The sequence below is a fragment of the Arthrobacter gyeryongensis genome (assembly GCF_039543785.1).
GTDB lineage: Bacteria > Actinomycetota > Actinomycetes > Actinomycetales > Micrococcaceae > Arthrobacter > Arthrobacter gyeryongensis.
This window is the reverse complement of sequence record NZ_BAABKK010000003.1, coordinates 1-112457: the sequence shown is the minus strand read 5'-3', so window position 1 is coordinate 112457 and position 112457 is coordinate 1. Positions and strand designations below refer to the sequence as shown.

The following is a 112457-nucleotide window of genomic DNA, read 5'->3' as shown; positions in this document are numbered from 1 at the left end:
AAATCTGCGACCGCACCGCCCTGGCCACCGGGGACATCTTGGGCCGGCTGGCGCGCCGGAAGGTGTTGTCGTGGGCTGAGCGCGGCAACGAGAGGAAAGACCACTCCGAGCACGAGAGGCTTGTCCCTGCGCGGATTCAGACCTGAAAACAGCCCGGGAATCAGACCCCTGCGCGCAGGGGGGGGTGTTGCGTGCGTCACAGTTCGTGCCTAAGCTTGCGTGGGCGGTCGCAGCGTCGCGACCGTTCCATGAACGGCAGGAGCATCATGACAGACAAGCTCAACGTCCTGGTCCGTGTGGACATCGATTGCGTCCGCGCCAAGATCGCGGCCCAAGGCCGCGTGACAACGCAAAGCCTTCAGGCTCTCTATGTGGTCGTGAAACGCGCCAACGCCCTAATGGAAGGCCTGGCCCTGGAAATCGACGTGACACGCGCCAGGGTCGAGCCAGACGCTCTCGAGCAGCTGCACGCCTGCTCGCGGTCCCACCACCTGCCCGCGCACATCGATCCGTTCCAAGCCGACTGCAGACTAAGCATCCTGGCATCCGCGGAGGCCTCCACGACCCTGAGTAAGGCAAGCCTGGCAGCCTGAACCCCGCCCATTTCCAGCCACCTCACCGCGCACGTGCACTACAGGCCTCTACCGGCCACGAACCGCGCCGTTCCAGGGCGCGCTGGTTCAGCTGATGTCAGGGTGGCTGGCCAGAATTCGTTGACATAGTCACGTATGAGTGCTGCGACTTGCCCCCGAGTCACGACGCAAACTGTCCGGTAAAGGATCCCTTTCGGGCCCTCGGATTGTCCTCTCAGCGCTCCCATGCGTAGCACCACCGCACTCAGAGGGAGATGCTCCCCAGCTCACCTGAGTGTCGCCACCGTCCGTCTTCTTGACAAGGCATGCACCGTCGCCTCGTTCAGCTCATACCCGGGTCACTGGCCAGGATGTAGTCCGCCGCGGCAGGTCCGGTCATCGCCAGCCCGCTGCGGTGAACGTCGACGCCGCAGCGGCGCATGCCTGCTCCAAAGTCAGTCTCCGGGACGGGGCTGATCCCGTGGGCCAGGCACCAGCTTACGTACAGGCCGTAGAAGCTGTCCGGGCCCAGCAGGTCACCCGCCGCCCCGGGATCCCGGACGGTTGCCTCGCTGAGGAATTGTTGAAAGTGCGAGGTCAGCATGGACCACCATCTCCAATCATCGATTGTGGCGACCGTGTCTAGGGGGCTTCGAGGTTGTATTCCTGGTCGGGTGCGCGATCGATCCGGACACCGTCAGCCGTTATTTTTGCGGCCATGTCCTTCAGCCCTGGCCAGTAGCTCATTGCCCGGTCATGGTGGAGCATCGGCTTCTACCCGCGCCACACCACAGTGATGGCCTCGCCCGTGGGCACCGCGTTGATGTGCAATGACACGTCCAGGCCCTCGGGGTCACGGCACGGATCCGTGCCGGTTGCGGCGATGATGTCCTGGATTAGCTGATTCAGGGCGACGGCCATGGCCCTGCCCCAGTCGGCCGGGTGGGTACTGCTCGCCTCCACGGTCACCGAACGGACCGTCTCTGTGGCTTGAGGCTCTGTGTGCATAAGTGGTCTCCATCTGCGTTTCTGCACGGGAAGTGCACGGCCTTAAAGCGCAGACGAGACCTTCAACGAGGTCTCGGGTGGCCGCCGGAACACCTCGTTGGCCCTCCGCAGTCGGCCTTGGGCTCATTTTAGAGTCGCGGTGGCCGGGTCGTCCATCGGACGAGGGTCGGCTCCGGCACAGCGCAGTTTTGGAACAGCCGAGGCGTGCCTTGCAACAGACGCCGGTCGTGAAGGTCGTCAACCATGACCGCGAAACCGAGCGTCGACGGTCTGGACGCAAAGACTTAGGCCCTGCGTCCTCTCCTCTAAAAATGCTGGCCGTGCCAGGCGGTGGCCGGGCGAGAGCGTCCGGTGAAGGATCCCTCACCGGACAGAACCGTTGATGCAGGCAGATTGCGTCTCATGTACCCCGGGTCTCGGCAACGGTTCGATACAGCGCTAGAGCGATCTGCTGATGTGCGCGACGTAGATTCGCATGCGGTCCGGCCTCCAAATGAGCGCTTGCCATTTGCCATCCGCGAGCACGGTCAGTTTAATCCTGTCGCCTTTGCCTACAGGGCCAATCGGGCTGACGAATCGGTAGAAAACATTGAAGGGGCACACGTTTCCTGAGAGATCCTCTGCCTCCAACCTGACCGTGATGCCGCTGCGGCTACCCGTTTTCCGCGTGACGGTCGCCTCGAACTGCTGCCATTGAGCCCCGGACGCGAGCAGCTTCCGGATCCTGCCGTAGTCGGTGAGCTCATTCCAGAGCGCGAAGGCGGCCACGGCCGGGCCGATCAGGAAAAAGAGGCCAAAGATCAGGGGATCCGGATGGTTCGCATCGCTCGCCCCATCGATCCAGATGTCATGCGGATCGGTTGTGTCGACGTCGAGCGCGGCGCGGGAGCCGGGCCCGGGCAGGGTGTTGCAGACGGCGTTGACTCTTGCAACGTCGTGCAGCGGCTGCCCACCGACGGTGTAGTCGAGGTCCAGCTGGCATCCGTCAGAGTGACGACCTGTTTCGGCTTGGGTCGTGACGGTTCCATCGGTCCTCGTGTAGCTGGCGAATGCGTGTTTAGTCCCGTCGATGACAGCCCATCCGAGCCATGCCGTGACCGAGGCGATGACCAGGACCGCAGCCGCGCGTTTTAGCCACAGCCTCCTGCGAAGCCAGCTGCCTTCCCAAACCGGGGACCCGGGGCCTGGCGGTATGGATGTCCGAATACGGGTTTCCTCGGTGATCTGGACCCAGGAGCCCCCGTTGTTGTCCCGCGCACCACTCGGCGACGGGGCATCCGTCGCATGTTCATGAGCCATGCTGTCATCTTGCCGTACGCGGCAACGAACAACTCATTGCTTCGACAGGTGCGCGGGTCGACCGTCGACCCGCGCTCGTTAGACGGTCCTCTAGGGGACGCTCACGCATTGTCTCAACTTGTTGCCCAGGGTGTCTGGCTCGGGTCTGCGTTCAGGCTTCGGGAGATGCCTTTGCGGCGGAAGCAGCCATTGCCAATAACTCGCTGAGCCTGTCCTCAAAAGTCTCTTCGGCTCCGAAAAATGCCTGATCAGTCAACCGGATACCGAAGGTATCAAATGCGTGAGCCTCAATCTCGGTGCCCTGCTCGGCTGTTCGGACTCGGACTGTTATGGCAACTGGTATGTTCCTGCGACCCCATGAGAACAGATTGCCCCAGAGGCGGTACTGCCAGTTTGATCCCGTTCGTATGTCGAGGGAGTCCTCATCCTCGTGGATCCTTGCCTTCTCCGACGCAAAACTGTGGAGATCGCCGCCAAGACCTGGTTCGGAGAGAGCGGCGACAACCACTGTTCGGTCTTCTCGAACATCGGCTTTGTTCGGCTTCCCGCTATCCCCATTGGTCTTCTCCTAGTACTAGGAATGTGACGACAGCCTAGTCTTTGGAAGCGAAAAAGGTGAGTGACCTTTCCAAAATCAGCGCCCGTAAGCCGATCCCTCAGCGGGCGGCAGCTGTCGTCAAGGCGAGAAGCCTGTCACGGAGAGGGACTGGGATGTAGGCTCCGAACATGCCACGGCCGACCTTCTTAAAGAGTGACTTCCAGCGCGTCTGGCCCGTCTAAGGACAAGCATGCGAAAGAACTTCATACTTTCCTGGCCTCAAGCGGTGGGGTTCTTGTTCATAGCAGGGACAATCATTTTCCGACCAGAATTCGATCCTTGGCGCATTGCGGTGGGTGGCCTAATTGTGGTTCTCGTAGCGGTTGGAATCGGGGTGAAGCTGTTCTATGAGCGGATCGACAGGATGACCAGAACAGTGCAAGATGAGCAATCAGGCGCGGGGGAGGACGCCCGTTAGCCGATCCTTCACCGGGCACTCGACGCTCCATCGAGCCCAGAAAGAGAACGAGTTCGCAGCGATCTCGACCACGACAGTTTGACCCCGCCATCGCGGTCAAACTGTCGGTAGTGAATTTCCGGATAGTCAGCTTCCTTAGCTGTTCTTCCCCGTGAGGTTGTGTGCGCGGGCTGAGGGGCTTGGCCGCCGAGTGGTCACTTCCTTCGGCGGACGACGTACAGCGCGACAAAGACCACGAACAGGGTGACAAAGACTGCGACTAAGGCGCCTGGGGTGATTCCCACTGTTGTCATCTCTCCTCAAACAAGTCGCTGAGTCTCCCCTGGGTGCGGCGAAGACTCTGGTACGTGATGTCCAGCGCCGCGGGGACTTGTTCCTGACGGTACACCGACCCTATCGATTGCGGCTGCTGCCGCAGCCGCGCGCGGAGCACGCTTCGAGGCTATCGGTTCACAACCTCACGGGTATGAATCTCAGCGCTAAATGGAGGCATTTTATTGCAGCATTGACTGTCACCTCGCCGCGCGAAAGCCGATCCCTCTTCGGCACGGTTCGCTCGGGCTCCCTCATCAGGCATTACAGGGCATGTCCGCCGGAGCGCTCTCATGGATGCGTTCGTTGGGTAGTCTCAGCTGGTGACTGACTACCGGCAACATCCCAGCGTCGTGGCACACTGGCGCGATGACTCACTCCAGCCCCTTCCAGAAGCTCAGGAAGCGCAAGAGACCCTATGGTTTGCGGTACCCCCTGAACCTGACACGGAGCAGATGTGGGAGGGTCTTCGCGGTCGCTTGGAAAAGGACGGAACGGCGACTGTCCTGGCAGTCCCCGCGTATCTCTATGACGTCAACTTTGGCGACCGCGTGAACGTGATGCGATCGGCGGAGAATGCGCTCGTTGCCACCGGAGTGGAGCGCGACGCTCTCAACTTCACATTCAGAGTCCTGCTGAAATCGGATGACCCCAACGCCTGGCAGCCCCTGGCCTCTGAACTTGCCGAGCAAGGTTGCCTCCTCGATTTCATCTCTCCGGGGTTCTTCGCCATGTCTTGCTGCGAGCCCCAGGCGCGGGAAGTCGCCGACAGATTGTTCGCATTGGAATGCGATGGCGTCCTTCATTATGAGACTGGCCGAACACAACAGTTGAGGTAGGCAGCCGACGGAACGGGTGTCCGGTGAAGGATCCTTTACCGGGCACCAGGGTGTCCGGTGAACCACCGGCTTACGGGCGCCGTTTAAGTCGGTCACCAGCGCCACCCCACCTTTGAGCCTCGCTCCCCACGTTGTCGATCCCTCTGCCCACGTCAGTCCGCCAGCCACTTCGGCAGAGGGATTCCGAGGCGCTCAAGAAGCCGGACGACGGTGTCCTCTACGAATATGTCGTCTGGTTCTTCAACGGCTTCGGAGGCCATGAATTCCCTCAGTTCTTCCGGGGAGACAGCAGTACCGACCTCCCTAGAAGCCCAGGAGGAAAAGCTGTTCGAAACGGCCACTAGGTCCACGGGCTCGCTGGCATCCGGGTTATCGAAATAGTCCCGCGGCTGGAAGCCCAAATAGAACCGGCCAGAGGCTCCCTCATCGGAACGGTAGTCGATCGTCGCGATGTCGCTGTCATGCACCGAGATCCGAAGCAGCCAGTCATCCGACTCTTCGTTCCCGGACCGCGACCCCGCTCCGTAAACGGATGTCTCGAAAATGCCCATGTAGGTTCCTTTCCAGCGAAAGAACACACCGTATCAAGGCCTTTTGGGCCATGGCGCGAAGGCTCATCAGAGCTCGCTGCGACGCATCCAACTCATTCATCGAACGAAATATGGCTCCAGTCGGCCGCCTCGCGCCAGCCATCCCTGCCGAAGGACCACGCCGTGATGAGGTCATGAGCGGCGCGCATGTCAGCAACCACGGTGCCGAAGTGCTGGTCTGGGCTACCGTCGCGGAATTCCACTACAAACTCTCCAGCGTCATTGCGGATGGACTGGATATACGTCTGGCGGGTTGCGTCAGCTACGCGCTCGATAACCAGGAATTTCTTGCGTCCCTGCTCGATGTCCTCGAGCAGGAAAAACAGGGCGTCCTCGGAGGGGTCCTCCCATGTCTCGCGGGACCCGTTCATTGCCTTCAATAACGCCACCGGAGCTCACCCATTCTCTTATCTCGGGCAGTTGTCCCCACCCCTCGGGAAAGTGTACGGGCATTGGGGAATCGGCGTTGACGGCCTTCCTGTGTCCGCAAAGCTCGCACCTCTCCAGCTGCCCGGTAAAGGATCCTTCACCGTGCACATGGATACAACCATTGGAGAGGTCCGGAGAGGGACCGCCTTACGTGTGCTCTGCTTTGCGCCCAGCGCTACAGTTGACCGGACCGCGCGATTCATCGGTACATGGCAGGTAGGGAGGCCGACGGTGGGAAAGTACTTTGAGCATGAAGTTCTTAGGGGCTTCTACCTGGAAGACAGCTGGGTATTGGACATCAATGCAAGCCGAGGACAGCTTGTCATTACCGCGGAGTTCGTACTGACCGAGGAACACCCGTCTTATGCCCCGGCACGCCCCGGAGAGCAATACTGCTACCGCAAGGGGGTGCTGGTGTTCGATGGCGTAGCAGATTTGACCTGGACGGGTCAGCTCAGTTCCCGGCCTTCGCGTGACCCTGACGGGTCAGTTGACTACGGCAATATCGACTCACTCATCATCGAGGGAGACCACTACACCGTTGAAGGGGACCTCGGCAAAATCGACCTCCACGCTGCATCCATCCGCGTGGCACTGGTCTCGGACGGCACGATCCTCACTTCGCACGGCGCCGCTGCTGACCTCTAGCACGCGTCCGGTGAAGGATCGGCTTACGGGCATGCAACGACTGAAAAGTGAACTATCGGAAACAGGCATCTGAGCGACTTGCCGCGTTGTACGGTGGCATTATGGCGCACCTCGATAATGAGCACGGGAAGAAGGGCTCAAGGCAATGGCCGGCTGATTCGCTCGAAGGGATGCCACGATGTACAACGGTCGAGTTGCCGGTGGTGAGGGTTACCAGGCGCTCATACCTCAAGGGGTCGACCCCCGTGCAGTTCTCCGACAAATCGTCGCGAGGACGCTCGGATGATCACCATTGAATTGGCGCGCGTCCTCGCCGCCATCCGAGAACTCCTTGACGCTCATGGTCAGGCGTCGAAGGCAGCTTGGCTTGCTGACCGCGAGCAGGCGCTCGAAGCCGCCGAGTCCCCGGAAACGGCGAAGCTAACGATCGCCGAGCTTCACTCGATTGTCTTGGGTATGGGCGGCCTTTTTGATCTCCCACTCGCGGCGGCCTCAAAGGAGGCTACGGAGTCAGCCCGGACGCGGCTGGATGAACTGGCCGATCAACTGTTCGAGATGACGCGGAACACGTGATCCGGGCCGGCGCCAGTTCGCCGTGCTTGTCATCTGGGTGCTGATACTTGCCATTACTTTTTTGAGGCTTCGAATTGCGGAAATCCGAGGCGCAAACGGCCCGGATGCTCCCAGGAACTAGACCAAGTTCCCCCGAGATCGCTTGAATTTTGAAAATACGACGCTTCGCCACGGACGCCATGTAAGCCAGTGGTGACTCCTTGGTGTGTCCGTTTAGCCTGAACGGACGCCAAACCTACCAAATCGGAACGGAAGCCCTTAGTACCTGCCCGAAACCGAACAGCCTCGGAGCCGGCACTTCGCAATCGGAATAACCGTGCGCTTAATTTTTCCTGAGTTGGGCCTTGTGGGTGTAGTTGTTGATTGATACATTGCGTGTCAATTGATTGATACACGTGGAGGTTGCGGTGCAGCAGTGGATCATTGTCCTTTGGGAATTGTCACCGCTGATCCTGGGCGGCGTTGTGGCAGTCGCCGTCCGGCTGGTGGCGCGGCGACACGGCACCCCGCTCTCCGGCCGGGCCGGCGTTCTCGCTGCCATCGGCGGTCTGGTGCCCGTGGTCGTCAGCGGCCTGTACTCGGTCGTGGGGGTGACGCCGCAGGTGCTCGCAGCGATGGGACTGGACGTGGGCAGGGGTGTTCAGGAGGCGCAATTCCTCATACCGTTGGCTGCCGGGCTCGTCGCGTTGGCCGTGCTCTGTGTCCCCGGGCGCCGCAGTCCTTCAGCGTCAGCCGCAGGTATCGCCCGCAGGACGGCGTTCACTTTCCTGTCTTCAGGCTGGACTGTCGCCCTGATGGCGATAGTTGTTGTCACGGTCGCCCTCTCGCTCGCGGCGGGGCTGGCATCTGTCCCGGACCAGGCCGGCAACTACACCATGCTTACTGTCCAGATCGGCACGATGAGGGTGGGAACCACGATCTACGGTTGGTACTACTCGATTCCGGCGATGTTCCTGCTGATGGTTCTGATCGGCACTGCGTGGGCAGGCCTGGCGCTGGTTGCACGCCCTCCGCTGGGAGATGCCAGAGAACAGGACGTTGCTGTCCGCCGCACCCGGAGCCGCAATATCGCCGCGCTCAGCACGGGCGCTATTGCTTTCCACCTCGCCGCGATCCTCGGCTCGCTCACAGGCACATCCAGATTGGGAGGCGGGCTCGCCACCGACGCCGGAGTGATCAACGTGGGGTCCCCGTTCGCCGCACTGGGCTCATTCCTCTCCGCCAGCAGCTTCGTGGCCATGTCCTTCGGCGCAGTGCTTTGCCTCAGCGTTGTACTCACGGCCGTTCCATGGACCGCCCGGGTCCGGCAACACACCATCAAGACCGCGCCATGATCATCACCCTTTCCACGACCGGCGGAACGCCGGCAGAACAGATACACGACCAGATCCGTGGCCTCATCACCACCGGGGCACTCGCTGCAAACGAACGCCTCCCATCGGTCCGGCAACTCGCCGCCGATCTCCGGGTCGCCCCCGGCACCGTCGCCAAGGTCTACAAGCAACTCGAAGAAGATCAGCTCGTTGAAACTCGAATCGGAGCCGGCACGCGGGTCAGCCCACACGCCACAGCAATTTCCAAAGACGTCTCCCGAGCCGCCCGGAAGCTCATCGACACCTGCAAGCGTGACAACCTCGAACTCAGCGAAGTCCTCCAGGTCATCCGCGCCACCTGGTAACCGCCGATCCTCTGCACGCAAAAGGATCCCTCACCGTGCAAATGGATACAACCAGTGGAGAGGTCCGGAGACGGACCGGATTGCGGGCGTGACTATGTCAATTAGTTCTGGCCCCGGGATGACGCATATTTCTGGCCCCACGGGCCCCGGAAACATCTGTAGGCCCTTCTCACGTCAAACGGGCAGAAGAGTGCCCGCGGAAATTGATTCGTCGGTGTCGAGTTTCAGTTGACCCCATGTGGTCGCAACTGAAGAGCGACCGCAAAGAACCGAAGCATGTGCACCACGCCAATGCGACGGTTGGGTGATTCCAACCGGTCGTGATGCGTCCTCCATGTTGTCCGCTCGCCAAACGCCTATCGAGCAAAGCGGCGGTTACCTGATGGTCGGGTCGGGGGTCAGCTCGGCTGTCCCGTAGGCGATGTGCGTGCGCGGGTCCATGATCGTGACGCTTCGGATTGTGAAGGGCGGGGACGGTGGCAGCTCGAAACTTTGGGAGCCGGGACCGGGTTTCAACTGGACTCCGATGTCCATGGACTTCGGGTCTTGGACCACCATGTCCCCCGATGTGTCTTTGGACAGGGCTCCTTCGTTGAGGATGACCTTCAAGTCCGGGTTCGGGGTTGTCGAGACGTTCTCCAGCGTGAGGGTGGCACCCGTTGACGTTCCCGCGATGCGCACGACCCCGACAGTCCGGGTGCCCTGGCTAATGAACCGGCCCGACAACGGGGCACCCCACGAGGCGGCCACCGAGCTCGGGGTCGGACCGGGAGTCGACGCTCCAGACACCGTCGGGGTTGGGTTGTCGGGCTGGGCTTCCGGTGCGACATAGGTGCAGCCCGCTGCCGTGAGGGCAACTGCGGCGGCTGTGAGAATCCGCCCGATGAGTTGCGCGATGTCTTGCCACTTGGCCTGTGCGAACATTGGCTTCCCTTAGAACCGAGCGGCGGGTGCGGCGACGGGAACCGGCCGGATACGCAGGGCCGAGACGGCCCGCATGAACATCAGGAGGTTCACCGTGAGGCTGCCGTATTGCGGTGCATGGTTCCCGGCAGGTGACGTCACCAGCCCTAGCAGCAGAAGGACCGCGGCAATCCCGGCGACCGCCGCCGCTGCAATCAGTGGAGCCTTCGACGTCGTCTTCCGGGTGACGAGCACCCAGATGCCGATTCCGAGGTAGCAAGCGGCAGCGACAGCGTAGCCTGCAGCGGACGTAGCGAAGACCATACCCGTGGCGCCGCCGAAGCGACCTAGCAAAGACAGGTCAAGGCCCGTGTAGAACACCGCCCCGGCGGTGAGGATCAGGCACGAGACCCCGACCGTGGTCCGCAGCGAGCGTAGGCGATTCATCTCCGGGGAAGGGAGCGACACCATCGGCCCGTACGATTGCGGCAGGTCATTGTTCTGCGGGTAGTAACCACTCATCAGGGAAGTCCGTTTCAGCGCGCGAGAGCACCCACTGCGCCCCCAATTCCGACAACCTACCAGTTAGTAAAGCGAAAGTGTCATTGAAGATTGCCGAACCCCCGGGAAATACCGATCCATATGGCCGAAGGCGGGCACCGGTGGTCTTGAGGGGGCGCGGCGTGCCCCGCCGGGCCCAGGCACCCGTGGAATAGACTGCCCGTGGTTCTACGAGAGGTGGGGGAATGAAGGATCGGCCAGGGAACGATGTGCCGGTGGATCACGTCGGCGAGGGCCTGCCGTCGTCGCCACGCGAAATGGTCGGAGGCGTTGAGTCCTGGTCTGTGGCCCTGCCCGACGGGGTGAATCTGAAGGCCAGCCCGCACCTGGACCACCAGCCGCCGGCCTGGCAGGGCAGTTCCTTGCGTCGAAGGATGCGGCTGACCGTGGCGGCCTTCACCGTTGCCCTCACCGCTGTGGTGATCGCCGCCGGCTTCGGACTCGGTGCAGCATTGGCGCCCTTCACAGCCGGGTCCGTCCGCACGGGCGGCACCGTGACGAGCCAGCAGCCCTACCGCAACAAGGGCGGCGACTATTTGTGCACCCTCGGCATCGCATACACCCTGGGCGGGCAGCAGCAGCACGCCACCATCGATTCCGGCAAGGCCTGCAAGGCAGCACTCCAACCCGGCACACAGGTCCAGCTCGCTCTCAACCCCGACAACCCGGGTGACATCGCCGTCCTCGGGCACGGGTACCCCCGGGAGAACGCATGGCGGACCATAGCCATCATCGCCGCCGTCATGGCCGGGATCCTGGGCCTATTCCTCCTGCTCTGTGTTTTGTCCTACCGCGACACAAAGCGCCTGTTCTCCCAGGAGAGGCCATGGCAGGAACTCATTGCCACAGTCCGGGGCCGGACCCAGTCCAAGAGCGGCACAACGCTGTACCTAGAAGCCCAGGACACCACGGGGAATGACCGCATCGTCACCATGCTCTTCAATGACAGAGGTCCACGGCCGAAGCCAAAGCCCGGCGACATCCTCGACTTTGCCCTCCTCGCCGACGGAGCGGCACACGCCGCAGTCTCCATCAAAAGCGAGAACCGGCTCCACCTCGTAAGCTTCTCGGTTCCCAACGACTTCCAACTCCGCGCCATCGGCCTATAACGCCCAGACCCCCTCGCCCACAGCCTCGCCAAGCAGGCAGCATGAGTTTGCACTGCCCTAACCGATCCGGCAGGCAATAAGCACTTTCTAGATTCCTTATCGGGTCTTCCAACGCGAACCATGAGAGTGGCCGGCAGCCAGTTGAGAGCTGCCGTCCACTCCAATTTCCGGGCGTGGTTAGCGGGGGAAGCTGAGCTCTTCGGGCGTCGCCCTGAGAATATCCTCTCGGGCGATGCTAAGGACCGTGGGCTGGATCCCGGCATCGGGCCAAGCAACCGCCAAGGCAACCTCTGCGGGTACGGGACCAGGCACCTTGAACCAGTAGGAGATGTCCCATCGACCCATGCCACCGCCACCGGATTGGACATATACAGGAACCCGCACGGGCTCATCACCCGGGCTTTCCACATCTCTGAAGAGGGCTTCCACGACGAACCCCCCGGGAGCATGCTCCGGACGTGGAACCTTCCCTGCGCTTCGGCCTCTTGGCTCCAGGCCAGGAGCGCTGAAGATCTGAAGCGTGAAGAACAGCGCCCCGGGAAGGGCCTGCAAAGCCCTGAGAGCTATCACCGCATTTTTCCCCTCGGCGACGGTGACGTCGTAACCGGCCATCGGCGACGAGAGCACCATGCGTGGAAAGGGCCCGGGCGAACCGCCGGGGACCGCCGTGGGCGAATTATTCATGGAAGGCTCCGAACACCGGGCAGACAGGCCGATCCTAGAACTCAAACGCCGGCAAGGACAATAGCGATCGCAGCGACAGCCTGCATCGCTTAGCAGCAGAGCACGGCGTCACTCACCCGTTTGCATTTAATCTTTGGCGCAGAACTCCAATGCGTTATCACTCAATACACCCAATTCGGGCAGCATCAAGAATGTCGCTGAGGTGGGTACCGTTCTGGCCGTCCTGGTGGGCTCCGATCAAGTTGACACAATCACCCGTAAGCAGGTGGATCACACCCGTAAGCAGGTAGATCAGGAACGTCCTCGCGTCCTGTGAGGGATCCTTCACCGGGCACTGGACGCTCCATCGAGCCCAGAAAGAGAACGAGTTCGCAGCGATCTCGACCACGACAGTTTGACCCCGCCATCGCGGTCAAACTGTCGGTAGTGAATTTCCGGATAGTCAGCTTCCTTAGCTGTTCTTCCCCGTGAGGTTGTGTACGCGGGCTGAGGGGCTTGGCCGCCGAGTGGTCACTTCCTTCGGCGGACGACGTACAGCGCGACAAAGACCACGAACAGGGTGACAAAGACTGCGACTAAGGCGCCTGGGGTGATTCCCACTGTTGTCATCTCTCCTCAAACAAGTCGCTGAGTCTCCCCTGGGTGCGGCGAAGACTCTGGTACGTGATGTCCAGCGCCGCGGGGACTTGTTCCTGACAATACACCGACCCTATCGATTGCGGCTGCTGCCGCAGCCGCGCGCGGAGCACGCTTCGAGGCTATCGGTTCACAACCTCACGGGTATGAATCTCAGCGCTAAATGGAGGCATTTTATTGCAGCATTGACTGTCACCTCGCCGCGCGAAAGCCGATCCATTACCGGACACTACGGGTGGCTTTCCTGTTCCTTCGCGATGCGTGCTATCTCGGCATCGAGATGGCTTATCCAAGCCTGAACCTCTTGCGCTCGGCCGGGCGTCGTCCAACCGAAGAGGCCGCTGATCCGCCACATAGACCCGTACATCGCCTTCAAAGCTCCGTGAACCGCTACACGAGTTAAAACAGGGTCTGGTGCGGTGTCGTATATGACGGGATCCGTGCTGGTCTGTTTTAGCAGCCTCCACAGACCCCCGAGTTCAGCATGGGCAACGCCCGAATAGATGTTGTATGCGCCCTTGAATCCGATCTCGTCAATAAAGCTCTCCACCCTTTTGGTGTACTTCGGGCGAATTTCCGCCTCCAGCTCGTCGCCCTTCTGCCCGAAGCCCTGGAGTCCGAGCTCCCGGGCATATGTCTCTACCGCGGAGACTGATTCATGAGCGTTTACAGATGGGTCGCCATCTATCGCCAGGGTGGCCCGCTCAAATTCCCTCGCGCTGTTTCGGCGCAGAAGGAGCATGCGGCATGTTCGCTGCCGCGCGCTGAGGCCCGGCTCAAACAGCCACCAGACGACCGAGCCTGCTTCGAGTGATGTTCGAGTTAGCGCCTCAACTCCTGGAGCGGGGCGACCGGCTCGAACTAGCGGTGCCATACAGCGAGCCATCTCCACGGTGAACTTCGTCGCCATCTGGCCGAGTTGATAAGCCGTACGAACTGGGCGCTCGCCCCAGAGGTTTCCGTCGGGTCGTCTCTCGGCAGTGGCCACCTCAGCGGCAGCAGGCGAACTTGATTCGAAAGTCCAATTGTCGGCGCCGGTCCATGCATCTACCCGAGTTGCAGCGTCCTCTAAAAGTTGTCCAAGCTCCTCATGATGTGTCATGCACGACATATTGCCACCATCCTGAATCAGCCTTGGATGTGCCCGTTAGCCGGTCCCTGAGCGACGCCGAAGTAATCCGCGAATACGATCATGACAGGACCCTGCGAAATCTCGGACCGCCTACCTCCGTCGAGGGGTCGTAGCGTCCGGGCCTGCACTCCAACCCTTGACGATGAAGGATCCGACGACGGTCACCCCATCTTGGGCATAGAGGGGAACCTCCTTGTCGCCGACTCTGCCCGTCTGACCGGACGCAGCGCGCGCTTCGACCTCCTCCGGAGACCTCGGCACGGCTCGGGATTCCAAGTCCGTCTTCCGCACGAAGCCCCGAGTCTTGTGGTCCTCGCCGAAAGAGGCGATTAGGTCGGGTAGCTCAGTAGGACTTTTGGCAAAGGCCGAAGAGCCGTAGGTCTCACCTCTAGCGTTCCTCGAGTACGTCACATGGCCCTCCTTGGTTCGAATTAGACCCCGCAAATGATGTCACTACTGCTGAAGATACTCCGAGATCACGGCCGCGGACGAGCGATCCTTGACTGCCCGTTAGCCGGTCGTCCACCGGACGCCTCCCCGGCAGCCTTGAGCCCCTGTTCAGATCCGCGTGATTCCGCCCCCGCTGGATTCCCGTATACCCTGCCCGAATTATTGCCCGGTGAACGTGCCTTATACGCTACAGTCCAAAGTATGCTCATCGGCTATGCTCGTTGTTCGACCAGCTCTCAGGACCTCACCGCCCAGCGCAATGCCCTCTCGGCCGCCGGTGTGGACCCCGATGCGATCCACGTCGACCACGGGTTCACCGGCACCAAGCGCGACCGCCCTGGACTGGGTAAGGCCCTGGCTGCGTGCCGTGACGGCGACACGCTCGTGGTGACCAAGCTCGACCGCCTCGCCCGCTCGCTTCCGGACGCAAGGGACATCGCCGACGAGCTCACCCTCAAAGGAGTGACCCTGAATGTCGGCGGAAGCATCTACGATCCGCACGACCCGGTGGGCAAACTGCTGTTCAACGTCCTGGGCATGGTCGCCGAGTTCGAATCCGACCTCATCCGAGCCCGGACCCGCGAAGGCATGGCGGTCGCGAAGGCCAAAGGCAAGCTTCGAGGTCGGCAGCCCAAGCTCTCCAAAAAGCAGGAATCCCACCTCGTGAGCCTCCACCAGGGCGGCAAGCACACCACGACGGAGATCGCCGAACTCTTCGGCGTCGCCCGATCCACCGTTTACCGTGCGATCCAGCGTGCAGGGTCCAAGGCCTAGCTCTCCGCGGACAACGCGCCGGCCACACCGCGATTCAGCGGAGCCTCAGCTCAATTTCGTGCCTCTCCTGCCATGAGCTGACCCAGTAGCTCCCCATGGAATCTATCGTCTAGTAAGCCTTGTTGGGCCAAGTACACGTGCATGGTCTTCCACCTCTTGGCGGGGAGGATCGAGTACCCGGTACTCGTGTGTCTCAACCCGCAGTACCTTGTACTGGTATCGGTACTGCGGCGCGGCCCGAATGCCGCTGCGAACACCGAAGTGATCAAGTGGATGGGGGGAATCGATGATGAAGCAGCATCGCACCCCCAGTGGAGAGCCCTTGCTTTACCCCGACCCGTCGCGGCGCAGCGGCACGCCGAACCTGCAAGGAGAACGGCCAGCATGACCCCTCGCGAAGCACAAGCCCCCGCTTTCAGCCTCGGAGAGCACGTCCACGAGTCGACGCCGTACGACGCTGGAGAGCGGTTGAGGCCGCGCCAGTGGCCTGTCGGCCCGAGCGAGAGCTACGGGAAAGTGGACTTCGATGACGGCGAGGGAAAGACCGTCCTCACCGTCTACGTTCAGCGCGGGCCCGAAGAAGGTTACGTCCTGCACGTCGAGCACCTCGCCGTGCCGCTGCGGGTGGACGGCTCGGACCTTCGCCTGAGCCCGGCGCCTCAGGTTGATAGGGACGCCGCGGCTTTCCGGCGGATCACCGCTGCCCGCACGGCTGCCGCGACTGCCGAGGCCGAGCTAAACGCCGCTGTCAGCGCCGCCCGCGCCAACGGAGACTCCTGGGAGGTTATCGGCACCGCCCTCGGCATGTCCGCTCGAACTGCCCGGGAGCGGTTCGGGCACACGCTGCGACGACCGCGAAATGGGGCGTCGACGAGGTGGCGCACGCGCGCATGATTGCCGCCCTGCTGGAGGATGCCGGAATCATCTGCGCCGGGTTGGGGCCCATGCCAAAATCCGGGAAGACACACTGAAAGCCAGTCTGGTGCCGGCGTTGTGGGCGAGTTCCACGCGCTCCAGGTACTCCAGGGACCACCTGCGGGCCTGGGCTTTGCGGAGGCCTTTGAGCCGGCCGAAGTAGGCCATGACATCCAGGACCTGCTCCTTCTTGTAGAGGCCGCGTTCTTCCGGAAGGTACCCGAGCCGGATCCCGTCGCGGGGGTCGAAGGTCTTCCCTCCGATGTGCAGGGTCCCGGCGGTGGGCTGGTAGATGCCCAAAAGTGCCCGCAGGGTCGTCGTTTTGCCTGAGCCGTTGCTGCCCAGGAACCCGAACGTCTCCCCGGCTCTCACATCGAGGACAGGTCTTTGACGACCTGGGTGTTCCCGAAGTCCATTCTGAAGTCTTTGATGTGCACCAACGGCTCAACAGCCGCACCCCCAGCAGTCATGGCAACACCCTATAGAAGTTCTTGGGAGTTTCGCGTCACGATTCGCTTCGAACGCCTACTGTTCCAGTAGGGACGAGTATGTCGACGGGCCGGTGGGTGCCCCGGTTTCCTGCTTGGCCGGCAATTAGGCTGCACTTAGGACAAGGCTCCGCGGCGCTGTTCAAGAAGATGCGGATCAAAGGTAAGTGGTTGGCTGCGTATCGTCGACAGTCCACATTCCAGCGCTCCCAGCACGACGCCGTCAGCCCCCAATGCGGAGGCGGCCAGGGCGGGTACAGGGGCTTCGAATTTTTCGGCAAGGACGGCGGCGGCCTTCTTTAGTACCGGTTCCACTGCTGCCGCGACCGCACCGGCAATGATGACCTTCTCCACGTCCAACAGGCTCGCCAGCACATGGGCAATCCGGGCCAACCGCTCTGCCAGCCGATCAACGATGCCGAGCGCGGTGACGTCGCCGGCTGCTGCGGCGTCGAACACCGCTTCGGCGGACAACCGCTCCTGGCGGATCCCGGCCAGTATTGATCCCGGGGGTATTTTCCCGGCCCGGCTGGCGTCCACCGCCCACTTCCTGCCCAGAAGGCCGATGCCGTCGGCCGAGCCCACGCCCTCGACAACGTTCAGCAGGCGCATCTCGCCCGCCGCGCCTCGCGGTCCTCGTAAGAGCACCCCGTCGATGACCAGGCCCGCACCGAAGCGCTCCCCGGAGAGCAGCGCCGCAAAGGAATCGGCGTCGGCGCCGTGTGCCCTCTCGGCAAGTGCGGCAAGGTTGGCGTCGTTGTCCACGACTGTGCGCCCGCAATCGGCAAAGACAGCAGGGAAATCCGGATTCATGTTGCGCCAGTACTCGGTGCTATCGGGCGAACGGCCCTTGTCATCGACGGGTGCGGGAACTCCGACGACGACCAGGAAGACTTCCTCTGGCTGAATGCCCGCCAAGGCCAAGGCCTTGTCGACGGTGTTCCGAACGGTCGATCGGCGAACACTGCCGCGTTGGCTGTCAAGGGTCTGGGCGGCGCGCGCCAAGATCGTGCCGCGCAGGTCGGCGACGATGGCGGTGACCGTGTGTTGGCCGGCGTCGACGCCGACGATGTGGCCGGCATCCCCGCGCAAGCGGTACCGCCGGGCCGGTCTGCCTTTGATGTACTGGCCGGCTTCGCGGGAATCGCCCATCTCTTCGATCCAGCCCTGCGCGGCCAGCTCATCGCACAAACCAAGAACAGTGGACCGGGTCAGGCCTGTCACCGCCATGGCGTCGATGGCCCTGAAGGCCTCGGACTCGAGGGCATAGCGGAGCACCGCCCCCATGTTGATCTTGCGGAGCAGCTGGGGCGAGGTGGCCACATCATCTTGTTCCATCTCTTGACCTTATCTTCGGCTTGGTGCAAGCTTAGTTCGCATTAGATTTACAGTCTAGATTTAATGTCTAGATTTATGTTCTCTCGTAACGCATTCCCGTGCGGTGATGCGTGACCAGTCAAAGGAGACAATGAGGTGCTTGCAGTCCAAACGACCCGGAAGCCCGGCCTAAGCAGACGATCGTTCCTGCTCGGCGCGGGTGCCGTCGGGGCCGGGTTCGCCCTCGAAGGATGCGCCCCGGCGCAGTCCTCGACCACTGCCACGGAAATCACGTTCTATGTATCGAAGCCCGAAGTCATCGGCTACTTCGACCGGGTGATTGAGCAGTTCCACAGGAGCCAGGACGCGGTCCGGGTGATCCGCGATTCGACGTCGAACATGTCCGCCGACTTCGTGCGCAACCAGCCCCCGGACCTGGGTTGCTGGAACTACAACTTCTCCGTAGCGGAATTCGTCAAACACGGGGCGCTCAGCGACCTGTCCGACATGCCCGAGGCCAAGGCGATCAACCCCAAGCTTTGGCCGTTGCTGACGCAGACGGCGGAGTATCCAGGCCGCACCTGCGCTGTCCCTTACTCGATGATGTCCGCGTCCGTTATCTACAACAAAGAAATCTTCGCCCAGCACGGGCTGTCCGTCCCCACCACCTGGCCGCAGCTCGTCACCGTCTGCAAGACCTTGCAGAACGCCGGGATCGCCCCGTTCTACAACACCATCAAAGACACCTGGACAGTGGGGCAAGGAATGTTCGACTACAGCATCGGAGGCATGGTCGACGTACCGCAGTTCTTTTCCACGCTCAACAGCCAAGGCACGTCGCTGAACGCCGGTTCCGCCGCTTCCTTTGAGAAGAACCTTAAAGCCCCCATGGACCGGATGGTCGAGCTGGCCGCGTTTGCGAACAAGGATGCTGCCAGCCGCGGCTACGCCGACGGCAACCTCGCGTTCTCCCAGGGCAAGGGCGCGATGTATATGCAGGGCCCGTGGGCGCTGAACGAAATCGCCAAGACTGCCCCGGCAATGAAACTGGGCACCTTCCCGTTGCCTGTTACCGAGGACCCGGCCGACCTGAAAGTGCGCGTGAACGTGGACCTGGCCTTGTGGATCCCCGAGGCCTCCACAAAGAAGGACGCGGCACGGCGGTTCCTCTCTTTCCTCATGCGCCCGGAAATCAATGACAAGTACAACGCAGACAACAACGGCTTCGGTGTCCGCAACGATGCGCCACCGGCAAGCAGCCCGGCCCTGGCCGGAATGCAGAAGTACTACGACGACGGCGCCTTCTATCTGGGGGCCTCCCAGTTGATTCCTGCCTCGATCCCGGTATCGAACTACGCCCAGTCGATCGCTCTGGGCGCCGCTCCCGAAGCCCTCCTCCAGACCCTGGACGCCGACTGGGCACGCCTTGCCCTGCGCAACGTCTGACCGACCCGCAAGAATTGAGTGCCTCCATGTCATTGATACGCAATGGACGCCCGTCCCAGCGACGGCGCGTTGAACCCGTGTTCTATGCTTTCCTCCTCCCCACGGTCCTCGCCTTCACTCTCGCGATCACCGTCCCTGCCCTCATGGGGATCACCCTGAGTTTCACCAACTCGGTGGGATTCGGTGAGTTCAAGTTCACCGGCCTCACCAACTACCTCGCGGCCTTCTCCGACCCGGCCATCCTCAAGGCCTACGGCTTCACCATCGGCTTCGCCCTGGTGACCGTGGTGGTAGTCAACGTGGTGTCCTTCTTCCTGGCACTGGGGCTGACCGAGAAGATCCGGGCCAAGGTCGCCCTGCGCGCCGTTTTCGTCCTGCCCATGGTGATCTCGGGTATCGTCATCGCCTACGTCTTCAACTTCCTGTTTTCCAATTCCGTACCGGACATTGCCACGGCACTGGGGCTCCAGTCGCTGGAAACGAGCATGCTGGCAAATCCGGACCTCGCCTGGCTCGCCCTGGTTCTGGTCACCGCGTGGCAGGCGGTCCCTGCCACGCTGCTGATCTACATTGCCGGGATCCTGTCAATTCCCGCCGACGTCTACGAGGCAGCAGCCCTCGACGGTGCCACGGCCTGGCGCAAGCTGGCATCCATCACGGTCCCGCTGGCAGCGGGCTACATCGTGATCAACGTGATCATGGGGTTCAAGGGCTTCATGAATGCCTACGACATCATCGTTGGCCTGACCAACGGCGGCCCCGGCACCTCCACCACCAGTGTCGCCATGTCCATCTTCAACGGCTTCAGCAACGGCGACTACTCCTACCAGATGGCCAACGCGACAATCTTCTTCCTGATCGCCATCGTCATCGCGCTGCTGCAATTGCGTGCCACCCACGGAAAGGCGACCTTCTGATGACCACCCAAACGGTTCACGAGCCCTCCACAGCCGCAAGGCCCGCCGGCAGGCCGGCGACTTCCCGCCCTCGCAGGTCCCGGGCGCAACGCGGCCGCTGGACCCTCACCACCGTCCTGGCCCTCTGCTCGCTCACGGTCCTGGTTCCCCTGTACGTGACTGTCTCCATGGCCTTCAAAACCACCGCGCAGGCCGTCGACGGAAACGCCTTCTCGCTGCCGGGCCCTTGGAGCCTGGACGGCTTTGCCCAGGCCTGGACCCTGACGAACTTCCCGCGCAGTTTCGCCGTCTCGGTGGGTGTTGCTGCGCTCAGCGTGGCAGGCACCATCATTCTGAGCGCCCTGGCAGCCTTTGCGATCTCCCGCAACTGGGACCGCAAACTGTTCCGTTGGTCGTTTTTCTACCTTCTGGCGGCCATGTTCCTGCCCTTCCCGGTGGTGGCGCTGTCCCAAGTGAGCCTGAGCGGCATGGTCCATCTGGACAATCCCGTGGGCGTGGTCATTCTGCACATCATGTTCCAGTTGTCTTTCAGCGTCATGCTGTTCACAGCATTTCTGCGTTCCATTCCGACCGAACTCGAAGAAAGTGCCCGTATTGACGGGGCCAGCACAGGGCAGGTGTTCTGGCGGCTGATCTTCCCGCTCCTGGCACCCATGAGTGCCACCGTGGGGATCTTCGCGTTCCTGGCCTCCTGGAACGACTACATGATGCCCGCCCTCATCGTTTCGAACCCCGCACTGCAGACGCTGCCCGTATTGCAGCAGATGTTCCAAACCCAGTTCAGCAACAACTACAACGTGTCCTTTGCGTCCTACCTCATGGCCATGGCGCCGTCGATTATCGTGTACTTGCTTGCGCAGCGCTGGGTGATGTCGGGCCTGACCCAGGGCGCAATAAAGTAAATCCCTGCCTCAGTCCCCCCATCGAGAACAGGAGAAAACCCTTCCATGGCCGAAACCCTGAAGTCCCCGTCCACCTTGTCCACTTCGGATGCCAACTGGTGGCGGCAGGCCTCCGTCTACCAGATCTATCCGCGCAGCTTCGCCGATTCCAACGGAGACGGACTGGGCGACCTGCCCGGAGTGACCTCCCGGGTCCCGTACCTGAAGGCCCTGGGCATCGACGCCGTCTGGCTGAGCCCCTTCTACCCCTCCGCCCTGGCCGATGGCGGCTACGATGTGGACGACTACCGCAACGTGGACCCCCGCCTCGGTACCCTGGATGACTTCGACGAAATGGCCGCGGCCCTTCACGCCGCCGGCATCCGCCTCATCGTCGACATAGTCCCGAACCACTCCTCCAATCGCCACGCCTGGTTCCAGGAAGCCCTGGCCGCGGCAAAAAGCTCCCCGGCACGGGAACGCTACATCTTCCGCGACGGGCTCGGACCCAACGGTGAACTGCCGCCATCGGACTGGACGGCAGCCTTCGGCGGCCCCGGCTGGACACGGGTAAGCGACGGGCAGTGGTACCTGCACACTTTCACCCCGGAGCAACCCGACTTCAACTGGGACAACCCGGAAGTACGCGAGGATTTCCTGATCACCTTGCGTTTCTGGGCCGACCGCGGCGTGGACGGCTTCCGCGTCGACGTCGCAAACCTGCTGGTCAAAGACCTCTCCGCCGACCTGCCCAGCAAAGCCGAACTGGCTGCCATGGACCGCACGTCCGGCACCCACCCGCTCATGGACCGTGACGAGGTCCACGAAATCTACGCCGAATGGCGGAAAGTCTTCAACGAATACACCCCGCCGCGTTTCGCGGTGGCCGAGGCCTGGGTCGAAACTCCCGAGCGTCGCGCAAAGTACGCCTCCTCGGAGGGCCTGGGGCAGGCGTTCAGCTTCGACCTGCTCGTCGCCGATTTCGACGCCGGCCAATTCCGCCAGATCATCACCGACAACCTCGAACAAGTGCGGCTGACAGGTTCGACCTCCACCTGGGTGTTCTCCAACCACGACGTCACACGCCATGCCACCCGTTACGGCTTGCCGCCGTTGAACGGGCGGAACGTCAAGCAGGGCGTCGAATGGGTTAAGGCCGGCGGTCCGGCCGATAAAATCGACGTCGACCGCGGGATCCGCAGCGCCAAAGCCGCGACAATGCTCATGCTCGCCCTCCCAGGCGCCGCCTACCTGTACCAGGGCGAGGAGCTTGGCCTGCACGAGGTCGCGGCCATCCCCGCTGAACAGCGTCAGGACCCCTCGTTCTTCCGCGGTGCCGAATATGACGGACTCGGCCGGGATGGCTGCCGGGTTCCCCTGCCCTGGGAGCCGGACGGGACCTCGTTCGGTTTCGGTACCGGCGGCTCGCACCTGCCCCAGCCGGGATGGTTCGCCCAGTACGCCGTGAGCGTCGAAGAGAAGGACCCTGCCTCGACATTGTCTTTCTACCGACGCGCCCTCGCCCTGCGGCACGAGATCCAAGGTCCGGAGACTCTTGAATGGGGGGACATCAGCGACGAGAATGTGCTGCATTTCGTGCGCCCCGGCAACTGGCATGTCGTGGCCAACTTCGGGACAGCACCGGTGGCCCTGCCCAAGGGTGAGGTGCTCCTTGCCAGCGCCGACGTCAAGAACGGCACGCTCCCCGGCGAGGCAACCGCCTGGATCCGCAGCTGAGTCCGTTGATGCGCTGTTCGTTGCTGAGCGCGGTCATGCTGAAAGACACGACCACCAGAAGCACGACAGTGAGTATGCTCGTGAACCCGGACCTTCGGGCCAGCCTTTCCCGGGGAGTGCCAGCCAGTTTATTGGTCCCTGGCCCGCCGATCCCCGCGTGTCCCGTGAGCGGGTGGGCTTGTACTCAAAACTTCGCTCGAACTACGCCTCAGGAGCAAGTTTGAAGGAAGCTCGTGGCACCAGGACGTTCATGGAAAGTCACGGTGTGGCCGCTGTCGTCGTGGAAGACGGCCTGCGAGCCTGCCACGGTGATGGTGCCCGATTGGTAGGGGTTGCCCCAGCCCGCTGGGGGATTTCCATGGCCGTCGTTCAGCGGTTGGTCGGCGAGGAAGAAGGTGTCCTGCACCCGTGCCTCATAGATACCGCAATGAGTGAAGAGGGCGAAAGGGACACTTGAGACCGGGGTGGTTCCCGGACTTGTCGAGGCATCGATTGTCGGCGCTGCCGGCGTCGCACATCCACTCATCACCGCCATCGCGGCTGCCGCCGCGGCAATGCACCGAACATATCGAAGTACCATGCGCCAAGGCTCTCTGACGATAGGTGCACGGTCAAGAACCTGAGCATCTCGATTGCATTACCGGCAAGCAAAGCGGATATCGCAAACGAGCGTTCCGTTTGAGGGTCCCTCACCTGGCCGGTCGTCTCCACTCGTTATTACAGTGTGCACAGTGAGGGATCCTTCATCAGACGCTTCAGACTGGACTTAAACGTGCGGCGGGGCGCGCCGCAGGTTCCTCCCGGGCTGGAGCAGCCATCAGCGCTGAAAAAGCCGTGAGAATCCCGCGGGTCGTCAACCCGGAGACGCTGGCGGCCAGATTCGGGTGTCAAAGCGGACCGGGTAGCCGAGCTCTTTCGCGGCTCCAAGGACGTCCTCCGGCCATTCGGCCAGAAACATCCACGGCATGTTGTCGTCGGCGAGGAAGTTGATCCGCGTCCAGGAATATAAGACGTGAGGTCGGCCTGGATAAATGTCGCGGACGGTGGAACGCTCTAGCCGCCAGGGGCCGAAGTAGCGTGCGAGCCACCGGGACCTCAACCGGAACTCAAGCTGCGAGGGGCTCATGGTGAGTATGACCCACGGTCCGATGATCCTGAACCGACCGGGGATTGCGAGCCCACCTCTAAAGACGTATTCCATCGGTCCCTCTTCGGATTGCAGTCGGTCTGGCGCAGAATCATCCATGTGTTTTCACCCGAGCAGCACCTGTACTGGCTTGAACCGCACCGGGCCGCCGCATTCGGGACCGTCGGGGTGCTCTCCGGTCGGCTCCGTTTCTATCGGCAGTACGCGAACCACACGGACACCTGAAGAGTCCGCCGCGTCCACAAGGACAGAGGTGACGCTGACGGGCGGTATCAGGTAAGGGGCAGACTGCGGCACCAGCCACATGCCGTCCGGGTTCCTGGTTACGGGGGCCGGAGTGCAGCCCTCCCCGAAGCATGCCGCAACCGACGTTGGCTCGTGTGCAAACACCAACTCCACATCACCTGTGTAGGCGTATCCGACTGCGGGGCAGATGGTGCTGACACCCGCACGAACAAACACAACCAGGGCCAAGACAACGGCCAGCACCCCAAACACGATCAGAAGTGGCCCCCGGAGCTTCATTCCGCGAGCCTAACCCGGAAGCCCTGATTCCGGACAGCAATCCCCAAAGTCTCCGGCGTACGCGGCCGAGTCTGGCTGCGCTAAATATTGGCTCATAGCGTCCATCTGGCATGCACATTGAGAGATCCTCCTGCGGGACAACCCACGCTGAAGCGAAACTGTCCCGTTTGACCTTAGGTAGGGAATTCAGTTCAGTCGTTGCGTCTGATGTGAATCCCTTTTTTGTAAGGGCCAGGAAAGGGGCCTCGACGTTTGACTCGAATCCACACAATAGCCACTGCAGCTGCGACGGCAACGATGGGAATGACCCAAGCAAGGACTTCCAAGAATTCACGCGGCATCTGGATGACTCCTAGTCGTTGCTTGCAGTTGATGGAACCGAGATCAGCATCTCACCGTGCTATGGCTCCGTAAACATTGGAGCGAAGCAGCATCCCCCTGCGGGACACGGTGGCGGCTCTTGCCACTACGATTTGCTCATGAGCGGCGAGGAAATTGAGAGCGTGAGACTGGTGTTTCTCCGGGATCAGGTTGGCTTGCTGCCCAGCGAACAATATCCGGATGTCGCGGCAAATTTGCTTGTCGTTGGCTACGATTCCCCGGCGCTCCGGGAATTGGCTGGATACCCACCAAATGATCCGCGGGGAGCCAGGGGCTCATGGATCCAAACCAGGAAGGAATTGGGGAAGCCATTTGAGGACGACGGCGTTGCCCGCCGCATCTTGGTTAGAAGCTGGCTGAGTGAAATTGTTGGCGGCACTTTGGCGCCGCGCACCGGTGTGGGTCTGGTCTTCGGGAAGGGTTGGCTGGTGCTGGGGCAGCCCACGGAACTGGATCATTTGGTTGCTCTCATGGATGACTGGGACGACATGCCGCAAAAACGGGACGTCATTGGCACCCGGATCATGGACGCTGCCCGCCAAGCACTGACTGTGTGGTAGACCGTCTGCAACTGTTCTTAGCTTCCTCTGCAGCCCACTTGTCGACGGCACCGTGACCCACGCATCCCGCTAAGGGATCCTTCACCGTGCTCATGGCGCTTTTTTAGAAATATTCCCTTCTTGTGAAACCTTTTCGCCATTCCCGGACAATACAGGGCATGGGGAATGTTGAATCCTGTGATGACGGGCTGTGGACGCGAAGCCTCAAGGGCGAGGGCGAGGCTTTCGGGGTGCTGTTCGACCGGCACCGCGATCGGGTCTTTCGTCATGCTTACAGGCTGTCCGGGGATCGGCATGATGCTGAAGACATCATGTCCATGGCGTTCCTTGAATTATGGAGACGACGGGCAAAGGTTCGGCTTGTTGGCGGCTCTGTGCTTCCCTGGTTGCTCGTCACGACGACGAATGTGGCACGCAACAGCGGACCGGCAGCGTTCCGCTACCGCCGGCTACTAACCTCCCTCCCGCGCGCAGAGGACGTTTCCTATGTCACGGATGATATTTACCTGCAGGTCGATATGGATAGGGACGCAGCCCAGGCCCTCGGAACTCTGAACGACTTGGACTTGCAGCTTGTGAGCCTGGTTGTCTTCGAGGAATACACCCTCGCAGCCGCTGCCGCCGTCCTCGACCTGACACCTGCGGCAGCCAAAAGCCGGATGCACCGGGCAAGGCAGCGCATGAAGACGGCACTCTCCGGGGCAGTCCCGAGTTCCCCAAACCCAACACCTGCTCTGAAAGGAGAAAGGTCATGAACGAGCTTCGCGCCGATGACCGGTTCAGCATTGCACTCCGTGCCGAGCTGGTCTCACGAGTCGAGAAGGCATCGCCTGCCCGGGCCCGGAGGCGGACCCGGGTGTGGTTTGGGGCCGGCACCCTGGCCGGCGCCGTGCTCCTGGGCGGCATGGGTGCCGCCGCTGCAGGGCTGTTCGTAACCCCCGGCGCCCAGCAGGTCACGACACTGGCTGCGCCGGTGACAGAAACACATTCGGGGACGGCCACCGTTGTACTCGGAGCCGCTCCCGAGGGCACCACAGGCATCGCAATGGAACTGACCTGCCTGACGCCCGGCCGTTTCGAGTACGAAGACGGTGCCAGCGCCACCTGCACGGCGGCCGACATCGGCACGGCCCAGGCGTGGTCGGGGTACACCGTCGGCGTTGTCCCTGGCAAGGAAAGCGTGACGATCAGGACCGACGCCGAGAACCGCTGGCGGCTCACCGCCAGGTACGTGAATCAGAAAACCACGGATTGGGGCAGCAACGCCAAGGGCGACACCTTCGGCATCCAAAACGAGAACGGCACCCCTGACCTCATCGCAGTGATCGCGACAAACGGACGCAGCGGGTACGCGTACAGAACCGACATGGAAGAGGCCAATGGCACCGCGGCCATGAAGACCTTCAAAAGCCCCCAGGATGCACTTGACTGGCAAAAGGCTCGTAGCGGTAAATCCTTCTCGGTCCCCGTGTACAAAGTCGACGGAAAAACAGTGATAGGAGAATTCGTGATCGGAGCGACGAATGGCCACGTGGAAGGAGTTCCTTCGCCTAGGTAGGACCCACAAGGCTCCTCAAAGAAGATTGGGGGCAGTCCGACACCAGCCACCCTCGGTCCGTCACAGACACTACTTTTCGCGGGGTCTGTGGTGATCGTATTCGCCGACTCATTTCAGTGTCCGGTGAGCGATCCTTTACCGGGCGTGCTCCGGGCCGACATCCAGTGGCCGTTGCCGGTTGAGGTTGGTTCGTCCGCCATGCCGCTTATGGCGGTTCCTACTGGTTGAAGCGGTCGGCTTGATTTCGGAACCGTGCTATTTGCTCGTCGCGTTTTACTTTCCGATTGATGAGGGCCGATGCGGCGCCTCCGAGTGCTCCCGCCGCAACCAGGGAGAGAACGCCAAGCCATCCAAACAGCTGGTACATCAGCCAGCACATAAGCACGAACCATACGGCCCATATGGCGCGTTTCGTCGTCTTGCTCATGCCTCATCCTATTGTCCAAGGTGCTCCTCGGATAAGCGATATCACTTGGCTCGCCGGCGGGATTTGCGCTTTTGAGGAACCCTGACCGGGCCGAAAAATGGCCTCTTCAGCAACTATTGTCCAAGGTGGGCAAGATCGGCGCGCCGAAGGATTGCAACCCTCTATGGGATGCTCCGCCGGCGAGTCATCGCTGCCCCGAGTGAGGGCTGCCGAATCCGCGACAAAACTGCCTCCTGGGCGGGCTCGTTGAATAGGACCGGGCTGGACCATTGGTTTATTGGTGCTCATAGTTCAGGATTTGAGGATCGGCACAGGACGCCTCAGCAGGTTTTCACTGGCGTCTTGTCAGCGTTTTGTGCTTCGGGGAAGAAGAAGACGATGAGCGGTATTGACGATCTCCTGGCGGAGTCCAATGACCGCTGGGCAGACGCGATGAGAAGAGCCCAGGGCGTCGAGGACAACGGCCTGGGCGAGGCCGTGAAAACCTATTACACCCGCTATTTCCCTGCCGGATTCTTCATCCTGGTCGCGGCCGGGACCATCGGCGGAAGCCTGGCTTTCCCAGGCACACCGGAGAGGTGGCCGACCTTTCTGACCTTCGGGTTTCTCCTTGGATTTCTCGGCGCCCTGATTGGGGGCTTGGTCTACAACGCGAAGAAAGTGGTACCTGCAGCAAAGCTGGGGAGGATCGGTGTGTTGCTTTCCCTGGAAAACGAGGAAAAGAAGCAGGTCCGTCGTCAGATCGCAGCGAAGGCATCCATCGGTCCGGAAAACCTTTCGGCAGCCCGGGCCGCCGCGGTGCAATTACGAAAGGGCCTCGCCACGCAGCTTGTCCTGGCGCCGTTGTATCCGCTCATCTTCATTCCTCAAGTCATCAACTTGGCCCTGCGCGGTGACAGTCTGTTCGCTTGGCTGATGGCAACTGGTGTAGTAGTAGTAGTAGTAGTCGGGGTAGGGTTTCTCGCCCGTGACTTCCGGAGGGCGTGCCGGTTCCTTACACGCACAGCGGAGCAAACAGCCCCGGGCAACGCGCCGCTTTAATATTCCAAAGCCGAACGCTCTGCGGACGTTTTCCCAAGACCCCCGGTCCTCCGACGACTCGGTTGGATCTTCGGTGCGCACCGAGCGGTCAGACGGTCGGGCTGCTACGGAACACTTCCTGTTCCAACCTCGCCAATGCCGAAGGTTCAGCGGCGATTTCCACGGTTCCGCGGGCCAGGGCAAGTGTCATGACGCCAAGCCCCGGCGGAAGGTGGTTGGCCAGTCCGCTGGCGTCGGGCCTAAGACGTCCGGCGGCGGCGACAATGTCGAGTTTTGTGGGCTTTCCCAGCGGGACATCGGTGCCGGCCATGGTTTCCTGGAAGACGATCTGTCCGGGGTGGAAGTTGGCGGTGCCGCCGGCCCACACGTCGCCCAGGGACCCAGGCCGTGAACCCGGGTAGCGGATGTAGACGATTATGCCCTGGTCCTCCAAGGTTCTTGTCCTTTTTCGCGCTGCCCTCACGATGAGGTAGAGAATCCCTCCCCACCACATGGCATTGACCAGGACTATGACGAGCGCAAGAGGCCATGCGGTCCCGCTGGCCAGGGAAACCAGAAATGCCGCCGAAGCGCCAAGGACAATGACACAGGGGAAGGCGGTCATCCGGTGCCGCCAGAGCCATTCCCTCATGTTAGGGCCAGCCTTTCCCGGGGAGCGCCGGACAGTTTATTGGTCCCTGGCTGGCTTCTTCTTCGTTCCAGAAGGGTTTGTCGTTGCGGCGGACACGGAGGAGGCGGCCGAGAAAGATCAAATCGACTAAGAAGAGTGCGGCAGCGAGGAAGAAAGCTACAGGTTCCCACTCCCTGCCCGGCACGATACCGACATTCAGCAGCATGAGGATGACGCTAAGGATGATCTGGACAATCACGGCCCAGTAGGTGAATCTAAAGCTGCCGCGCGTCATTCTTGGCTCCAGCCGCTTGCTACCTTCTGTTTCCGGCATGTTCGGAGCCTACAACCACCGGCAGTGCCCGGAGTAGGGTCCCAATATAACGGCGGCCAGGCTGGAGAGTAGCTGAAGGCGACACCGCAGCGTCATTGCATGATGCTAGCTGGCCAGGGCCGCGAGGGGACTCTTCACAATTCGGCGACTGCTCTTGTCGCTGAAGCGTTGTCTGCGTAGTGGCCCGGACGGACAATACCGGGAGGAGGATAAGCGACATGCCTGACATGCTCAACGACGACCAACGGGCCGCGGACTTCGTCCTTGTTCCTGATGTTGTCGGGGAACGTTTCCTCAAAGCACGGGAGATAGCCCAAGCCGCTGGCCTGACCTTGGCGAACCCAGATCCGGACGGGCCACCAATCAGCGAGCTTGCATGGCGCCGCAACACGACCATTCAGAGCCAGTCTCCAGAGCCAGGGAGCGTGTTGTACCGGAACGATTCCCTCCGGGTTTGGCTGAGATCGGATCTGGAGCCGGATATGGCGCGAAAACTCGACAGTCCACCGCCGTCGGTGGACTCGGCTCATGCAACTCCGGAAGACCCGCCTCGAATAGTCGCGCTTACGGGCGAAGACCCGGCGGACGAAACCGCCGAGTGAAGGATACGGCGGCTCGTGGTCCGGTACCGCTAACCTGCCATTTTTTCGCGAGCCATTTGGATGGAGCAATGCCGGGGTGGACCCCTCGCAAAACTCCCTGATCCGTGCTCTGATGAAGAGCAAAGCATTGGGAATTCGCGCAGGGAGCGACCGTGAGCACCAATCTAGAACCGCTGATTCCGGCTCGTCCCGCCACACGACCGACTTTGGTGGTCCTCTCGGGCTTCACCGCGGCATTGTGCTGGTGGATCGTGTTGGTCGGTGTGGTGAACAGCGGTGCGGGGGCCATCTTTCTGGTCGTCCCCGTTCTTGCAACAATCGCGACGTTCCGGGCCGCACGCCGTCAGAGCCGTCACCACAAGGCCCAACACGTCAATCAATCGCGCCGCCACAGGGCTCGCCGTGCCCGGTCGGCCCATCGTGGCTCCATGGTCATCCTCTATGGCTTTACCGCGGCCCTGTGCTGGTGGATCGGAATAGCAGGGGTGATTAATAGCGGAGGCGGTGCCTTCTTCCTGATCATTCCTGTCCTGGCAACTGCAGGAATGCTCTTGGCCGCACGATATAAGGGCCGGGCTCCAAAAACATACGCCACATAAACAAGCGCGTCGAACTTGTGAGACCTGCTTGCGGGCCTATCGCGCGATACCCAGCATCCAGAAGATCAGTAATGCTACGACGACGAGAACCATGCCGGCTCCGATCGCCCCGGACAGGGCCCGACCATCTATTGCCTCAGCATCCTCGCGGAGTATGACGTATCCCTGGCACATCGCGATGGTGAAGACCAAGACCAGAATCGACTCGAACGGGAAACTCATCGGGTCCTCCTGCTGCGCCGTGCTTTTCAGCCCTTCCCTTCGATTGTCCGCCGTGCTTCAGCCGGCGTGCAATACTCGGCGGATGCGACTACGGCGCAGAGGAGCAGCTCAATGAGGGTCGAATACGGAGCGCGTTGCGGGTCAAGTAGAGGTGTCTGGCCGGCAAACGATTTAGGCAGCAGCGGATCTGACGGTCGCGTTATCCGTGCCTATGACGGTGGCTATTTGGAGGAAACCTACACGGAGGTCCACCACCATTCCCCACTGCTGCAGCAGGTGACCGCAGACGATGGGATTGGCCGCGGTTTCCAAGCGCTGCCCCCAGCGGGCGGATTTCCTTGAGATCGTTCAGGCCGCCAAGGCCGAGGCAGAAGAATCTGCACAGACGAGCCGGCGTCCCGCCGCTGAACTTTGGTCTGCGGTTTGTTGGGCGATAGTGCGGGCGAGACGGTAGCAACCGGTGAGTCGTGGGTGGTTCTGGTTCAAGCCGTCACGCCGGTCCTGAATCAAACTGCCACATTCAAAAGGACGCAACACATCTCGGTTACGTGAGCCAATTCCTCGACGTGATCGGCTCCGGCCTCTTGTCGAATATGCATGACCCAACCTTGCCACGCCCCGGGCGGCGACCGGGACACAGAAACGACCCATCGAGGTCCTTCCCCAACTGCAGAGTCAAAGCGGACAGAAGGCGCTCTTGATGCCCCCTCGAAACGACGGAGACTGGGACAACCCGAACCAAGTTCCAACTAGGCAAAGGCCCTCAAGCTCGGACATGCGGTGACTCAGCAGGCCGTGAAATTCTGCCTGCACCCTTGGCTGGTCTGCTTAACGTGCACCCACCCCCTAACTCAACAATGAGCGGCGTGACCGCAAGACCTCCGTGCCACCAAAGTTGATATAGGAGGTGGGTGCCAAAATCCCCGGGATTACGCGGGTTCCGGCCTATTTGTGAACATCTTTGTGGCACTGCAACGACCCACCTCATTAGTAACATTGGTGCCCTCTTTTCCCGCCGTCGCGGGCGTGAGGGAATCAGCCCGGAGGCGTCCTTGCTGCATGTGATTGAGGACCTCGCCAGGGTGCTTCTCGTCTAATCCAGCCCATCGACCGCGTAGGGGTGCCTGGGGCTCATCGAGTTGTGACGGGCAATCGAACTGGTCGCACGAGACGCAGTCCAGGTCCTCGAGCGTGGCGAGATCCTTTCGCTGCGCGCGGGCCGCGACTAAGAGGGTGGGGGCGGATTTCGTTGATCTCGAAGCCGAGTTGGTCCTCGACGAGCCGGCCATCGAAGGCCTGGGCTTTGGTGGTCGGGGAGTACGGTACTGCCTGCGGCCCTTCGCGTCCCGCAGGTGGGCACGTGATGTACCACTAGTCCGAGCCTTGTATCTCGATCATTCGGCCGACGTTCTCGTCACAGGAAGGGCACCACGCTTTCAGGTCCACTTCTTTCTGGGGGATCGCTTCTTTTCTTCCTACGATGTCCAGGTCGTCGCTGTTGCTCATGGACACGAGCTATGCAGGACCCCTGACAATCAATTCTTGTCGGTGCGAGGCGGCAGGATAGTGGTCATGCCGTCGTTTCCGATCCGATCCGCTGCACCAGAAACGGCTGTCCCTCCTGGCCGGATCGGATATATGACCTGGATGCGGGCGTTTTGCTGTTGCATACGATTCAGACGACCAGACGCGCCCCCAGTCGGAAAGGCTCGCCCGGTGCGAGTACGCGGATGCGCTTGGGGTTGACCACGACGTCCCGGAGCGTGCCCGGGTCGGCGTTGAACGGGGCGAACTCGGGGGAGTCCACCGAGCCCCAGTGGTGCAGGAGCAAGTCCGCGTCGGGATAGGCATTGGCCATCTCGACCGCGCCGTCGAAGGTGAAGTGCCACTCATTGTCGGAGAAGTCGAACAGTAGCGCGTCCGGAGTCGGCATGGTCAGATGGTGTTCGCGGATCAACCGTGAATCCCCTGGTGCCCAGATCACGCCGTCAAGGGTCTCGATCCAGAAGCCACACGAGTCCTCATCGTGAAAGGTACGCTGCCCCGGCTGGGGCGCGGCATTCTGCCAGGCATGGTCGGCCGGCGTGACCGTGACCCGGACCCCACCGACGGAGAAGGCATCGCCGATACCGTGACCGTCGGCGGGCATGCCAAGTTCGCGCATCAGATCGGAGACGTAGCGGGTCGAGTGGAACCGCTGGGTGACTGCATTCAGGGCCGTACATGTCGGCACGCTGAAGTGATCATTGTCCGCATGGGTGACGAGGACGGCGTCGAGTCGGGGCACGTCTGCCGCCTGCAGCGGGAAGTCGATGAGCACGGGCATGTCGAAGTCCTGGAGCAGCGGGTCGACGGCCAGCAACGTTCCTCGTGCGTTGATCAGAAATCCCGCCATGCCCAGCCAGTAAAGGACGGTGCCGTGTGGGTCGTCGAAGGCCTCGGCCCGAATCGGCACCGTCGGCGGGGGCCTGGCCTGCCCGCGGGGGCTGCGCCGGACCGGTGTGCGCGGATCGTTCATCTACTCTCCTTGGGACAATTCTGGGGTGCAGCGGGTGCTTCTCCGATCGAGTCGGGGAATGGGCACACGTCGATTTGCTGCCAGGAGCGGGTCAGTCTGGTCGTACTAAGCAGCTGTAAACGCTCAGCTCTCTTCCTCGATAATGCTCTTCAATACGCTCATCGCGCCCATACCGTTGGGCCAACCGGAGTAGAACGCCAGGTGCAGGAGGGCTTCCTTCAGCTCTTCGTCCGTGACGCCGTTCTGACGGGCGAAGCCGAAGTGGAACTTCAACTGGTCCATCTTGCCCAGGGCGGTCAGCGCCCCGACCGTGATCAGGCTGCGATCACGTTTGGACAGCTCCTCGCGCTCCCAGACCTCATCGAAGAGGACCTTGTCGGTGTAATGGACCATTCCGGGGGCGAAGTCGCCGAAAGCGTTCTTCCCGCCGCTCCAGCCGGTGTTCTGCTCTTCACTGCTCATGATCATTCTCCTTCGTCGTAGCTGCTCGAATGCTTCTATTCCATCGCTGCGGCGGCAGGGGAGGGAGTCTTCAGCGAAGGGTGTACCAGTGGGGACTCCCTCCAAGCCGGTGGCCGGAATAGCGTTGTCTGCATGAACACCAGGGACGAAGCACGGGAATTCCTCATGTCCCGTCGGGCGAATATCAGCCCCGAGCAGGCAGGGCTGGCCGTCTCGGGTCACCGTCGCGTGACGGGCTTGAGGCGAGGCGAGGTCGCGATGCTTGCGGACGTGAGCCCGGAATATTACGCCAAGATCGAGCGAGGCAACCTCGTCGGGGTCTCCGACTCCGTGCTTGAGGCGGTCGCCCGTGCCCTTCAGCTCGACGATGCCGAGCGCGAGCACCTGTTCGACCTCGCCCGGGCCGCCAACGGGCGTGCGCAGCCTGTGCGCAGGCGCAAGCCGAAGACGTGGGTGGCGAGGGAGAGCCTGACCCGTGCACTGGAGGTCATCGTGAACGGCCCAGCCTTCGTACGCAACGGACGGATGGACATCTTGGTCACCAACGCCCTGGGCCGAGCATTCTACGACGAGGTCTTCGACGGGGTTGGACAGGGGAACCTCGCCCGGTACTGCTTCCTCGATGAACGCGCCAAGTCCTTCTACCCTGACTGGGAGGCAGCCGCCGACGTCACCGTCGCGATCCTGCGAACGGAGGCCGGTCATGACCCGAGGGACAAGCAGTTGCATGACCTCGTCGGTGAACTCTCCACCCGCAGTGACGCGTTCCGCACGCGGTGGGGTGCGCACAACGTCCGCCGCCACGGCTCGGGCACGAAGGATTTTCACCACAACGAAGTCGGCGACCTGACTCTCACTTACGAAGGTCTGGAACTGACTGCCGAGCCAGGGCTGTCGTTCCTCATTTACACTGCCGAGCCCGGTTCGCCGAGCGACCAGCGTCTGCAGCTCTGGCGAGCCTCGCCGCCACCGAATCGGCGTCGCGCCCGGTACTCGACGACGCCACTACTACTACGAAGGAATGATCATGCACACCAGAACACTGGGCCAAGGCCTGAAGGTCTCCGCCATCGGGCTCGGCGTGATGGGCATGTCCCAGAGCTATGGCCCCAACCCCGGCGATCGCGGTGACATGATCGCAGTGCTGCGCTCGGCCGTCGACGAGGGTGTGACGTTCTTCGACACGGCAGAGGTGTACGGGCCATACGTCAACGAGGAACTCGTCGGGGTAGCGCTCGAGCCGATCCGGGACCAGGTGGTGATCGCCACCAAGTTCGGCTGGGACATCAGAGACGGCAGGACGGTGGGCCTTAGCAGTCGGCCCGAACAGATCCGCCGCGTCGCAGACCAGTCCCTGCGCCGCCTGCGCACGGACGTGATCGACTTGTTCTATCAGCACCGCGTCGACCCCGACGTGCCGATCGAGGATGTCGCCGGCGCTGTCGGCGAACTCATCGCCGAGGGCAAGGTGAAGCATTTCGGTCTCTCCGAGGCATCCGCGGACACGATCCGCCGCGCTCACGTCGTATATCCGGTCACCGCGGTCCAGAGCGAGTACTCGCTCTGGACACGGGATCCTGAGGCGGAGGTGCTGCCGACGCTGGCCGAGCTTGGCATCGGGTTCGTACCGTTTAGCCCGCTCGGCAAAGGCTTCCTTACCGGCACCGTCGACGCATCCACCGCGTTCACCAAAGACGATATCCGCAACCGTGTCCCGCGGTTCGAGGCCGAGAACCTCGCCGCGAACCAAAAGCTCGTCGACCACGTGAAGCGCCTCGCCGAGGTGAAGGGCGCAACGCCGAGCCAGATCGCCCTGGCCTGGTTGCTCGCGCAGCAACCGTGGATCGTGCCGATCCCCGGAACCCGACGCTCCGAGCGCATCCGGGAGAACGCAGGAGCCACACACCTCGCCCTCTCCGCGGACGAGCGCGCCGACCTGGACAGCCTTGCCCAGCGCATCGGCGTGCGCGGAGACCGCTACAACTCCGAGCACATGGCCTACGTCAACCGCTGATCGCAGCAGAAGGGCAAACACAATGACTGACAACGAATTCGGCCAGATTTTCCCGCTTGGAGCGCCGAACGACGCCTACGCGCAGTACTTCATCGGCCAGAGCTACCTGGCCCCGCTCGCCGGCGGGAGCGTGCCGGTCAGCAACGTCTCTTTCGAGCCCGGCTGCCGCAACAACTGGCACATCCACCATGGCGCAGACGGTGGAGGCGACCAGATCTTGATGTGCACAGCGGGCAGCGGCTGGTTCCAGGCCGAGGGGGAGGAGCCGGTCAGCCTGGAACCGGGAACAGTAATCCGCGTGCCCGCGGGGACGAAGCACTGGCACGGAGCAAAGGCGGACGCCTGGTTCTCCCACCTCGCCTTCATCACACCCGGAGAAGGCGTCAGCAACGAATGGCTCGAGCCCGTCACCGACGAGGTGTACGACGCACTGCCGAAGAACGGAGAAAACGCATGACCGTCCTGAACGAGACCTACATTCTTGCCAACGGCGTCGAGATCCCGAAACTGGGCCTGGGCACGTGGTTCATCGACGACGACAAGGCTGCCGACGCGGTGAAGGCCGCGGTCGGGATCGGCTACCGGAACATCGACACCGCGCAGGCCTACGGCAACGAACGCGGCGTCGGCGAAGGCATCCGAACCAGCGGCGTCGCTCGCGGTGAACTGTTCGTCTCCACCAAGCTGGCGGCCGAGATCAAGGACTACGACGGCGCGGTGGCCGCGATCGACGGGTCGCTGGAGAAGCTCGGGCTGGACTATATCGACTTGATGCTGATCCACTCTCCGCAGCCGTGGGATGACTTCCGGGGCGGTGAGTACGCCGAGGGCAATCGCCAGGCGTGGCGGGCCCTGGAGGAGGTCCATGCGGCGGGCAAGATCCGCGCGATCGGGGTGTCGAACTTCCTGCAGGAAGACATCGAGAACATCCTGTCGAGCGCGACGCTGGTCCCGCACGTGAACCAGCTCCTCGTGCACGCGGGCAACACGCCCTCCGAGCTCCTGGCCTACTGCAAGAGCAAGGACATCCTCGTGCAGGCGTACTCGCCCATCGCGCACGGGGAGATCCTGAAGAACGCCGAGGTGCAGGCGATGGCCGGCACGTACGGCGTGACCGTACCGCAGCTATGCATCCGCTTCACGCTGCAGCTGGGCGCTGTGCCCTTGCCGAAGACCGCGAACCCAGAGCACATGCGGTCCAACGCCGAGGTCGACTTCGAGATCTCCGAGGAGGACATGGCCACGCTTCGGGACCTGCACGCCAAAGACTACGGCGACGCCAGCGCGTTCCCGGTGTACAGCGGCAAGTGATGCAGGAGGACGAAGAAGGCATGACCTCATGGACCGCTGAGCAGCTCGAACAGATCGGCTCCACCGACGACTTCCACATCTCCCCCTACCGCGATGACGGCACGACACCCGGCACGCCGACCCGGATCTGGGCCGTCGTCGTCGACATTGACGTGTACGTTCGCCCGTACAACGGCACCACCTCCCGCTGGCGCCACTCCGCGATGAAGCAAGGCGCTGGATGGATCAGTGCTGGCGGCATCGATGCTGAAGTCTCATTCACTCTCACGGACGGCGAGATCAACGACCGCATCGACGCAGCCTATGCCAAGAAATACGCAGGAAGCCCGTATCTGCCGCCGATGATCTCAACGAGGACTCGCACGGCCACCATGCGTGTCGACCCGAGGAAGGTTCCAACCCTCTGACCCCGATCGAGCGGGGCAGTCCGGCGTCAGCGACGCCCGGCTCGATCACCGGCATACCCGATCGCTGACATCGATAGATTCCGCGATTATCCAGCGAACCGGACGGCTTGACGTGACTCATATCACCTGACATGATGGTTGCTGGTTCTTTCGAGACCTGGGTATGTAACTCGCTTCGGGCGAGGCAAGGCTCAAGCTCTGCGACCTTCATCGGTCAACCGGCTTGGGCCTTTATCGTGCCCCGAAACAGGATCACCTGAAACAGCTCAAGCCGCGTTGCCTCACACCTCCGCCCAATGAAGGGCGGATCTGAGAACGCGAGGAAATCATGAGCAAGCAATACGCTCCCTTAGCCGCAGACATCGTGCGGCTGGTTGGCGGCAAAGCCAACATCACCGAGGCCTACCACTGCCAGACCCGGCTTCGTTTCGCCCTCAAGGACGAGTCCGCCGTCGCGCTGGACGAACTGAACGCCACTGAAGGCATCGCAAAAACCCTCTCCAAGGGCGGAGTTTTCCAAGTGGTGGTCGGCATGCACGTCAAGGACGTGTTTGACGAAGTGGAGCGCGAGCTCGGCGATCTGTCTGCCAACGCCAAGGACGACGACGGCCCAGCCAAGGGCAAGCGCAAAAACGTGGGCAGCGCGGTCATCGAGTTCGTCTCCAGCGTCTTCCAGCCCCTCATCCCGGCTCTGTCTGGTGCTGGTATGGTCAAGGCCCTCCTGGCCCTGCTGGTCGTCCTGAAGGTAGTGAACACCGGCTCCCAGACCTACGTGCTGGTGAACCTCTTCGCAGATGCGGTGTTCTACTTCCTGCCCGTGCTCCTGGCGTTCAGCGCGGCACAGAAGCTGAAAATCAGCCCCATCCTGGCCGCCGCGGTCGCCGCCATGATGCTGCACCCCAATTGGGTGGCCCTGGTGACAAAGAAAGAGCCGGTCAGCTTCTTCGAGATCCTACCCTTCCCGCTGGTGAACTACTCAGGTGCGGTCATCCCGATCATCCTGGTCATCTTCGCCCAATACTACGTGGAGCGCAGTCTCACCCGGGTAATCCCGAAGTCCGTGAACCTCGTGTTCGTCCCCATGCTGACCTTCCTCATCATGGGCACTCTGGCCCTCGGCGTCCTGGGCCCGATCGGCAGCATCCTCAGCGGCTACCTGGGCTCGTTCTTCACCTTCCTCAGCACCAACGCCGCCTGGGCACCGGCCCTGTTGGTCGGTGCGACCCTTCCGGTGATGGTCATGTTCGGCCTGCACAACGGCATCGCGCCCCTCGGTGTCGTCCAGCTGGCCCAGACGGGCAAGGAGAGCATCTTCGGCCCGGGCGCCCTGGTCTCCAACATCGCCATGGGTGCAGCGTCCCTGGTCGTCGCTTTCCGAACCAAGGACAAGAAGACGCGTCAGATTGCCACCGCGGGCGGCATCACCGGCCTGATGGGCATCACCGAACCGATCCTCTACGGTGTGGCTCTGCCCAAGCGGTACCCGCTGATCGCGGCCATGATCGGTGGCGGCGCGGGCGGCCTGTACGCTGGCCTGTCCCAGGCGCACCGTTTCGCCACCGGATCCTCCGGCCTGCCTGCCGTGCTCCTCTACATCGGTGACAACACGCTGGCGAACATGATCAACATCATCATTGCCTTGGTCATCTCCGCGGTGGTCTCCGCCGTGCTGACCTTCATCCTCTCGTTCAAGTTCGAAAAGTCCGCCGGCGAAGCAGCCCCGGCAGCAGGCGACGCTTTCACTGCACCGTCCGGCCGCCGCTCGTCCGTCGCCGAGAGCACCGTCGTCTCCGGCGGACAGGGCAGCACGGCCACACTTGTCCGGACGGAGACCGTGGAGCTCGCGGCCCCTTGCGCCGGCTCCGTGGTGCCGCTTGCCGAGGTCAGTGACCCGGTGTTCGCTTCCGGAGCCATGGGCCCGGGCATTGCCGTGGAGCCGTCCTCGAGCGTCATCGCCTCCCCGGTGAGCGGCACCATCGCTGTGGCCATGAAGACCGGTCACGCCTTCGGCATCAAGACCGACGACGGCGCGGAGGTGCTGGTGCATGTCGGCATCGACACGGTGACCATGAAGGGTGAAGGCTTCCACGGCGCGCTGGAACGCGGCACCCGTGTGGAGGTAGGCCAGCCGCTTGTCACGGCCGATCTGGACGCCATCCGGGCCGCCGGCCACCCGGCCACCGTGCTGGTGGTGGTGACCAACGGTCCCAAGGACGCACCGGTGGAGCAGCTCGAGAGCGGCTCCGTGGTGGCAGGCGCGGCGATCGCCGCCGTCGGACGCTGACCAGGAAGCCACGAAAGGAACCGCAGAATGCAGCATGAGCAGCTCACCCCATTTCCCGGGGACTTCCTTTGGGGGGCCTCCACCTCCGCCTACCAGGTGGAGGGCGGCTGGGACGCCGATGGCAAGGGCCCGTCCGTGATCGACATCCACATGCACCGTCCGGAAGGTGTCACGGACTTCAATGTCGCCGCGGACCATTACCACCGCTACGCCGAGGACGTAGAACTGTTCGCCGAACTCGGCTTGAACTCATACCGTTTCTCCATCGCCTGGACCCGGATCGTCCCCGACGGCGACGGCGAGGTGAACCCGGCCGGCGTCGCCCATTATCACCGGGTGATCGACGCGCTCCTGGCCAAGGGCATCGAGCCCGTGGTGACCATGTACCACTTCGACCTGCCCGCGGCGCTGGACGCTCGTGGCGGTTGGTCGGAGCGGGCCACCATCGACGCCTTCGAACGCTACGCAAGGATCCTGTTCGAAGAGTACGGCTCCAAGGTGAAGTTCTGGCTCACCATCAACGAGCAGAACATGATGATCCTGCACGGCCGGGCCATCGGGACCACGGGCCGCAGCGGCCAGGTGGGAGGTAAGGAGCTCTATCAGCAGAACCACCACATGTTCCTTGCCCAGGCCCGGGCAATGGTGCTCTGTCATGAGCTGCTGCCGGAAGCGAAGATCGGGCCGGCCCCGAACATCGTCTCCGTCTACCCGGCCACGAGCGCACCGGAGGACATCATCGCGGCCGATGACTGGGATGCCATCCGCAACCTGCTCTACGTGGACCTGTCCGTGCGGGGCAGCTACCACAACCTGGCCTGGGCCTACTTGAAATCGAAGGGCTGGGAGCCGGAGATCCTGCACGGGGACCTCGAGTTGCTGGCCGCCGCGAAGCCGGACTTCCTCGCGTTCAATTACTACTCCACCCAGACCGTGGGTGCGTCCCGCGGGGATTCCTCGGACATCCAGGTACGGGGCGGGGACCAGCAGATCGTACGCGGCGAGATGGGACTCTACCGAGCGGTGAAGAACGAACATCTGCCCGTCAACGCCTTCGGCTGGGAGATCGACCCGGTGGGCTTCCGCACCACCATGCGCCGCCTCTGGGACCGGTACCAGCTGCCGCTCATCATCACTGAGAACGGCCTGGGTGCCTTGGACGAGCTGGTGGACGGCCGGGTCCGGGATGACTACCGGATCGAGTTCCTGAAGCTACACCTGGAACAGATCCGCCTGGCCATCAGCGACGGCGTGGACGTGTTCGGCTACTGCCCCTGGACTGCGATCGACGTGATCTCGACCCATCAGGGCATCTCCAAGCGGTACGGCTTCATTTACGTGGACCGCACGGAGGATGATCTGAAGGAGCTGGCACGCGTGCGGAAGGACAGCTTCTTCTGGTACCAGGACGTCATCGCCACCGGCGGTGAGTCACTGTCCTCTTAAGGACAGGCCCGCGGTGCGGGCACCGGTGGTGCGGGGCGTCCTGCCCCGCACCACCCATGAACTTGTGATGGAAGGAACGGTGAGACGTGCAAGTCAAGCGCGTGCTCAACAACAACGCGGTCCTGGCGGTCGATGACGACGGCAAAGCCCTCGTGGTGATCGGCCGGGGCCTCGGGCACGGCCGCAGACCAGGCGATGAAATCTCCCGCGAAGTGGCGGACCAGGTCTTCGTGGCTGCGGAGAACGCCAATCTGGAGCGGCTTGCCCGCTTCCTGGACGACATCCCCTTGGACTGCCTGAACGCGGCAGGGGAAGTAGCGGTCCTTGCTCAGAAGCGGCTGGACCTGCGCGTCAGCCAAGCCCTCGTGGTGCCCCTTGCTGATCACCTCAGCTTCGCCGTCGAACGGCTGCAGGAGGGGATCCCGGCCCAGTTCCCGCTAGCCTGGGAGGTCTCCCAGCTGTACCCGAAGGAACTGGCCACCGGACGCGAAGCTCTCGACCTGGTAGAAGCTTCTCTGGGCGTGAGGCTGCATGAGGACGAAGCGGTGGCGCTGGCCATGCACTTCGTCAACGCCCAGTTCGCCACCCCCGGCATGGAGAAGGCCATGCAGATGACGGGGGTCATCGCGCAGGCATTCGCGCTGGTGGATAAGACATTCGGGTTCACGGTGGACCAGCAGTCCATGAACGCGGCACGCTTCGTCACCCATCTGCGATACCTGTTCAGCCGGGTCGCCTCGGGCAAACAGATTTCCGAGAAGTCCTCCGTACTCGTGGACGCGATCATCCAGAGCCACCCCGAAGCGGTGGTGTGCGCCGCCAAGATCCAATACCTCCTGGAAATGGGACTGGACACCAGCCTCACCCGGGACGAGGTCGCCTACCTGGCACTGCACGTGGCTCGCCTCGTGGCGGACGTGAACGAGTACCGCTGAAACCGGGATGCGTCTCATGCCCCGCAGCCGAGCGCATACCCACAGAGCCACGGTCGCGGCACGATGACGCCGCCACAATCCTCCCTCAACCATCCGGAAGCATTGACGCCGGCCGGGCACTGTTGAGCCGAACAGACGAAAGAGAACTTCAATGCACGCAATAGCTCTGAAAACAGCAGGCACCACAAGGTTCCACGGGGTCGGGGTCAACCCGGGTCGTGTCATCGCTACCGTCAAGCACATGCCGGAGCCGTTGGCGGAGCCTCAGGCCGGGGAGACTCTGCCGCCGGGAGCGGATCCCGCGGAGGTGATCGCGGATCTGAAGGCGGCTGCTCTGGCGGTGCATGATGAACTGAAGGATCGGGCGTCCCGGGCCCGGGAGGACGGCAAGGCCGTGCTGGAGGCCACGGCCCTGATGGCCAAGGACACCATGCTGCTCAAAGCTGCCGGGAAGCTGATCACCGCGGGTACCGGCGTAGAGCGTGCCGTCTGGGAGGCGGCCGAGGGCGTGGCCGCGCAGTTCAAGGCCCTGGGCGGGTACATGGCCGAGCGTGCCACGGACGTGCTGGACGTGCGTGCCCGCATCGTCGCGCAGCTGCGCGGGGTCCCCGCACCGGGCATCCCGACCTCCGAGACCCCGTTCATCCTGGTGGCCGAGGACCTGGCTCCCGCGGACACCGCCACCCTGGACACGACTGTGGTGCTCGCCCTCGCGACCTCCGGCGGCGGCCCCCAGTCCCACACCGCCATCATCGCCCGCTCCCTGGGTCTGCCTGCCGTGGTCGCAGCAGCGGGCCTGGAGGGCATCCCGGAAGGTGCCGAGGTGTACGTCGACGGTGCCGCCGGTCTAGTCGTGACCGAACTGGGTGAGGCGGAGCGCGAGGCGGCCGCGAAGTGGACGAACAGCGCCGCGACCCTGGCCTCCTTCGATGGCACGGGCACGACGGCGGACGGTCACCTGGTGCCGCTGCTTGCCAATGTGGGCAATGCGAAGGACGCCGTGGCCGCCGCGGAACTCGGCGCTCAGGGTGTGGGCCTGTTCCGCACGGAATTCTGCTTCCTGGAACGGGACACCGAGCCAACCGTGGACGAGCAGGCAGCCGCGTACCGGGCCGTGTTCGCAGCGTTCCCCGGGCAGAAGGTGGTGGTCCGGACCCTGGACGCCGGTGCGGACAAGCCCCTGCCGTTCCTCACCGACGCCACGGAGCCGAACCCCGCCCTGGGCGTGCGGGGCTACCGCACCGACTGGACACCCCGGGCGTGCTGGAGCGCCAGCTCTCCGCGATCGCGCAGGCAACCGCGGACACCGAAGCCGAGGTCTGGGTCATGGCTCCCATGATCGCCACCCGGCCGGAGGCCGAACACTTCGCCGGCCTGTGCGCTGCAGCAGGTTTGAAGATCCCGGGCGTCATGGTGGAGGTCCCTTCAGCGGCGCTGACCGCCGGCAGCGTGCTGCAGGAGGTGCAGTTCGCGTCCCTGGGCACCAACGACCTCACCCAGTACGCCATGGCCGCGGACCGCATGCTCGGCCCGCTCGCCGCACTCAACGATCCGTGGCAGCCGGCCGTACTGCGCCTGGTCCAGCTCACCGTGGAAGGCGCGAAGGCGGCCGGGGACAAGGCCGTGGGAGTCTGTGGTGCGTCCGCTGCGGACCCGGCCCTGGCCGTCGTCCTGGCCGGTCTGGGCGTGAACACCTTGTCCATGACGGCCCGGTCCTTGGCCGCTGTCGGCACGGTACTGAAGTCCGTGACCCTGGCGGAGGCGCAGGAACTCGCCACGCTGGCCGTGAACGCCGCCACCGCCGCTGAAGGCCGCGAGGCCGTGCGCTCCCGCCTGCCGATGCTCGCCGAACTGGGCCTGTGACACTTGGGACCAGTGAGCGTTGAAAACAGACCGTCGCTTTGTCGTCGAACGATGGGAATGCACCCAAGGACTGACCGTAAGCGTCTACCGCAAGGGAAGCCACATCCGGACCGGAACCGTCGACATGGCTGCTCCGACCGGGGAATGCGTATGGATCGCCTCCGATCCCTACGAAGGGCGGACGCTCATCCACCGGAGCGAGGGTTACATCCTCACCGTGGATGAACAACAGTCAGCGTTCCTCAACGGCCTGACGTAGCCGCCGAACAATATTCCATCCCCAATTGAAAACCTGACTCTTGAAGGAGAACTCCATGCCCGAACGAACAGCAGTCGTCGCCAGCACCTCCGGCCTGCACGCCCGCCCCGCCGCCCTCTTCGCCGAGGCCGCCGCCGAGCTGGACGTCGAGGTGACCATCGCCCTGGACGGCACTCCCGAGGATGAGGCCATGGACGCCTCGAGCATCCTGTCTCTCATGACTCTTGGAGCGGGCTACAGCGACATCGTGGTGCTGCGAGCTGAGGGCCCTGGAGCCGACGAGGCCCTGGACAAGCTCGCAGTCCTCATCGAAACCAATCTTGACGGAGAATCGCATCCCATCTGATTCAGCTCAATGCGAGGACAGCGGAAATCCCCGGTCGCATGCCGACTCGTTTTCGACAGAGGCTTGCACCGGGGACTTCGGCAATTACGCTACGCCAAGGCTTTCTGGATTGATCGTCCCGGCCCGGGCTGAAGGACCAGTTCAGAATTATCCACAGGTGCTCAATCCGAGCCACTCAGCGAGCTCCAGTAGCGGTAGCCTCATGCCCATGAGTTCTTCCCAGCCCGTCCAGCGACGGTTCCTGACCTTGGAAGACGTTGCTGAGATCCTGGGATTGAACCTCCCCACGATTCGCCGTCTCGTGCGCACCGGAGCCTTGAGAGCTTTGCAGATTCGTGGGCGCAAGGTCTGGCGCGTCGGCATCGACGACCTTGAGGACTACATCGCACGGATGTATGCCCAGACAGCGGCAGACATCGCCGCCGGCCTCATTGATCCTGAACCGGGGGAGTCCGGGTGAGCGAAGCCTTCCTTCCCAGCAAGCATGAGGAATGGCTGCTGACGTACCGGGCGGGGCTGTCGACCGAGCGCATCGCCACGGCAGCCAGGCCAACGTCCGTAGCGTTCGCAGGGTGATGGGGCACCTGCAGAAGCAGGATCCGCTTCTGCTGGCCCCGCACGAGACGAACAGCCCCGGTGCGGGCCCGAGAACGGCAATGCGTTCCAGCGGTGGAAGGCACGCTGGCAGGAGGCTCGCGACTTTGTCCTGGCGCATCAGCGGCTGCCCGTGACCAAAGCCGGGGGAGAGGAGGCCAGGTTGGCTTCGTGGTTCACCGTTCATCGCCAGAAAGCATCCCGCGGCCTTTTCGTGGAGGCCCAACTTGCTCTGCTGGACCAGATTCCCGGCTGGCGGAAAACTGCGTGAGCCCACAGCGAGGAACAGCGGTGGAATGCTCGGCTGGCTGAAGTCGCTGCGTTCTTTGCGGTCGCGCAGCGTCTGCGGAGCCTGCACGACCCCCAGGATGAGACCGAACGCGTGCTCAGCGTGTGGATCCACTCGCAACGCCAGGGCCTGAAGACGGGCTCACTTCCCAAAGACAAAGTGTTGCTGCTGGATGAATTGGTACCGGAGTGGCGTAAGGATCAGCGTCGGCGTGAGGCAAGGTCGCAAAGGGAGTGGGGTCCTCCGGGATGATCACGCAGGTGAGCCGATACTCGGACCGTGCCGGCCGACTCAAAGAAGACAGGCGTTGGTGAAAGCTTCAAGTGCGTCCGGTCTACGTACGTGATCTCGCCAGGGAGTATGAGTTGAGTGTCGTATCGGCCATGTAACCTGCTGGACATGAGTACTGAGCATCCTGAGGAAAACCCCGACGACGCATCGGTGACGGACGATTCGCCAGGGATTGACACTGAAGATGCTACGAGCGGATCTGAGGGGCAGAAGTGGGATCTCTTCACGATCCATTCGCTAAGGCCAGCGTTCGACCCTGCGAGCCATGAGCTGTACGTCCACTACCTCAAAGGCGAGCTCAACAGGCCCGCGCGCATGCCGAAGCGCCACGGTGAGGAGGGAGAGGTTGAAGAACTGCGGCCGTGCAACATCGCGCTGACCGGCAGCTACGGCTCGGGCAAAAGCAGCATCTTGAGCAAGGTCGTTGAAGACCTCAGCGATCGCGTGGTGAGTGTTTCGTTGTCCACGCTAGGAAGCGAGGAAGCCGCAACACGTGACGATCCGGCGAAGAACGACCCGTTGGCAACGCCCGCGATAACGAACGCCATCCAGAAGGAGATCGTCAAGCAACTCCTGTATCGCGAAAAGCCATCTAGCGTTCCTGGGTCTCGATATCGCCGGATCGAAGGCTTTCGGCGAGGCCGTGCATTTGGGTTTTCGGCCCTACTTGCCGCAGCTCTCACGGTGATTGCACTGTTGACCGGAGCGACTTCCAAGGTTCAGGCAATCTTCGATAACGCCTTGTGGCCCGCCATTCTTATCTATGCCGGTGTCTTCATCTTCGTGCTCGCGATGGCGCACGGGTTGCAGGCGCTCCTACACAACAGAGTGTGGATCGAGAAGCTCACGTCCGGACCGGCCTCCATCTCGCTCACCAATAATACGGGCAGCTTCTTCGACCAGTACCTCGACGAGATCGTGTACTTCTTCGAGGCGAATCCCTACGACGTCGTCGTCTTCGAGGACATTGACCGCTTCAACGACCCCTACATCTTCGAGACGCTGCGCGAGCTGAACACGTTGCTCAACAACTCGAAGCAGATCGCTCCCAAGCGACTTACGTTCGTGTACGCCATCAAAGACAGCATCTTTGAACAGCTTGGGAAGATTTCGATCAACGGCGTCAAGCTGACCGCGCAAGAGATTCAGCAACTGGCCGTTACTAACCGGACAAAATTCTTCGATGTTGTCATTCCGGTTGTTCCCTTTATTAGCCATCGTAATGCGCGCGACTTGATTGCAAAGGAGATGAAGTCGTCTGGCTTTGAGATCGGAAAGCCGCTTCTTGATATCTTGTCTGCTTATCTGGTGGACATGCGACTGATCAAGAACATCCACAACGAGTTTGGCATCTTCGCTCAAAAGATCCTCGCGACTGGTCACCTTGACGAGCTTCAGCCGCAACCGTTGTTCGCCATGATCGTCTACAAGAATCTCAGCATGACGGACTTCGAGAAGGTCAAAGAGGGTACGAGTCGACTCGACGACGTTTGGAGAGATTTTCGGAAGCTAGTCAACACGCGGATTGCTTCTGCGGAGCAAGAAGCCCGCCTTGCGCGCTCAAGGAAGGGAAAGCTTGAACTAGTCGAGTCTCGCGCAGAAATACTTGGTAATGGGCTCGAAGAGTATATGGACAGGTTGCTGCGATCCGCAGGTCAGTCCTTGGACAAGGCGAGCATCACGCTGTCGTCCTCCGTCACCTTGGCTCAGCTTCGTGAACCTGGCTTCTGGGAATCGTGGCTTGAGAACGAATCACTCACGCTCAAGCTCGAGTATCAAGTCGCTGTGCAGGTCCAATATAATCAAGGCCGTGTCAAGTTTCAGCTCAACATCACCTTAGATGACCTCCGCAAGGAACTCGACGATCCACTGAATCTCGAAGAATGGAAAACAGCAGATGCAAGAATGCTGCAGACCACCATCGAGGATTCCATTGATCTGAGGGAATTCCTAAAAACCGCGACAATGCAGCAACTTGCTGAGCGACACGACATCGTCCTCGAGACAGAGCATGGATTCGAGTCCTTCTCAGCTATTGCCGAGCGCCACCTCGGCAAAGGATTGACCTTTGACCTGATCAGGGCTGGCTACATCGACAGAAATTTCAGCCTTTACGTCTCCCTGTACTACGACGACACTGTGACAGCCCGAGCAAGGAACTTCATCCTTCATTCGGTTGACGCAGGCACGGTGGACATCAACGCCGAGATCGGAACCGGACCACAGATCGCAGCCATGCTTGACGAAGTTGGCGACGGGATCTTCAACGAGCGAAGCATTTACAACATCCAATTGCTCGACTACCTCCTAGCGAGCGAAGATGCGAGACTCGATCGCTCGATGCCGCTGATCGGCGGAGACCGCGAAGAAGATTTCGCGATACGAACTGCCTACTTCGCGAGCGGTCATGAGCAGGCGGCACTTGTCACACGCCTCACGCCAAGTTGGACAGGCATTCTCGAGTTCTTGGTCACCGACGAGTCTGTCGCTGAGGAAGAGCGATCCGAGCTTCTAGACATCGCCTTCTCAGCGTTGTCCGCCAAGCACCGATACTTGACGTCGCCGGTGGTCAGAGACTTCATTCAGTCGAACTATCTGAAGATGAAGGCCTTGGTCGGTGGACGCGAGGTCAACTCCTTGGAAATGGTGGTTGCAGTCCTGAAGGACGCGAGCGTTACGTTCGCTTCCCTCTCTTCCTTGTCGGTGGCACTCAGGCCCTCGGCCGTCGAGAACTCGCTGTATGAGTTGACCGAAGCGAACCTGACGGCAGCGATTGATGGCGAGACCAATCTCGCACTAGACAATCTTCGCTCGGCCAGCGAGAGCATCTTTGCATACGCGGCAGGCAATCTCTCGGCCTACCTAGAAATTCAAGCGAGCTCGGTGACAACTAGTCACACAATCGCGAGCTACAAAAATTTCACCGGTATCCTCAACAGTCTGGCGAATAGAGACCTGAATGACGTATTGAAAGTCGCTGAAAGGTCCTCGGGGGTCATCGTCAACAAGATCGCGAACCTGGACGAGAAGCTCTGGCCTATCGTCGCACAGACAGGAAAACTTGCGCCAAACTACAGCAATGTGGCGAGCTACATCGAAAAGGTGGGCAGCATCGACATGCACCTTGCCAGGACGCTGAAAGCCGCCGATGAAATCACCGAACTCGAATCAGTCGCCGAGTCGGACAAGATCAGCCTTGCGCTGACGCTGCTCACCACCAATCAGTTGAACTATGAAAAGCGGGTGCAACTTGCAGTGAGCCTCGGGCTCGAAGCCCCATTGTCCATAGCGGACATTAATCTTGCTGGCGAAGACGCGGGGATGGCTGGCGCAGTCTTAGCCGCAGGCCTGGTCGAGGATTCGGCAACAGCGTTCGAAGGGCTCGCCGCGGCTCCATGGCCAGTGAAGAGCTCTTACATTCAAGCATCAGAAGATTTTGTCGGCTACGTCAGATCGATCGATTTCTCTGCGGACGATTTTGCTTCCCTCGTGCAGGACAATTCCGTTTCGGATGACATCAAGGAAACCATAGTGCTCAATTTGAGTGACTTTGGATCGTCGACTGGACGAGTGGCTCTCGATGTGCTGGCCCGCCTCGCTTTGTCAAAAGCCCTCACAGTAGGCGCTGCGAATCTACTTGTAATGGCCTCTGCGGACGTTGACGCGAGCCCCATTGTGCAGCTGATCGCCCTCGAAATTGATTCGCTGGTTCTTGACGACGTGCTTGAAGTTCTACGCCTCATGCCGGAGAGATACCGAAAGCTGACTACAACCGGCGGTCACACGAAACTCCCGCTTACCAACGCAAACCTCAAACTAGCGGACCATTTGGTGGCTGTCCGTCAAGTGAGTAGTCGTGACCCCAACCCGACCGGTTCGGAGTTCAGAGTCAACCTCCGACGCGGCTAGGGCGCGCCCCGCCGCAGGGACAAGTACTAGCTTCAGAACTCCGTGACGGCCGCAGTAGGTGCGATCCCAGCCATCGGCTGTGTTCGGATCGAACGGCTGACCGGGCCATTCAACTTCGGCTGCTTCTTCGACCAGTTCCCTCATGCTGTCTGGGATCCTTCGGTGATGCGGCGCAGCATATTCGCCAGCAGAATCACTGAGTCTGCGGACACGCCTGCGTAGCGACGGTTTATCGTCGCGCCATGTTTGACGCCCTGAGCTTGTTCGATTGCCGCACGCACGAGTTTCCGGAGCGCAGCATTCTCGGATCCGGCAAGATCGACCTCGATCACTCGTTCCAAGCGGTTCTTCGTGCTGGCTACCGGAGGCTCTTCCTCACCGTCGAACAAGTGCCGATCCCGAACGTACGCAGCCTCAGAAAGGCGTTCCAGGATGATCACGCAGTCATTGCCCACATTCCGGTAGTCCTGCTCAGTTCTTGCGTTCTGGAAGTGCCGCCGGAGTTCCGTGATCTCTTCGTCTACCCGGGTCCAACCGGTGCGAGGGTGCGACGTTACAGGATCGGCGAGAGTCGACGCGACGGTACCGACCTCCAGATCAGCGAGCTGTTCGTGCAAAGGATCGAATAGCTCCGAGAGCATCTGCCGACGTGCCTGCCAGGAATTGGAGCCGTTGTTGTTTTTCCAGTAGCTGTAGAACCCATCGAAATCAAAGAACGGGGGTCGGAAGTCGACGCCCAAGCGCTTCAATACCGCCCTTAGGGCAGCCATTACGGCGCGGGACTCATGAACCGAGATCCTGGGATTATTCTCAGTGCCGCGATTTCGATACTCGTCATGGACGAGTCTGGCCAAGGGGACGGCGATTTCGACATCAGTAGCAGATTTAAGTGGTCCTGCGTGGACTCGCTCTATGAGGTCGGTGTTTAGCGCCTCCTGTTGACGGGCCCAAACATCAGCGGCCTCTGCCTCTTCGAAAAAGTCGTTCTCTCGCATCCTGAGAGTCTAAAACCACCTTGAGCAAAGTACGGCTGGGACTCGACAACCAGCGGAGATTCTGCGTCTCAAGTACCCACCTCCTAACTTAACAATGAGCGGCGCAAATTGCAGCCTCATTCTTGGCGGCCTGGTGCTCCTCGCGAGGAGCTTTCGGCTTGCCAGGGTAGTGGCGGCAATCGTGGCCCTGGGGGGATTGGCGGCTTTTGTCATGATGGTGGGGCCGGACGCGAGCGTCATGAGGGCGGCGGTCATGGGTGCTATCGGCCTGAGCGCGCTGAGTGCCGGGAGGCAGGGGAGGAGCCTGGGCTTTCTCTGCCTTGCCGTGACTGGCCTACTCATCCTGGACCCCTCACTTGGCACGAGCATCGGATTTCTCCTGTCGGTCCTGGCCACGCTGGGAATTGTCCTCTTGGCACGGCCCATCGCATCCTGGGCTCCAGCGTCGGTGCCTTCCTGGCTAGCCTCCGCTGTTGCCGTCCCCTTGGCCGCGCAGCTCCTGTGCGGCCCGGTGATCGTGGCCTTGCAACCGCAGTTCTCCAGCTACTCATTGCTGGCGAATATCGCAGTTGCTCCGTTTGTCGCACCCGTGACGATCTTGGGAACCATTGCGGTTCCCCTCGTTGGTTTACTTCCGTGGCTTGCAATTGTTCCGATAGCCGTTGCCGGGGCCAGCGCGGCAATGGTGGCGGCAATCGCGAGGTTTTTCGCAGGACTTCCGGGGGCGGCGCTGCCGTGGCCGGAAGGTCCCACGGGAATCGCCACCATGATTCTGTGGTCCGTCGTCACCATCCTGATGGTGTGGCTGGTCCTGCATCCGGTCTGGGCGGGCTCCGCCGTACTGTCGCTGCACCGCCACTTCGTATTCCTTATAGCCGCCGGGGAATTGACTGTCCGTCGCCGCTGGACCGATGGCCATTCCGCTGGCTCGCCGCCGCCTGGTATGCGGGTCGCAGGATTGAGGAACACCGCCCGGGACGCTGCACGTGGGAGACTGGGACCAAAGCAAAACCCTTCTGGAAGGAAGCAACATTGGCTGCTGGCCAAGTCTCCAAGGCCAAAACCTCCGCGGCGAACACCGCCAGCTGGCGGGACGTTACCCCGTCGGCGGTAGTGCTCATCACCGGCCCTGAGGAGTACCTCGGAATCCGGGCCATGGATCGGATCCGCTCGCAGGTGCGGGCAGCGGCACCGGAAGTGGAAATCAGCAGACTCAATGCCGGCAGCTACGAGTCCGGTTCGCTCGCAATGGCGGTCACGCCGTCACTGTTCGATGAGGCAAAACTCATCGAGATCGAGGGCCTCGAATCGATGACCGATGCCTTCCTCGCCGATGCCTTGAAATACGTAGCCCAACCGGAAAGCGACGTCGTGTTGGTCCTTCGCCACGGTGGCGGGGTGCGCGGAAAGAAGCTCCTGGACGCCATCAAGTCCTCGGGATGGCCGGTGGTTGACTGCCAGCCCTTGAAAAAGGACGCCGAGAAAACAGCTTTCGTCGTCTCGGAATTCAAGGCAGGCGGGCGCCGCATCGAAGCGGAAGCTGTCCAGGCCCTCGTCAATGCAGTCGGCGCCAGCCTCTCGGAGCTCGCTGCCGCCTGCAACCAGCTCATCGCGGACGCAACTACCGCGGTCGACGCCGCCACAGTGGAGCGCTACTATGGCGGCCGCGTGGAAGCCACCGCATTCAAGGTTGCGGACGCCGCCATGGCCGGCAACGGGCCCCAGGCCCTGTCCAGCCTCCGGCATGCCCTCGCCACCGGGGTTGACCCGGTGCCGCTGGTGGCCGCCCTCGCCGCGAAGCTCCGCACCCTGGCCAAGGTAGCCGGAGCCCAGGGATCGTCGGCACAGATCGCCAAACAGCTTGGCATGCAGCCATGGCTCGTGGAACAGGCCCAGCGTGACGTTCGCCGTTGGACTCCCGATGGCCTGGTCCGTTCCATCCAGGTCACGGCTGAAGCGGATGCCCAGGTAAAGGGCCTCTCGCGGGATCCCGTGTACGCGGTAGAGCACGCCGTCACGGTCATCGCCAACGCGGCCCGCGGCCGCTAGAGGGCTGGTGCCCGGCCGCTAGCCAACTCAGCCCGGCGCCGCAAGTTTCGTCCCCACGTACATCCCGCCAGTCCACAAGAAAGTCAACGGCGTGCCGCGACGCGCTCTGCGTGTCACCAGTGCACAAAGAGGCGGCCGGCTGGTACTCAATTTCGGGGCAACCACTACTCAATTTCTGGCAATGACCACTCAAATTCAAGCCAACGGCCACCGATGGGGCTTTTTTGACCTTAGTCTTCGTCGTGGGGGAGTCCTTCCTCCGGATGGCGCGCCCGATGTGTCAGCCCGCTGAGATGCCGGACGTGTGACTTTGCTTTGGGGACAAGGCCGAGTCGGTTGCCGAGCAAGCCATCTTGGTCGGCAATGCCATCAGCCACTTTCCATCTGTGACTACGAAAGTCACCGCATGAAAGGAGCATTCATGTCTATCTTGGGCGGCGATGGCTGCAGCCGTCGTGGCGTCCTTCGGTATTGGAGCTGCAGTGGCCGGGCTAATTTTTGGTCTGGCCAGGAAGTGGGCCCTGAAGCAGTTCGTTGCCTGGTAAACCGCTAACACTTAAGTACCAGCCCATGAGGGGGCCACAATGAACTCACCTAACGTCACCCACAGGCGTCCTAGTGTATTCGCTGTGGTCCTCTCCGGGTGTAAGGCAACCTTCACTAACGATTTTCGGCGACGGTCCCATCGACTCCAGGACCTTCTGACGAGTTTAGGCTTTTCATCGCACGCCAGCGCAATTAACAATGCACTAATATTTGGGCATTTGTTGACAATACTAGTCGTCGGTGTCGGAATAGTGTGGACGCCTCAGCCGACTGGGTTAACCACATTGGGAATTCCTCTCCGCACTCCCGACATAGTGAGCATCGTGGCGGTGGTGTTGGCAATGGCACTTTTACAGACCAGGCGCCGCTACAGGAAAACCCATCGTTGTTGGAACACCGTGTCAGCACCCTTGGGGGTTGGGATGCGCGCGGGTTTGGTCCTTACGGATCTGGGTCTTGCCAGCATGCTCATCGTTCAGAACCTGCGGTGGCACAATGTCAATAACCTATTAGCCGCCGGGGCCCTCGTAATCTCATCATTTCTTGTCGTGGCACCCCTGAAGAGAGCGGCAATCCGGGTGCTCGTTGTTTTAATTGTTGCCTTCTCGGCGTGGAGCCTAATTCTTCTCTTTACGAATGTACCGTCGTTTGATCTGGTTGAAATCTTCGGCTCCAGATCGGTTTACAAGTTGTTGTTGATCCTGGCTGGTACAGTCCTTACGGCCGTGTCCACCCCTGCCCTCTACCGGGCCACCGCTCATCCTCGCGCCCGACGTAGCCGAGGGTTGATGGCTGATTTATCAAATAAGGCAGCATGCATTTTCCTCTTGTCAAGCTTGGCCTTGTCGGTCATGGAAATGACACCGTGGCCGTGGACGGCGCCGTTTATTTCCCTTGCTGTCTTCTTCTCGGGTTTAGTACTGTATCGATCATCTTTCGTACGGATCTCTTCGCCTGAAACCTTGGGCTTTGCCCTGTTCCTAGTAAGGCTTAGACCATCCTGGGTAAGGCCGCTCATTATCCGCAGCCTGGTAACTGCGTTCGTAGTGACTGCGCCATTGACCTTTGTGTTATCTGTATTCTTCCTTTTAGGAAAGTACACCCAGGCGGCGGTCTTGCTTGTTGCTCTTGCCGCTCTCGAGATAAGCATCGACGCCTTGATCGTCCAGCGTCGGACGGCCGTTATGCCGGCCTCGTACATCGCGAAGTTGGCGCAGAAATCCAAGGCCGGATTAGGCGCAGCACTTTGCGCTGGCCTCGCAGTTGTGTTCTCAGGCATTCTGGGCACCGCTGCACCGCAAGCTACAAACGGTCCTTGGCTTGGCATCGCGTCTGGCGGACTGACTCTCGTGGCTGTGCTCTTGGCCGCCCTTGTTCTCAACGACGCGCCTGCATGGCTGTGTGAACTATCTGCCACCGAAACGGAGGACACCTGAAATCTCTGGCGACTGTCGATCATGCCTTTGGATCCCACGTCATTTTTGACGGAGCCGCTGTAGATCTTCCGGACTGCGGCGTTGTTGCGCTTCGAGGGCCGAATGGATGCGGCAAAACGACCCTACTCAAGCTCCTCGGCGGCATGATCTCGACGTCGTGCACGGAAATCGAGCGGTGGAGAAAGGACTTCACGGCGGTCTATCTAGACACGGACTTTCTTACCCTCGACTACCTCACGGTCGAAGAACACTTGGATATGGTCAGGCCGCTGACTGGCCCGTCGGAGATGCCGGAACATGAAGGACATCATCTTCTGACGGAACAGATGATGCCAACCAAGGTCGCAGACCTATCCCTCGGACAGCGCCAGCGACTTGTTCTGACAGTAGCTTTGGCACTCAAGAACGTCGGTGTCCTACTTCTCGACGAGCCTCTCAACGGATTGGACCAGCAAGCCTCTTTAGTCGCACGCCAGTCAATCCTCGCCGTAGGAAGAAGCCGACTGGTCCTCGTGGCTACCCACGAGGATGACCACTGGACCGACTACGATCTCGCGATCCGCCAAAAGGATACGGTGGAACTGCGCCCAACAGGAGCGCGAAAATGAGCAGTCGTCTCAACAATAGGTTTCGCACTCCTTTCAAAGCCTTGCGTTCCCACTTCCCATATCTCGGCACCGATTCCTTGAAAATTCTGATCGCCATAGCCTGCGGGATAGGTTTTGCTTCTCTCTTCACCTGGGGCAGTAGCAGTGACGTGACCTCGATTAGCGCGCCAGGAATACTTCTGCACAACGCTTCCTTGGCTGTTCTCGCTCTTTTCCTGACCCACTACGGTGCGATCGTCATGATGATCCTCAACGGCTTTTGGCTCGGGATGGGCCTGGTTGCCAGTACCGCGGCTGTTGGCCTTCACCAGACCGTTGCGCTCACCGCGGTCCACGTTCCCCTCGAGATCGTAGCGTGGACACTCACAATCCAAGGGGCACGTCTATTCTGGCCAACACTTCTCGGAACGGTCAGAGGCGAACACAGTTGGCATCGCATGGCTCAGAAAATGCGCAAAATCGTCACCGCCCCCGCCACCTTCTACATCCTGGCGGCCCTTGCCGAATGGGCCGAACAAGCACTACTCACTACTTGAAAGGTAAGTCATGACCTCCACGAGCCCAAAGACGTCCGATCAGCCCACGCGGCAGAGTCTGAAGAAAGCCAATCCAGTCTGGATCATCTGCCTCCTGCTCGCATACACTGCTGCTGCCCAATTCGCGGTGCGATTGGGCATTGAACGACTAGTTACAGAAAATGCCGAAGTCAACCAGTTTTCGAGCCAAGAAGTGCTCCTCACCTTCCTTCGCGTGGGCGTCATTGTCTGGAGTGTCCTGGCATCGTTTCTGCAAGCCCTCATACTGAGGCTTATCTACAAGGGCATCGTCAAGGGGCATGGCCCCACCCTTGGAACCAGCTGGTTTTGGGTTCTTCTAGGTCAAATCCCGTTCATGGCCACAGTCCTGATCATGGGACTGTTTCTGCAGCCCGAAGCGATCGGTCTGCTCGGTCAAGCCTGGGTGCGTATCCTGTTCGGCACCATCGCGGCGGCCATCTACGTTGCAGCTGCCAAGAGAATATTTGATGCCACGAACGGGCGCCTTGCGATTCTCTTCGTCATCGTCGCCACCGTAAACTCGGTCCTGCTCGTCTCAGGTAGCTCCGCCTTAAATACCTGAGGCCGGCACCCAGGGGTGCCGGCCTCACGTTCAGCTCAGTCGAACTGGATAAACCTTAGAGTGCGCTGACCTTTTTGGAGATCGCCGACTTGCGGTTCGCAGCGTTGTTCTTGTGAATAACGCCCTTGCTGACAGCCTTATCCAGCTTACGGCTAGCAGCAACAAGAGCCTTTGCAGCGGCATCCTTGTCCGTGGACTCAACGGCGGTGGCAACGGCGCGGATGGCCGTCTTCAGCTCAGACTTGACGGCGTTGTTACGCAGGCGAGCCTTCTCGTTGGTGAGGATGCGCTTCTTCTGGGACTTGATATTAGCCACGTGTGTGAACTCTCTTTTTAATGCGGAAAATGGTCTAGAGGGTTTTCAGGTTGGCCATCGACTGAGCGGCGTGGGGATGCCTATGGCAGCCAACCATGAGTGGCCGTCGACCTGCACGGACACACAGCCATAAATATTATCAGACTCGACGCTTTTCCGGGGATTTCGCGTCTATGCCGAGTCGTGTTGCCCGTTGAGCCGGCGCGCCACAAGTTGGAAAGTGCGTTTGTCGAGCACGGCACCCTCCCGCCGGACGTCCGCCGGATTGACGCGAACCACCCGGTCTACCTTGACCTCGCTCGGCCGGCCTTGGGGGTCCCAGGAACCGGTGCCGATGTCGACGTAGCCATCTGAACGGCGGCCGTTGTCGTGGTCTTTGCTGGTCAGCATCAGCCCCAGCAGCCACGCGCCGTCGTGCCCTATCAAAAGGACCGGCCGGTCCTTGCCTTGGGAATAATCCTCCTCGTACGGAACCCAGGACCACACGATCTCTCCCGGGTCCGGTTTGCCGTCGGGATTGGGGGAGTACCGCGGCGACACCGCGCCCCGGAAGTCGCCCGGATACGGGCGGGAAAGCTGCCCGACGTCGGTGCTCGCGTTCCGTGTCCGGTTCGACTTCGCCGCGGCCCCGCCTTTCGGGGATCGGCGAGGGGGTGCGCCGGCCGGAGGTCCGATGATCCGTCGAAGGTAGCCCAGGGAGCCTTTGAGGAGTCTGCCAAGCAAGTGTGTGTCCGCTGCCATGGAACCACCGTACTTTCCCTTGCCATGCCAGTGCACAACCGGCGCCGGGTTCATGGGAGACTATTAGTTCAGATATGCGGCATCGGCCGGGATGGTCCAGACCAGTCCGGAGTCCGGCCGTGTGAGTATCGACAGTAAGGACCCTGCGTGTCTCCCATGGCCCGCACCGCACCGGTGCCCGCCGCGACAGATCCGGCCATCATCCGGAACTTCTGCATCATTGCCCACATCGACCACGGTAAATCCACCTTGGCCGACCGCATGTTGCAGTACACCGGCGTCGTTAAGTCCCGCGACATGAAGGCCCAGTATCTGGACCGCATGGATATCGAACGCGAACGTGGCATCACCATCAAGTCCCAGGCTGTCCGCATGCCCTGGGAACTTGACGGCACCAGCTACGCCCTGAACATGATCGATACTCCCGGCCACGTTGACTTCACCTATGAGGTTTCCCGTTCCCTCGCGGCCTGTGAAGGCGCAGTCCTCTTGGTGGATGCCGCTCAAGGCATCGAGGCCCAAACCCTGGCCAACCTCTACCTGGCGATGGAAAACAACCTCACGATCATTCCGGTGCTCAACAAGATCGACCTCCCGGCCGCCCAGCCCGAAAAGTACGCCGCGGAACTCGCGAACCTGATCGGCGGCGACCCCGAGGACGTGCTTCGCGTATCCGGCAAGACCGGCGTGGGCGTGGAGGCCCTGCTGGACAAGATCGTCCGCGATCTTCCGGCTCCTGTCGGCGACCCGGACGCTCCGGCCCGAGCCATGATCTTCGACTCCGTGTACGACACCTACCGCGGCGTGGTTACCTACGTCCGTGTCGTGGACGGCATGCTGCACCCGCGCGAGCGGATCCAGATGATGTCCACCCGTGCCACCCACGAGCTCCTGGAAATCGGTGTCAGCTCTCCGGAGCCCACGCCTTCCAAGGGCCTGGGCGTCGGCGAAGTAGGCTACTTGATCACCGGCGTGAAGGACGTCCGCCAGTCAAAGGTCGGCGATACCGTGACCAACCTGGCCAAGCCCGCTTCGCAATCCCTCGCCGGTTACGCCGATGCCAAGCCCATGGTCTTCTCCGGCTTGTATCCCTTGGACGGCACGGACTATCCCGTGCTCCGGGATGCCCTCGAGAAGCTCATGCTCAACGACGCAGCACTCGTCTACGAACCTGAGACGTCTGCCGCCCTGGGCTTCGGTTTCCGCGTGGGCTTCCTTGGCCTGCTGCACTTGGAAATCACCCGTGAACGCCTCGAGCGCGAGTACAACCTCGACCTCATCTCCACCGCTCCCAACGTTGAGTACGAGGTCACGCTGGAGGACAAGCGGGTCATCCACGTCACCAACCCCAGCGAGTACCCCACGGGCAAGATCTCGGAGGTTCGCGAACCGATGGTGTCCGCCACCATCCTGGCGCCCAATGAGTTTGTGGGCGCCATCATGGAGCTGTGCCAGAGCCGCCGCGGCGTCATGGGCGGCATGGACTACCTCTCCGAAGACCGCGTGGAAATCCGCTACCGCTTGCCGCTGGCCGAAATCGTCTTCGACTTCTTCGACATCCTCAAGTCCAAGACCCGAGGCTACGGTTCGCTGGACTGGAAGGCCGACGGCGAGCAGGTCGCCGACCTGGTCAAGGTGGACATCATGCTCCAGGGTGAGCAGGTTGACGCTTTCAGCGCCATCACCCACCGTGACAAGGCCTACGCCTACGGGGTCATGATGACTGGCAAGCTGCGCGAGCTCATTCCCCGCCAGCAGTTCGAGGTGCCCATCCAGGCCGCTATCGGCTCGCGGATCATTGCCCGCGAGAGCATCCGCGCCATCCGCAAGGACGTCCTTGCCAAGTGCTACGGCGGTGACATCACCCGTAAGCGCAAACTTCTGGAAAAGCAGAAGGAAGGCAAGAAGCGCATGAAGATGGTGGGCCGCGTGGAAGTTCCACAGGAAGCGTTCATCGCAGCCCTGACCACCGACGAATCCAAGGACAAGGCCAAGAAGTAATGCGGCTTTTCGCCCGGGACACCACGGGACAGGCGCGCACTGTAGCGGTGCGCGCAGGACGGGCACGAGGGGAAATCCGTGCCTAGCGTTCTTCCCCTCGGGGATCCGGCACCTGCGGACGGACTCTTGCCGCCGCAGGTGCTCGACGGCGTCGATTCACGAAAGTTTGGACTGTACGTCCACATACCTTTCTGTGCCGTCCGTTGCGGATACTGCGATTTCAACACGTACACAGCCACTGAGCTTGGCGGCGGCGCCTCCCAGGACGCCTACGCGTCCACTGCCATTTCGGAAGTGGAGTTCGCCGTCCGGGCCATGGAAGCCTCCGGGCTGCCGCAACGGCCCCTGAGCACGGTGTTCTTCGGCGGCGGGACGCCGACCCTCCTGCCTGCTGAAGACCTCGCGCGGATCCTGACGGCCGCCGTCGGGCACTGGGGACTGGAAGCCGGGGCCGAAGTCACCACTGAGGCGAATCCGGACTCTGTGACGCCGGAGTCCCTCCAGCTGCTCGCGGATGCCGGCTTTACGCGGATTTCCTTCGGCATGCAGTCGGCGGTCCCTCACGTACTCAAGGTCCTGGACCGTACACACACTCCCAGCCGGGTCCCCTTGGTGGTCCAATGGGCGCGCGACGCCGGCCTCGCCGTGAGCCTCGACCTCATCTACGGCACTCCCGGCGAGTCCATGGCTGATTGGCGGACCTCCCTGGAGACAGCGTTGTCCTACGGTCCGGACCACATCAGCGCCTATGCGCTGATCGTTGAAGAAGGCACGAAGCTGGCGGCACAGATCCGGCGCGGAGAAGTTCCCGGCATCGACGACGACGATCACGCCGCCAAATACGAACTCGCCGATCAGCTGATCAGCGCCGCCGGTCTGGACTGGTACGAGGTCAGCAATTGGTCCCGCACTCCCGAACAGGCGTGCAAACACAACCTAGCCTATTGGCGGGGAGACGATTGGTGGGGCATCGGACCCGGTGCGCATTCCCACATGGGCGGCGTCCGCTGGTGGAACGTCAAACACCCCACGGCCTATGCCAACAGGCTCGGCAGCGGGGTGTCTCCGGCCGCTGGACGTGAAACGCTCGACGCCGGTACCCGGGAAGTGGAACGCATCATGCTGGAGGCTCGGCTCGGCACCGGGCTTCAAGTCGACGCGCTCGACAAGGTGGGCCGCCACGCCGTCGCAGGCCTCATTGCCGACAGCCTGGTTGAGCCTGGTGCGGCCTTCCAAGGACGGCTGGTCCTGACTCTCAAGGGCCGGCTACTCGCAGACGCCGTGGTCCGCCGGATCCTTCCGGACTAGCGCGAGGTGCGGGAGTTACGTACGGACCCGCGAAGACCGGCTACTTGATCCAGCGCAGGTTGAAGCGGTAGCGGTGCGGCTGTCCGTGGTTGACGCGGATTCCGGCTGACACCGAGAAGCATGTCACGGCGACCCAGATTGCGGTGGCAAGGACAGCGAACAGGTTTCCGACGACCGGGAGCAAGACAAGGACGTTGGCGAGCACTGCGGCAATCGTCGGAGGCAAGGTGAAGTTGAGCGCTTCCTTGGACTCCTGTGCCGTGAAGGGGCCGCGTTCGCGGAAGATCAGGTAGATCAGAAGCGAAGGAACGCAGCCAAGGATCCCGCCGAAATGTGCCAGTGTTGCCCACTGCCGGTCTTCCGAGGCGGTCAAGGGCAGCGCGTTGGCAGGAACGCCGTGGTACTGGGACTGGCCCGAGGTGCCATCCCGATCGTCAGGAGCGTTGTCTGCCACAGTATCTTCCTTCGAGTATCAATCGGTGCAGTGTTGCTGTCCCAGAATACTTGCTCGGCACGCGATCAGCCGACCAACTCCTCTGCCCGGGGCGCGCAATCGTCACGGAACAGTCAGGAAATCGATCACTTCTTCCACGCGGCCCAGCAAAGAGGGCTCCAAGTCGGCGTAGCTGTGGACGGCGCCAAGAAGCTTTTGCCAACCCAGCCCTACATCTTCGGCCGTCTCATGCGGCCAGCCGAACGACCTCAGGATGCCGGTCTTCCAATCCGTGCCACGCGCGATGGTTGGCCATTGTTCGATCCCCAACACCTTGGGCCGGATTGCCTGCCAGACATCCACGTAGGGATGTCCCACGATCAGGACGTTTCCCGCGGCGCCCGGCAGTGTCATGGCGTCGGCAGCAATCCGCGACTCCTTCGAATCCGGTACCAAGTGGTCCACGAGGATTCCGAGCCGGCGCCCCGGGCCGGGGGAGAACCCGGCAATGGCCGCTTTGAGATCGTCCACGCCGTGCAAGGGCTCGACGACGATGCCCTCCACCCGAAGATCATCTCCCCACACCTTTTCCACGAGTTCGGCGTCGTGCTTGCCTTCCACCCAGATCCGGCTCGCCTTGGCGACTTGGGCCCGCTGCCCGGCGACGCGGACGGATCCCGATGCCGTCCTGCCTGCTTGCGCCGCGGCATTTGCGGCCGTGGCGCGTGGAGCCGGCGGCACGAGCTTCACCGCTTGTCCCTCCAGGAGGAATCCAAATCCGAGCCGGAACGATTTGGCCTTTCCCCGCCGATCCTCAAGCACCACAATGTGCATGCCTCCGGACTTCTCCACCCTGGTCACGGCCCCGACCCAACCGGACTGCACATCCTCGAGAACCATCCCGCGTTCAACGGGCACCTCAGGCAGTTGCCGTTTGGCAGGCGAGGAGAGGTCTTGCGGGCCCCAATTGTCGTAAGACACGGTCTTCACACCACTTTGCGCTAGGGGGATCGTTGACGGTCCGTGGCATTACCCACGGCCGCGCGGGAATCATGTTCGCCGCGAGCGGTACCAATGCTAACAACGAGGTGGCTCATACTAGACTTGTTAGCACTTGGGCATGTTGAGTGCTAATTATTTAAATGTTGATTGGAGGTGGGCAGTGAGCGAACCACGCAAGCTTGAAGTGTTACGCGCCATCGTGGAGGACTACGTTCACTCCCGCGAGCCCGTCGGCTCCAAAGCCTTGGTCGAACGGCACCATTTGGGAGTGTCGAGCGCCACCATCCGCAATGACATGGCACTTCTGGAAGAAGAAGGCCTCATTGCCGCACCGCACACGAGTGCCGGCCGCATTCCCACGGACAAGGGCTACCGCCTGTTCGTCGACCGCATCTCCGAGGTCAAGCCGCTTTCGGCTGCCGAGCGCCGGGCCATCCATTCCTTGCTTGAGGGACCCGACGACGTTGAGGACATCCTTGAGCGCACCGTCCGGCTCCTCTCCCAACTGACCAACCAGGTCGCCGTCGTCCAGTACCCGCACCTGAGCCGCGCACGCGTCCGGCACATTGAGTTTGTCCTTTTGGCACCGCGCCAGGTCCTGGTGGTGTTGATCGCCGATTCGGGCAAAGTGGAACAGGGCGTTGTGCACGCAGCGACGGACGCCACCGACGAAGAGCTCATGGCCTTGCGCGCGCGGTTCCTTGGAAGCATTGCCGGCTCCCAGCTCGACCTCATGCCGCAAGTCCTGCCCTCGGTGGTTGCCCTGTGCCCGCCGACGCTTCGCAACCTTGCAGGCGCCCTTGCCCACGGCCTGGAAAGGCTTGCCGAACGGAGCCGCGACGAGCGCATGGTCATGGCAGGCACGGCAAACCTGGCCCGCTCCAACGTGGACTTCCCGCTGAGCATCGGTCCGGTCCTCGAAGCACTCGAGGAGCAGGTGGTCATGTTGCGGCTGTTGTCGGATATGGCGGAAGACCCCCGCGGCGTCACGGTGAGCATCGGCCGCGAAAACCCTTATGACGGCCTCTCGGAGGCTTCGGTGGTTGCCACGGGCTACGGTCCGGGCAGCAGCGCCAAGATCGGCATTCTTGGACCCACCCGCATGGACTACCCCAACACCATGGCGGCCGTCCGTGCCGTCGCACGCTACCTTTCCCGCATTCTGGGCGGCTGACAGCCTCGGCTGGAAGGCGCCTCGCAAGAAACGCAGTGGAACCGTAAACAAGGAAGAGATACCGACTTTGAGCAGTCACTATGACGTTCTGGGCGTCTCGCCGGAAGCAACCGGCGAGGAGATCAAAAAGGCCTACCGCAAACTCGCACGTAAGCTGCACCCCGATGTGAACCCCGGGGCCGGCGCAGCCGAGGAATTCAAGGCGGTGACCCACGCTTACGAGGTCCTCTCCGACCCCCAGAAGCGCCGCGTCTACGACGCCACTGGCAACGAGAACGGGACCGACAACGGTTTCGGCGGAGGATACGCGGGCCAGGGATTCGCATTCCAGGACATCTTCGATACCTTCTTCGGCGGAGGAGGTGGCGGCATGCAGGGCCCCGCATCACGTATGCGCCGCGGGCAGGACGCCCTGATCAGCGTTCGCATCGACTTGCGTGAGGCCGTTTTTGGTGTCAACAAGAAGCTTGAGGTGGACACCGCTGTCATCTGTCCCACGTGCGAAGGCTCATGCTGCCGTCCGGGCACCCACCCGGAGCGCTGCGACATCTGTGGCGGCTCGGGCCAGGTCCAGCGGGCTGTGCGCTCGATCCTCGGCCAGGTCATGACAGCCGCACCGTGTGGATCGTGCGAAGGTTTCGGCTCGATCATCAAGGATCCTTGCAATGAGTGCAACGGCCAGGGCCGCGTCCGCAGCCGCCGTTCACTGACCGTCAAAGTGCCTGGCGGCGTCGCTACCGGGACACGCATCCAGCTGTCGTCGCAAGGCGAAGCAGGTCCCGCGGGCGGTCCTCCCGGTGACCTCTACGTGGAGATCCGGGTCAACAGTGACTCCACCTACATCCGCGAAGGCGACGACCTTCACGCCACGCTGAGCGTTCCGATGACTGCCGCGGCACTGGGTACCGAGCTGCAGCTTGAGACTTTCGACGGGCTCCAGGAGATTGACGTCAAGTCCGGCACGCAGTCCGGCGAAGTCATCACCCTGCGTGGACTCGGCGTCACCCATCTCCGCGGCTATGGCAGGGGAGACCTCAAGGTGCACCTGCACGTTGAGACGCCCGGCAAGCTCGACGCCGCACAGGAAGACCTGCTTCGCCAACTGGCGAAATTGCGCGGAGAGCAGTTCACTGAGGGCAAGCTTGTGGCCAGCGGCGGTATGTTCGCGAAGCTGCGGGACAAGCTCGGTAACCTATAGCGGTGAGCAACCCCGTATTCTTCACAGCAGCCGGAACGCTTGACGGGCTCGGCCCTGGAGACACTTTCGTGCTCGACGGCGCCGAAGCCAGGCACGCTGTCACCGTCAAGCGCCTGGAAATCGGCGAAGCCGTCGATATTGCCGACGGTGCCGGAAAACGGCTCACGGGCACCGTGACCGAATCCGGGCAGGGAACCTTGACGGTCCTTGCCACCGCTGTCCAGGAGGAGTACCAACCAACCGTACGGCTCGTGTTGATCCAGGCCCTCGCGAAGGGCGACCGTGACGAACTTGCTGTCGAGACGGCAACGGAACTCGGGATCGACGCCGTCGTGCCCTGGCAGGCGGAGCGTTCCATCGTCCGTTGGAAGGGTGAGCGGGCCGCCAAAGCCCACGCGAAGTGGCAGTCCGTCGCCACGGCAGCCGCCAAGCAGGCGCGGCGCGCCTGGATTCCCGAGGTGCGTGCCGCCGTCGACGGCTCCGGCCTGGCTGCGGCGGTTGCCGCGTCTGACTTGGCGATCATCCTGCATGAGGACGCGAAACGTCCGCTGCGGGATGTCCTGGAGAAGTGGCAGGCCGAGGTTTCCGACGCGGATACCGGAGCGGGTCGGGAAGTCCTGCTCATCGTCGGCCCGGAGGGTGGCATTTCACCGCGCGAAGTGACGAAGCTCAGCGACGTTGGCGCGGTCACCGCGCTCTTGGGCCACCACGTGCTTCGCTCGTCGACGGCGGGACCCGCCGCCGTCGTGCTGGCCAGTGACATTCTGGGGCGCTGGTAGCCTGCAGCGCCCGTCCTGGATCAGCGCACGTCCTCAGCGAACGCTGAAAGCGCGCGTATCCGTCGCGACGTCGGCGTCGTTGGGTCCTACCAAGGAAACCCGCAATTCATAGCGGCCCGCTCCGAGCCCCACTGTGAGGTTGAAGGCTCCACCTTGTCCGGGAACGGTAGAAGCAGTGGTCTGCCCAGCGAGGTAGGAGGACTTGTCGCCGTTTGAGTTCTCGCGGAGGATTTGCCAATGCAGTTTCTTCGAGGGGTCCGTGCTCCGGCCGTTGAACTTGACGGGACCGGCAGGCAAGGTCAGATCCTCTTGCGGGTCGATGATCCACACCGGCGCCACCATGGATGCGTCGCGGACCATCGGATCGCCCAGTTTGACCTGCCCGAATGCCATGTAGTCCGTGTGCCCGTCCACCAGGATGGTCACCTTGATCTGCTGTCCTGAATCGATCAGCCCTGAACTCGCGGCCGCTGCGGTGGCCGTATAGACGAGTTCCTGGACCGCCCGCTGTGCCATCCCGGCGTCGAGATTGGAATTGAACGCGTCACGGGAAACATCGACAGTGACGACGTTCTTACCGGAAATCGAGGTCGCCAGGCTGCCTGGGTTCTGCCACGGCGTGAAGAAATCGTGATCCAACGGCTTCTGGGACATCATGATCCGCAGGGCCGTGGTGATGGGGTTCTCGTTGCCAGGGTTGTCACGGAATTCGCGGTACAGGAAGGTTTCCGTGTCGCTACGCCCGATCCAGTACACGGGGATCTTGTTTGAGGCCTGGGTTGTCTCGAGCGGAGCATTGCTGTCCGGCACCGTCTGCAGCGCAACTGTCGGGGTGGGGATCGGAGTCGTGGATCCCTGTCCTGTGCGATCGGCAATGCAGCCCGACAGGAACAAGGCAGCCGTCAAAGCGGTCACAAGCATCGCGGAGCGTTTCCGGATGCGTGTGCCGTGTGGAGTGACGGCTGGCCTGGTGATGGTGGATTCCTGCTCGTGTTCGGCCGCGGTGGTGCGGGGGAGGCATGCGCCCGGTGGCCGGGCACAGGGGCATTTTGCCCATGAATCAGCTTGTCACAGTCTCCTGGGCCCCGGCTGGCGTTTCGATACCCCGGCGGCCAACTGCAATCCGATTGATACGAGGTCGATGCCGAGTTGATACCAAAGCGGCATGGATCGGCCGCCCGCAGCCCCGCCGGGCACGGCCCGGAACCACCCCGGAGACTGGCTGGCGTAGGATTGAAAGCAATCCGAGGCCCGCGATCGTGCGCCCATCCAGCAGACGGACATCGGAGAAAATCGATGGACATCACCAAGCCGGAGGAGCAGAGGCCGCAAGGCCAGCACTATGACAGAATCATTGAACGGGCGGCCCAAGGCCGGCAGCGTTGACACAGGTCCGGCCGAGTTCCCACACTCTGTCCCGGGCGCCCGGACGGAAGTTGTCATCTTTGACAACTCGGATCAGATGGTTCAGACCCTTGGTAGCCATGACGAGGCGTTGCGCTACATCGAAGCCCAGTTCCCCGGCGTCGACTTTCATGTGCGCGGCAACGAGCTCTCCTTCAGCGGACCGTCGAGCGATGTTCCCCGGATTATGCGGCTTCTGGAGGAAGTCCGCGGCCTGGTCGGCAAGGGGACGGTCATCACCCCGGACGTGCTCCAGCAACTTGTGTCCTTGTTGCGCAGCCAGTCCCTGCAAAACCCCGTCGAAGTCCTGACCCACAACATCCTTTCGAGCCGCGGGCGCACCATCCGCCCCAAAACGCTCAACCAGAAGAACTATGTCGACGCCATCGACGACAACACCGTGATCTTCGGGATCGGCCCTGCGGGCACGGGCAAAACTTATCTGGCCGTCGCCAAGGCTGTTCAGGCACTGCAGCTCAAGGAAGTCAGCCGTATCATCCTGACGAGGCCGGCCGTCGAAGCCGGAGAGCGCCTCGGCTTCCTGCCGGGGACGCTGAGCGACAAGATCGATCCGTATCTGCGCCCTTTGTACGACGCATTGCACGACATGATGGACCCGGAATCGATCCCGCGGCTCATGGCCGCCGGGACCATTGAGGTAGCACCGCTCGCCTACATGCGTGGCCGCACGCTCAATGACGCGTTCATCATTCTTGACGAGGCGCAGAACACCACCGCGGAACAGATGAAGATGTTCCTGACGCGGCTCGGCTTCGGTTCCAAGATGGTTGTCACGGGTGATATCACCCAGGTGGATCTGCCCTTCGGCGCCACCTCGGGTCTGCGCATCGTCCAGGAAATCCTCAACGGAATCGACGGCGTGAACTTTACGATGCTGGACGCGTCCGACGTCGTCAGGCACCGGTTGGTCGCCGACATCGTGATCGCGTACAGCAAATGGGATGAAAAGCACCGGGCTCGTGTCCAGCACACGCCGATCCACGACAAACGGGGAGAACACAGATGAGCATCGAGGTCAACAACGAGTCCGGCGTCCAGGTGGACGAGGCACAATTGGTGACGCTTTCACGCTTCATCTTCGAGCGGCTCTACATTCACCCCCAGGCCGAACTTTCCATCCTCCTGGTGGATGAGCCTGCCATGGAAAAGCTCCACATCGAGCTCATGGACGAACCCGGCGCTACGGATGTCTTGTCTGTTCCGATGGATGAGTTGACGCCGGGAACACCTGGTAAGCCTGCTCCGCAGGGCATGCTCGGCGACATCGCCATCTGCCCGCAAGTGGCCGAGGTGCAAGCCCGCAACGCCGGTCATTCGACACAGGATGAAATGCTCCTGCTCTGCACGCACGGGATCCTTCACCTGCTCGGTTTCGACCACGCCGAACCGGAGGAAAAGGCCGAGATGTTCGGCTTGCAGCGTGAGCTGCTGTCCGCGTTCCTTGGCAAGGACGCCCCCATGGAGACCATGCTGTGACCTCGCTCATCCTGGTCGGGATGGCGTTGGTGTTCCTCAGTTTCGTCGCCCTGCTGACCGCGGCTGAGGCTGCCTTCACCTTCCTGCCGCGGCACGACGCCGAGCAAGCCATCGTCAAGAGCCGGGGGAATGCGCTTCGCAGCATCCTCGCGCAGCCTATTGCGCACATCCGGGCGCTGCGGTTCTGGCGGGTCTGGTTCGAGATGGCGGCAGCGGTGGCCGTCGCCGTCGTCATGCATAGCCTCCTCGAGAACGTCTGGCTTGCCGGTTTGGCAGCGACGGGCATCATGGCCGTCATTGGCTTCGTTCTGGTGGGCGTTTCGCCCCGTCAACTCGGACGCGCCCACTCTGGCGGCGTGGTTCGCTACTCTGCCCCGCTCATCAGGTTCCTGTGCTGGATCCTGGGTCCCATTCCCGGTTGGCTCGTGAGGATCGGCAGCGTGGTGGCACCCGGTGCGCCCAGCGGCGATGAAGCTTTCTTCAGCGAGGAAGAATTCCGTGAACTCGTCGACAGGGCCACGGAATCCGACATGATCGAGGACAGCGAGGCCGAACTCATCCAGTCGGTCTTCGACTTCGGAGACACGCTGGTGCGCTCGGTGATGGTTCCTCGAACGGACATTGTGAGCATCGAGTCCGGATCCAGCCTGGAGCAGGCCATGGCCCTGTTCCTGCGCTCCGGATACTCAAGGATCCCCGTTATCGGCGAGAATGCGGACCAGATCCGCGGCATTCTCTATTTGAAGGACGTCGCTGCCGCGTTGCACCGCCCGGAACAGCCATCAGTGCGCCAGGACGTTGATGCCATAGCCCGCGAGGCCCGTTTCGTTCCCGAATCAAAGCCTGTCAGCGACCTCCTCAGCGAGCTCCAGCAAGAGTCCACGCATGTGGCCGTAGTGATTGACGAATACGGCGGCACGGCAGGGCTGGTGACCCTCGAGGACCTCATCGAGGAAATCGTGGGGGAGATCGTGGATGAGTACGACTCCAACGATGCGGAAGTCACTGACTTGGGTGATGGCACGTACCGCGTCAGTTCACGGATGAGCATCGATGACCTCGGCGAGCTATTCCACATTGACCTCGACGACGACGAAGTGGACACAGTGGGCGGCCTCCTGGCCAAAACCCTGGGCAAGGTGCCGATCGTAGGCAGCGCAGTGATGGTGGATGGGATCTCCTTGAAAGCCGATAGGCTGGAAGGCCGGCGAAACCGGGTCAGCCATATCATTGCGGCAGCCATTCCAAAAGAAGACACTGACCTTGAAGACCTTCTCGACGAGGCCGACACAACGCAACAGGGAGTTCCACGTGAGCAAGCACAATAAGAAGTTCGACGCCGATCAGGACTTCGGCGGCTTCCACGCGGGTTTCTCGGTTCTTGTGGGCCGTCCCAATGCCGGCAAGTCCACCCTGACCAATGCTTTGGTTGGCCAGAAGGTGGCCATCACCTCGGCAAAGCCGCAGACCACGAGGCACACGATCCGCGGCATTGTCCATCGGGAGAACGCACAACTTATCCTCGTGGACACTCCTGGCCTGCACCGCCCGCGCACCCTCCTTGGCAAGCGGCTCAACGATCTCGTCGCGGACACCCTCTCCGAAGTGGACGCCATTGGTTTCTGCCTGCCCGCCAACGAAAAGATCGGACCGGGCGACAAATACATTGCAGCCCAGCTCGCCGCCGTCGGGCGCAAGCCGATCATCGCACTTGTCACCAAGACCGATCTGGTGGACCGCCAGGCCTTGACCGAACAACTCCTGGCTGTAGCCGCATTGGGCCGCGAAGTCCTCGGCGAACAAGGCTGGGCCGATATCGTTCCGGTTTCCGCGACCGACGGCTTCCAGGTCAGTACGGTCGCCGACGTCCTCATAGGCCACATGCCTCCTTCTCCTCCCCTCTACCCGGACGGCGAACTCACCGATGAACCGGAGGCCGTCATGGTCGCCGAGCTTATCCGGGAAGCAGCCCTGGAAGGCGTCCGGGACGAGCTTCCGCACTCGTTGGCTGTGGTGGTGGAGGAAATCCTGCCCCGCGAAGGCCGCTCCGAAGACAACCCGCTGCTCGACGTGCGGGTCAATTTGTACGTTGAACGCCCCTCCCAGAAGGCCATCATCATCGGCAAGGCCGGAAGCCGGCTGCGCGAGGTCGGAACGAACGCCCGCAAGGGCATTGAGGCCCTTTTGGGAACCAAGATCTACCTCGACTTGCACGTCAAAGTGGCCAAAGACTGGCAGCGCGACCCGAAGCAGCTCGTGAAGTTGGGATTCTAACCGCTGGGGAATTTCCCAGTTTGGGCCCGTAAAATGGTCCGAATCCCATTTTCCGAGGAAAGGTCGAGCGAGTCGTGCGACGTCGCGATGCACGCGTTCAGGAGCCCGGCACCATTGGTGCCCCCGGCGCTGCACGCCACGGGGAAGCTCCCGGCACCCCCCGCCACATGAATGCTCCGAAGGGCCTCCCGCTCTGGCTCAGGGTCACCGCCGTGACGGTGTCGGTGCTGTTGGTCGCAGGTATCGCTTTCGCCGCCTACTGGGTCATCCGCTTGCAGTCGAACATCAGCAAAGCACCTTTGTCGGCAGGCGCTCCCAGGACCGAGGCCGCCGCAAACGACGCCACGGACCGCCAGCAGATCCTCATCCTCGGGTCCGACACGAGGGACGGAAAGAATTCGCAATACGGTTCAACGCAGGACTCCACCGGCTACGGCCAGTCGGATGTCATGATGCTGCTGGACATTTCGGCGGACAACAAGAGGGTGAGCCTCACCAGCTTTCCCCGTGACCTCTTGGTGGATGTTCCGAAGTGCACCGATCCCAAAACCAATACCGTCTATGAAGCCCATTCCAACGTCATGATCAACTCGGCGATGGCAGAAGCCGGGATCGGTTGCGCCGTGGACACAGTGAACAAGCTCACAGGTCTGCAAATCGATCACTTCATGATGGCCGACTTCAACGCCGTCAAGGAGCTGTCCAACGCCGTCGGCGGGGTCAACGTGTGTGTGAGCGACGCCGTCTACGACCCTGATTCCGGACTCCGGCTCCCCAAGGGAACATCGAGTGTCCAAGGGGAGCAGGCCCTGGCCTTCCTCCGGACCCGCCACGGTTTTGGCGACGGTAGTGACCTCGGCCGCATCCAGGCGCAGCAGGGTTTCCTCTCTTCGCTGACCCGGAAGATCAAATCCGACGGAACGCTAAGCAATCCGCAGAGCCTGCTGTCCATCGCGGATGCCGTGACAAAGAACCTGACCGTGGATGAAGGCCTGGCGTCGGTCCAGTCGCTCCTGACCATCGGGAGCCGCCTCAAGGACGTCGACCTGTCCAAGGTCGCGTTCGTCTCGGTTCCCACCCAGCCCGCCGCCGTCGATCCCAACAGGCTCGAATTGGTTGAACCGCAAGCCACCCAGCTGTTCGCCGCCATGCGCGCGAACCTGGACCTGACCACGCCGGGGGCCACTGCCAGTCCCTCGCCTGCGGCCTCGGGGGCCCCGTCCAGCAGCGCGGCACCGGCGCCGAGCACTCCTGCTGTTCCGGCCTACGACAAGGCCCTTCAGCCAGTGACCGTGGCAGACGGAACGGGCGTCGCGTCCCGCGGACAGGAGATCGCCGCTGCCCTGGTTGGCGGCGGATTCACGAAAGCCGCTCACTTCCTTGCAGCCGCCGTTCCCAAGACGGTTGTCTATTACGGGACCGGGTATGCCGACGTCGCGCCGGATGTCGCGAATCTCCTGGGGATCCCGGCCTCGCAAGTCGAACTATCCAAAGGTGTCGTCGGAGTCCAGGTCTATATCGGCAGTGACTTCAATTCCGGGACCAAGTACGGAGTTGCCTCCGTTCCGTCCGACGTCGTCAAGCAGACCGCAGGCGACGTGAAATGCCAGGCGGTCAACCCGGCACTCATCGCAAGGTAGTTGTTGCTGCCTACCAGATGCTGACGCGGTCCGCAGGCGACAACCACATTCCATCCCCGGCTTCCACCGCGAACGCCTCATGGAACGAGTCGAGGTTCTTGGCGATGGCGTTGGTCCGGAACTCGTTGGGGGAGTGCGGGTCCGTGGCGACGCGCCGGATGGCTTCCTCGGGACGGATGACCTGGCGCCAGCCGGCAGCCCAGGACATGAAGAAGCGCTGCTGTCCTGTCAGGCCTTCGAGAACGGGAGGCTCAGCACCGTCAAGGCTCAGGAGATAAGCCTTGTAGGCGATGGTCAGGCCGCCCAGATCGCCGATGTTTTCGCCGAGCGTGAGCTTCCCGTTGACCTTGTGCTCGGGAGCGGCATAGGGGGCAAGGGCATCGAACTGGGCAACAAGTTTCGCCGCCAGTGCTTCGAAGGCTTTGCGGTCTTCCTCGCTCCACCAATTCCGCAGCGCTCCACTCCCATCGAACTGGGAGCCTTGGTCGTCGAAGCCATGGCCGATTTCATGGCCGATGATGGCGCCGATGCCACCGTAGTTGACCGCGTCGTCGGCTTCCGCCGTGAAGAATGGCGGTTGCAGGATGGCAGCGGGGAAGACAATCTCGTTCAGCATCGGGTGGTAATACGCGTTGACCGTCTGCGGGGTCATGAGCCACTTGTCGAGATCGACCGGCTTGCCGACCTCATCGAGGTGACGGTCGACGTCGGCGTTGTGTGCCCGCTCGACGTTCCCCAGAAGATCACTCGGATCAATGTCGACGGCGGAATAGTCAATCCACTTGTCCGGGAAACCAATCTTGGGCCGGAAGGCCTCAAGCTTTTTCAGCGCTTCAGCCTTGGTGTCCTCGCCCATCCAGTCGAGCGCCGTGATGCTCCCGCGGTAAGCCTCGATCAGTTTGGCAACCAGCGTCTGCATCCTGGCCTTGTAACCTTCGGGGAAGTGGCGCTCAACGTAGATCTGGCCGACAGCCTCACCAAGGGCGGCTTCGACGACGGCGACTCCGCGCTTCCAGCGGTCCTTGTTCTGCGGAGTGCCACTCAGGGTGGTGCCGTAGAAATCGAAGTTTGCGTCCACGAACGCCGACGAGAGATAGGGGGCGGCGGCATTGAGCACACGCAGGGCCAGCCACTCCTGCCACGTGGCAAGGGACTCGGTCTTGACGAGGGAGGACGCACCGGCGAAGAAATCAGGAGTACTGACCACCAGCTCGGTGAATTTGTCTTCTTCAATCCGGGCAGAATCGAACCACGAGTCAAGGTACGGGAATAGTTCACGGCCCTGCTCCGCGGTCTTGAGGTTGTAGGTCTTCTGCGGATCGCGAAGGGTGACGTTGTCCCAGTGATGCGAGGCAAGGGCTTTTTCAAGGGCAACAACGCGCGCGGCGGCATCCTCGGCGTCGGGAATGCCTGCCAGGCCGAAGAGTTTGGCGACATATTTCGCATAGGCGCTGACAATGCCTTCGAACTTCTCGTCCCGATAATAGGACTCGTCGGGAAGGCCCAGGCCGCCCTGGCCGATGTACAACAGGATCCGGTCCGGGTTCCCGGCGTCGGGAGCAGGATAGATGGAAAACAGGCCGGACACATCCGAGCGGAACAGCCGCCCGGTCAGGGCAACCACTTCGGCCGGCGAAACCGTGGCAAAGACCTCCGCAAGCCGGGCGCGGATAGGCTCCATACCCTTGGCTTCGGTGGCTTCTTCGTCCATGAAGCTGTTGTAGAGCCCGCCTACTTTGCGTTCGATGCCGCTGGCGTCCTCGCCCTTTGCGGCAGCTTCCTCGATGATCGCTTTGACTGCCAGTTCAGCGCCATCCCGCAGCGCGGTGAACGTTCCCTCAAGCGGGCGGTCGTCGGGGATGACCGTCGACTTCAGCCACGCCCCGTTGACGTGCTGGTAAAGGTCGTCCTGCGGCCTGACGCTTTCATCGATGTTGGACAGTGTGATCCCCGACTGTGGCACAAGAACTCCTTCGGACGACGAGCGGAACCGGCTCACCGCCGTTACCGCGTCTGCATAGTGGACGTTGCTTCTGGTATTGCATTGTCATCATACGCACCCGTGTTACTGTGAAATGGTGCGTGCAGGAATGCTTCTCCTTAGCTGCCGCGGCGGGGCCTCGTAGGCGATCATTCGCTAGGCCAACCCTCGCTGCGGAGTTAGCTATGCCCGGCCAATCTTCCATCAAAGATTAAGAGAAAAGGCCCCTAAGTCATGCGCAACGCACAAAAGCCCTCCGGAATGCCCATTCATCGGTACCTGCCTTTCCAGGACCAGATTACTGTCGAGCTGCCGGACCGCACTTGGCCGGACAAGGTCATCACCAAGGCTCCGCGCTGGTGCGCTGTGGACCTCCGTGACGGCAACCAAGCCCTGATCGACCCCATGAGCCCGGCCCGCAAGCTGAAAATGTTCCAGCTGCTGGTCAAGATGGGCTACAAGGAAATCGAGGTCGGTTTCCCCTCCGCTTCGCAGACAGACTTCGACTTCGTACGGCAGCTCATCGAAGGCGGCCACATTCCGGATGACGTCTCCATCCAGGTCCTGACCCAGGCACGGGAACACCTGATTGAGCGCACCTACGAATCACTCGTCGGCGCCAAGCAGGCCATCGTCCACCTGTACAACTCCACCTCGGTCCTGCAGCGCCGCGTCGTGTTCAACCAGGACGAAGACGGGATCCTGGACATCGCCCTCCAGGGTGCCCGTTTGTGCAAGAAGTACGAGGAAACCCTCACGGACACCCACATCACGTACGAGTACTCGCCGGAGTCCTTCACCGGAACCGAGCTTGAGTACGCAGCGCGTGTTTGCAACGCGATCGCCGACGTCTTCGAAGCATCCGCGGACAAGCAGGTCATCATCAACCTGCCCGCCACCGTGGAAATGGCCACGCCGAATGTCTACGCCGACTCCATCGAATGGATGCACCGGAACCTGCACCCACGTGACGGCATCATCATCTCCCTCCACCCGCACAACGATCGCGGCACGGGCGTTGCAGCGGCCGAGTTGGGTTACCTGGCCGGCGCCGACCGCATCGAGGGCTGCTTGTTCGGCAACGGCGAGCGTACCGGCAACGTGGACCTGGTCACCCTGGGCCTGAACATGTTCGTCCAGGGCGTCGATCCAATGATCGATTTCTCGGACATCGACGAAGTACGCAGGACCGTGGAGTACTGCAACCAATTGCCCGTTCCCGAGCGTTCACCGTATGGCGGCGACCTCGTGTTCACGGCATTCTCCGGTTCGCACCAGGACGCCATCAAGAAGGGCTTCGAAGCCCTCGAGAAGGACGCTGCTGCGGCCGGCAAGGCCGTCGACGACTTCACGTGGCAGGTTCCCTACCTGCCGATCGATCCGAAGGACCTGGGCCGCAGCTACGAGGCCGTCATCCGCGTCAACTCCCAGTCCGGCAAGGGCGGTGTGGCGTACTTGCTCAAGAACGAGCACAGCCTGGACCTGCCGCGCCGGGCACAAATCGAGTTCTCCGGCGTCATCCAGCACCGCACCGACACCGTGGGCGGCGAAGTCAGCGGAGCCCAGCTGTGGGCGATGTTCCAGGACGAGTACCTGCCGGCCAGCACAGCAGATGGCCAGTGGGGACGCTATTCGCTGGGCTCCATCCGCACCGAGACCGATGAGTCCGGCGAGCTTTCCCTGCATGCAGCCCTGCGCATTGACGGCACGGTGGTCCAGCGAACCGGCACGGGCAACGGCCCGATCGCGGCCATGCTGGACATCCTGCGTCAAGACGGCGTGGACGTCCGCGTCCTGGACTACTCGGAACACGCCCTTTCCGAAGGTGGCAGCGCCACTGCCGCAGCATATGTTGAGTGCGCCGTTGGCGAGCGGGTCCTCTGGGGAGTCGGTATCGACCCCAACACGAGCACCGCTGCGCTCAAGGCAGTCATCTCCGCCGTCAACCGAGCCATCCGGGCCGTCCGGGCATAGCCATTTGCCGTGCGGTGCCGTCAACACGGCGCCGCACGGCTTCGCCGGACCCGATAAGGCCCGGTGTGGTGCGAAGATTAACTGTGGCCAATCCTTCGTCGTTTGCAGCGCGGTCCTATCGGGACGATGCCGTAGTGCTGCGCACCCACAAACTGGGCGAGGCGGACCGCATCATCACTTTGCTGACAAAGCACCACGGACAAGTAAGAGCGGTTGCCAAGGGCGTACGGCGTACCAGTAGCCGGTTCGGTGCCCGCTTGGAGCCGTTCATGGTGGCTGACCTGCAACTCGTTTCCGGCCGCACCTTGGACATCGTCACCCAGGCTGTCGCCAAAGGAGCCTATGGGAGCTCGATCGCCGCCGATTACTCCCGGTACACCGCCGCTGCCGCCATGACGGAAACGGCGGAGAAACTGACGGACGCCGACGCCGATTCGGGAACGGCCCAATACAACCTCCTTGTCGGGGCGCTTGCCGCGTTGAGCCGTTCCGACCACCCGCCGGAACTCATTCTTGACTCCTACCTGCTCCGGGCTTTGGCAACCGGCGGTTGGGCGCCCAGTTTCACGGATTGCGCCCGCTGCGGGGCGCGCGGTCCCCACACAGCTTTCTCCGCTCCCTTGGGCGGAATGATCTGCAATGACTGCCGCCCGCCCGGTTCGCCGGCACCCGCACCTGAGACCGTCGTCTTGCTGGGCGCGCTGCTGACGGGAGACTGGGCTACTGCGGATGTGTCCGAATCCTTGCATCGCCGCGAGGCCGCCGGACTGGTGGCGAGTTACCTGCAATGGCACCTAGAACGAGCATTGAAGTCCCTCAAACATGTGGAGCGAAGCTGAAAGTGGCACTGGGAAAAAAGAAGACGGCAACGGCGCGGACCACCCCGGTGAGGGCCCCCTACCACCATCCCTCGGGCGCCAGGCCGCCGGCCATCCCTGCCGAACTGGTACCGCGGCACGTGGCGATCGTCATGGACGGCAACGGCCGCTGGGCGAACCAGCGCGGCCTTCCGCGCATCGAGGGCCACAAGGCCGGGGAGCCGGCCCTGCTCGACGTCATGGCGGGTGCGATCGAACTGGGCATCAAGTACGTCAGTGTCTACGCTTTTTCCACCGAAAACTGGCGCCGTTCCCCGGAAGAGGTGCGCTTCCTCATGGGATTTAACAAGGACGTGCTACGCCGGCAACGCAACCAGCTCGATGAATGGGGAGTGCGGATCCGCTGGGCGGGACGGCGCCCCAGGCTCTGGGGCTCCGTCATCAAGGAGCTGGAGGAAGCCGAAGAGTACACGCGCGGCAACGACACGTGCACCTTGACCATGTGTGTTAACTACGGAGGGCGCGCCGAAATCGCCGATGCCGTGGCCGCGATTGCCCAGGATGTCGCTGATGGCCGCCTGAAGCCCGGCTCTGTGACCGAGAAAACCATCCAGAAGTACCTCGATGAACCGGACCTTCCGGATGTGGACCTGTTCCTGCGGAGCTCCGGTGAGCAGCGCCTCTCAAACTTCCTCTTGTGGCAATCGGCCTATGCGGAGTTCGTTTTCATGGACACGCTGTGGCCCGACGTCGACCGCAGGACTTTGTGGGACGCCGTCGAGATTTATGCCAAACGGGACCGCCGATATGGAGGCGCGGTAGACGCTGCGGCACCCCGCTGACCGCGGCCCGGAATTAGCACGAGCGTGCTTTGAAACCGCTCAGTCCGGATAGGAAGCCAACCAGATGGCCACATCCCTGTAGGCCTGCTGCCGGACGGTACGCCGTGACAGGAACACATCGTGGAGTGCACCCGGGTAGCGGAATACCGCCGTCCGGCGCCCGAGGCCCAGTGCCCGGCGGGCAGTCTGCTCGACGTCGATCACGGCGTCGACGCGCATGAGCTCCGCGGTCCACTCAGCCTGGATCCGGGTCCGGCCGGAAAGCAACACGAGCACCGGCGCATCGATGTTGAGTTTGCGTTCGACTGCAGCGTGGCCCGCCAGGACCGCCTTTGTCCACCCTGCGCGGATCGGGAAGGACGCCCGCGGCCTCCATTCGGGATCAAGGGTCCATTCGCCGTGCGCCAGGTTGCTCACGCTTTCCCAGTAAGCCGGCATCTCCGGAAACCGGAAAGGACGCTTGGGGTCGGTGCGCGCGAACGGCTCCACCACGTGCATCGCGATGCTGCGGATCAGGCTGCTGCCTTGGAGCTCCAACCACGGCGAATTCAACGTCAGGGTGGCGATGCGGCCGGGATTCCGGTCTGCCCACAGCGCCGCGATCAGGCCGCCCAGCGAATGGGCCAGGAGGTGAATGGTAGGTGCCTCCGCGCTACCCGTCAGCTCGGCGATATCCCGCTGGATGGCCTGCAGGGCGGCGTCGAGGTCTTCGTCATAGACCGTCAGGTCTGTGGTGTAACCGGGGGTCTGGCCCGGCCGCAGGCTCCGCCCGAACTTGCGCAGGTCGAGGGCATAGAAATGGAAGCCCGAGGCGCCCAGGAACTCGGCCAGTTCCGTCTGCATGAAGTAGTCGGCCCAGCCGTGGAGATACAGCACCACCCTCGGTGGCCCCTGGGTGACGGGAACGTCGCGCCGGCGCCGGCGTCGAGTGAATGCCGTCAGCGCATCCAGGAGTCCATGCGGCACCGACGGTGCGGCCACCGGGCGGACGTGTCGGACAAGGGTGGCGCAGACCGGCCCCTCCTCGTCCGGCTGGAGTTCGAGCTCCAAGGCCTCGAAACCGCCGCCCAGGAAGTCCTGTTGCCAGACCGGCAATCCCAATTCCGTGGTCATGCCATTTCCCCCGATTGTCCAAGCTCGCGGCCTGCCGGAGGTACCGTCCGTGGCCCATTGGTGATGTAGCCGCGAATCCAACGCGCGAGCCTGTCGTAAGCATCGGCGCGCACCGGACCGGCCGACAGGAATACATCGTGGAGGCCGCCATCCACCCGTTCGAGGGTGACGGTCCGGCCAAGGGTCATGGCACGGACGGCCATGGTATTGACGTCCAGGACGGCGTCCGAATGCCGCATCGACTCCTGCCAGACCATGCCGTTGGCGCTCGCTCCGGAAATCAGGACCAGGATCGGGATGTCTATCCTCAGCCCCCGGGCTACCCTCGTGTGGCCGCTGAGGACCGCACTGAGCCAACCGGCCCGCATGGGGAAGGCCAAAGGCGGCCGGTATTTTTCGTCGAGGAGCCATTCGCCTTCGGCCGAGCTGCTGATGCTGCGGAAATAGAAGCCGCGTTCGGGCAAACGCAGGATTGTCTTGGGCCAGAACCGTGCGAGCGGCTTCACCATGGCCTGGGCGGCGCGGCGGACCACGGAGCTTCCATGCATCTCAAGCCACGGACTATTGAGTACCAAGTATTGGACGGAGCCCGGATGGCTGCTGACCCACAACGCGGCCACGAGACCCCCGGTGGAATGTCCCATGAGGGTTAACGAGCCGGGCTCCGGGCGAAGCTGGCCTGCGGTGCGGATCATATCGATGGCTTTGCTGATTTCGGCGTCGTAGTCGTTCAGGTGCTCAACGTAACCGCCAGGTGTGTCTGCCTGCAGGCTGCGGCCATGGTTGTGCATGTCCAACGCATAGAAATGGAAGCCCTGTCCCGTCCAGAACTCCGCGAGGGCGACGTTGAAAAAGTAGTCGCTCCAGCCATGCAGGAACAAGACCGAACGGTTGGCCGGCGCGGGAGAATCACCGGGGTTGCCGGCGCCTTGGCGCGGAACATGGCGGACCAGCGTTGCGCGCCGGACAACGCCATCAGGTCCGGTCGCCTCGAATGCGCAACTTTCGAAGTCCGCACCGAGGATATCGGTCTGCCACTCCATGGGAACAGCTTAGACACTCGCCGCGGCATCGCGCCCGGCTGCGCGTCCGGAGAGCAGGCACCCGCCAAGGAACGTCCCTTCCAATGCCCGGTAGCCATGGATTCCCCCTCCGCCGAAACCGGCAGCCTCGCCCGCCGCATACAGACCGGGGATAGGAGCTCCGGAATCGTCAAGCACGCGTGAACGGAGGTCCGTTTGAAGTCCGCCGAGACTCTTTCGCGTCAGGACGGAGAGCCGGACGGCCAGGAGCGGACCGTGTTGCGGGTCGGTGAGCCGGTGCGGGGGCGCCACACGCATGATCTTGTCCGTGGCGAAACGCCGCGCCGCCCGGATCGCGGCGAGCTGCGGGTCCTTGCCCAGTCCGCTTGCGACCTGCGAGTCCCGATCGTGGATGAGTGAATCGAGCTGGACGGGATCTATGAGCGCTGAACCCGTGAGCGCGTTCATTTTCGCAGCGAGTTCGGCGGCCGTCGCTGCTTGCAGGAAATCCACGCCGCGGTCCAGGAAGAGGCGCAACGGCGAATCGCTTTCGGGTTTGAGCCTGGAAACAAGGAGCCTGATGTTCTTGTCAGTCAGGTCCGGGTTCTGTTCCGAGCCGGACAGGGCGAACTCCTTCAGCGCGATGGTGCGGTTGCACACGAACCACGAATGTCCGTGTCCGCCGGCCAGGATATGCCGGAGGGCGCCCCGCGAGTCGAAGCCCGGAAACAGCGGGGCTGGCAGCTGCCGTCCCGTCGCGTCAATCCACAGCGACGACGGACCGGGCAGTATCCGGATGCCGTGCGAAGGCCACACAGGGGAGTGGTTGTGGATGCCTTCGGGGTAGTGCCACATGCGGTCGCCATTGATGAGCCGCCCGCCGGCGGCTGCGGCGGCAGCGAGGAATTCGCCGTCGACCGATGCGGGTACACCGCTCAGCATGTGTTCCGGCGCACTCCCGCCGGGCCATTGCCTCCGCACCAAAGCGTGGTTCCCGCCGATCCCGCCGGTGGTCACGACGACCGCTCCCGCGGTCGCCGCAAAATGCCCGACGACGGTCCTTGGCGACGCTTCGCCGCGTCCGGCTCCGGACGCCTCCAAGATCTCGCCGTCGACCCCGGTGACGCGGCCCGCCGTCGTCGTGATCTGCGTGGCGCGGTGCCGGAAATGGAGGGATATCCTCCCGCGGGCCACGCCTTCGTGAACTTTCGCCAGGAACGGTTGCACGACGCCGGGTCCCGTGCCCCACGTGACGTGGAACCGCGGGACGGTGTTGCCGTGGCCTTGGGGACCATAGCCGCCGCGCTCGGCCCACTGCACAAGCGGAAAAAGCCGCATGCCAAGAGAGTTCAGCCACCGGCGCTTCTCGCCGGCGGCGAAATCCACGTAAGCTTCTGCCCACCGCCGGGCCCAGGAGTCTTCCTGCCGGTCAAAGGCCGCGGACGCCAGCCAGTCGCTCAAGGCGAGCTCGGCACTGTCCTTGACGCCCAGCCGCCGCTGCTCGGGGGAGTTGACCAGGAACAAGCCACCGAAAGACCAATGCGCCTGGCCGCCCACGGACGCTGAAGGCTCCTGGTCCAGGACAGCAACCCGTTTGCCGTCGGCGTAGGCTTGGGCGGCGGCGACCAGTCCCGACAATCCGGCGCCAATAATGACCACATCGGCTTCGATGATTGCCTGGGAGTGAACTCCATCACGTGGATTGCTCGGCATTCGTACATGCTACCGCCCGGTAACCGCCCTGGTTTGGTGCGCGACCCGTAAACCGGAAAACTAGGACCATGCGCGTTTACCCCACATTCTTCAAGCTGGCCTTCTCCTGGATGGATGCCGAAAAAGCCCACAAGATCGGCTTCCAGGCGATCCGCTACGCACACCGCTCAGGCGCAGGACGCGTCCTGGCCAAAATGACCGCTCCGCACCCCTCCCTGCGCACGGAGGCTTTCGGGCTGACGTTCCCTTCGCCCTTCGGCCTAGCGGCCGGCTTCGACAAAGAGGGCCACGGAATCGAGGCCCTCGCTGAACTGGGCTTCGGCCACGTGGAAGTGGGAACGATCACCGGCCAGGCGCAGCCCGGCAACGAGAAGCCACGGCTTTTCCGCCTGATCGAGGACAAGGCCGTGATCAACCGCATGGGCTTCAACAACGACGGCGCGGCAGCCGTGGCCCCGCGGCTCAAGGCTGCGAGGGCGGCTTTGCAGCGGACGCATTCGGGCGTTCGTCCCGTGATCGGAGTCAATATCGGCAAGACCAAGGTTGTCGAGCTCGACGACGCCGTTGAGGACTATTTGGTCAGCGCCCGCAGCCTGGCACCCGCCGCCGACTACCTGGTAGTGAACGTGAGCTCGCCCAACACGCCGGGACTGCGACTGCTCCAGAACGTCGAGACGCTTCGGCCCCTCCTGCGAGCGGTCGGAGAAGCCGCGGACGAATCCGCCGGCCGCCACGTGCCGCTGCTGGTCAAGATCGCGCCGGATCTGAGCGACGAAGACATCGACGACGTCGCCCGGCTCGCCTTGGACCTCAAGCTCGACGGGATCATCGCCACAAACACCACCATCAGCCGGGAAGGCCTGGTTTCGGATCCGCGCAAAGTGGAAGCGTGCGGCGCCGGCGGACTCTCCGGTGCGCCGCTCAAGGGGCGTTCGCTGGAGGTATTGCGCCGGCTGAAGGCTGCGGTGGGGGAGGGACTCGTGCTCATCGCGGTCGGCGGCGTGCAGTCCGCGGCCGACGTGCAGGAGCGGCTCGATGCCGGGGCAACCCTCGTTCAGGGATACACGGCATTCCTCTACGAAGGTCCGTTCTGGGCCGCCGGCATCAACAAGGCCTTGGCCAAACGGCGCAGTTAAGCGTCGCCGCTGAGCAAGGAGACGAGCATCTGAACTGCACCTGAACCGCCAAGTGCGGACAAAAAGACCCTGGAACAGCTGTTCCAGGGTCTTTTTGATTCGTCGGACTGTTGTCCGTGGCGATCGGGGGGTATTAAGCGGGGTACTGGCCTCGCTGCACCTGCGGCTTCGGCAGGCGCAGGCGACGGAATTGCAGGGAACGCATACTGCCGTACCAGACCGTGCCACGCTCGATGTCGCCGAACTTCTGCGTCAGGCCCTTGCGCAACTTGCGGGAAAGGATGAACACATCCGCGAAGACCGCGAGGAACATGACCCAGAAGCCGATCAGGATATAGCCCAGGGCGTTGCTGCCTGAAGGAATGACGAAGGAGATGACCACGAACAGCAAGGCTCCGAACATCAAGTACTCACCCAGGCTGAAACGGGCATCGACGTAGTCGCGTGCAAAACGCTTCTGGGGTCCTTTGTCCCGCAGCGGCAGGTACTTTTCGTCCCCGGTGTCCAAGGCCTGGCGCATTTTCTGGCGCTGATCCTGCACGGCAATGCGCTCGGCTTCCTTCGAGGCCTTGCGGTCCGTCGGCACGAGGGGGCGCTTGCGGGCCGCTTCCTGCTCCTTGCGCTTGGGCGTGGGAGCGCCCTTGCCAGCGCCTTTCACGGCGGCATCGGCGGCAAGCTGGTCTACTGGGTCTTGAGCGCTCGGCTCATCCTTTTTACGTCCAAACACCACTACAGAATACCCCGCAGGAACCGCTCCAAAGTCGACGTGACGTGCCGCCCCCGGAATGAGCCCGCCACGCCGCCAGGGCCGGTTCCCCAGCGCCACTCCCGGCGGTAGTGTTTTCGCCATGACTTCAATGAATGCGGAGATCCCGCAGACCTTTTCCGGCGGCTCCGGCACAATCAATGTTGATGCGCTTAAGTCCTCGATCGATGCTTCATTCGACGCGACCATGACCCGTTTGAAGGACCTGGTTGCCATCCCTGGGATCGCCTGGCCCAGCTTTGACCCGGCGGAACTGGAGCGAAGCGCCGAGGCTGTTGCGTCGCTGGTCCGCGAGTCGGGCTTCCGCGACGTGCAGATCCTGCGCTGCGACAAGGCCGACGGGACTCCCGGAGGCCCCGCCATCGTTGCTCGCCGCGTTGCCGCGCCGGGCAAAGCAACGATCCTGCTTTACGCCCACCACGATGTGCAGCCACCGGGCGACGTGACCTTGTGGGACACCGAGCCATTCGTCGCCGAAGAGCGGGATGGCCGCCTTTATGGCCGTGGCGCAGCCGACGACAAGGCCGGAATCATGGCCCACCTGGCTTCTTATGCCGCTGTAACCCAGGTGCTGGGAGACGATTTCGGCCTGGGGGTCACCTTGTTCTTCGAGGGCGAAGAAGAGGCGGGCTCGCCGACGTTCCGGACTTTCCTCGAAACACACCGCGAGCTCCTCGAAGCGAACGTCATCGTTGTGGCGGATTCAAGCAATTGGAAAGTCGGCGTTCCCGCGCTGACAACAAGCCTCCGCGGACTGGTGGACGGCACCTTCGAAGTTCGGGTCCTGGACCACGCAGTGCACTCCGGCATGTTCGGCGGTCCCGTACTGGACGCGCCGACCCTTCTGTCCCGCCTCATCGCCACCCTGCACGACGACGACGGCAACGTGGCCATCGAGGGCCTGGTAGCCAGGGATGACGTTGTAGAGGACGTTGATGAGGAGCAGTACCGCGCTGACGCCTCCGTGCTCGACGGCGTACGGCTCGCCGGCAGCGGCAGCATCGCCTCAAGGCTCTGGACCAAGCCAGCGTTGTCCATCATCGGCATCGACGCACCCGCCGTCGACGTCGCATCCAACACGCTGCTTCCCTCCGCTCGGGCAAAGTTCAGCCTGCGCTTGGCCCCCGGGCAGGATCCCGATGCCGCCATGGACGCCGTGGGAAGGCACCTGCAGGCGAACGCGCCCTTCGGAGCGAAGGTGACGTTCGTACCGGGGGAGCGCGGCAACGCCTTCTCCACAGATACAGAATCGGCGGCGGCCCGGATCGCGATGTGGGCACTCGGTGAAGCCTGGGGCGTGCCCGCTGTTGAAATGGGGATCGGTGGATCCATACCGTTCATCGCGGATCTCACGGAAACCTATCCCGATGTCCAGATCCTGGTGACTGGTGTCGAGGACCCGGACTCACGGGCCCACAGCGCCAACGAATCGCTTCACATCGGCGATTTCCGCAATGCCGTCCTGGCTGAGGCACTGATGCTCGCCAGGTTGAACACGGAAGGCCTCTGAGCCCCCACCTGCATCGACCGGGGAACAAGGTAACGCTCCCTGCGGTTACGTTAGAAGTTATAGCTATGCGCCGGCTCGACGTAGCATGTAGCTATAGCCCGCACGTATTTGGGTAAGGGCAGGCAGCGCGAAGGCGCAGCCGCCAAGAGCTTCATAAGAAGGTAGGCCAATGAGCACTGCAACCAACGAAAACAGCACCGGAGCGCAGCTCGCAGGCGGCGAGCTTCCTGAGCACGAGGTCAAGTTGACCGATGTCGCCGCAGGTAAGGTCCGGAGCCTTCTCGAACAAGAAGGCCGCACGGACTTGCGGCTCCGCGTCGCTGTTCAGCCGGGCGGATGCTCGGGCCTGATCTACCAGCTCTACTTCGACGAGCGCCTGCTCGACGGCGATGCCGTCCGCGATTATGACGGCGTCGAAGTGGTTGTCGACAAGATGAGCGTGCCTTACCTGAGCGGTGCCAGCATCGACTTCGAGGACACGATCTCGAAGCAGGGCTTCACCATCGACAACCCCAACGCCGGCGGGTCTTGCGCCTGCGGCGATTCGTTCCACTAGCCCGGGCATTCGCAGACTGTTGGCCCAGTTCAGGAACGGGTAGAACCCGGGCCGACGCACTGGGCCAGCATGTCGGCGAAAACCGCTCGGTAGCGGTAAGCTCTACATCGGGTAGTAAAACTTTAGTGTGCCCGGTGGGCTTCCGGCCGGCCGGGCTGCAGCAACAAGAGGAAGGGCCGTCTGTGAGTTCGCAGAACCGAACCGGCAGCCGACGCATAAAGATCACCTCGATCACTGGCTTGGCACTAGCCGGCGCGTTGGTTTTGACCGGATGTTCACCAGAGGTAGAAAAAGGCTGGTTGCCCACGGAACGTGGAACCACCAGCAACACCGATCGGATCATGGACCTCTGGGTCAACTCATGGATCGCCGCCCTTGCCGTCGGCATTATTACTTGGGGCTTGCTGGTCTGGTGCATCATCGCCTACCGCCGCCGCAAGGGCACCACGGGTTTCCCGAAGCAGCTTAGCTACAACCTCCCTCTGGAGGTCTTTTATTTGACCATTCCGCTGTTCATGGTGCTGGTGTTCTTCTACTTCACCGATCAGGACCAGCGTGCAATCGATGACCGCTCCCAGGCGGCTGACGTCACGATTGACGTCCGCGGCAAGCAGTGGGCTTGGGACTTCAATTACGTGAAGGGTCCGGTCATCGCCCAAGACGTTCACGAGGCCGGCGTTCAGGCGCACCTCACGGGCAACGCGATCGACTTGAATCAACTGCCGACGCTGTATCTTCCCGTGAACAAATCGGTTGACCTCGAGCTCAACTCCCGCGACGTCATCCACTCTTTCTGGGTTCCGGCCTTCCTTCAGAAGCGCGACGTGATTCCCGGCAAGACCAACTACATCAGGCTGACTCCCACCAAGGAGGGCACCTATGACGGCAAGTGCGCCGAACTTTGCGGTGAATACCACTCTGAGATGCTGTTCCGCGTGAAGGTCGTTTCCGAAGCCGAGTTCCAGGCACACATGGATCAGCTTCGCCAGAGCGGCAACACCGGTCTTCTCGATTCGAAGTACGACCGCAACCCGAACCTGAACGCAAAGAATTAAGGGACGCGACGTGGCTACTTACACTCAATCAGCCGGAGTCCTCGAGGCTCCCGTAGTACCGAAATCCAAGGGACGTATCGTCGTCAACTGGATCACCTCCACGGACCACAAGACCATCGGGTACATGTACCTGATCGCGTCCTTTGTGTTCTTCTGCCTGGGCGGCGTCATGGCCCTGCTGATGCGTGCAGAGCTCTTCGAGCCCGGCATGCAGATCCTGCAGACCAAGGAACAGTACAACCAGCTCTTCACGATGCACGGCACTGTGATGCTGCTGATGTTTGCGACGCCGCTCTTCGCGGGCTTCGCAAACGTCGTCATGCCGCTGCAGATCGGTGCCCCCGACGTTGCCTTCCCGCGACTGAACGCGCTGGCCTTCTGGTTCTTCCTCTTCGGCTCCACCATCGCGGTGTCCGGCTTCATCACCCCGCAGGGTGCCGCCTCCTTCGGCTGGTTCGCCTATGCGCCCTTGTCAGACACCACGTTCACCCCGGGCGTCGGTGGTGACCTCTGGGTCTTCGGCCTGGCTTTGTCCGGTTTCGGAACAATCCTCGGTGCGGTCAACTTCATCACCACGATCATCTGCATGCGGGCTCCGGGCATGACGATGTGGCGTATGCCGATCTTTACCTGGAACACCCTCGTGACGGCAATCCTGGTTCTCATGGCCTTCCCGCCGCTCGCCGCCGCGCTCTTCGCCCTCGGCGCTGACCGCCGCTTCGGTGCCCACATCTTCGATCCGGAGAACGGCGGAGCTGTCTTGTGGCAGCACCTGTTCTGGTTCTTCGGCCACCCTGAGGTGTACATCATCGCCCTGCCGTTCTTCGGCATTGTTTCGGAGATCTTCCCGGTGTTCAGCCGGAAACCGATCTTCGGCTATAAAGGGCTGGTCTACGCGACCATCGCCATTGCCGCTCTGTCAGTTACCGTCTGGGCGCACCACATGTACGTCACCGGATCGGTGCTGCTGCCGTTCTTCTCCTTCATGACGATGCTGATCGCGGTACCCACCGGCGTGAAGTTCTTCAACTGGATCGGTACGCTCTGGCAGGGTTCCATCACCTTCGAGACGCCCATGCTCTGGAGTATCGGCTTCCTGGTCACCTTCCTCTTCGGCGGTCTGACCGGCATCATCCTGGCCTCCCCGCCGCTTGACTTCCATGTCTCGGACTCCTACTTCGTCGTGGCGCACTTCCACTACGTGGTCTTCGGCACCGTTGTGTTCGCGATGTTCGCAGGCTTCTACTTCTGGTGGCCCAAGTGGACCGGCAAGATGCTCAACGAACGGCTCGGCAAGATCCACTTCTGGCTCCTGTTCCTGGGTTTCCACGGCACCTTCCTGATCCAGCACTGGCTCGGCGTCGAGGGCATGCCCCGCCGTTACGCTGACTACCTGCCGCAGGACGGCTTCACGTGGATGAACCAGTTCTCCACGATTTCATCCTTCGTGCTCGGCGCCTCGCTCCTGCCGTTCTTCTGGAACGTCTACATCACATGGCGCAGCAACAAGAAAGTAGAAGTAGACGATCCCTGGGGCTTCGGTGCCTCGCTGGAGTGGGCCACATCCTGCCCGCCGCCGCGACACAACTTCACGTCTTTGCCCCGCATTCGTTCCGAACGTCCTGCCTTGGACCTCCACCATCCGGAACTTGCCCAGCATCACACTGCAGAGAGCCCTGCGCCGGCAGCAAAGGTGCTCGGCAACGCTGATCAGAAGGACGCGAAATGAAAATCGAATCTTGGATTTTTGGAGCCGGGAGTTTTTTCTTCGTACCGGTAGCGCTGGTCTACGGCTTTCTGAACCACTGGGAAGAGTGGGTCGGAACCCTCGGCATTCTCCTGGTCGGTGGCCTGGCAGGCATGATCGGCGCTTACCTCGGTTTCACGGGCAAACGCGTCGGCATGCGTCCGGAAGACCGTCCGGACGCTGAAATCCACGAAGGCGCCGGCGAACAGGGACACTTCAGCCCCTGGAGCTGGTGGCCGCTGGTGCTTGGCCTGGCCTGTGCCGGGGGGTTCCTCGGGCTGGCTGTCGGTTTCTGGATCACGTTCGTCGCCGCCGGTCTGGCTGTCGTAGCCCTGGTCGGCTGGGTGTTCGAATACAGCCGCGGAGACCACGCGCACTAGAAATATTTGGACAACAACGGCGGGTCCCACCACTTGGTGGGGCCCGCCGTTGTTGTATCCGGATTTCCCCCGAGGCGCGCGCACGGCACGATTGCCGGCTCACTGCCCTTCTACGGCCTCCAGGACGGCCGAAAGCACAGCCAAGGCATCGTTGACCTCATCAAGCGCGCGCCCGGCTTGCAGCGCTTCTCCGGAGACCGACAGCACCACCTCGCACCCGTGGCCGAAGTCTTCGGTCATGACTTCGAGCAAAGACCGGGCATCCACCGCTTGCTGGCCGGGCTTACGAATCGTCACCGGAAGGCCCGTGGCCGTCACAGCCCGCACGAACATTGCAGCAGCCCGTGCATGGAGACCGATCTCTGCGGCGACAATGGCTTTGTGCTCGGGCAAACCGGCTCCTTTGATTCGGACGGCCAGATGCCGACTGCGATTTTGATCCATACAAGCGTAGCGCCGCAACACGACGGCTCCGTTCGCGGAGATCAGCTGGTCTAGACCTGCCCGTGGATTGGCCTACGCTTATTTCATGAGAGATTTCGTGGCCGGAGACCGTCGTGCCCGCTGAGGCAGCACGTATCGCGGGGGAGATCGACCGCAAGAGCGGCACTCCCATCTACGTTCAACTGCGCGAGATCCTGCGCAGCTACATCTCCGAGTCCTGCAAGCCCGGTGCGGCGTTGCCTTCGGAGCGCGACCTCTCCGATCGATTCGGACTTGCCAGGATGACGGTGCGGCAGGCCATCGATGCCCTCGTCGGCGAGGAAGTCATTGAACGCGTGGTTGGATTGGGAACTTTCGTCCGGAAGCCGAAGCTGGACCTCCAGGTGAAGCTCACGTCGTATAGCGAGGAAATGCAACGCCGCGGCATGGTTCCGGCGGCCAAGGTCCTGAGCTTTGAACAAATCTCGGCCAGCGCCTTCCTGGCGAGGGAACTCCAGCTGGAGGAGGGCACGCCATTGGTCCGCTTCAGACGGCTCCTCCTCGCTGACAACGAGCCCATGAGCGTGGACGAGAACTTCATCCCCGCCCATCGCGTGCCAGGTCTCTTGGACGATGCGCCCCCCACGTCGCTGTACAACGTGCTGAGTGAGAAGTACGGACTGGTGATGGAGTGGGGAGAGGACATGATCGAAGCAACGGCAGCTTCGCCATCAACGGCGCGGCTGTTGAACGTAGACGTCGGCACTCCGTTGCTCAAGATTCAGCGCCACGCTTTCGTCGCCCGCGCGATGGTGGACTACTCCGTGTCGTACTACCGTGCCGACCGGTACAAGTTGTGGGTCCCGTTGCAGCGCCCGGGCGTCCGGTCCACCCGGAGCCAATCGACGGGGTATCGCACCCACTAGCTCAAAGCATCCAGAACCGCCCGCCTGGAAACCCGGAGAACGAGATAAGGCCCCGTCCACATGGACGGGGCCTTATCTGTGCTATCTGCCGGAACTAGTGGCTAAGGCTCTTGTGCTCTTCGCCGGACTCGATGGCCTCGTGGTGGCCATGTCCGTGAGCGGCCTCAAGCTCGGCCGGCGTTGCCGGAGCAACACGGTCTTCGAAGAACCACTTCGACAACGCCGCGCGGCGCTTCTCCTTCGGGGTGACCACGCCGTGCTCGTTAGGCTCGGCCGCCAACGGGGACGGCGACTCGAAGCCCACAAGCTTGTAGTGCTTGTAGTCGTCCAGGGGCGCGTGCACCTCGATGAACTCACCATGCGGCAGGCGCACGATGCGCCCCGTTTCGCGGCCGTGCAAGGCAATCTCACGGTCCTTGCGCTGCAGGGCAAGGGCCACGCGCTTCGTCACCATGAATGCAATGATCGGGCCGATGAAGAACAGCGTACGCAGCCAGTACGTGACGTCGTTCAGGGCAACGTGGAAGTGGGTTGCGATCAGGTCCGAGCCGGCAGCCGCCCACATGACGCAGTACCAGGTAAAGCCTGCGACGCCGATGGCAGTACGGGTAGGAGCATTACGCGGACGGTCCAGAACGTGGTGCTCACGGTTGTCCTTGGTGATCCAGCGTTCGATCCACGGGTACATGAACAGCACCGTGAAAATGATGCCTGCGGGAACCAATGCGGGCAGCAGCACATTCAGCGTCAGCACGTGGCCGAAGATGATGTATTCGAAGTGGAAGTCGTTGACAACACCAGGCATGAGTCGCAAGGCGCCATCGACGAAGCCGATGTACCAGTCAGGCTGGGTACCGGCAGACACAGGGGAGGGGTCGTACGGCCCGTAGTTCCAGATCGGGTTGATAGTGAACATCGCGGCCATGAGCGCGACGACACCGAACACGATGAAGAAGAAGCCGCCGGCCTTTGCGGCGTAAACCGGGCCCAGGGGATAACCGACGACGTTGCCGTCGTTGCGACCAGGGCCAGGGTACTGCGTGTGCTTGTGCACAACCACCATGAAGAGGTGGATGACGATCATCAGCAGAATCATGGCCGGGACGAGCAGGATGTGCAGCACGTACAGGCGGCCGATGATGGCCGTTCCGGGGAACTCGCCTCCGAAGAGGAAGAACGAGATGTAGGTTCCGATCACCGGGATGGACTTAATGACACCGTCGATGATTCGCAGGCCGTTGCCGGAGAGCAGGTCATCGGGAAGCGAGTACCCCGTGAAGCCTTCAGCCATGGCCAGGATGAGCAGGACACCGCCCACTACCCAGTTCATTTCACGCGGCTTGCGGAAAGCGCCCGTGAAGAAAACGCGCAGCATGTGCACACCAAGCGATGCCACGAACAGCAAGGCCGCCCAGTGGTGGACCTGGCGGAAGAACAAGCCACCGCGGATGTCGAAGGAAATGTTCAGCGACGAGTTGTACGCGACGGACATTTCGACATTGGTCAGCGGCGTGTATGAACCCGAATAGTGGGTCTCAGCCATGGACGGGTCGAAGAAGAACGTCAGGAAGGTGCCCGACATCAGGAGAATGACGAAGGAATACAGCGCCACCTCACCGAACATGAAGGACCAGTGGTCCGGGAAGACCTTCCGGCCGAATTCACGCAGGATTCCGGATCCGCCGACGCGCTCGTCAACGAAGTCCGTAATCCGGCCAACCTTGGTTTTGGGTACGAAGGGGACTTCAGCTGTTGATGAGGCGCTCATGCTCGTCACGCTCCCAGTAACTCGGTCCTACAGGTTCTTTGAAATCGCTCGTTGCTACGAGGTAGCCCTCAGCGTCCACCGCGATGGGCAGCTGGGGGAGCGGACGGCTGGCGGGGCCGAAGATAACCTTGCATTCCTTGGTGAGGTCGAAGGTTGACTGGTGGCACGGGCACAGCAGGTGGTGCGTTTGCTGCTCATAAAGAGCAACAGGGCAACCTACGTGGGTACAGATCTTGGAGTAGGCAACGATTCCGTTGTAGCTCCAGGTTTCGCGGCCCTTGGAAATGGTCAAGTCATCCGGGTTGAGGCGCATGAGCAAAACGACGGCTTTTGCCTTCGCGTTGAGCTTGCCTTCCTGGAGTTCGTTGAGGCCTTCCGGGATCACGTGGAATGCAGAACCGATGGTCACGTCCGATGCCTTGATCGGAGTTCCGTCAGGGTCGCGGGTGAGGCGCTTGAGCTTGCCGTCCTGGGGAGCCCACATGGTGTGTGCGAGCGTGTTGTCGGGACGGGGACCAAGGTCACCAAACACTGCCAAAGCCGGAAGGGGCGCCAGCGCCACTGCACCCAAAAGGGTGTTGCGGATCAGCGGGCGACGCTTGATGCCGGTTTCCTCGACGATGTCCTCGACGATTCGCACGGCCGCCTGCCGGTCTTCCTCGGTGCGGATGGCGTGGCGCTCTTCCGAAACCTCGTGGTCCGGCATGAGGGCCTTGGCCCAGTGCACGATGCCGGTGCCGATGCCGAGCATCGCAAATGCGGTGCCCAGGCCAAGCAACAGGTTTTGGGTGCGGATCGTTGCGATCGTGGAGTCTTGCCCAAGATCGATGGCAAAGTACGACACCAGGAAGATCACCGTGCCGATGACGGAGATGCCAAACAGTATGGCCACCTGTCGCTCGGCTCGCTTAGCGGCTCTCGGGTCCGTGTCAGCCAGGCGCAAACGGTGCGGAGGAAGCCCAGGATCCTGGAACTTCTCCACAACATTCTGACCAGCCGTAGCTACGGTGCCCGAGTGGTTCGGACTGCCGTCACTATGGTTGCCCATAATTCGCCTCATCCTTCTCTCGTTGTCCCGGCCGTAACCGGGTTAATGTTCAATTCAAAACTGCTGTGGGGACAGCAGAAGTTTTTTTGTGGTGCGCTGGCCTAGGACGTACGCGACGTCAGCCAGATGGTGAAGGCGATGATGACGCCGAGGCCTGCAACCCAGACGAAGAGACCTTCGGATACCGGACCCAGGCCTCCGAGGTCGTTCCCACCAGGCGAGCCGTTGGCTTCGATCGTCTTCAGGAAGGTGATGATGTCGCGCTTGCCTTCAGGAGAGATGTTGGCGTCGTTGAAGACGGGCATGTTCTGCGGACCAGTGGCCATGGCTTCGTAGATGTGCTGTCCGGAGACCCCGGCGAGTGCCGGAGCGAACTTTCCACGGGTCAAGGCACCGCCTGCGGCCGCGGCGTTGTGGCACATCGCGCAGTTCACGCGGAAGAGTTCGCCACCCTTGGCGGCATCTCCCTTTTCGTCGAGCAGCGATGCATCGGGAATGGCCGGACCAGCGCCGAGCGAAGCGACGTAAGCCGCCAGCTGCTGCGTCTGCTGATCGTTGAACTGCCTTGGCTTTTCTTGGGCCTGGGGTCCGTTCATCTGCATGGGCATACGGCCGGTGCCAACCTGGAAGTCAACTGCAGCAGCACCCACACCGACCAGCGACGGAGCGTCCTTGGTTCCGCTCGCGCCCATGCCGTGGCAGGTGGCGCAGTTTGCGGCAAAGAGCTTGCCACCTTCCTGGGCGTCGCTGGCGCTGAAGGTAGTGGTGTCTGCCTTCGCCTGGTTGACCGTCGTGGCAACGGCGTAAAGCCCACCAGTGACGAGGAGTCCCAACAACAGCAGCGCAATGGCTGCCAGTGGATGACGTCGCTTCTGCGAGAGTGCCTTCACGTGGTGGTTCCTTTATTCGATCCTGCGTCGGCTCCGTGAGCCGCTTCTTTAAAATTCATCCTCTTGTGGAACAAGAGTGGGTGCCGGGCTACTTGAGGACGTAGATGACCAGGAAGAGGCCGATCCACACAACATCCACGAAGTGCCAATAGTACGAGGTAACGATTGCCGAGGTCGCTTCAAAGTGTCCGAACTTCTTGGCGGCGTATGCACGGCCAATGATGAACAGGAAGGCGATGAGGCCGCCAATGACGTGGAGACCGTGGAAGCCGGTTGTGATGTAGAACGAGGAACCGTAGGCATTGGCCGAGAGCGTAACGTGCTCGGACACAAGCATCGCGTATTCGGTGGTTTGGCCGGCAACGAAGAAGGAGCCCATGATGAACGTCAGGATGAACCATTCGTTCATGCCCCAGCGGGTGAACTGCAGCACACCACCTCGACGGCGCGGCTCAAGTCGCTCGGCAGCGAAGACGCCCATCTGGCAAGTGAAGGAACTTGACACGAGGACGATCGTGTTTACAAGCGCAAACGGGAAGTTGAGCTTGCCGGTTTCTTCCGCCCACAAGGCGCCCGACGTAGAGCGCAGCGTGAAGTACATGGCGAAGAGACCGGCGAAGAACATCAACTCACTGGAAAGCCACACAACGGTTCCAACGGAAACCAAATTGGGGCGATTCAGCGTCGGGTGCGCCGGGGTACTGGGGGCATGGGTCGCAGATGTCACAAGGACATTATGTCTGTAAAAGTCCGGACTTCCCAATGCGAACCGCCATTTGGGGAGACTTTTTCTACAAACACGCGAATTCGCGCGGAAAAGTTCCCGGCGTCCTTAGCATTGGTCACGGAGCCGGGTGGATCGCTAGCATCAAGTGGTGACTTCACAGGCATCTGCAGAGCAGGCAAGCAACTCGTGGCCCGGACTCATCTCCGCATTGATCAACGGGCATGACCTCTCGGTCGAGAACACAGCATGGGCCATGAACACGATCATGTCCGGAGAAGCCGCCCCTTCCCAGATTGCCGGTTTCCTCGTTGCCCTGCGCGCCAAAGGGGAAACGGTGGATGAAGTCACCGGACTGGTTGAGGCAATGCTCTCCAACGCCAAGCCCGTGAGCATTCCGGGCGAAAAGCTCGACATCGTAGGCACCGGCGGCGATCGGCTGAACACCGTCAATATCTCGACGATGGCGGCACTTGTCGCGGCCGGCGCGGGAGCACGCGTCGTAAAGCACGGAAACAGGGCGGCATCGTCGTCGTCGGGCTCCGCAGATGTCCTGGAAGCCTTGGGCGTGAGGCTCGACTTGCCGATCGAACGCGTAGCCCGCAACGCCGAAGAGGCGGGAATCACCTTCTGTTTCGCCCAGGTATTCCACCCGTCGTTCCGGCATACCGGTGTTGTCCGGGCGGAACTTGGCATTCCCACGGCCTTCAACTTCCTGGGACCAATGACCAACCCTGCCCACGTCCAGGCTTCAGCCGTGGGGGTTGCCAACGCCACCATGGCTCCGTTGATCGCCGGGGTCCTGGCGCGCCGGGGGAGCCGCGGATTGGTGTTCCGCGGGGAAGACGGACTCGATGAACTCACCACCACCGGACCATCCACGGTGTGGGAAATCAGGAACGGGCAAGTCACCGGGCAGCGGTTCTCGCCGGCCGATCTTGGGATCGCCGCGGCGACTGTCGCCGATCTCCGAGGCGGCGACGCCAAGGCGAATGCCGCCGTCGTGCGCGAAGTACTTGAGGGGAAGCCGGGCCCGGTCCGAGATGCCGTATTGCTCAACGCCGCCGCAGGCCTGGTGGCCTTCGATACTTCTGCCGAGGGGTCGTTCCTGGAACGAATGAAGTCGGCCTGGCTGCGGGCTGCGGAATCCATTGATTCCGGAGCGGCTTCAAGGGTCCTCGACACATGGGTCGGACTCAGCCAAAGCTAGGCGCGGCGCCAGGATTCCGGCTGTTACTGCTCGAAGCCCAGCGAAAACGCGGCGTCCAGATCATGCTGTGAGTATGCGCGGAAGGCGATATGCGTGGTGGTGTGAACCACTGCGGGAACCTTCGAGAGTTTGTCGGCGATGACGTCCGCCAACTCCTCGTGCTTCGCCACACGCGCCACAGCAATAAGATCCCATTCCCCTGTGACGGAGTAGACCTCGCTGATCCCTTGGATGGCGGAGATCTCTTCGGCCGTCTCCGGGATGCGTGAAGCGTCGGTCTTGATCAGGACAAAAGCGGTGATCACTGGGGGCGGCCTTTCCGAAGTGCAGCAGTGGACGTAGCAAGCCTAGTCCATCGGCGGGTGCTTAGGACTGGCGGCTCCGTCGACGGACCCGCACCACAAGGGCGATCACGGCGCGGTAGCCAAGCAGCAGGATCGCCAAGCTGATCAGGGCGACAATGATGAACGCGGGCACCACCGTCTGTCCGGTGGCCGCACGCAAAAGCATGCCCCCGGCCACGGTTCCGATCCATATGCCGACGCCAGCCGGCCAGGTCTTGAAGGGTGCCCTCCAGGCCCGCACAATGAGCCAAGCGATCACGGCACCGGCAAGAAACGGCCAAGCCGTAGCAAAGACCCCGGTCAGCACATCAGCACGCTGGTGTGCGTCGCGGCCAATGGCGGCGAAAACAAGAATGAGGATTGCGTCTGCCAGTCCGGCGATGAGGGCAGTGCGGACCAGGGCGGAATTTGCGGAAGGCATGGAAACGACACTATCCCGCACTGATGCCGAACTCGAACCGAAGGTCCTACGCATGCCACCGGGCTCTTGAACATGCACCCCTTGAACCAGTACTGAGTACCGCGGAAGATGTGGCTACGACACTTGAAGCGACGCCGATCCCCGGAGGTACAACATGAAGTTGATCCAGGTTGCCCAGCGGGCGGTGGACCTCGACCGGGCATCGGAGTTTTACTCCCGTCTGCTGGGCGGTGAGCCAAGCGGAAGATTCGATCCGCCCGGCCTGCTCTTCTTCGATCTCGACGGCGTCCGGCTTCTCTTGGATCGCGGCGCCCCGTCGTCGCTGATCTACCTGGACGTAGCCGATCTCCGGCTCTCTGTGGAAGACCTCCGGGCCTCAGGAACGAAGATCGTCCAGGAACCACAACTGGTCTATAGCCACGTCGACGGAAGCCTTGGGCCGGCCGGGACCGACGAGTGGATGGCCTTCATCAAGGACAGCGAAGGCAACACGGTGGGCCTCGTAGGCCGTGAGGCGAGCGGCAGTTAGGAAGCGGCCCAGGAAGCGGACAGCCGCCGTCGAGCAAGAAAAGATTTACCTGTAGATGGTGCCGGCGGGCGCTGTTAGCATGACGAAAAGGTAGCTGACCGTGCTGCCCCCAAACACTGAGGAGCCATGTAATGACCACGAACCTCAACCCCTACATCAGCTTTCGGGACAACGCCAAAGAGGCAATGACTTTCTATCAGTCGGTCTTCGGAGGCGAGCTGACCCAAAGCACGTTCGCGGAGTTCCACGCGAGCGAAGACCCCGCCGAAAGCGACAAGATCATGCACTCGGCACTCAAGACAGACAACGGATTGCTGCTCATGGCCGCGGACACCCCCAACAGCATGGACTACAGCCCGGGAAACAACATCTCGGTGTCGCTTAGCGGCGACGACGAAGCGGAACTTCGTGGCTATTGGGACGGACTGGTCGACGGCGGGACGGTCACCGTGCCGATGGAGAAGGCACCGTGGGGGGACATCTTCGGGATGCTCACTGATAAGTTCGGCATCGCTTGGCTGGTCAACGTTTCGGGAGCGCAGCCTCAGTAACGCGAAAACAGAAATCGCCCTCCGCCCCGCAATGCGGGACGGAGGGCGCTCTGTCTTCCGGGGCTATCCGACCGGGTTGGTCGTCTGGCAGGTCTGGTCCTGGGCGGTCTGGGCAACCACATCGTTGGGCTTGGGGGCCGGAAGTGTGGGCTTGTCCCCGGATGCGAAGTCCTGCCCGGCGTAGAGCTGGACTCCCTGGACGCTGGCGACCTGCTGCACGCTCGTCGCCGGCAACCCGAACATTGCAGCGACGTCCGCGGCAACATCGGCAAAGCCAGCACCGTAATAGACCATGGTCTGCGGCCTGGCATCGGCTTGGATCTTGGCCAGCTTCGTGAACCCACCGGCGGAGAGCAGCGATCCGATCTCCTGGCTTCTGCCGGTCACGCCCGTTCCATTGGCGACGGTGACCGGTTGAAGCGCCTTGTTGTATCCGGCCTTCGGAGCTTCGGTGGATGGAGCAGGCGACGCCGCGGCGCTTGGCGCGGGCTGGCTCAGGTCGGGGCTCTTCGTCAAGGCAGCGAAGAAGTTGCTCGCCGCCGGCTGGTCGAGGTCGAGCCGGTTGGGGTCGGACGCCGCCGGCACGTTGGGCACGGTGATGAAGTTGACCTTCGCCGGGTCGATGTTCTTGAGCCTGCCCGCGATGGTCAACAAGGCCGGGACCGAGGCGAGGCCGTTGTCGACCGTGAGGTTCTTGGTGACGGTATCGGCGATGCCCAGCATCTTCTGGGGGTTTCCGAGTGTTCCGTCAGCTTTGAGTTTCCGGACGAGGGAACCGAGGAACGATTGCTGCGCCTTGATCCGTCCGAGGTCTCCGCCATCGGAGAATGCATGGCGGGTGCGCAGGAAGGCCAGGGCCTGATCGCCTTCCACCTGCGAGGTGCCCTTGGGCAAATGCAATCCGGAATCGGGGTCGTTGACCGCAGTGCTCACACAGACGTCGACGCCACCGACGGCCTTCGATAGTTCGGTCACTGCGTTGAAGTCGGCCATCATGAAGTGGTCAACCTCCAAACCCGTGAGCTTATTGACGGTGTCAACAGCGCAGCCGATGCCAGCCTCGGCCATTGCACTGTTGATCATGGCATTTTGCCGTTCAGGGTATTGCTTGCCCGTTTTGTTGTCAGTGCAGGCCGGAACGTCGACCAGCAAGTCGCGGGGGAAACTGATCACGTTGACATGGTTGTTGTCCGCGGAAATATCCAGCAACATCATGACGTCCGATTGGCCGTAGCCGGAGGACTGGTCGGTGGTGCCGAACTGCCCGTTCTTCCCGCTCCTGGTATCAGTGCCCAGGACGAGGATTTGAAGCCGGTCCTTGCTGTCGTCCACCGGTCCTTCCGTCCTGACGCCGCCGGCGCCGAGTGCGGATGATGAGATGTTGGACTGAAGGCGCCATACCCAATACCCTCCGAACGCGATGACTGCGATCAGCAAGACGGCCACTACGGCGCTGGTGATTTTGAACCAGCGGGGCGAGCGGCGAAAGCTGAACCGCCGGCTGCGGGCAGCCAGCTTTCCCTGGCCCGGGTAGGCAACAGGGGGTGACTGACCCGGCTCCGGGCTGGGTGCATCGTGGCGAGTGACCAAAAGGGGAACTACCTCTCCAGGGGAAATACGGACGGCCCTATTGTAGCCGGGGGGTCTGGGAAGCTTCCGTGAGGCCCGCGGTACCCAGTGCAGATACCGCGCAATGATTCAATGGAAACATGACTCTGAGTTCACTTGCGGCGTTCGTCGGATTGTGCTTGATTTTGGCGCTCACGCCGGGCCCGGACTCGTTCCTCGTCCTGAGGTACAGCCTGTCAAACGTCAAGGCTGGCCTCTCGGCCGGCCTCGGTTCTTCGCTTGGCAGCATCTTTTGGGCGGGGCTTGTCGGCATTGGATTGGCAGCCCTTCTGGAGCAGTCGGCCGAGGCCTACAGGGCAGTGAAAATCATTGGTGGCCTGTATCTGATTTACCTCGGGATCAGCGCCTTCATCCACAGCCGGCGCGGACAGCCTACCCGCAACGCACAGGATGCCCCGGAGAAGGGCCCCAAACTGCGCTCGAGTTTCTTCGCGGGACTTGTTTCGTGCATGCTCAACCCCAAAGTCGGCCTGTTCTTCCTCGCCGTCGTGCCCCAGTTCCTTCCTCCCGGGGAAGCATCCCTTGGGCAGACGATGATTCTCGGAGTCATCGACTTCGCAATTTCGATGCTCTACCTCGGAGTCTTGTCTTTGGTGGCAACCAAGGCCGTCCTCTGGCTGAAGAAGCCATCCGTGACGAAAGCACTCGAACGGACGTCTGCCGCGATCCTCACGGCACTTGGCCTGGGGACCGCGGTTTCGGCAAACAGCTGAGCTAGGTGACCTATTCGTTGTGAATAGTATTTGATCCCGTCCAAGGGGCCGGCGGCGCTGCGTACCTAGTGTTCCCGGTATGAGGCCTCTTCCAGTACGCAAGCCGTTGGCTGTGCGATTGTCCATGTTCCTGCTCGCGAGCGCCGTTGGAGCGCTGGGACTCAGCGTTCCACCAGCAAGTGCTGCATCACCAGCTGTGTCCATCCCTCCGGATCCAACTCCCACCAAACTGGACTTCGCCAACGTCAATGGAGACACGTGGATCGTGCCGGCCGGCGTGCGCTCCATCGATGTCCGGGCCTTGGGCTCCGCCGGGGGCGGTGGGGGACCAATCAATATTCCTGGTACCGCTTTTGTTGTGAGCAATGATGGTCCCGGCGGAGCAGGGGCCGACATTCGCGCAAGGCTGCAGGTAACGCCCGGCCAGGCACTGAAGATTTACGCTTCGACACCTGGCGGGGGAACAGGGTCGCGACACAACCCAGGCGGCGGGGGAGTGGGTTTCATTCGCGGAGGTTCGGGTGGTACCGGATCCCTCGCCGGATCTGCCGGCGGCGGTGGCGGCGGAGCGAGTGCCGTAGTCGACGCGCAAGGGACGCCGCTTGTTGTCGCTGCCGGTGGGGGCGGAGGCGCAGGCCACGGAGCTGCTTTCGTGTACTGCAACGGCGGTGCGGGCGGTGCTGCCAACCAGAATGGCCAGTCGGCTGACGGGTGGTGTGCGGGCGGGGCACCTGGCGCTGACTTCGGAGTTATCGGGCCTGCGGGCGCGGCGGGAACCGGCGGTGGCGGTGCCGGAAGTTCGTCCAGCGGCGGCGGTGGAGGCGGTGGCGGCGGAGGTTGGCTAAGTGGTTCAGGTGCTCTTGGCAGCCGCGTGGGTGGCGCCGGGGGCGGTGGTGGCGCTGGCGGCAGCAGCTACGTCGACTCCAGCGCAAGCAACGTGATCAGGGGCTACAACGCGGGTAGCGGCTGGGTCAGCATCTGGTACACCCCCGACTACGCAACAACAACCAGCGTCGTCTCGACGACGAATCCTTCCATCTTCGGCACTCCCGGCGGCTACGTCGCAACAGTCGTCAACTCCGACCTCCGCGGAGTGGTTCCAAGTGGCGAGGTTGCAGTTATGGACAGTGGCGGCACGGAGCTGGCAACCGCTCCTGTTGACGCCGCCGGAACTGCCAACATCAGTGCAATCGACCTCCCCGCAGGTTCCCACGATCTCACCTTCCAATACCGGCCACGCAACACCGATTCCTACAAATTCCAGTCCTCCGCGGCATCCTTGACCCAAGTCGTACAGCCTCTCGCAACGCGGATCGTCAATGCGACGGTTTCCGCCGACCTCCTGAGCAAGCCCGCTACGATAACGGGCGCGGTTTCGGCTGACATGGCCGCGGCGGTCGCGACTGCTTCGAGAGCTCTTTCTCCTGCTGTGCCCACGGGGCAAGTGACATTAAGTTCGAACGGCGACGTTCTTGGAACGGCCCCGTTGGATTCGCGAGGTGACTTCACCACCGCGATCCCCTGGGCTGAAGGTAATCGCACAGTTCAACTCAGCTACGACGGTGACACCAACTTCAGGCCCGCTGAACCCGTAACGATTCAAGTGAACGCCGCGCGGGCCCAAGCAACGGTCCTTGTTGTTCCATCGTCGACTTCCGTCTCGGAAGGCCGGACCGTGGACCTACGGGTAAATGTCACAGCGGGCAGCGCGCTTCCGGTGCAGCCTGGCGGAACCGTCATTCTGACAGTTGACAACCAGGTCCGCCTGACCGCGGTGACCTTGGTCTCCGGCTCGGCCGCTGTCACCCTTCCGGCATTGTCCACCGGGAACCACGAAATAACGGTGGAGTACTCAGGGGACGCCTATTTCCTGCCCGCCTCGGGAACGCCGGCTTCGGTCACAGTGACGGCTCCGGTCGTGCCAACGGTCCCGGCATCACCTGGAGCGCCGGGCATGGCGTCGTCCACCCTGGTCTTGCCCACGGCATCGACAGCGTCGTATGGCAACCTGGCGTATACCGGGTCCAACGGTCCGGTCTTCACAGGATTGGGTCTCGGGGCCGTTGCCGCGCTCGTTCTGGGTCGGTTCCTCCGACTCTGGAGCCGACCTCGACACATTGGCAGAATCCGCGGCCCTCAGGGATGAAAAGGCTGATCTGCAAATAATATGGCGGCATGACGTCACGTACGGTCGTACATCCCGCTCTATCAAGCGATGACACTCCCGCCGCTGTACTGAAACGCACACGCCAGTACCGTGGCGGGATTGTCGTGCTCACTGGGATTCAAGGGATAGGAAAAACGACGTGGTGCTTGCAGTTCATGGATGCCCTAAGGCGGCCAAACGTGGTGGCGTGCAGTGCGGACGCTTTTGAAAGTAGCCTTCCACTCTCCTTTGTTGACAAGCTTCTTGTGGCCTTGGGCCACCGCGAGGCCGAACCCCTCTCGGATCCAGTCATTGCTGCCCGCCAACTATTGTCTGCGCTAGCTTCCCGGCCGAAGAACATTAGTTGCATTGTCGTAGACAATGCCCAATGGATAGATGAACGCTCCGCCAAGGCCCTGCGGTTCGTGCTGCAGAGACTCGCCGACGACAGGATCACAGTTGTCTTGGCAGGTGTTTCAGGGCCCGGTACCGCAGCCATCGATCGGATAGTGGCTGATGACCTGTCCTGGGGCTTTATCAAACGGGTCACCATGGAACCGCTGAGTCCGGAACAGGTCCAGGATTACGTGGCGCGGGTCTGGGATCGAACGATGTCGGCGCGTACGGCTGAACGGCTTCGATGGAGCACCGGAGGTACTCCCTTGTTGATCAACGCCGCAATGGAACACGCCGCCGGGCCCGAATATTCCGCCCAGAACCCCTGGCCCGATACCCTGCCGTACATCTCCCCTGGAAACAATCCCTTTGCCGCCATGCTCGACGCATTGGAGCTTGGACCTGCCCGATCCGTCGTCGAGTTCGTATGTGTCAGTCGCGACCCAATTGAACAAGAGCGCTTGCAGCGGATTGGCTTCGCTTTGAATGAACCAACGGATGTCGCGGCAGCATTGGCGAGCGGGCTCGTCCGGGGCACACGGGTCGGGCAGACCGTCCAATTGCGCCCGTTTCATGATCTGCTCGCTGTTGGGGTGCGGGACAACCTCAAGAGCCACCGCCTGTCTTCCATCCACCGCGCGATTGCAGGCGAACTCGATGATCCAAGACTTGCTCTGCAACATCGATTGCTGGTGCAGGAACCCGGGACGGTCGCACTCTATACGGATGTGACCTCCGGCGTCGATCACGCTTTGGCCGATGGCCAGCCGGAACTCGCGTTGCAATACCTGCGCTCGGCGATGGACAGGTTCCACGGAAGCCGCCGGGACGACTGCATCATCGAAGCCTGCGTCGTTGCGTCCGTCCACCATTGCATTGCCGAAGTGATGGACCTTCTGCCTCAGGTGCAATCCATGCGTCCCGGCGTAGTGCGGGACTTCGCGCTGTTGCAGTTGCTCCAAATGAGGCCGGATCTGGACCGTGTCGGCCAATTTGCCGAAGAGCTGATCGCGAAAGAACTGAACCACCCTGACGAGGCCCTGCTGCGGGCCCACATTTCGTTGGCGATAGTCGTCTCACGCATGGTCTCCGACGATAAGTCCTCCACCGCCGTCGCTGTCGCCCAAGCGCACCGATACCTGGAACAGCTGAGCCAGTCCAAGGGGGCCGTCAACGACCCTAGGCTTCGGCACCTGCCCTCAGGAACGGACCTGGGCCTGCAATTCGATGGATTCAACCTCATCGGTGCAAGCGGCACCCAGGATCCAAACCGGATCTCGAAGGCTTTCGCGTCGCTCAGTGCACGGATTGCTGGTGCGAACGACAGCCCTGCCTTGGCCGACGCATTGACCTGCAGAGCCGGCTTCCTCAGCGTGACTGGCGGCATCGAACAGGCCACGGTCGATCTGGAGAGGGCCATGGAAGTCTCGGCTTCGACCGGGGCGGGCCTGGCAATCGGGCACACCAGGGTTGTGCTCGCATACTGCTATTTCCTGCTGGGACGGGTGCAGGAAATGCTGACGGTGGTCCGCACGGCGCAATTGCATTCTCTGGATGTCAGCGATGTTTCCTCCCGCCCCCTCGTTTTCTCGATGTCCGCGGTCCTCGAGGCACTACAGGGCCGTTCGGAATCATATGAAGCTGCGTTGCGCCGCGCGGAAGAAGTCCGAATCAGCGAATATGACACTTTTGGAGTCGAACTCAGTGGCCTTGCAAAGCTCGAACGAGCCCGTTCCTTGGCCGAATGGCAACAACAGCTGGACGCATCAGAGGCGATCACATTAGCCACGCCATCGACACACAGTTACAGGATTGACGCGCTGGCTGGACTGGGTCGTGCGGAGGAAGCCGACAGCTTGTTGCAGGCCTGCAAGGATATGAATGGTCGCGGATGGTGGCCGGTGTATGGCTCGCTGGACTGGTTGGAAGGCAGGGTCAGCGAGGCGTATGGACTATCCAGCCGGGCGGCCAAGTTCTACCGGCTCGCGGCGAAGGAATCGCGCTTCCCTTTGTCGCAGGGCATTGCCCACCTCGACCTTGGCCGGCTGCTCATCTCGATGGGAAACACGAAAGCCGGTGCGACCGCCCTGAGGGGTGCCGTAAGGATCTTCCTTGTACTCGGCGCCGCGCCGTACCTCAGCCGTGCGATGAAGTTGCTCGACGGGCTGAGCGACAGGCCCGCCAATCCGTACCTACAGGCATTCGAGTCCCTTACTGGACGGGAACGGGAAATCGCCTTCTATGCCGAACGAGGCATGACCAACAAGCAAATCGCCGCCCAGCTATTTGTTTCGCCCGCCACGGTGAACTTCCATATCCGGAATGTCCTGGCCAAGCTCGGCCTCCGCTCTCGGCGGGAACTCGGCCAGCTATTCAGTTCCGGCTTTGAAGGCTCCGCTCCGAGCCAAGCCCGCACGCCCTTGCGTCATCCCTTCTGATCATCGCGGCGTATCTCCCATTCGGTCATGACGTCGGCGAGGTCTGCGAGCGCGCGGTAGACCGGACGTTCCTGGGCGAAGGCTGCCAACCAGGAATTGGGCGGAACCTCGTAACGGTCCCGGCGACTGCCGGGCAAGGCCAAGCAACACCCGGATGGTGGTGGACTTGCCCGCGCCGTTGGCCGTATGTCAATGCTCCGCGGCGACGGCCGGAACGCTGCGATCAAACGCCGTCAGGAGCACCATCGATGCTCCAATGGCGAGCAGAATCCAGGCCAAGGCATGGAAACCTGCGTCGGTAGCGGACGGCCCAAAAGCGATGCCGATGAGGCTGGAGGAGCCGATCGCGCCCAAGTACATTGACGTCCGCAGCAAGCCCGAGGCCACTGCGATCTCCGCGGCCGTCGTTTGCAGGTACAGCGCTGCCTGATTGGCGAAACTGCTGAAACCGTTGGTCAGGCCCAGCAGCAGGGTCATTCCGATAAGCAGTACGACGCCGGAGCTGTGGTTCACCAACAGCATCACCCCTGCAGAGAGGGTCAAAGCGACGCCCGCAAGGATCAACGGCCAGCGGACCCACGCCCGAGCGGAGACGACCCTCGCCACGACGATGCTCAGCAGGCTCAGCGGAATCAGAATCAGCCCTACCGTCGCCGGGTTCAGCCCCATGCTTTGTTCCATCCACTGGCTGGCCCCGTACATCGATGCATAAGTTGCCAGTGCGGCCAGGACCGTACGTAGGTAGGTACGCTGCAGCGGTCCGTTCCTGCCCAGCATCCCGACGTCGATCAGCGGACTGCGCGCATGCCGTTCCCGCAACAGCAGCACCCCCGTGAGCACCACAGCGAGGACGGCAAGCCACCAGTCCGGCGTCGTGAGCGCCGAAAGGAACACCAGCAGCGAGATGATCGCACCAGCAAAGAGGGCGATCCCCGGCAGGTCCAGCATGGTGAGCAGGCTGCCCAGGCCCTGTTTGCGGACCGGCGCGTCTTTCGCTACTCCGATCAAAGTGAAGGTGAAGGCCAGCAGGGCCAGCGGAATGTTCACTGCGAACAGGGCCCGCCAGCCGAACGCGCCGGCCAGCACTCCACCAAGCGGCAAGCCGACGACGGCGGTCACTTGGGCTGCGATCGAAAAGTTGCCCAGGACGCGGCCCGGGACGCCGATGCCGGACTCATCGGCCCGCCGGCGGACGAGCGCCATCGCCGTCGGGTAGCACGCTGAAGTCCCGATGCCGATGAGTGCCCTCGAGATGAGCAGCACGCCCAGGTTTGGAGCCAGCACGCCTACGACCCCAGCCAGCAGGAGGACGGCGACGCCGGAGAGGAAGACGCGCCTGGGCCCGAAGAGGACGGAGAGTTTCCCCATGGTCGGTTGGGCCACTGCGCTGCAAAGGTACAGGACCGATATGAGTCCGGCCGTGGCGCCCGGACTCGAGCGAAAGTCAGCCCCGATGCCTACCAGCGCCGTGGCGATCATCGAGCTGTTGATCGGATTCAGGGTGGAGCCAAGCAGCAGCGGTGCCGTGAATCTCCAACCCAGCGGGTTCGGGGGCCGATCACCCTGGCCTGGAGCCTCGGCCCCAGTCGCGGACCGTGGGGGAGCCAGCCGTCGCTTGCCCGTGTCAGCTGGGCTCGGCGCCGGGGCCGCGTCCGGAGCGGTCACGACCGGGTGGTTTCAAGCACGTCCAGGATTTCTTGAGTCGTTCCGGTCTCGCCCAGCCGGGGGAAAATCGTCGTGACGGAGTTTTCGTGGGCGTTCATCGTCAGATCGGTCATCGCGTCAAGAGCGAGAGTGACGTTAAGGCCGGCTTCGTGGGAGCTCCGCGCAGTGGATTCCACGCCAATGCTGGTGGCTACACCGGTCAGCACCACCTGGGTCACGCCAAGGTCTTCCAAGAGTGCGCCCAGGCCGGTGTCGGTGAACGCGCCCCACGTCTTCTTCGTGACAAGGTGATCGCCCGGTTGCTGGTTCAGTTCAGGGAGAAGTTCGGCGAAATCGGCGGGGAACTCCCTTCCCGCGGTGCTGCCTTGATCTGTCCTGCCGGGCGCGCCGCCAGTGACGTTGACCAGCACCACGGGAAGGCCGTGGCTGCGGAAAGCATCCGACAAGGCAGCGGAATTCCGCACGATTGGATCGAGGGGATGCGCTTTCGGGGAGGCAACTATTCCCCGCTGAAGGTCAACAATGATGAGGGCGGTCTGTGGGTCCAACGTGGTGATGGGCATGTTTCTCACGGCTCCAAAAGGCGTTTGAGTAGGTGAATGGCGCCGGGCAACCGTTCCCGCTCGTCCGGCGTGAGTTTGGACTGGATGGTGCGGTAAAGCCAATCAGCCTTGGCGGCACGGCTGGCGCTGATGCTCTCCCGGGCTTCGGTTGTGAGGGACAGGATCCTCTGACGGCCATCGGCCGGATCAGGGCCGCTTTCAACGAGTCCTGCGCCGGAAAGGGCGGAAATGATGGCTCCCATGGACTGGGGACGCATTCCCTCGGCGCGGGCCAGTGCGGACAGCGTGGCCCGGCCGTCACGATCCAAGTGGATCAGTACGGCCTTTTGCGCATTCGTCAGGTTGTCCACTTGGGACTGGTTGTCCACCTGGGACTGCTCACGCAGGCGCCGGGTCAACTGGCCAATGAGGACGCGAAGCTCTGCGGCAGCTTCGAGCATGCCCGCCGCGTCTGGATCCGGGTGGGGGGTCATAGCAATGACGCTAGCAGATAGTAAGGCAAACTGAAAAGGTTTCCTTACTATCTGTGTTTTCGTGGCGTGCCTGGTTACGAGGGTTCGGCAATCTCCACGGCTTCGCCGCTCACGACAATTCCGCCCTGCGGGGGAATGTCGACGGTGAGGACACTCGGGCGGCGGACGTGGCTTCCTTGGTGCACAATCACCCGGCTCGGCGTCTCCACGAGCGAAAGCAACCGGAGGTATGCGCCGAAAGCCGCGGCGGCTGAGCCTGTCGCCGGATCTTCAGTGATAGTTCCTACGGGGAAGAGGTTGCGCGAGTCGAACTCGCCGGTACCGATCTCGCAGAGCGTCGTGACGGTGCCTGCCCAGCCTTGAGCATCCATCAGCGCGCGCATGCCATCCGGGTCGAAAACGAAGGAGTCAAAGGTGCTCCGTTCGGCGAAGACAAGAATGGGGTGCCAGTTTCCGGCAAAGGAAACCATCGGAGGGTAGCCCGGGTGCAGCTCGCCTTGGCCCACGCCGAGCAATCCGAGCAGGGAATCCAGAACACCGTCGGGGAACCCGGCAACCCGGGGTTCCACGCTCGTGAAGCTTGCCCTGACCGCGTCGCCGTGGCCCGCCGTCGTAATCACCACAGGCCCTACCTCCGTATCGAACACAAAGGTTCCGGCACCGTCGCGCCCTGACAGGGCGACAGCCAAAGCGATAGTGGCATGGCCACAGAACGGTACCTCGGCGATAGGGGAGAAGTACCGCACACGGTTTCGGCGGGCGTCCCCGCCAACAGTCTTCCCGGTGACAAAGACCGTTTCGGCATAACCGATCTCGGCCGCAATGGCCTGCATCCGGGCGTCGTCGAGGCCGGTTGCGTCCAGGACTACTCCGGCCGGATTTCCTCCTTCTGGAGTGGCGGTAAAGGCGGCATAGCGGAGTACGTCTGGAGTCTGTTCCATCCGGATATCGTCGCACGGACGGCGCGGTCACGGTCGAACCGCTCTTGCCACTATCTAGCGTTCGACGGCGGTACCGGACCAAGGGCGTAAAGGCTTGGGACAATGCGGGCACGTAGCGTGGATCCAGAAGGGGTCCGCGGCCGTTGTTCGACGGGGTGAAACGACATGAGGCTGAAGACCACGACCAACGTCTCAGTGGACGGCGTGATGCAGGGATTGGGCGGAGCGGATGAAGATCGCCGCGGCGGCTTTGAGCGCGGGGGATGGGCGATCCCACTGCTGGACGCCGAAACCGGGGACTATCTCGGCGAAGTCTACGGCGGTGCGTCCGCGTTCCTCTTCGGGCGGCGGACCTACGAGATCTTCGCGCCCTACTGGGGCATGATGACCGATCCCAGCACGAACCCGATCGCGGCCGCATTGAACAGCCGGCCCAAGTACGTCGCGTCAACCAGCCTCACCGACCCGCAATGGGCGGGCACCACCGTCCTGTCCGGCGACCTCGCCACGGCAATCGGCGAACTGAAGGCACATCACGACGGCGACTTGCTGGTGCCGGGCAGTGGTGTCCTGGTCCGATGGCTGCTCGCCAACGACCTGATCGACCAGCTCGACCTGCTCACCTATCCCGTGGTCGTCGGCCAGGGCACACGGTTGTTCCCCGAATCCGGTCCGGACCTCGCGCTCGAACTGGTCAGCTCACGGACGACATCCCGCGGCATCACCATCCAGACTTATCGGCCGGCCGGGCGTCCAGAGTACGCAACGTCCACCGTGGATCCCGAGGATGTGTTCTAGGGTGTCCGCGGTCCCAGACTTTTCCCGGCTCATTGCTCTCGTGTCGATGCAATGAATGAGTTGACCATTTCAAGGACGGGGCTGCCGGGGATGAGTGTCTGGGAATGATTGCGGCCGGGCAGGGCATGGAATCGGGCCTTGGGCATGAGTCGGGCCGCTTGTTCGCAGTCCGCATGCCGGAGCGGATCGTCAGTGCTGGCGAGCAGCAGGGTGGGTGTGTCCATCGTCCGGAGAACCGCCTCCGGGATTCCGGGTTCGTCCTCGCTGCGCCGGAAGTAGGCGCGCAGGGCGACGGGGTCGTTGGCCAGAAACGCTGTGGCGGTCTGCGGATCGAGCTCACGGCCTGCGGCGTCACTCCACTGGCGCAGAAATTCGGGCACGCCTCCCTGATCCAGGGCCCGGTCGTATCCGGGGAAGAAGATCGATTCGATTTGCCCCGCCGGCGAGCGGTAGGTGCCACCGGCAGAAGTGAACGTCTCAACACGCTCTGGACTGCTGGCTAGCAGTGAGAATCCGACTCTCGCACCAGCTTCACCCATGACTTGCTCCTTTCTTGGGGGACACTAACTGAGCGTAGTCGGGCCACGGCGCTCTTATCGGCGGGTCGCGATGCTTCGTCATTTCGTACCGAGTCATACCCGTTCCGGGACGCGAGCAAATGCCCATGCGACCAACGCGGGCCTCGACGGCGAAGAACGCGATGCCCCCGATGGTCGCCGCCTGCACTCTCTCTGAGGCGGTGCTCGTTCCGGGCGAAATGGCGGCCCAGGGCCTGTGGGTCCGCCTCGGGAACGACATCGACATGAGCCATCTTCTTCCCTTCGCTGTTGAAGAAGGCGTGGCGTTTGTGCCCGGCTCCGCCTTCTACTCCCACGACCCTGATCAAACCACCTTGCGTCCGTCGTTCGTCACCAATTCCCCGCACGTTATAGCCAAAGGCATTCAACGCCTCTCCCGGGCGATCAAGACCTGCAGCAGGCAGCCTGGCCAGGCTATCGTGCAATAGACCCGACAAGAGCACTATGAGCAAGACAACGCGTGCGCCCAGTGCAACGAATCGACCCCGGCCACCATGGGCCAGGATGCCGTTGCGTTGCTACCCGCGACCGTCCACTAAAAGGGCAGCACGCGCCTCGTCGGCGCTCAGGAGCTTTCCACCGAGCCCGCCATTCTGGTGAAGGTCTCCACGCATCAGCTCTAATCTGCCGGCCGCCTCGATTCCTCCGGCTTTGACCGGGTCAAAACCAGAGGCACTGATGAGCCTCTCCACCGTTTCTGCCGCTGCGTCGTCGTCAGTTGCGTAAAACAGAGCGGCCCGCTCGGATGGCCGGTTCGCTGCCGAGCCCAGCGCGTCGGCCCCCAGCGTGCCGAAAGCCTTCACGAAGTGCGCTCCGGCAGGCAGCAGATTTGCCAGGACCGAGGCCGCCGATTCGCCCTCGGGCAGTGTCGTCGTAAAACCGCCGTGGCCATCGGGCCCGATCGGGTTGGACGGGTCGATTACAACCTTGCCGACCAGCGCCTGTGACAACTGGGAAATGAGCTCCTTCCCAGTGTCCAGCCACACGGCAAACAGAACAGTGTCAGCCTGTGACACCGCATCAACAACGCTTGCCGAACTCGCGAGCGTACCCAACTCAGCCGCCAACGCGTCAGCGCCGGATTGATTGCGCGCGGCGAGAACGACCGGCTCGCCGCCCTGAACAAGATTGCGGGCGACCCGGGAGCCGATGTTACCGATCCCGATAATTGCAGTTGTCACGTCAACCTCCAGGGTCTAGTGGTAAAAGCCTATGACCGCGGGGGACTGCATGTAAACGGGGTGAAAGGGTCGTATGCAGAACACGACGGCGTCGGGGAACGCGACCTGGTAGCTGCAGCCGGGCGCGCCCCGGGTGGACCCGGGAGAGGGTCCGCACGATTCGTCTGATGAGCCAGGCAGACTAGTACAACTGGGTAAGCCGGCCATCGCGCAGGGTCAAGCCATAATCAGGGGCTGCTATTTGCTTTTGAAGCTAAGCGTGTCGGCTCCGGTCCTCCAGGTCAGAGTGTCCTGGACGAACGACATTTCGATGGGCCGACTTAGGAATTGCATGACCCATTGCTCCTGCGCAGAAGACTCGCCGGCGCAGCCCATCGCCCCGGCTGCGAGTTTGCCAAGTGTAAGCGTGTTCCCGGTGATCGCCGCCGGTCCGCTGATCGGATTGCACGGGGTTTTCACCGCGAGCTGAAGCCCGCCGTTGACGGAATACAGCTCCACTCGTAGCCCGCCTGCCGCCACCCACGGCAGGGTGGCGTCGTTGGATGTCCCCGAGATGCTGACGTATTGCGAACATGGGGCGGACGGCAGGAATGAAGCGCATGTCGCGCCGGGAGGTGTGGAAACGGTCGGGGAGGGCGTTGTGACGTCCGGCCCTGTTTTGGCTACTGATGCACAAGAAGTCATTAGCAGGCCGAGAATTAGTAGGCAAAAACAGTCTTGCCACAATCGCGAGTGCTTCATCGAATCCCCCTGAAGATGGAAGCTGATCGGAGCGTATACGCGGGCGGGGGCTTTGTCACCGGGTTTCGTTCGACCGTTATAAGAAGCGGATGTATTCGCAGAAAGCGCGAACAGCGTTTTCGCTACTGGCATCCCTGCGGATTGAGTGCGAGCGTATTCGTAGATCAACCCCGAACTTCAGAACTGGCTGTGAGACGAGATGCAGGCGTCTGTTGTTGTCCTCGTATCATGCAGCCTTTCCGCGAATATGGATTGCGTGCGTTTATCGGGCCGGATAAGCATGAATCTCGGCTTCCCACTCGGCGGTTGCATCCTGACTTCGGTCATTTGGTTTAGTGCCTTGCCCGCGGGTTCCGGATTGCGTTGAGGACTGCTTGTTT

112 protein-coding genes and 4 pseudogenes (1 of these 116 running past the window's edge) are annotated in these 112457 nt (G+C 62.2%); 69 read left to right on the top strand and 47 right to left on the bottom strand.

Annotated elements, in window-relative coordinates; all coding sequences use genetic code 11:
• On the top strand, positions 1–146 hold the 3' portion of the coding sequence (locus tag ABEA18_RS02205; protein ID WP_113990746.1) for a hypothetical protein. The gene continues 133 nt to the left of window position 1, outside the view; the window shows 146 of its 279 coding nt (coding positions 134–279); its start codon lies beyond the left edge, outside the window; it ends in the stop codon at positions 144–146.
• Between the two features lie 120 nt (positions 147–266).
• A complete protein-coding gene (locus ABEA18_RS02200; RefSeq protein WP_059390045.1) occupies positions 267–593 on the top strand; it encodes a hypothetical protein in 327 nt (108 codons plus the stop codon).
• Between the two features lie 322 nt (positions 594–915).
• Here the strand turns inward: ABEA18_RS02200 and ABEA18_RS02195 are convergent, their stop codons facing one another.
• The 4 genes from ABEA18_RS02195 to ABEA18_RS02180 all read right to left on the bottom strand — a co-directional run bounded on the left by ABEA18_RS02195 (position 916) and on the right by ABEA18_RS02180 (position 3387).
• Positions 916–1176 carry a hypothetical protein gene (locus ABEA18_RS02195; RefSeq protein ID WP_059390044.1) on the bottom strand — a complete coding sequence of 87 codons (261 nt, stop codon included), beginning with the start codon at positions 1174–1176 and terminating at the stop codon, positions 916–918.
• A 170-nt stretch (positions 1177–1346) separates the two neighbouring features.
• Positions 1347–1580: a hypothetical protein gene (locus ABEA18_RS02190; protein ID WP_059390043.1), complete on the bottom strand. Its 234-nt coding sequence runs from the start codon at positions 1578–1580 to the stop codon at positions 1347–1349.
• Positions 1581–2018: 438 nt separating this feature from the next.
• Positions 2019–2879 carry a hypothetical protein gene (locus ABEA18_RS02185; protein ID WP_345447629.1) on the bottom strand — a complete coding sequence of 287 codons (861 nt, stop codon included), beginning with the start codon at positions 2877–2879 and terminating at the stop codon, positions 2019–2021.
• Between the two features lie 151 nt (positions 2880–3030).
• Positions 3031–3387 carry a hypothetical protein gene (locus tag ABEA18_RS02180; RefSeq protein ID WP_345447626.1) on the bottom strand — a complete coding sequence of 119 codons (357 nt, stop codon included), beginning with the start codon at positions 3385–3387 and terminating at the stop codon, positions 3031–3033.
• A gap of 1143 nt (positions 3388–4530) precedes the next feature.
• On the opposite strand from ABEA18_RS02180, the gene ABEA18_RS02175 reads away from it, so the two are divergent.
• The gene (locus ABEA18_RS02175; RefSeq protein WP_059390038.1) at positions 4531–5046 is read left to right on the top strand and encodes a DUF4265 domain-containing protein; all 516 of its coding nucleotides are present in this window, start codon (positions 4531–4533) and stop codon (positions 5044–5046) included.
• A 152-nt stretch (positions 5047–5198) separates the two neighbouring features.
• Here ABEA18_RS02175 and ABEA18_RS02170 read toward each other — a convergent pair whose 3' ends face one another.
• Both ABEA18_RS02170 and ABEA18_RS02165 read right to left on the bottom strand, forming a co-directional pair.
• Positions 5199–5597 carry a hypothetical protein gene (locus tag ABEA18_RS02170; protein WP_345447622.1) on the bottom strand — a complete coding sequence of 133 codons (399 nt, stop codon included), beginning with the start codon at positions 5595–5597 and terminating at the stop codon, positions 5199–5201.
• A 92-nt stretch (positions 5598–5689) separates the two neighbouring features.
• Positions 5690–6007: a hypothetical protein gene (locus ABEA18_RS02165; RefSeq protein WP_345447620.1), complete on the bottom strand. Its 318-nt coding sequence runs from the start codon at positions 6005–6007 to the stop codon at positions 5690–5692.
• Positions 6008–6296: 289 nt separating this feature from the next.
• Here ABEA18_RS02165 and ABEA18_RS02160 point away from each other — a divergent pair, with 289 nt between their 5' ends.
• From ABEA18_RS02160 to ABEA18_RS02145, 4 genes are all read left to right on the top strand, one after another.
• On the top strand, positions 6297–6713 hold the full coding sequence (locus tag ABEA18_RS02160) for a hypothetical protein (protein WP_345447617.1): 417 nt from the start codon (positions 6297–6299) through the stop codon (positions 6711–6713).
• Between the two features lie 282 nt (positions 6714–6995).
• Positions 6996–7286 carry a hypothetical protein gene (locus ABEA18_RS02155; RefSeq protein WP_345447614.1) on the top strand — a complete coding sequence of 97 codons (291 nt, stop codon included), beginning with the start codon at positions 6996–6998 and terminating at the stop codon, positions 7284–7286.
• A gap of 407 nt (positions 7287–7693) precedes the next feature.
• Positions 7694–8620, top strand: a complete 927-nt coding sequence (locus tag ABEA18_RS02150; RefSeq protein ID WP_345447611.1) for a hypothetical protein — start codon at positions 7694–7696, stop codon at positions 8618–8620.
• On the top strand, positions 8617–8964 hold the full coding sequence (locus ABEA18_RS02145; RefSeq protein WP_345447608.1) for a GntR family transcriptional regulator: 348 nt from the start codon (positions 8617–8619) through the stop codon (positions 8962–8964). The genes ABEA18_RS02150 and ABEA18_RS02145 overlap by 4 nt, the downstream gene beginning before the upstream one ends.
• Before the next feature lie 375 nt (positions 8965–9339).
• Here ABEA18_RS02145 and ABEA18_RS02140 read toward each other — a convergent pair whose 3' ends face one another.
• Positions 9340–9888 carry a DM13 domain-containing protein gene (locus ABEA18_RS02140; protein WP_307055403.1) on the bottom strand — a complete coding sequence of 183 codons (549 nt, stop codon included), beginning with the start codon at positions 9886–9888 and terminating at the stop codon, positions 9340–9342.
• Between the two features lie 9 nt (positions 9889–9897).
• The gene (locus ABEA18_RS02135) at positions 9898–10389 is read right to left on the bottom strand and encodes a hypothetical protein (protein ID WP_307055405.1); all 492 of its coding nucleotides are present in this window, start codon (positions 10387–10389) and stop codon (positions 9898–9900) included.
• Positions 10390–10613: 224 nt separating this feature from the next.
• Between ABEA18_RS02135 and ABEA18_RS02130 the strand changes: the two genes are divergently transcribed.
• Positions 10614–11537, top strand: a complete 924-nt coding sequence (locus ABEA18_RS02130) for a DUF3592 domain-containing protein (protein ID WP_307055407.1) — start codon at positions 10614–10616, stop codon at positions 11535–11537.
• A gap of 177 nt (positions 11538–11714) precedes the next feature.
• Here the strand turns inward: ABEA18_RS02130 and ABEA18_RS02125 are convergent, their stop codons facing one another.
• Together ABEA18_RS02125 and ABEA18_RS02120 are read right to left on the bottom strand one after the other, a co-directional pair.
• Positions 11715–12221, bottom strand: coding sequence for a hypothetical protein (locus ABEA18_RS02125; RefSeq protein ID WP_307055409.1), 507 nt, complete (start codon positions 12219–12221; stop codon positions 11715–11717).
• An 865-nt stretch (positions 12222–13086) separates the two neighbouring features.
• Positions 13087–13599 carry a hypothetical protein gene (locus tag ABEA18_RS02120; RefSeq protein ID WP_307055412.1) on the bottom strand — a complete coding sequence of 171 codons (513 nt, stop codon included), beginning with the start codon at positions 13597–13599 and terminating at the stop codon, positions 13087–13089.
• A 1041-nt stretch (positions 13600–14640) separates the two neighbouring features.
• On the opposite strand from ABEA18_RS02120, the gene ABEA18_RS02115 reads away from it, so the two are divergent.
• On the top strand, positions 14641–15213 hold the full coding sequence (locus ABEA18_RS02115; RefSeq protein ID WP_059390035.1) for a recombinase family protein: 573 nt from the start codon (positions 14641–14643) through the stop codon (positions 15211–15213).
• Positions 15214–15597: 384 nt separating this feature from the next.
• The gene (locus ABEA18_RS02110) at positions 15598–16107 is read left to right on the top strand and encodes a hypothetical protein (RefSeq protein ID WP_345447595.1); all 510 of its coding nucleotides are present in this window, start codon (positions 15598–15600) and stop codon (positions 16105–16107) included.
• Between the two features lie 81 nt (positions 16108–16188).
• Here ABEA18_RS02110 and ABEA18_RS02105 read toward each other — a convergent pair.
• Positions 16189–16544, bottom strand: a pseudogene (locus ABEA18_RS02105) (ATP-binding cassette domain-containing protein); the annotation flags it as partial.
• A 189-nt stretch (positions 16545–16733) separates the two neighbouring features.
• Positions 16734–17954, bottom strand: coding sequence for an ROK family protein (locus ABEA18_RS02100; RefSeq protein ID WP_345447593.1), 1221 nt, complete (start codon positions 17952–17954; stop codon positions 16734–16736).
• Positions 17955–18089: 135 nt separating this feature from the next.
• Between ABEA18_RS02100 and ABEA18_RS02095 the strand changes: the two genes are divergently transcribed.
• The 4 genes from ABEA18_RS02095 to ABEA18_RS02080 are packed head-to-tail and all read left to right on the top strand — an operon-like array spanning position 18090 to position 22914.
• Complete coding sequence (locus tag ABEA18_RS02095; protein ID WP_345447591.1) at positions 18090–19379, top strand: ABC transporter substrate-binding protein; 1290 nt, start codon at positions 18090–18092, stop codon at positions 19377–19379.
• A 26-nt stretch (positions 19380–19405) separates the two neighbouring features.
• Complete coding sequence (locus ABEA18_RS02090; protein WP_059390033.1) at positions 19406–20296, top strand: carbohydrate ABC transporter permease; 891 nt, start codon at positions 19406–19408, stop codon at positions 20294–20296.
• Positions 20296–21198, top strand: a complete 903-nt coding sequence (locus ABEA18_RS02085; RefSeq protein WP_345447587.1) for a carbohydrate ABC transporter permease — start codon at positions 20296–20298, stop codon at positions 21196–21198. Before ABEA18_RS02090 ends, ABEA18_RS02085 begins: the two co-directional genes overlap by 1 nt.
• A gap of 45 nt (positions 21199–21243) precedes the next feature.
• On the top strand, positions 21244–22914 hold the full coding sequence (locus ABEA18_RS02080; RefSeq protein ID WP_345447584.1) for a glycoside hydrolase family 13 protein: 1671 nt from the start codon (positions 21244–21246) through the stop codon (positions 22912–22914).
• A gap of 208 nt (positions 22915–23122) precedes the next feature.
• On the opposite strand, the gene ABEA18_RS02075 is transcribed toward ABEA18_RS02080, so the two are convergent.
• The 3 genes from ABEA18_RS02075 to ABEA18_RS02065 all read right to left on the bottom strand — a co-directional run bounded on the left by ABEA18_RS02075 (position 23123) and on the right by ABEA18_RS02065 (position 24586).
• Positions 23123–23494 carry a hypothetical protein gene (locus ABEA18_RS02075; protein WP_345447583.1) on the bottom strand — a complete coding sequence of 124 codons (372 nt, stop codon included), beginning with the start codon at positions 23492–23494 and terminating at the stop codon, positions 23123–23125.
• 273 nt (positions 23495–23767) lie between these two features.
• Positions 23768–24115: a hypothetical protein gene (locus ABEA18_RS02070; protein ID WP_345447581.1), complete on the bottom strand. Its 348-nt coding sequence runs from the start codon at positions 24113–24115 to the stop codon at positions 23768–23770.
• A 51-nt stretch (positions 24116–24166) separates the two neighbouring features.
• Entirely contained in the window at positions 24167–24586 is a 420-nt protein-coding gene (locus ABEA18_RS02065; protein ID WP_345447578.1) for a hypothetical protein, read from the bottom strand.
• A 479-nt stretch (positions 24587–25065) separates the two neighbouring features.
• Between ABEA18_RS02065 and ABEA18_RS02060 the strand changes: the two genes are divergently transcribed.
• The 3 genes from ABEA18_RS02060 (at position 25066) to ABEA18_RS02050 (ending at position 27085) form a co-directional block, all read left to right on the top strand.
• Positions 25066–25527 (top strand): hypothetical protein, encoded by a 462-nt coding sequence (locus ABEA18_RS02060; RefSeq protein WP_345447576.1) that lies wholly within the window; start codon positions 25066–25068, stop codon positions 25525–25527.
• A gap of 158 nt (positions 25528–25685) precedes the next feature.
• Positions 25686–26282: an RNA polymerase sigma factor gene (locus ABEA18_RS02055; protein ID WP_345447573.1), complete on the top strand. Its 597-nt coding sequence runs from the start codon at positions 25686–25688 to the stop codon at positions 26280–26282.
• The gene (locus tag ABEA18_RS02050) at positions 26279–27085 is read left to right on the top strand and encodes a peptidase M56 family protein (protein WP_345447570.1); all 807 of its coding nucleotides are present in this window, start codon (positions 26279–26281) and stop codon (positions 27083–27085) included. The genes ABEA18_RS02055 and ABEA18_RS02050 overlap by 4 nt, the downstream gene beginning before the upstream one ends.
• Positions 27086–27302: 217 nt before the next feature.
• On the opposite strand, the gene ABEA18_RS02045 is transcribed toward ABEA18_RS02050, so the two are convergent.
• Positions 27303–27512, bottom strand: a complete 210-nt coding sequence (locus tag ABEA18_RS02045) for a hypothetical protein (RefSeq protein WP_345447567.1) — start codon at positions 27510–27512, stop codon at positions 27303–27305.
• Positions 27513–27890: 378 nt separating this feature from the next.
• Here ABEA18_RS02045 and ABEA18_RS02040 point away from each other — a divergent pair, with 378 nt between their 5' ends.
• Positions 27891–28553, top strand: coding sequence for a hypothetical protein (locus tag ABEA18_RS02040; protein WP_345447565.1), 663 nt, complete (start codon positions 27891–27893; stop codon positions 28551–28553).
• Positions 28554–28641: 88 nt separating this feature from the next.
• Here ABEA18_RS02040 and ABEA18_RS02035 read toward each other — a convergent pair whose 3' ends face one another.
• Positions 28642–29184, bottom strand: coding sequence for a hypothetical protein (locus ABEA18_RS02035; protein WP_345447563.1), 543 nt, complete (start codon positions 29182–29184; stop codon positions 28642–28644).
• 1 nt (position 29185) lies between these two features.
• The gene (locus ABEA18_RS02030) at positions 29186–29497 is read right to left on the bottom strand and encodes a hypothetical protein (protein ID WP_345447560.1); all 312 of its coding nucleotides are present in this window, start codon (positions 29495–29497) and stop codon (positions 29186–29188) included.
• Positions 29498–29715: 218 nt separating this feature from the next.
• Between ABEA18_RS02030 and ABEA18_RS02025 the strand changes: the two genes are divergently transcribed.
• On the top strand, positions 29716–30099 hold the full coding sequence (locus tag ABEA18_RS02025) for a PASTA domain-containing protein (RefSeq protein WP_345447558.1): 384 nt from the start codon (positions 29716–29718) through the stop codon (positions 30097–30099).
• A gap of 152 nt (positions 30100–30251) precedes the next feature.
• Complete coding sequence (locus ABEA18_RS02020; protein ID WP_345447556.1) at positions 30252–30698, top strand: hypothetical protein; 447 nt, start codon at positions 30252–30254, stop codon at positions 30696–30698.
• A 36-nt stretch (positions 30699–30734) separates the two neighbouring features.
• Here the strand turns inward: ABEA18_RS02020 and ABEA18_RS02015 are convergent, their stop codons facing one another.
• The 3 genes from ABEA18_RS02015 to ABEA18_RS02005 form a co-directional block, all read right to left on the bottom strand.
• Positions 30735–30920 (bottom strand): hypothetical protein, encoded by a 186-nt coding sequence (locus tag ABEA18_RS02015; protein ID WP_345447554.1) that lies wholly within the window; start codon positions 30918–30920, stop codon positions 30735–30737.
• Between the two features lie 1675 nt (positions 30921–32595).
• The gene (locus tag ABEA18_RS02010) at positions 32596–33438 is read right to left on the bottom strand and encodes an MBL fold metallo-hydrolase (RefSeq protein ID WP_345447552.1); all 843 of its coding nucleotides are present in this window, start codon (positions 33436–33438) and stop codon (positions 32596–32598) included.
• Between the two features lie 123 nt (positions 33439–33561).
• A complete protein-coding gene (locus ABEA18_RS02005; protein ID WP_345447550.1) occupies positions 33562–33900 on the bottom strand; it encodes a carboxymuconolactone decarboxylase family protein in 339 nt (112 codons plus the stop codon).
• Positions 33901–34032: 132 nt separating this feature from the next.
• Between ABEA18_RS02005 and ABEA18_RS02000 the strand changes: the two genes are divergently transcribed.
• The 15 genes and pseudogenes from ABEA18_RS02000 (at position 34033) to ABEA18_RS01940 (ending at position 49848) form a co-directional block, all read left to right on the top strand.
• A complete protein-coding gene (locus ABEA18_RS02000) occupies positions 34033–35031 on the top strand; it encodes a helix-turn-helix transcriptional regulator (RefSeq protein WP_345447548.1) in 999 nt (332 codons plus the stop codon).
• Entirely contained in the window at positions 34928–35914 is a 987-nt protein-coding gene (locus tag ABEA18_RS01995; protein ID WP_345447546.1) for an aldo/keto reductase, read from the top strand. The genes ABEA18_RS02000 and ABEA18_RS01995 overlap by 104 nt, the downstream gene beginning before the upstream one ends.
• Positions 35915–35936: 22 nt before the next feature.
• Positions 35937–36371: a cupin domain-containing protein gene (locus ABEA18_RS01990; protein ID WP_345447544.1), complete on the top strand. Its 435-nt coding sequence runs from the start codon at positions 35937–35939 to the stop codon at positions 36369–36371.
• Positions 36368–37225: an aldo/keto reductase gene (locus ABEA18_RS01985; RefSeq protein ID WP_345447542.1), complete on the top strand. Its 858-nt coding sequence runs from the start codon at positions 36368–36370 to the stop codon at positions 37223–37225. The genes ABEA18_RS01990 and ABEA18_RS01985 overlap by 4 nt, the downstream gene beginning before the upstream one ends.
• Before the next feature lie 20 nt (positions 37226–37245).
• Complete coding sequence (locus ABEA18_RS01980; protein ID WP_345447540.1) at positions 37246–37632, top strand: DUF2255 family protein; 387 nt, start codon at positions 37246–37248, stop codon at positions 37630–37632.
• Positions 37633–37960: 328 nt separating this feature from the next.
• Entirely contained in the window at positions 37961–39916 is a 1956-nt protein-coding gene (locus ABEA18_RS01975; RefSeq protein WP_345447538.1) for a beta-glucoside-specific PTS transporter subunit IIABC, read from the top strand.
• 27 nt (positions 39917–39943) lie between these two features.
• A complete protein-coding gene (locus ABEA18_RS01970; RefSeq protein WP_345447535.1) occupies positions 39944–41362 on the top strand; it encodes a glycoside hydrolase family 1 protein in 1419 nt (472 codons plus the stop codon).
• A gap of 86 nt (positions 41363–41448) precedes the next feature.
• On the top strand, positions 41449–42297 hold the full coding sequence (locus ABEA18_RS01965; RefSeq protein ID WP_345447532.1) for a PRD domain-containing protein: 849 nt from the start codon (positions 41449–41451) through the stop codon (positions 42295–42297).
• Positions 42298–42448: 151 nt separating this feature from the next.
• A pseudogene (gene ptsP, locus ABEA18_RS01960) lies at positions 42449–44160 on the top strand (phosphoenolpyruvate--protein phosphotransferase).
• Between the two features lie 19 nt (positions 44161–44179).
• Positions 44180–44419, top strand: coding sequence for a hypothetical protein (locus ABEA18_RS01955; protein ID WP_345447529.1), 240 nt, complete (start codon positions 44180–44182; stop codon positions 44417–44419).
• Between the two features lie 55 nt (positions 44420–44474).
• Positions 44475–44765: an HPr family phosphocarrier protein gene (locus ABEA18_RS01950; protein ID WP_345447526.1), complete on the top strand. Its 291-nt coding sequence runs from the start codon at positions 44475–44477 to the stop codon at positions 44763–44765.
• Between the two features lie 208 nt (positions 44766–44973).
• The gene (locus tag ABEA18_RS01945) at positions 44974–45225 is read left to right on the top strand and encodes a helix-turn-helix domain-containing protein (protein WP_345447523.1); all 252 of its coding nucleotides are present in this window, start codon (positions 44974–44976) and stop codon (positions 45223–45225) included.
• Between the two features lie 216 nt (positions 45226–45441).
• A pseudogene (locus ABEA18_RS24585) lies at positions 45442–45630 on the top strand (hypothetical protein); the annotation flags it as partial.
• 24 nt (positions 45631–45654) lie between these two features.
• Positions 45655–45900, top strand: a pseudogene (locus ABEA18_RS24580) (hypothetical protein); the annotation flags it as partial.
• A gap of 147 nt (positions 45901–46047) precedes the next feature.
• Positions 46048–49848 (top strand): YobI family P-loop NTPase, encoded by a 3801-nt coding sequence (locus ABEA18_RS01940; protein ID WP_345447517.1) that lies wholly within the window; start codon positions 46048–46050, stop codon positions 49846–49848.
• 140 nt (positions 49849–49988) lie between these two features.
• Here ABEA18_RS01940 and ABEA18_RS01935 read toward each other — a convergent pair whose 3' ends face one another.
• Complete coding sequence (locus ABEA18_RS01935; protein WP_345447514.1) at positions 49989–50843, bottom strand: hypothetical protein; 855 nt, start codon at positions 50841–50843, stop codon at positions 49989–49991.
• Between the two features lie 94 nt (positions 50844–50937).
• Between ABEA18_RS01935 and ABEA18_RS01930 the strand changes: the two genes are divergently transcribed.
• The 6 genes from ABEA18_RS01930 (at position 50938) to ABEA18_RS01905 (ending at position 56601) form a co-directional block, all read left to right on the top strand.
• Positions 50938–51957: a ComEC/Rec2 family competence protein gene (locus ABEA18_RS01930; protein ID WP_345447512.1), complete on the top strand. Its 1020-nt coding sequence runs from the start codon at positions 50938–50940 to the stop codon at positions 51955–51957.
• Positions 51876–52892 (top strand): DNA polymerase III subunit delta, encoded by a 1017-nt coding sequence (gene holA / locus ABEA18_RS01925; protein WP_345447509.1) that lies wholly within the window; start codon positions 51876–51878, stop codon positions 52890–52892. Before ABEA18_RS01930 ends, holA begins: the two co-directional genes overlap by 82 nt.
• Positions 52893–53752: 860 nt before the next feature.
• Positions 53753–54874 carry a hypothetical protein gene (locus tag ABEA18_RS01920; RefSeq protein ID WP_345447506.1) on the top strand — a complete coding sequence of 374 codons (1122 nt, stop codon included), beginning with the start codon at positions 53753–53755 and terminating at the stop codon, positions 54872–54874.
• Entirely contained in the window at positions 54847–55482 is a 636-nt protein-coding gene (locus ABEA18_RS01915; RefSeq protein ID WP_345447764.1) for an ATP-binding cassette domain-containing protein, read from the top strand. The genes ABEA18_RS01920 and ABEA18_RS01915 overlap by 28 nt, the downstream gene beginning before the upstream one ends.
• On the top strand, positions 55479–56018 hold the full coding sequence (locus ABEA18_RS01910; protein ID WP_345447504.1) for a hypothetical protein: 540 nt from the start codon (positions 55479–55481) through the stop codon (positions 56016–56018). The genes ABEA18_RS01915 and ABEA18_RS01910 overlap by 4 nt, the downstream gene beginning before the upstream one ends.
• 10 nt (positions 56019–56028) lie before the next feature.
• Positions 56029–56601 carry a hypothetical protein gene (locus tag ABEA18_RS01905; protein WP_345447502.1) on the top strand — a complete coding sequence of 191 codons (573 nt, stop codon included), beginning with the start codon at positions 56029–56031 and terminating at the stop codon, positions 56599–56601.
• 55 nt (positions 56602–56656) lie between these two features.
• On the opposite strand, the gene rpsT is transcribed toward ABEA18_RS01905, so the two are convergent.
• Together rpsT and ABEA18_RS01895 are read right to left on the bottom strand one after the other, a co-directional pair.
• Positions 56657–56917 carry a 30S ribosomal protein S20 gene (rpsT, locus tag ABEA18_RS01900; RefSeq protein WP_236810834.1) on the bottom strand — a complete coding sequence of 87 codons (261 nt, stop codon included), beginning with the start codon at positions 56915–56917 and terminating at the stop codon, positions 56657–56659.
• 171 nt (positions 56918–57088) lie between these two features.
• A complete protein-coding gene (locus ABEA18_RS01895) occupies positions 57089–57658 on the bottom strand; it encodes a type II toxin-antitoxin system PemK/MazF family toxin (protein WP_345447498.1) in 570 nt (189 codons plus the stop codon).
• A gap of 147 nt (positions 57659–57805) precedes the next feature.
• Between ABEA18_RS01895 and lepA the strand changes: the two genes are divergently transcribed.
• Together lepA and hemW are read left to right on the top strand one after the other, a co-directional pair.
• Positions 57806–59659 carry a translation elongation factor 4 gene (lepA, locus tag ABEA18_RS01890; RefSeq protein ID WP_345447495.1) on the top strand — a complete coding sequence of 618 codons (1854 nt, stop codon included), beginning with the start codon at positions 57806–57808 and terminating at the stop codon, positions 59657–59659.
• Between the two features lie 78 nt (positions 59660–59737).
• On the top strand, positions 59738–60967 hold the full coding sequence (hemW, locus tag ABEA18_RS01885) for a radical SAM family heme chaperone HemW (protein WP_345447492.1): 1230 nt from the start codon (positions 59738–59740) through the stop codon (positions 60965–60967).
• A gap of 40 nt (positions 60968–61007) precedes the next feature.
• Here the strand turns inward: hemW and ABEA18_RS01880 are convergent, their stop codons facing one another.
• Both ABEA18_RS01880 and ABEA18_RS01875 read right to left on the bottom strand, forming a co-directional pair.
• Positions 61008–61421: a DUF4870 domain-containing protein gene (locus ABEA18_RS01880; RefSeq protein ID WP_345447489.1), complete on the bottom strand. Its 414-nt coding sequence runs from the start codon at positions 61419–61421 to the stop codon at positions 61008–61010.
• 102 nt (positions 61422–61523) lie between these two features.
• The gene (locus ABEA18_RS01875; RefSeq protein WP_345447486.1) at positions 61524–62381 is read right to left on the bottom strand and encodes a DUF3097 domain-containing protein; all 858 of its coding nucleotides are present in this window, start codon (positions 62379–62381) and stop codon (positions 61524–61526) included.
• Between the two features lie 181 nt (positions 62382–62562).
• Here ABEA18_RS01875 and hrcA point away from each other — a divergent pair, with 181 nt between their 5' ends.
• The 3 genes from hrcA to ABEA18_RS01860 all read left to right on the top strand — a co-directional run bounded on the left by hrcA (position 62563) and on the right by ABEA18_RS01860 (position 65553).
• On the top strand, positions 62563–63576 hold the full coding sequence (gene hrcA, locus ABEA18_RS01870) for a heat-inducible transcriptional repressor HrcA (protein ID WP_236810846.1): 1014 nt from the start codon (positions 62563–62565) through the stop codon (positions 63574–63576).
• A 67-nt stretch (positions 63577–63643) separates the two neighbouring features.
• Positions 63644–64774: a molecular chaperone DnaJ gene (gene dnaJ, locus ABEA18_RS01865; protein ID WP_345447482.1), complete on the top strand. Its 1131-nt coding sequence runs from the start codon at positions 63644–63646 to the stop codon at positions 64772–64774.
• A gap of 2 nt (positions 64775–64776) precedes the next feature.
• Positions 64777–65553, top strand: coding sequence for a 16S rRNA (uracil(1498)-N(3))-methyltransferase (locus ABEA18_RS01860; RefSeq protein WP_345447480.1), 777 nt, complete (start codon positions 64777–64779; stop codon positions 65551–65553).
• A gap of 33 nt (positions 65554–65586) precedes the next feature.
• Here ABEA18_RS01860 and ABEA18_RS01855 read toward each other — a convergent pair whose 3' ends face one another.
• Positions 65587–66474, bottom strand: coding sequence for a GerMN domain-containing protein (locus ABEA18_RS01855; RefSeq protein ID WP_345447478.1), 888 nt, complete (start codon positions 66472–66474; stop codon positions 65587–65589).
• Positions 66475–66895: 421 nt separating this feature from the next.
• Here ABEA18_RS01855 and ABEA18_RS01850 point away from each other — a divergent pair, with 421 nt between their 5' ends.
• From ABEA18_RS01850 to ABEA18_RS01830, 5 genes are all read left to right on the top strand, one after another.
• Positions 66896–67984 carry a PhoH family protein gene (locus tag ABEA18_RS01850; protein WP_345447476.1) on the top strand — a complete coding sequence of 363 codons (1089 nt, stop codon included), beginning with the start codon at positions 66896–66898 and terminating at the stop codon, positions 67982–67984.
• Positions 67981–68454 carry an rRNA maturation RNase YbeY gene (gene ybeY, locus ABEA18_RS01845; RefSeq protein ID WP_236810860.1) on the top strand — a complete coding sequence of 158 codons (474 nt, stop codon included), beginning with the start codon at positions 67981–67983 and terminating at the stop codon, positions 68452–68454. Before ABEA18_RS01850 ends, ybeY begins: the two co-directional genes overlap by 4 nt.
• A complete protein-coding gene (locus ABEA18_RS01840; RefSeq protein WP_345447469.1) occupies positions 68451–69782 on the top strand; it encodes a hemolysin family protein in 1332 nt (443 codons plus the stop codon). Before ybeY ends, ABEA18_RS01840 begins: the two co-directional genes overlap by 4 nt.
• Positions 69766–70728: a GTPase Era gene (gene era, locus ABEA18_RS01835; RefSeq protein WP_345447466.1), complete on the top strand. Its 963-nt coding sequence runs from the start codon at positions 69766–69768 to the stop codon at positions 70726–70728. The genes ABEA18_RS01840 and era overlap by 17 nt, the downstream gene beginning before the upstream one ends.
• A 74-nt stretch (positions 70729–70802) precedes the next feature.
• A complete protein-coding gene (locus tag ABEA18_RS01830) occupies positions 70803–72368 on the top strand; it encodes an LCP family protein (protein ID WP_345447463.1) in 1566 nt (521 codons plus the stop codon).
• 10 nt (positions 72369–72378) lie between these two features.
• Here ABEA18_RS01830 and ABEA18_RS01825 read toward each other — a convergent pair whose 3' ends face one another.
• Entirely contained in the window at positions 72379–74331 is a 1953-nt protein-coding gene (locus ABEA18_RS01825) for a M13 family metallopeptidase (protein WP_345447461.1), read from the bottom strand.
• 252 nt (positions 74332–74583) lie between these two features.
• On the opposite strand from ABEA18_RS01825, the gene leuA reads away from it, so the two are divergent.
• The 3 genes from leuA to ABEA18_RS01810 all read left to right on the top strand — a co-directional run bounded on the left by leuA (position 74584) and on the right by ABEA18_RS01810 (position 77983).
• Entirely contained in the window at positions 74584–76323 is a 1740-nt protein-coding gene (gene leuA, locus ABEA18_RS01820; RefSeq protein ID WP_345447459.1) for a 2-isopropylmalate synthase, read from the top strand.
• Positions 76324–76406: 83 nt separating this feature from the next.
• Positions 76407–77162 carry a DNA repair protein RecO gene (gene recO, locus ABEA18_RS01815; RefSeq protein ID WP_345447763.1) on the top strand — a complete coding sequence of 252 codons (756 nt, stop codon included), beginning with the start codon at positions 76407–76409 and terminating at the stop codon, positions 77160–77162.
• A gap of 2 nt (positions 77163–77164) precedes the next feature.
• Entirely contained in the window at positions 77165–77983 is an 819-nt protein-coding gene (locus tag ABEA18_RS01810; protein WP_345447457.1) for an isoprenyl transferase, read from the top strand.
• Positions 77984–78022: 39 nt separating this feature from the next.
• On the opposite strand, the gene ABEA18_RS01805 is transcribed toward ABEA18_RS01810, so the two are convergent.
• The 3 genes from ABEA18_RS01805 to ABEA18_RS01795 are packed head-to-tail and all read right to left on the bottom strand — an operon-like array spanning position 78023 to position 81831.
• Positions 78023–79096, bottom strand: coding sequence for an alpha/beta hydrolase (locus ABEA18_RS01805; protein ID WP_345447454.1), 1074 nt, complete (start codon positions 79094–79096; stop codon positions 78023–78025).
• A complete protein-coding gene (locus ABEA18_RS01800; protein WP_345447451.1) occupies positions 79093–80139 on the bottom strand; it encodes an alpha/beta hydrolase in 1047 nt (348 codons plus the stop codon). Before ABEA18_RS01800 ends, ABEA18_RS01805 begins: the two co-directional genes overlap by 4 nt.
• Before the next feature lie 9 nt (positions 80140–80148).
• Positions 80149–81831, bottom strand: coding sequence for an FAD-binding dehydrogenase (locus tag ABEA18_RS01795; RefSeq protein ID WP_345447449.1), 1683 nt, complete (start codon positions 81829–81831; stop codon positions 80149–80151).
• 68 nt (positions 81832–81899) lie between these two features.
• On the opposite strand from ABEA18_RS01795, the gene ABEA18_RS01790 reads away from it, so the two are divergent.
• Positions 81900–82967: a quinone-dependent dihydroorotate dehydrogenase gene (locus ABEA18_RS01790; RefSeq protein WP_345447446.1), complete on the top strand. Its 1068-nt coding sequence runs from the start codon at positions 81900–81902 to the stop codon at positions 82965–82967.
• Positions 82968–83100: 133 nt separating this feature from the next.
• Here ABEA18_RS01790 and ABEA18_RS01785 read toward each other — a convergent pair whose 3' ends face one another.
• Positions 83101–83694, bottom strand: a complete 594-nt coding sequence (locus ABEA18_RS01785) for a DUF3043 domain-containing protein (RefSeq protein ID WP_345447762.1) — start codon at positions 83692–83694, stop codon at positions 83101–83103.
• Between the two features lie 121 nt (positions 83695–83815).
• Between ABEA18_RS01785 and ABEA18_RS01780 the strand changes: the two genes are divergently transcribed.
• From ABEA18_RS01780 to ABEA18_RS01760, 5 genes are all read left to right on the top strand, one after another.
• Entirely contained in the window at positions 83816–85243 is a 1428-nt protein-coding gene (locus tag ABEA18_RS01780; RefSeq protein WP_345447443.1) for a dipeptidase, read from the top strand.
• Between the two features lie 169 nt (positions 85244–85412).
• A complete protein-coding gene (locus tag ABEA18_RS01775) occupies positions 85413–85799 on the top strand; it encodes a HesB/IscA family protein (protein WP_059390004.1) in 387 nt (128 codons plus the stop codon).
• A 182-nt stretch (positions 85800–85981) separates the two neighbouring features.
• Positions 85982–86854: an aa3-type cytochrome oxidase subunit II gene (gene ctaC, locus ABEA18_RS01770; RefSeq protein ID WP_345447440.1), complete on the top strand. Its 873-nt coding sequence runs from the start codon at positions 85982–85984 to the stop codon at positions 86852–86854.
• 10 nt (positions 86855–86864) lie between these two features.
• Positions 86865–88583, top strand: a complete 1719-nt coding sequence (ctaD, locus tag ABEA18_RS01765; protein ID WP_345447437.1) for an aa3-type cytochrome oxidase subunit I — start codon at positions 86865–86867, stop codon at positions 88581–88583.
• Positions 88580–88981 carry a cytochrome c oxidase subunit 4 gene (locus ABEA18_RS01760; RefSeq protein WP_345447434.1) on the top strand — a complete coding sequence of 134 codons (402 nt, stop codon included), beginning with the start codon at positions 88580–88582 and terminating at the stop codon, positions 88979–88981. Before ctaD ends, ABEA18_RS01760 begins: the two co-directional genes overlap by 4 nt.
• Before the next feature lie 99 nt (positions 88982–89080).
• On the opposite strand, the gene ABEA18_RS01755 is transcribed toward ABEA18_RS01760, so the two are convergent.
• Positions 89081–89374 carry an HPr family phosphocarrier protein gene (locus ABEA18_RS01755; RefSeq protein ID WP_345447431.1) on the bottom strand — a complete coding sequence of 98 codons (294 nt, stop codon included), beginning with the start codon at positions 89372–89374 and terminating at the stop codon, positions 89081–89083.
• Positions 89375–89538: 164 nt separating this feature from the next.
• On the opposite strand from ABEA18_RS01755, the gene ABEA18_RS01750 reads away from it, so the two are divergent.
• Positions 89539–90330: a GntR family transcriptional regulator gene (locus ABEA18_RS01750; RefSeq protein WP_345447429.1), complete on the top strand. Its 792-nt coding sequence runs from the start codon at positions 89539–89541 to the stop codon at positions 90328–90330.
• 94 nt (positions 90331–90424) lie between these two features.
• On the opposite strand, the gene qcrB is transcribed toward ABEA18_RS01750, so the two are convergent.
• From qcrB to ctaE, 4 genes are all read right to left on the bottom strand, one after another.
• Positions 90425–92098, bottom strand: a complete 1674-nt coding sequence (qcrB, locus tag ABEA18_RS01745; protein WP_345447427.1) for a cytochrome bc1 complex cytochrome b subunit — start codon at positions 92096–92098, stop codon at positions 90425–90427.
• Positions 92076–93146, bottom strand: coding sequence for a cytochrome bc1 complex Rieske iron-sulfur subunit (gene qcrA / locus ABEA18_RS01740; protein WP_284752219.1), 1071 nt, complete (start codon positions 93144–93146; stop codon positions 92076–92078). Before qcrA ends, qcrB begins: the two co-directional genes overlap by 23 nt.
• A gap of 101 nt (positions 93147–93247) precedes the next feature.
• Positions 93248–94036, bottom strand: coding sequence for a cytochrome bc1 complex diheme cytochrome c subunit (gene qcrC, locus ABEA18_RS01735; RefSeq protein WP_345447421.1), 789 nt, complete (start codon positions 94034–94036; stop codon positions 93248–93250).
• Positions 94037–94124: 88 nt separating this feature from the next.
• Positions 94125–94763 carry an aa3-type cytochrome oxidase subunit III gene (gene ctaE / locus ABEA18_RS01730; RefSeq protein WP_084784675.1) on the bottom strand — a complete coding sequence of 213 codons (639 nt, stop codon included), beginning with the start codon at positions 94761–94763 and terminating at the stop codon, positions 94125–94127.
• A gap of 148 nt (positions 94764–94911) precedes the next feature.
• Here ctaE and trpD point away from each other — a divergent pair, with 148 nt between their 5' ends.
• Positions 94912–95970, top strand: coding sequence for an anthranilate phosphoribosyltransferase (gene trpD, locus ABEA18_RS01725; protein ID WP_345447417.1), 1059 nt, complete (start codon positions 94912–94914; stop codon positions 95968–95970).
• A gap of 23 nt (positions 95971–95993) precedes the next feature.
• On the opposite strand, the gene ABEA18_RS01720 is transcribed toward trpD, so the two are convergent.
• Both ABEA18_RS01720 and ABEA18_RS01715 read right to left on the bottom strand, forming a co-directional pair.
• A complete protein-coding gene (locus tag ABEA18_RS01720) occupies positions 95994–96275 on the bottom strand; it encodes an Lrp/AsnC family transcriptional regulator (RefSeq protein WP_078108932.1) in 282 nt (93 codons plus the stop codon).
• A 61-nt stretch (positions 96276–96336) separates the two neighbouring features.
• Positions 96337–96735, bottom strand: coding sequence for a DUF3054 domain-containing protein (locus tag ABEA18_RS01715; RefSeq protein WP_345447414.1), 399 nt, complete (start codon positions 96733–96735; stop codon positions 96337–96339).
• A 154-nt stretch (positions 96736–96889) separates the two neighbouring features.
• On the opposite strand from ABEA18_RS01715, the gene ABEA18_RS01710 reads away from it, so the two are divergent.
• Together ABEA18_RS01710 and ABEA18_RS01705 are read left to right on the top strand one after the other, a co-directional pair.
• Positions 96890–97264 carry a VOC family protein gene (locus ABEA18_RS01710; RefSeq protein ID WP_345447411.1) on the top strand — a complete coding sequence of 125 codons (375 nt, stop codon included), beginning with the start codon at positions 96890–96892 and terminating at the stop codon, positions 97262–97264.
• A gap of 131 nt (positions 97265–97395) precedes the next feature.
• A complete protein-coding gene (locus ABEA18_RS01705) occupies positions 97396–97815 on the top strand; it encodes a VOC family protein (RefSeq protein ID WP_345447408.1) in 420 nt (139 codons plus the stop codon).
• 63 nt (positions 97816–97878) lie between these two features.
• Here the strand turns inward: ABEA18_RS01705 and ABEA18_RS01700 are convergent, their stop codons facing one another.
• Positions 97879–99405 (bottom strand): LCP family protein, encoded by a 1527-nt coding sequence (locus ABEA18_RS01700; RefSeq protein ID WP_345447405.1) that lies wholly within the window; start codon positions 99403–99405, stop codon positions 97879–97881.
• Between the two features lie 119 nt (positions 99406–99524).
• Here ABEA18_RS01700 and ABEA18_RS01695 point away from each other — a divergent pair, with 119 nt between their 5' ends.
• The 3 genes from ABEA18_RS01695 to ABEA18_RS01685 all read left to right on the top strand — a co-directional run bounded on the left by ABEA18_RS01695 (position 99525) and on the right by ABEA18_RS01685 (position 105137).
• Positions 99525–100157: a LysE family translocator gene (locus ABEA18_RS01695; protein ID WP_345447402.1), complete on the top strand. Its 633-nt coding sequence runs from the start codon at positions 99525–99527 to the stop codon at positions 100155–100157.
• Positions 100158–100236: 79 nt separating this feature from the next.
• A complete protein-coding gene (locus tag ABEA18_RS01690; RefSeq protein WP_345447399.1) occupies positions 100237–102303 on the top strand; it encodes an Ig-like domain-containing protein in 2067 nt (688 codons plus the stop codon).
• Between the two features lie 29 nt (positions 102304–102332).
• Positions 102333–105137 carry a helix-turn-helix transcriptional regulator gene (locus ABEA18_RS01685; RefSeq protein WP_345447396.1) on the top strand — a complete coding sequence of 935 codons (2805 nt, stop codon included), beginning with the start codon at positions 102333–102335 and terminating at the stop codon, positions 105135–105137.
• Between the two features lie 189 nt (positions 105138–105326).
• Here ABEA18_RS01685 and ABEA18_RS01680 read toward each other — a convergent pair whose 3' ends face one another.
• The 4 genes from ABEA18_RS01680 to ABEA18_RS01665 all read right to left on the bottom strand — a co-directional run bounded on the left by ABEA18_RS01680 (position 105327) and on the right by ABEA18_RS01665 (position 108779).
• Entirely contained in the window at positions 105327–106802 is a 1476-nt protein-coding gene (locus tag ABEA18_RS01680; RefSeq protein ID WP_345447394.1) for an MFS transporter, read from the bottom strand.
• Positions 106799–107365 carry a cysteine hydrolase family protein gene (locus ABEA18_RS01675; RefSeq protein ID WP_345447391.1) on the bottom strand — a complete coding sequence of 189 codons (567 nt, stop codon included), beginning with the start codon at positions 107363–107365 and terminating at the stop codon, positions 106799–106801. The genes ABEA18_RS01680 and ABEA18_RS01675 overlap by 4 nt, the downstream gene beginning before the upstream one ends.
• 5 nt (positions 107366–107370) lie before the next feature.
• On the bottom strand, positions 107371–107838 hold the full coding sequence (locus tag ABEA18_RS01670) for a MarR family winged helix-turn-helix transcriptional regulator (protein WP_345447388.1): 468 nt from the start codon (positions 107836–107838) through the stop codon (positions 107371–107373).
• 74 nt (positions 107839–107912) lie between these two features.
• Positions 107913–108779: a PhzF family phenazine biosynthesis protein gene (locus ABEA18_RS01665; protein ID WP_345447386.1), complete on the bottom strand. Its 867-nt coding sequence runs from the start codon at positions 108777–108779 to the stop codon at positions 107913–107915.
• Between the two features lie 165 nt (positions 108780–108944).
• Here ABEA18_RS01665 and ABEA18_RS01660 point away from each other — a divergent pair, with 165 nt between their 5' ends.
• Positions 108945–109577, top strand: coding sequence for a dihydrofolate reductase family protein (locus ABEA18_RS01660; RefSeq protein ID WP_345447385.1), 633 nt, complete (start codon positions 108945–108947; stop codon positions 109575–109577).
• Positions 109578–109606: 29 nt separating this feature from the next.
• Here the strand turns inward: ABEA18_RS01660 and ABEA18_RS01655 are convergent, their stop codons facing one another.
• The gene (locus ABEA18_RS01655) at positions 109607–110116 is read right to left on the bottom strand and encodes an alpha/beta fold hydrolase (protein ID WP_345447384.1); all 510 of its coding nucleotides are present in this window, start codon (positions 110114–110116) and stop codon (positions 109607–109609) included.
• A gap of 125 nt (positions 110117–110241) precedes the next feature.
• Here ABEA18_RS01655 and ABEA18_RS01650 point away from each other — a divergent pair, with 125 nt between their 5' ends.
• Positions 110242–110583, top strand: a complete 342-nt coding sequence (locus ABEA18_RS01650; protein ID WP_345447383.1) for a hypothetical protein — start codon at positions 110242–110244, stop codon at positions 110581–110583.
• Positions 110584–110673: 90 nt separating this feature from the next.
• Here ABEA18_RS01650 and ABEA18_RS01645 read toward each other — a convergent pair whose 3' ends face one another.
• On the bottom strand, positions 110674–111336 hold the full coding sequence (locus tag ABEA18_RS01645) for an NADPH-dependent F420 reductase (protein WP_345447381.1): 663 nt from the start codon (positions 111334–111336) through the stop codon (positions 110674–110676).
• Positions 111337–111573: 237 nt separating this feature from the next.
• Positions 111574–111834 (bottom strand): META domain-containing protein, encoded by a 261-nt coding sequence (locus ABEA18_RS01640; RefSeq protein ID WP_345447379.1) that lies wholly within the window; start codon positions 111832–111834, stop codon positions 111574–111576.
• Positions 111835–112457: the final 623 nt, after the last annotated feature.

Coding starts and splice junctions, on each gene's coding strand:
- ABEA18_RS01695 (WP_345447402.1), top strand. CDS start 99,525: ATGACTCTGAGTTCACTTGCGGCGTTCGTCGGATTGTGCTTGATTTTG.
- ABEA18_RS01930 (WP_345447512.1), top strand. CDS start 50,938: ATGAGCGGCGCAAATTGCAGCCTCATTCTTGGCGGCCTGGTGCTCCTC.
- ABEA18_RS02050 (WP_345447570.1), top strand. CDS start 26,279: ATGAACGAGCTTCGCGCCGATGACCGGTTCAGCATTGCACTCCGTGCC.
- ABEA18_RS01895 (WP_345447498.1), bottom strand. CDS start 57,658: ATGGCAGCGGACACACACTTGCTTGGCAGACTCCTCAAAGGCTCCCTG.
- ABEA18_RS01905 (WP_345447502.1), top strand. CDS start 56,029: ATGACCTCCACGAGCCCAAAGACGTCCGATCAGCCCACGCGGCAGAGT.
- ABEA18_RS02140 (WP_307055403.1), bottom strand. CDS start 9,888: ATGTTCGCACAGGCCAAGTGGCAAGACATCGCGCAACTCATCGGGCGG.
- ABEA18_RS02085 (WP_345447587.1), top strand. CDS start 20,296: ATGACCACCCAAACGGTTCACGAGCCCTCCACAGCCGCAAGGCCCGCC.
- ABEA18_RS02075 (WP_345447583.1), bottom strand. CDS start 23,494: ATGGTACTTCGATATGTTCGGTGCATTGCCGCGGCGGCAGCCGCGATG.
- ABEA18_RS02005 (WP_345447550.1), bottom strand. CDS start 33,900: ATGAGCAGTGAAGAGCAGAACACCGGCTGGAGCGGCGGGAAGAACGCT.
- ABEA18_RS02060 (WP_345447576.1), top strand. CDS start 25,066: ATGAGCGGCGAGGAAATTGAGAGCGTGAGACTGGTGTTTCTCCGGGAT.
- ABEA18_RS02185 (WP_345447629.1), bottom strand. CDS start 2,879: ATGGCTCATGAACATGCGACGGATGCCCCGTCGCCGAGTGGTGCGCGG.
- ABEA18_RS01660 (WP_345447385.1), top strand. CDS start 108,945: ATGAGGCTGAAGACCACGACCAACGTCTCAGTGGACGGCGTGATGCAG.
- ABEA18_RS01910 (WP_345447504.1), top strand. CDS start 55,479: ATGAGCAGTCGTCTCAACAATAGGTTTCGCACTCCTTTCAAAGCCTTG.
- ABEA18_RS02080 (WP_345447584.1), top strand. CDS start 21,244: ATGGCCGAAACCCTGAAGTCCCCGTCCACCTTGTCCACTTCGGATGCC.
- ABEA18_RS01935 (WP_345447514.1), bottom strand. CDS start 50,843: ATGCGAGAGAACGACTTTTTCGAAGAGGCAGAGGCCGCTGATGTTTGG.
- ABEA18_RS01990 (WP_345447544.1), top strand. CDS start 35,937: ATGACTGACAACGAATTCGGCCAGATTTTCCCGCTTGGAGCGCCGAAC.
- ABEA18_RS02055 (WP_345447573.1), top strand. CDS start 25,686: ATGGGGAATGTTGAATCCTGTGATGACGGGCTGTGGACGCGAAGCCTC.
- ABEA18_RS02170 (WP_345447622.1), bottom strand. CDS start 5,597: ATGGGCATTTTCGAGACATCCGTTTACGGAGCGGGGTCGCGGTCCGGG.
- leuA (WP_345447459.1), top strand. CDS start 74,584: ATGCGCAACGCACAAAAGCCCTCCGGAATGCCCATTCATCGGTACCTG.
- ABEA18_RS02090 (WP_059390033.1), top strand. CDS start 19,406: ATGTCATTGATACGCAATGGACGCCCGTCCCAGCGACGGCGCGTTGAA.
- ABEA18_RS01945 (WP_345447523.1), top strand. CDS start 44,974: ATGAGTTCTTCCCAGCCCGTCCAGCGACGGTTCCTGACCTTGGAAGAC.
- ABEA18_RS02200 (WP_059390045.1), top strand. CDS start 267: ATGACAGACAAGCTCAACGTCCTGGTCCGTGTGGACATCGATTGCGTC.
- ABEA18_RS02070 (WP_345447581.1), bottom strand. CDS start 24,115: ATGGAATACGTCTTTAGAGGTGGGCTCGCAATCCCCGGTCGGTTCAGG.
- ABEA18_RS02025 (WP_345447558.1), top strand. CDS start 29,716: ATGCCTGACATGCTCAACGACGACCAACGGGCCGCGGACTTCGTCCTT.
- ABEA18_RS02125 (WP_307055409.1), bottom strand. CDS start 12,221: ATGAATAATTCGCCCACGGCGGTCCCCGGCGGTTCGCCCGGGCCCTTT.
- ABEA18_RS02110 (WP_345447595.1), top strand. CDS start 15,598: ATGACCCCTCGCGAAGCACAAGCCCCCGCTTTCAGCCTCGGAGAGCAC.
- ABEA18_RS01690 (WP_345447399.1), top strand. CDS start 100,237: ATGAGGCCTCTTCCAGTACGCAAGCCGTTGGCTGTGCGATTGTCCATG.
- ABEA18_RS01980 (WP_345447540.1), top strand. CDS start 37,246: ATGACCTCATGGACCGCTGAGCAGCTCGAACAGATCGGCTCCACCGAC.
- ABEA18_RS02010 (WP_345447552.1), bottom strand. CDS start 33,438: ATGAACGATCCGCGCACACCGGTCCGGCGCAGCCCCCGCGGGCAGGCC.
- ABEA18_RS02035 (WP_345447563.1), bottom strand. CDS start 29,184: ATGAGGGAATGGCTCTGGCGGCACCGGATGACCGCCTTCCCCTGTGTC.
- ABEA18_RS01970 (WP_345447535.1), top strand. CDS start 39,944: ATGCAGCATGAGCAGCTCACCCCATTTCCCGGGGACTTCCTTTGGGGG.
- ABEA18_RS02015 (WP_345447554.1), bottom strand. CDS start 30,920: ATGAGTTTCCCGTTCGAGTCGATTCTGGTCTTGGTCTTCACCATCGCG.
- ABEA18_RS01655 (WP_345447384.1), bottom strand. CDS start 110,116: ATGGGTGAAGCTGGTGCGAGAGTCGGATTCTCACTGCTAGCCAGCAGT.
- ABEA18_RS02030 (WP_345447560.1), bottom strand. CDS start 29,497: ATGCCGGAAACAGAAGGTAGCAAGCGGCTGGAGCCAAGAATGACGCGC.
- ABEA18_RS02135 (WP_307055405.1), bottom strand. CDS start 10,389: ATGAGTGGTTACTACCCGCAGAACAATGACCTGCCGCAATCGTACGGG.
- ABEA18_RS01950 (WP_345447526.1), top strand. CDS start 44,475: ATGCCCGAACGAACAGCAGTCGTCGCCAGCACCTCCGGCCTGCACGCC.
- ABEA18_RS01790 (WP_345447446.1), top strand. CDS start 81,900: ATGCGCGTTTACCCCACATTCTTCAAGCTGGCCTTCTCCTGGATGGAT.
- ABEA18_RS01670 (WP_345447388.1), bottom strand. CDS start 107,838: ATGACCCCCCACCCGGATCCAGACGCGGCGGGCATGCTCGAAGCTGCC.
- ABEA18_RS01710 (WP_345447411.1), top strand. CDS start 96,890: ATGAAGTTGATCCAGGTTGCCCAGCGGGCGGTGGACCTCGACCGGGCA.
- ABEA18_RS02120 (WP_307055412.1), bottom strand. CDS start 13,599: ATGCTCCTTCTGCGCCGAAACAGCGCGAGGGAATTTGAGCGGGCCACC.
- qcrA (WP_284752219.1), bottom strand. CDS start 93,146: ATGGGCAACCATAGTGACGGCAGTCCGAACCACTCGGGCACCGTAGCT.
- ABEA18_RS02065 (WP_345447578.1), bottom strand. CDS start 24,586: ATGAAGCTCCGGGGGCCACTTCTGATCGTGTTTGGGGTGCTGGCCGTT.
- ABEA18_RS01650 (WP_345447383.1), top strand. CDS start 110,242: ATGCGACCAACGCGGGCCTCGACGGCGAAGAACGCGATGCCCCCGATG.
- ABEA18_RS02155 (WP_345447614.1), top strand. CDS start 6,996: ATGATCACCATTGAATTGGCGCGCGTCCTCGCCGCCATCCGAGAACTC.
- ABEA18_RS01795 (WP_345447449.1), bottom strand. CDS start 81,831: ATGCCGAGCAATCCACGTGATGGAGTTCACTCCCAGGCAATCATCGAA.
- ABEA18_RS02040 (WP_345447565.1), top strand. CDS start 27,891: ATGAGCGGTATTGACGATCTCCTGGCGGAGTCCAATGACCGCTGGGCA.
- ABEA18_RS01665 (WP_345447386.1), bottom strand. CDS start 108,779: ATGGAACAGACTCCAGACGTACTCCGCTATGCCGCCTTTACCGCCACT.
- ABEA18_RS02000 (WP_345447548.1), top strand. CDS start 34,033: ATGAACACCAGGGACGAAGCACGGGAATTCCTCATGTCCCGTCGGGCG.
- ABEA18_RS01855 (WP_345447478.1), bottom strand. CDS start 66,474: ATGCTTGTGACCGCTTTGACGGCTGCCTTGTTCCTGTCGGGCTGCATT.
- ABEA18_RS01760 (WP_345447434.1), top strand. CDS start 88,580: ATGAAAATCGAATCTTGGATTTTTGGAGCCGGGAGTTTTTTCTTCGTA.
- ABEA18_RS02145 (WP_345447608.1), top strand. CDS start 8,617: ATGATCATCACCCTTTCCACGACCGGCGGAACGCCGGCAGAACAGATA.
- ABEA18_RS02100 (WP_345447593.1), bottom strand. CDS start 17,954: ATGGAACAAGATGATGTGGCCACCTCGCCCCAGCTGCTCCGCAAGATC.
- ABEA18_RS02045 (WP_345447567.1), bottom strand. CDS start 27,512: ATGAGCAAGACGACGAAACGCGCCATATGGGCCGTATGGTTCGTGCTT.
- ABEA18_RS01940 (WP_345447517.1), top strand. CDS start 46,048: ATGAGTACTGAGCATCCTGAGGAAAACCCCGACGACGCATCGGTGACG.
- ABEA18_RS01805 (WP_345447454.1), bottom strand. CDS start 79,096: ATGACCACGGAATTGGGATTGCCGGTCTGGCAACAGGACTTCCTGGGC.
- ABEA18_RS01675 (WP_345447391.1), bottom strand. CDS start 107,365: ATGCCCATCACCACGTTGGACCCACAGACCGCCCTCATCATTGTTGAC.
- ABEA18_RS01685 (WP_345447396.1), top strand. CDS start 102,333: ATGACGTCACGTACGGTCGTACATCCCGCTCTATCAAGCGATGACACT.
- ABEA18_RS02165 (WP_345447620.1), bottom strand. CDS start 6,007: ATGAACGGGTCCCGCGAGACATGGGAGGACCCCTCCGAGGACGCCCTG.
- ABEA18_RS02115 (WP_059390035.1), top strand. CDS start 14,641: ATGCTCATCGGCTATGCTCGTTGTTCGACCAGCTCTCAGGACCTCACC.
- ABEA18_RS01775 (WP_059390004.1), top strand. CDS start 85,413: ATGAGCACTGCAACCAACGAAAACAGCACCGGAGCGCAGCTCGCAGGC.
- qcrB (WP_345447427.1), bottom strand. CDS start 92,098: ATGAGCGCCTCATCAACAGCTGAAGTCCCCTTCGTACCCAAAACCAAG.
- ABEA18_RS02190 (WP_059390043.1), bottom strand. CDS start 1,580: ATGCACACAGAGCCTCAAGCCACAGAGACGGTCCGTTCGGTGACCGTG.
- ABEA18_RS01715 (WP_345447414.1), bottom strand. CDS start 96,735: ATGCCTTCCGCAAATTCCGCCCTGGTCCGCACTGCCCTCATCGCCGGA.
- ABEA18_RS01995 (WP_345447546.1), top strand. CDS start 34,928: ATGCACACCAGAACACTGGGCCAAGGCCTGAAGGTCTCCGCCATCGGG.
- ABEA18_RS01705 (WP_345447408.1), top strand. CDS start 97,396: ATGACCACGAACCTCAACCCCTACATCAGCTTTCGGGACAACGCCAAA.
- ybeY (WP_236810860.1), top strand. CDS start 67,981: ATGAGCATCGAGGTCAACAACGAGTCCGGCGTCCAGGTGGACGAGGCA.
- ABEA18_RS01800 (WP_345447451.1), bottom strand. CDS start 80,139: ATGGAGTGGCAGACCGATATCCTCGGTGCGGACTTCGAAAGTTGCGCA.
- ABEA18_RS01985 (WP_345447542.1), top strand. CDS start 36,368: ATGACCGTCCTGAACGAGACCTACATTCTTGCCAACGGCGTCGAGATC.
- ABEA18_RS01780 (WP_345447443.1), top strand. CDS start 83,816: ATGACTTCAATGAATGCGGAGATCCCGCAGACCTTTTCCGGCGGCTCC.
- ABEA18_RS01850 (WP_345447476.1), top strand. CDS start 66,896: ATGACAGAATCATTGAACGGGCGGCCCAAGGCCGGCAGCGTTGACACA.
- ABEA18_RS01975 (WP_345447538.1), top strand. CDS start 37,961: ATGAGCAAGCAATACGCTCCCTTAGCCGCAGACATCGTGCGGCTGGTT.
- ABEA18_RS02195 (WP_059390044.1), bottom strand. CDS start 1,176: ATGCTGACCTCGCACTTTCAACAATTCCTCAGCGAGGCAACCGTCCGG.
- ABEA18_RS02130 (WP_307055407.1), top strand. CDS start 10,614: ATGAAGGATCGGCCAGGGAACGATGTGCCGGTGGATCACGTCGGCGAG.